Here is a 115,343-nt window from a genome sequence, read left to right as displayed (position 1 = left end):
CATATCGCACTGCCAATGACCCTAGCCTGGGCCATTACCAGCTTGGCGGTTTATTCAGGTGTTAAAGCTGGTATTGAACGTGCTAGTAAAATTATGATGCCACTACTGTTTATTATGGTGTTATTGCTGATAGGTCGCATCATTATGCTGCCCGGTGCATTAGAGGGATTAGATTATCTGTTTCGACCCGATTTCAGCAAGATTCTAGATGCCAAGGTGTGGTCGGCGGCTTATGGACAGATATTCTTCACCTTGAGTGTCGGCTTCGCGATAATGATTGCTTACTCAAGTTACCTGCCTGAAAAGTCAGATATCAATAACAATGCCTTTATGACCGTATTAATAAACTGCGGTTTCTCCATTCTTGGCGGTATCATGATTTTCGCGGTTCTTGGCTATATGGCAGCAGAACAATCTAAACCGATCACAGAGGTTGTAACCTCTGGCGTTGGGCTGGCCTTTGTCACCATCCCTGCCGCTATTAATTTGCTACCTATACCTTATATTCTTGGGCCACTGTTCTTTTTAGCACTGGTGGTAGCGGGGCTCAGTTCACACATATCAATTATTGAGGCTGTGGTATCCGCCGTCATCGATAAAGTGAATATCTCAAGAAAAAAAGCCGCACTACTAGTCTGTGGTCTTGGTTATGTCACCTCTCTGGCGTTTTCTACCAATGGCGGCTTGCTGCTGCTCGATCTAGTCGATTACTTTATTAATAATGTCGCACTGCTAACAAGTTGCTTGATAGAGCTGCTTATTATGGGTTGGTTGTTTAAACTGGCTAATGTACGCGAATACGTCAACCACTGTAGTGAGTTTAACGTAGGTCAATGGCTCGTCATCTGCTTACGCTTTATTAGCCCGGTCATGCTAGCGGGGATCCTTTTCAAAAACCTTATCAACACCATTCAAAATGGCTACGGCGATTACCCTGTTGCCGATCAACTGTTTTTAGGTTGGGGCCTTATCGCTGTCATGCTTTTTTGCGCAATTTTTATTGGTCTTGTATCTAACCTGCACCTACCTGAGGAGCGTAAACCATGAGTACAGGCGCAATGATAATGATGATATTGGCATTGATAATCACTTGGGGCGGCGCTGCAGTTTGCCTCTCTATTGCGATGAAAGCGTCCACAAAAAAATAGCCGCTGTATGCTCAAGATGTTGACTAAGGAAACACTAGGGCTTTGGCAAGGATTGTTACTTGTACTTATCAGTATCAGTCCCTAAACTCTATGCACCAAAAAACTTTAACGCTAAGCCTTTGATGAGTATGATTAGATTAGCTCTTGCGAAATTGTCACTACCAGTAAGCCCAGCCTCAAATATGAGTACTAGAACTCATATTTGGTTGTATCTTGCCGCAGTATCGCTCACCGTATTTAGCGTCATGTTTCTTGACCGGAATATCGCCACTTGGATGCATCAAAACAGCCACGCCAGCCATATTTTTAAGCCTTTAAGCCAAATGCCTCTGCTATTTGAAATACTTTCGGCTTTGGTCATCATCAGCTGTTTGACCTCAAAAGGTCGAAAGCACTTCTCAAGCCTAGCGTTTAGCTTAGGCATAACTTTAATCCTTGCGACGACCTTTCGTCTTGGAGCCAAATTCATTTTTGGCCGTACTTGGCCAGAGACATGGATTCATACAGACACTGGTAGCAATCCCTCTTGGATCAACGACGGCATTGAAGGCTTTCACCCATTCGCAGAGGGTCTAGCTTACAACTCATTCCCCTCGGGCCATGCTCTATTTACTTACGCACTGGTGAGCGTGTTTTGGTGGCGTTTCCCACAGCTTAAAATCGTGTGGATATTGGCGATGCTAGGCGCAATTGTAGGCCAGTTAGGGCAAAATTATCATTACTTAGGCGACCTCGTCGCCGGCGCGACCTTAGGCATCTTCACTGCTCATGTGTCGATAAAGCTGACCTGTTACTTTATACAGCAGCTTGAGCGGTAATATAGTCTACATATACCCGTGCAACTTGAAGGTGCAGGATTCAGTGGGAGTTTAATGGACTTTAATCACAAGTTCATTACTCCATAATGAACCTAAGCACCGACATCTGACCTCCAGGGATAGAGGGAATGCCTTTAGCATGTCAGGAACATACTAGGCCATGTACGAGGCATTGATTGGCATGAATGGTCGCTCCCTTAGTCAAATCAATAACGCAGAGTAAAGTCCATGCTTTTTATATAAGAAACGCCCATCAATGAAGGATTTGTGCCAGCCCGCTTCGTTGTTGCACTAACTTAAAAGGGAATTGCCATTTCTACATTAATGCGCCTAGCGTTGAACTGGCACAATGCCTCTGAAACCAGCGTCTTCAAATAGAGCTGGGGTAATCCTCAAAACAGTTCGAGTGGACAATGCTCTACCGTTAACCCCACATCACTAAAATGGCAGCGGTAGCAATCATCACTAATGCAGCAACATCTTTTATTTTAACCTTTTCTTTTAACCAAAAAGCGGCAATAAGCAAGGTGAAAAACACTTCTATCTGACCAAGGGTCTTCACGTAAGGCACACTTTGTAGAGACATAGCACTAAACCAACCGATAGAGCCCAAGCAGCTAGTAACACTGGTCAACAGTGTGAGTTTGGGGCGCTTGAGTAGGTTGTCAATGGTACTTCGATCTACAGCGTAGGCGTATATCACTAGCACCAAGGTCTGAATCGCGACAACAAATAGCAGTACCCAAGCAGCGCGGTGCGGAAACGGCAGGTCAAGACTGAGACTTGCTGCACGTACCCAAAGCGAGGTCAAAGCAAATGCTCCGCCACAAGCAAGGCCAAGCAATACTGTAGGAAATGAGATCTGCTTTAACTTCTGACCGCTACTCATAATAAAAACCGCTACGCCGCCAAGCAATACTCCCAACCAACCAAGCCAAGAGAGGTAAGTACCAAAGAAGACCACACCTAAAATGGCGGCCATCAAGGCTTCACTTTTGGCAAGCCCGGCGCCAACAGCAAAATTTTGCATTTTAAATAGCTTAACCATCATCATCGTTGCAACAATTTGCATTGCCGCCGCAGCAAGCACATAAAGGCTGAAAGTTGGCGTAATGAAGGGTAAACCCACTGGCTTCCATGTATATAAAGCCACTAAATAGATAAGCGCGACAGGCGTCGCCCACAGAAAGCGTGCCAGAGTCACGCCCGCGGTACTGACCTCTTTACTGAGTTGACTTTGAAAGGCGTTGCGCCAAGCCTGCATCGCAGCCGCAAGAAAAGTAAATAAAATCCAACCCATTGTCTATGTGCTTACCAAGTATGAATGTTTGATGGGGATATTATGCAATGGAATCACATCGTGCGCCTTACATTCGCATCAATAGTGAATATTTGTAGCCCCTATACTAAGAATTAATGGCTAGTAGATGAGTACCACCAAGCTGATCTCAAGCTAAACAAAAAAGGACCAAGTAGAGTCAACTTGGTCCTTTTTGTATTTATTCAATATTTAGCTTTAGTGTTGCTTTCTGCCTCTACAGACCGTAGCTATAACTAGAGCCTAACCCTAATGGCAAGCCTATTGACCAATAAAGCAGTAACCAAGCACTCCAAATTGCCATCAGTGCCAAACTAAACGGCAACATCATCGAGATGAGCGTACCAATACCGATATTCTTCACATAGCGCTGACAATACACCACCACTAATGGGAAGTACGGCATCAACGGTGTAATAATATTAGAGCTTGAGTCGCCGACTCTGTAGGCTGCTTGGGATAAATCAGGACTAATATTGAGCTGCATTAACATAGGTACCAATACAGGTCCGATTAACGCCCATTTAGCTGATGACGAGCCAACAAACAAGTTCACAAAACCAACCAGAATGATCATACCAATCACAGTGACTTCGGCTGGCAAGTTAAGTGCTTTAAGGCCGCTCGCGCCCTCAACTGCAATTAACGCTCCGAGGTTCGATGCCGAAAAGGCGGCAACAAACTGCGCACAGAAAAATGCCATTACTATGTAGTGCGACATACCGCTCATTGATTTAGACATCGCCTGAACAACATCACTTGAGTTTTTAAAACTGCCCGTGATGTAACCATATACAAGGCCTGGCAACATAAAGAAGATAAAAATCAACGGCACAATAGATTGCATTAGTGGTGCACTAAAGCTGGTTAGTGAACCATTACTATCTCTGAGCGTGGAACTCTCAGGAAAGGTTAAAGAGAAGAAGCCTACAATAGCGATTAGCATGACTAATGATGCACTTCTAAACGCTTTCATCTCTGTCGGCGTCACTTCATCCATAGCAGGCAGATCGACTTCATCACGATTGACTTTGTGAGTCCGGTTTAGCCTAGGCTCAAGCACTTTATCTGTTAACCACCAAATAAGCAGCGTAATAGGAATACAAGAAGAAGCAGCAAAAAACCAATTATTCAGAGGGTTGACCGAAATACTTGGATCAACAATCTGCGCTGCCGATTGCGTAAAACTTTGCAGTAGTGGATCGATGCCAGACGGAATAAAGTTAGCGCAAAAACCACCTGATACGCCAGCAAAGGCTGCGGCGATACCTGCTAACGGGTGACGCCCCACCGTAAAGAAGATGACACCAGCAAGAGGGATAACAACTACATAACCCGCATCTGTTGCGGTATGAGAGATTATGCCGACCAATACAACAGCTGGAGTCAGTAGTTTGGCTGGGGTGACTTTCAGCATCTGCTTGAGTGCTGTATTGATGAAACCTGAATGCTCGGCAACCCCAACGCCTAGCATAGCAACAAGTACCACACCTAACGGCGCAAACGCGGTAAAGGTGGTCACCATCGAGGTTAGAAAGTGAGTAAGCGCTTCTGCACTGAGTAAATTATTCACGACTATCGGACTGTCGGTACGCGGATCTATCGCATCAAAACTAACGCCTGACAATAAGGCTGATAAGCCCCATACTGCAAACATCAATATTAAAAATAACATCGCAGGGTCAGGTAACTTATTACCGACACGCTCAATTCCATCGAGTGCCTTGCCCAGCATTCCTTGCGGCCCTTCTTCAGCGAGTGCCTGTTTATCTGCTTTCATCATTCAACCTATCTGTTATGAGTCAAGTTTTCGAGTTCGATAAGTCTAATCATAGTTATCAAACTCGTGCTTTTTTTATAACCTAACAGGATAAAGCTTAAGTCTGTAGTCAAACTTAAAAGTAGCAATTAAATGAAGAATAGAGGATGAGTCAAGACTGAATAGAACAGGATATTTTAATTATAAAAAAGCCCTGTATCATCAACACAGGGCTTTTGTCGCGAGAACTCTCGCTGGAAACAGTAAAACTTATTTACTGGTATCAATCGGTGCAAATGACTTAACTAAATCGTCAACCGCTTTCATTTGGGTTAAGTAATTCTCTAATTGATGCAAAGGCAACGCACAAGGTCCATCACACTTAGCATTGTCAGGATCTGGATGCGCTTCGATGAACAAGCCTGCTAAACCTAATGCCATACCACTACGCGCAAGCTCTGTTGCTTGAGCGCGACGACCGCCAGCACTATCACTACGTCCGCCTGGTTTTTGTAATGCATGAGTTGCATCGAAGATCACCGGGTAACCCGATTGCTTCATCTCATCCATACCCAGCATATCAACAACTAGATTGTTATAACCAAAGCTTGAACCACGCTCACATAAAATGATCTCGTCATTGCCCGCTTCATTAAACTTGCTAATGATATGACGCATTTCGTGCGGCGCTAAAAACTGTGGTTTTTTCACATTAATGATTGCGCCAGTCTTAGCCATTGCGACCACTAAATCTGTTTGACGCGCTAAGAATGCTGGCAGTTGAATAATATCGACCACTTCAGCCACAGGTGCACACTGATGAACTTCATGAACGTCAGTGATCAACGGTAGATTAAAGGTTGATTTTATCTCTTCAAAAATCTTCAACCCCTCTTCCATACCTGGACCACGGTAAGAATTTACAGAAGAGCGGTTTGCCTTATCGAACGACGCTTTAAATACGTATGGGATCCCCAATTTCTGAGTCACTTCAGCGTAAGTCTCGGCAATCTGCATTGCAAGATCGCGTGACTCAAGCACATTCATACCACCAAACAACACAAAAGGTTTGTCATTTGCGATTTCAATCGAACCTAAATCAATGGTTTTATTACTCATCAATCTCTTCTCTCTATCAGAGCCAAGACAGTGGTCTTGGCATTATTCATATTAATTCGTACTTGCAAATCTAGCTTGCAACTAGCTGCAGGAGTTGGCCACACATCCATGCCATATAAGTGCCTAAAGCATAGCCCAACACAGCCAGAAGCACACCCACTGGCGCCAAAGCGGGGTGGAATGCAGCAGCTACGACAGGTGCTGAAGCTGCACCACCGACATTAGCTTGGCTGCCCACCGCCATATAAAACAGCGGTGCTTTTATCAATTTAGCCACAATCAACATGAAGCTTGCATGGATCAGCATCCAAATCATACCAATAGCAAAGTACCAAAGGTTATCTGCATCGAACAGTTTTGAGACATCCATGTGCAAACCAATGGTCGCAACCAAGATATACAAGAAAACCGTGGCCACTTTAGATGCGCCAGCCGCTTCCAAATGACGAACAGGGCTGAACGACATAGCTAAACCAATCGTGGTCACCGTGACGATTAACCAGAAGAATTTAGACGTTAAGCTGTAATCGCGGGTCCAAGGGTAGTTAGCTTCAAAGAATGGACCTAAGAAATCGGCGACCACATGGGCAAGACCGGTAATACCAAATCCAATCGCAGCAATCATCATCAAATCATTAAGGCTTGGGATACGAGCATTCTCGGCGTGGTATTTCTCTACCTTCTCTTTTAATGCTTCTAAAGCCGATGTATCGGCGCCAGTTTTAGCATCAATCTCTTTCGCTTTTGACGCCATAAACAGCAGCACTGCCATCCAGATATTCGCCACGATAACGTCTACAGTTACCATGATTGAAAATATATCGCCGCCCGCTTCATAGATCTCTTTCATTGCCGCTTGGTTGGCACCGCCGCCAATCCAACTACCCGCAAGGGTTGTCATACCGCGCCATACAGCTTCTGGGCCGGTGACGCCAAGCACCTCTGGATTGATACTCGATATGATCAAAAGCGCAATAGGGCCACCAATCACAATACCGACAGTACCAGTTAAAAACATGATTATTGCTTTCGGGCCAAGTGATAAAATAGCTTTTAGATCAACACTTAAAATAAGTAACACTAAACAAGCGGGAAGTAGATAACGTGAAGCGACAAAATACAGCTTTGAGGTGTCGCCATCGATGATATTAAAGGTATTGAGCAATGATGGTAAGAAATAACACATCAACAATGCTGGAATGAAAGTATAAAACTTCTTCCAGAAATGATGACTGCTGTTACTGGTGTAAAATACAAACCCTAGCACAACCGCTAAAATGCCAAGCGCAGTGGCATCATTAGTGACCAATGCACTACTGATCGAATCGGAACTACTCATTTTACCCTATCCCCCTGATAGTGGCTGTATTGTTAATAACAATACTTTGCCAAGTTATTATTCTTGTTGTTCAATTTGTTGGTTTAGTAATGGTGTATTTGTACACTCTAATACTAATAGTGGTGTAACGAAAAAAGAGCCATTCGGCTCTCTTTTTTTACGCTTAATGGAACGTTTCGACGTCCTCTTTAAGCTCTTTCAATTGCATCTTTACCAGCTCAATGACAGGGTCATGTGGACTGTTATCGACAAAATGTTTTAAATCAGCCGTCGCGACGCTAATACACCCCAACTGCTGTGCAATAAAGGCTCGTTCGCGGTTGAGATTGAGATCCTCTGGGTGCCATTGCAGCAGCAAATTGCAGCACTCCATTGCAGGTTCAAATTTGTGCGCGACAATACTGCCCGCTTTCATCTCATGGATCATGCGTGACACTATGCGCTTTACTGACGCTGGTTTTAGGTAACTTGGTTTAAATGCAGCAGCATTACCTAGTTCGCCACGTACTAATATATGCAATTGATGTTTGCTCAACTCATTGCCAGTTAGAGGATCAATATAGCGAATATCATCGTCAATTTTACTTAGAAGCACCGTTTGCCCGGGTAAAAGCAATGGCTCTAACTTAAGATCCAACTGCTTTGCCAACAACATCAACACAGTGGCTAGCGTGGTGCTATTGCCCTGTTTTGATGTCATGCACTTACCGAGATCTGCCGCTTCCGCACTGTAATAAGCTTCACGCGCACAGAAACCTAAGTCGTTATAAAACCAGTTCAGTAACGCTTTTAATCGGTCATGTCTGTCAACAACATAAAAGCTTAATACAGAGCCTGCAAGCTCAAGCCAAGCCCAATTAGCATTTTTTACTTTAGAAAAGCCCAAATGTTCTGCAACATCAAAGGCTGTTTCTGGTAATTGAATAGAATCGTTAAGTTTCAAGTGAGTCTTCAACCTAATAAAACTGCTTGCTTAAACACAGCCAGTTTCGCGGCGTAAACCACCCAACCAAGTGCACCTAATGCGGCAAATACTTTAAATAATTTATTACGATTAGCCTTAAGAGCGATAGTCGCTAGCAGGATATAAGCAACCACGGCACTTAGTTTTTCTGTCATCCAAGGATCAACAAATGGATACTGTTTAATAGAAAAACACAAAATCAAACCAGATAGCAGCAAGAAAGTATCGATAACGTGCGGCGCAATTTTAACGAACTTTTTGTCCATTATCGGTGACTGACGTAAATGAAGCGAAAAACGCACAATAAAAAACAGCACACTTAACGCAACAAACGTCATGTGAGTATGCTTAAACACAGGGTATAAACTATAAAAAGTTTCCATGATTTTAGGTCTTTTAGCCGACAAAGGCGCTAGTGTACCCGATCCCCTTAACCATAACCAATATCAGCGAATAGTATTGAGTAGAAGTGCGCAAACTTTAACCACCACATCAATATGTGTGACATGCTTAGATGCTATCAATTTGGCAACAGGCTGTCTTTTCTTGACTCAAGCAGCTTAATATTTAAATTTTCTAACTAGCAATGGCTTTCACCTACTCTATTACTACAGGTTCTGCGTCATAAAGTAGTAAGCCGCACCTATAGCTTTAATTATATCGCAATGCATTAAGTGATTTAGATGGCTAGGAGCATTTATCTAACTCTCCATCTACGACCTTTGCTTAATTAGATAAAACCTATGGATAGCAAAGTCTGTTTTCTGGATGAGTTAACGCTCTGCACTTCACTAAAATTTTGTCTTCGACCGAAGTCGAACTACTGTAATTTTACTCGTTCTAAAACAACACAGTGAAAGTTGGCATAAAAAATATTGGTGGTTTTTGCTGCTAGTTTTACTTGAATTTAGATATTCGACCACGAGCTACTTTATGTAAAATATCCACAGCAATACCATTTTGTCCACGATGCGATTCGGAAATTACGTCCAAAGTTGCACCCAGGTTAAATATTTGCTGATAATATGCAAAATCTTTTTAGAGGACTCATTAGCCTCTAAGATTGGCTTAATAACACCAGCGAAACAAACAGTAAACACCTTCAATATCAATAATTTAAACCAACCTCCACTTACCTAGCTAATGCTTCTCTACAGCGGTCCTAAATTTAGCCAGATAACCTATTCAGAAAAAAGCCAAACTATTTAATTGCATATTGTATATCCTTTAGTGTTAAGATGAATAAAATTCAGACACACAACCTTCTGAATTACATGGTTTCAATTTACAATGCAGACTTCTAGACGTCCAGATACCCACTGTGATAGTCTACTTCATCGCAATAGAAATGAATTCAAAAGCAACATGAGAAAACTTCATGTGAGGATAAAATGATAGAGCTTAGACATTTACGTACATTAGTTGCACTAAAGGAAAGCGGAAGTCTCGCAGGTGCTGCGAAGAAACGCTTTGTCACACAATCGGCACTGTCTCATCAGATCAAGGAACTTGAAACAAGGATTAATTCAGCCATTTTTGTGCGAAAGAGTAAGCCATTATCTTTCACTCAAGAAGGTTCTAGATTGCTAAACCTTGCAGAAGACATTTTACCTAAAGTCATAGAGACCGAGTTTGATCTAAAAAAGGGCCTTGAAGAAGGCGATAATAAGTTGGGCGTAGGAATTGAGTGCCACAGCTGTTTCCGCTGGTTAATGCCAGTAATGGAGCAATTTAGGCAGGAATATCCTCAGGCAGATCTTGACCTTTCAAGCCGTCACTTATTTGATTCACTGAATGCACTTGAGCTGGGTGAATTAGATGTGGTGCTAACTTCAGATCCTGTGCCAGGACAATCAATTGCTTACCAACACCTTTTTGACTTCGAAGTACGACTTGTCGTGGCTAGTAATCACCCGCTTGCCAATGAAGAGTTTGTCACACCAAAGCAGCTCGAAAACCAGCCTATTTTAAGCTACCCCGTCGCGCTAGAGCGATTGGATATTTATCGCCACTTCATGGAGCCGGCCGGCATTCAGGCGGGGGCAGTCATCAAGTGTGACCTCACCATGATGTTACTACAGCGCATTGCCTGTAAAGATGGTATTGCAGCATTGCCAAACTGGTCAATCAGTGAAAGCCACGGCCTAAACCTTGTGAGTATCAAACTTGGTCCTGACGGGCTTAAAAGACCACTATTTGGTGCCTATCGTAGAAGTGGTTCAAATGCCCGTTTAGCGCAGCATTGGTTAGAAATGGTTGCTAAAGAAGGAATTGAAAAGCAAAAGCTCAAATAATACCAACTCCATTGATAGAGTTGCTCATTCAGCGGGAGTTAAAATCACTTTAGACAAGTATGTGGCTTATCGCTAATCGTTATTCGATATCGAAAGCCACATGCGCTGTATAAAGTGATTTCCCTATGCCTTAAATATCAGCCGCACGCTGTGAGCGCCTCAGGATTTTCACTGCTACGTTGCATTGTCTCATACCAATTGCATTAAAAGTTTGACCATTCAGCGGGAATTCAAAACACTGTAGGCAAGTAGTGGAATTTGAGCTAATAGTTATTCTATATCCAAATCCCATAGCGAAGCATACAGCGTTTGCCAATTTGTTTAACCTCAGCCGCACTACGTGAGCCCTTCAGTCTTTCCACTTCTGCTTTGCATTGGCTTAAAAGGGAATAACCATTTCTTTACCAATGCGCTTTGAATTAAAAAGGCTGAGGGGCTCTGAAATGGTCAAATACTTAATGCAATTGGTATTACTATTTAGGAAATAGCTATAACGGTCGTAAAAGTAGATTTCGTTTTGCTAGCGTACGCCTAAGTACTAAACCTGGTGATGAAACGTTATGAGTTTGTCGCAAATTGTGTGCAATCAAAAATTCATCACGTAGCTCATCATCAAGTCCTAATGACTCAAAAGCTTCCATCGTCAGTGTTTGCTGCTGATTTTCTAGAATACCTTTAAGCACGCTCAATGAATAAGGCTTGTCCGCTTCACTGTTTAGATAGGCAAAGGCCGTTAACGCAATGATATCGCCAAATACACTAAACAATGCAAGAGTCTGCACCTCATCGGGGCTGATATCAAAACTGTTCATCTGGTACAGAGTGTCAACCGCATCTGTTGCGACAGCTTCAGTTAATGCCCAGTAGCCGTGAACCAGCTTCTTATAAGGCTCTTTTAATTCATCTAACCTTTCCTTTAAATAAAAGGTAAACGCGTAACGGTAAATATTTACCTGTCCAAGCCTAACTAAAGCATCCTTCAATGAACGATTCTTAGTTGATTGAGCAGAGATTTGATTTGCCGTACTGCTGCGCCACAATAAGTGTGCAGATAGCGCCGGATCTGACGAGACAATGTCAATGACATTTCTAATATCGCCATCAGCAATAATCGCCTTTTTCAATGGGATGAGTATCCCTCTGCGACCAATTACCTGCTCTTCGTTGCCAATAATAGCGCGTACTTGAGTAAATACCTGCTGCTCAAGATCTGTCATTTTAAACCTTAAACCTTTTATTATATTTATTAATTTATATGCGTACTGCAGTACTAGTTCGACTAACAAACGCATGCGGCACTAGGCCAAGTCCCCTAGCTTACCAAGTTTTAGGCTTTTTTTCGGCATAAAATTATATTCAGTGAATAAATCTGTGATTCCAATAGCAATCCAAATAAAGAATGAGTTGAATATGTAAAACCACACAAACATACTGCTTTCTCCCTACTTCGTAGCGAGTTAAAATGCTTACATAAATAGCACAAGTGACTATTTAGCGATTTATGGATAATTTTGGTTGTTATAAAGCAGAAAAAACTCTTTCGAAAATTCATTTGTAACCACTTACTCTTATCTGAGAAGCTGATAAACCGCCTCAGCCAATACTTGATAACCTGCGTCATTGAGGTGTATTGCATCCGACTTTTTACTCGGGCTGGCGAGTAGATCACTAAGTGTTTCTTCTAAAATAACTAATTGGTATTCCTGCGCCAATTCAGCATAGATAGGTGAAGCTGTTAGAAACAAACTCTTCTGTGGCACTGCAATCAGCAAAACAGTCACTCCTTGAGATTGAGCCAGCTCAATCATCGCGGCCAAATTTGCTTTGGTCTCCGCTAGGGGCCGGTTTCTTAAAAAGTCATTGCCACCTTCTAATAAAATCAGCAGCTCAGGTCCATGCTTAGCTAGTACTGATGATAATCGCTTTAACCCCTCTTTAGTTGTCTCGCCTGATATTCCCGCATTAATGATGTTAAAGCCACTTAAGTTAGCAAGTTGAGTCGGATAATCGCTACCAGCCGACGCCCCCACGCCCGCAGTTAAGCTGTCGCCAAAAGCCACAATTGTCGCCTGCGATGACAATTGTGGCACCTGAGCCTTATCGCAGCCTTGCAGTATCAGTAACAGCGGCAGAAACAATAGTAAACCAAGTTTCATATCTATATATCTAAGCCTATATTTTCACCAAAAAACCAGCATAGCGGTTACCAGCATAAAGTTAAATGAATTACTTTGTTGTTAGAAGCTACCCTGCGCGCTTGTTAACTCCAGAGTATAAATCAATATAAAAACAGACTAAAAATCAACCTACAACAAACATATGTTAGATGTGAATCACAATTCCTATATTTAAGGTTAATAAAAGTGGAACTTTTCATAGACTCAACAAATATGCTTCTCCATACTTGCCGCCAACAATAATCATTATCATTTATATTCAGTGATTGACACACTCAGGGATTGCTTCACCAACGGACTAACTTGATGTATTAAGGTGTCTCCACTTAAACGGGATCTATCATGAAGTTTAAGACCTCTTTAATTGCGCTTTCTATTTCAGCTGCACTTCTGCCCAATATTGCTCACGCCCAAGATGAGGATATTGAAGTCATTACCGTTACTTCCAGCAGAATGGACAAACCCGTCAGCGCAATCCCAAATACTGTCACGATTATCGACCAGCAGATGCTCGAGGAGCAGTTTAGAACCACTAAAGATCTGTCTACTATCATCGGCAATCTAGCACCTAGCTTCTCTCCAAGCCGTCAGAAAATGAGTAATACTGGTGAAACATTGCGCGGACGAACACCACTAATTATGATTGATGGTGTGCCGCAGTCTAACCCACTACGCAGTGGCGGTCGCTCAGGCCAGACTATCGATCCCGCAATGATTGAGCGCATTGAGATCATTCATGGTGCTAATGCGATGCACGGTCTTGGCGCACAGGGCGGCATCATCAACTACATCACCAAAAAGCCCACTGGCGATAATGAACACCAAGTAAGCTTTGATGTCACCGTCCCTAATAGCCTTGACTCAGACGGTGTGAGTTTTGGCACTAGTTATGCTTTTTCGGGTGAGTCTGAAAACTTAGATATGATTGGTTCTGTTAGTTACCGCAACAATGGCGTGTACTATGATGCTAACGATGAAATCATTGGTGTCGACACCACCCAGGGTGAGTCAATGGACAGCCAAAGTGCCGATTTTTTCCTCAAGCTAGGTCACAACTTCGATGAGTCGCGTCTTGAGCTAATGGTAAACCATTACACCATGGAAAATAACGGCGACTACATGGCCGTTAAGGGTGATAAAGAAAATGACATTCCAACGGGTGCAATCGAGCAAGAACAGCCTTGGGAAGCCGCTAATAACCAAGTGACCACAACAAGCCTAACTTACACCCACCAAGATATTGCAGGTCAACAACTTAACCTGCAGTTTTTTAATCAAAACTTTGAAGCGGTATACGGCGGCGGCTGCTGGGAAGACTTTTATGACCCGAGCATGGAAGGCAGTGATCAAGTGACAGTGTGTGGCACTGGCAGCAACGGTGAGTCGCTTTACTACGAACAGTCTCGCAACAAGTCTGTAAAATGGGGGATGAAGGCTTCAATGATGGCGAGTAACATCGCAGATTCGGGTGTCAGCATTGCTTATGGTTTAGATATGTTCCGTGATACCACAGAACAAGACATGGTAGTAAGTGGTGCCTCATGGGTACCTGAGAGCACTTATGACAACATCGCCCCATTTGCCCAGATAGATTATGACATTATCGACAACCTGACTTTATCCGGTGGTGTGCGTTACGAGTATGCAAAACTGAATGTCGATGATTATAAAACCCTTTATGGCTATGGCGATAAGCACATTGAAGGTGGCTCACCTGACTTTACAGAAACACTTTTCAACATCGGCGCTTCATACAAAGTTAACTCTGCACTGCGAGTATACACCAGCTTTAACCAAGGCTTTGGCATGCCAGATGTCGGCCGTGTGTTACGTGATGGCGATAACTTCCAAGGCGCAAATCCAAGCATTGAAGATACCTTAGCGCTTGACCCAATTGTCACCGACAACATCGAATTTGGCGCCGACTACCAAGGTGAAAACTTCTCCGCAAAGATAGCTTACTATCGTTCATCAAGTGACTATGGTGCTCGCATGGTTGATAAAGGCGACGGCAGTGGTTCATTTGTGATTAAGCGTGAAAAAAGCGTGATTGAAGGAATAGAGTCAAACATTACCGCATATTTAGGTGATCATGACGACGTTGGCGTTAACATCGCTATTCAAAATGGCGAATATGACTCTAATGATGATCAGAGCGTTGATACTGATTTAGACGGTGCGAACATCTCACCGAATCGTATCAATCTATTCTGGACACATAATTTCGATAACGACATTTCGACCCGAGTTCAAGCTAACTTCTTCATGGATAAAGACTTCAAAAATGCCGACAACCATGTCTACGCTAACTTTGATGGCTACACTACGGTCGATGCATCAGTCGCGATCCCTGTATACGATGGCATGCTCAGCATAGGCATTCAAAATCTGCTTAACGAAGACTATTACACTTACTACTCACAAACTGTCGGTAAAGACACCCGTTACTTTAAAGGTATGGGTCGTACTGCAACAATTGGCTTCACACTGCCTTTCTAAACTCAGGCTAAGTAAATAAAAAAACAAAAACCGCTAGCGCATCGCACTAGCGGTTTTTTATTAGTCCCATTAATTGCTTAACGACCTTTATGTTATTTAGCTTGTTTTAATGTTGCGTACATAAGGTAGTACTAACAATGCCACACCGACTAACAGGAACGGGATACTCAAAAGTTGACCGGCACTGAAAGTCCATGTATCAGCGTACACAGCCTGCTTAACCTTCACCATCTCAATAACAAAACGTGAGCTAAATACTAAAACTAAGAACAAGCCAAAAATAGCACCATGTTTCTGTTTCATTGCTGTCATTCGATAGATGCACCACAACAGCGCGAATATGGACAAGTAGGCGATGGCTTCATAAAGCTGAGCGGGGTGGCGAGGCAGCATATCGATCCTCTCAAAAATGATCCCCCATGGCTGATTCGTCGGCAAGCCCAAAATCTCTGAGTTAACAAAGTTAGCCATACGCACAAAGAAACCAAAGATTGCAGTCGCAATCGCTAAGCGATCGAGCAAGAACAGAAATGGCAGCTTAACCTGGCGCTGATAATAGTAGAGTGCAAGGATAGCGCCGAGACCGCCGCCATGGCTAGCCAAGCCCCCTTCCCATATCGCAAAGATTTTAAGTGGATGACTTAAATAATATGCAGGGTCGTAAAACAAACAGTGAGCTAAACGAGCGCCAACAATGATCCCCACCACGCAATACATGAGTAGATTATCTAGCGACTCTACCGGTAGGTTTTCCCTGACATAAATGCGCTTCATCACCTGAAAACCTGAGGCGATAGCTAACGCAAATAATATGCCGTACCAATGTACTTTAAGCCCCATAAAACTAATTGCTACAGGATCTACATTCCAAATTATATGGTCCAAATTTACCTTCCAATGCGATGCTTCTAAATCAAAACTCAAATCTATAGCGCAGTTTTACGCGCCCACTAAGGATTTGGCAAGGGCTTGAATCAATAAAGTCAAATCAAGCCAACTTTTAGTGCGCTTACATCGTTCACCCGCGAGCCATCACATCAACATGAATAGCATTTAGAAGTCTCTGAAAAATCGCTACTGTTCAAAACTCATGCAACCAATTAAGTGTTATCTGTCAGTCGTGACTATTACAACATTTATAAAGATCATCTGTACGGTTCACATTAATAGCAATAAGTACTAATTAAGACACAAGAAATTATTTAACTTAAATTCAGTCACATATTTAGGCATGCATCGACCCGAGTCAAAATAAATATAAAAAACAGATATTAACGCAACAACATTTAACCACGAATTAAAAGCACCTCTAATTTAGTTAGAACTAAGGAATCCAATGAAAAAACCAGCAAGCAGGAAAATAAAAACAATTTAAATCAGCAAGATAAAAAGATACGACCAGCCAATTACAATACCCTAAAGTCAATAAAAAATGTATCAATATGCATCAAAAACAATAACCTTGATTACAATCACATTTATAAAAAATCTCAACGTATACTTTAAAAAAACGCTAATAACACAGTTTTAAATATGAATCGCTTTTTGAAAGCTACACTACTAATAATAATATCATCGACCTGTTCGGCTCACGACATAAAGACGTTAAAAGGTTCCACCATGGGAAACACTTTTAAAGTAACCTGGGTAGAGGGTAATATATCAGCAGACAGGATGAACGAGCTATCCGTAAAAATAGATAGTAGACTTGAAGAGATAAACAAGTCGATGTCTACATGGGATAGCAGCTCTGAATTAAGCATTATTAATAACAGCGAACAGTTAAAGAATATTAATCTTTCCTCTGAACTTGGTGAAGTGGTAGCACAAGCAATTGTGCTTAATAAGAGCACTGAAGGTGCCTTAGATATTACCGTTGCTCCGCTAATACAGTTATGGGGGTTTGGCGTAAGTGGTAAAATTGAAAAGGCCCCGTCAGACTCAGAGATAGCAGCGGTAAGAGCGCTTACTGGTGCAGATAAAATTGCGATTGAGAATGGTAAGTTACAGCGTTCAAATAAACAGGTAACGTTAGATCTTTCAGCGATCGCAAAAGGTTATGCCGTCGATGCTATTGCGACGCTGTTAGAAAAAAATGATATCGACAACTATCTCGTCGACATTGGTGGTGAATTAAAGCTAAAAGGCACTAAGAAAAACAACAGACCTTGGGCAGTAGGGATAGATAAGCCATTTGCATATTCAACTGGACAAATAGCCGTCATCTCACCAAAAAATATGGCTGTTGCGACCTCTGGTGATTACAGGAAATACTTTGAAAGTAATGGAAAACATTATTCTCACATTATTAACCCACTCTCAGGCCGACCAGTACAACATACCGTAGTATCTGCAACAGTAATAAGTGAAACCTGTATGAAGTCAGATGGTTTAGCTACCGCTTTCATGATATTGCCGATATCAAAATCACTAGAAATAGCAAATAACAATAATCTTTCAATCATGATAATCGAGGACAAATTTGGAAAATTAACCACTCACTATTCAAATAACTTCAAGCAATACCTTAATTAAAAATACAAATTTTCGCTAAAAGCAATAAATAAAAACATAAGTAGAATAAATCTACGCAGGGGAATAAAAATGAAAAATAAATTTAAGCTTAGCCTACTTTGTGTCTCAATATTGGCACTAACGGGTTGTAATGATGATGACAATACTGATACTTCAGGATTAGAAGCACAAATAGCGGCACTGGAAACTCAAAATGCCGAACTGACGTCTTCGAATACATCTCTGGTTGAGAGCAATGATGCCCTACAAGCTGACAATACCGGTTTACAAGCAAAAGCTGTCAGCTACATCAGTAACTTTAGTGAGCAATGTGCAGAAGCAGGTGTCAAATTTGACTATGTGGATCCAAATGCTCCAGTTTCAGCTGCAAATGCGACGCCTAGCTACATGATTAAAGCGGCGGAAGAAGCCGACTGCATGTCTTGTCACACTTACGAAGCACCAGTAAAAGTACCACATACCGATTACGGCGCGACGTGTGCACAATGCCATGATAACCCACATACTGATGAGACGCCTGTTGATCCAGGTAACCCAACAGATCCAACCTTCACTCAACCCGAGAAACCAGACTCACTCGTCGATGGTAAAACAGGTGCTTCTGGCTCGTTCTATTACACGCCAGCCTCTTACCTAAATGCAGACTACCTCGCGACACGACTAAGTGGCTCAACCCATAACTTTGAGTGGGCAGAGGGAACTGATGAAGCACCAGGTGTTGATAGCTTAGCAGCGGCCTGTCAGTTAGAAGACAGAGAACATATCAAAGCCATGTTCCCAACTGACGGTAAGAGCTACAGCTTAAATGGTTTTAGCAACCAGATGGGCGCTAAGCTTATCTCTACAGTAAATAAATTTACCGATGAAGAAACCAATGAAATCGTTGAAACGGCAAACATTGCAATTTTTGGCTACGGCATGAAAAAAGAGGGTGACGACTACACGGTTTCAATGAGCATTGGTAAAAACAACACCTGCTACAATGCAATTATGAATGGTGAGGCACGTATGTCTTACTATGAGTATGATCCTATGCTTTCTGTTAAACACGAGCGTAACCAAGGTGCACGTATTCTTGGCACCATCGATTACACTAAAACCTCACTAAAAAGTTACGACTGGGTAACTGAAGTTCCAGGTTTAGGTGCTGGTGCGTCATTTACGCCAGAGCAAGTTGACTGGACGAAAGTCGGTGCTTGTTCTTTAGTCTTTAAAGTAGATAGCATTATTCCGCTCGGTTAATCGCTAACTTCAATATGCTAAACGGCTGCGAGATCACGCAGTCGTTTCTTTATCTATGCCCTCTGCCTACTCAAGCACTTTTTCCAACGCATATTCAATCCGTCGCATATTCCACTAGAACAGAATATTTGCTATAGTGCCGCCTCAGCCACCCTACATAAATTTAGGGCAAATTAGCCGCGTGATAACGCTAGCTAAAAAGCCCCCCAGAAATTGGAAATAAAGGCTGATGACTCAGTTTCAAGGTTCACATATCCTTTCGGTAAACCAGCTTAATCTGGATGCCGTGCAGAACATTTTCGACGTTGCTACTCGCATGACGCCTTATGCTTTAAGACAAAAAAGAACCACAGTCTTAGACGGAGCAGTGTTAGGCAACCTATTCTTTGAACCAAGCACACGTACTCGTATCAGCTTCGGTTGTGCGTTTAACCTGCTTGGCGGCAAGGTAAATGAAACCGTCGGTATGGCGTCATCCTCTTTATCAAAGGGCGAGTCTTTGTACGACACCGCTCGCGTGCTCTCAAGCTATTCCGATGTTATTGCTATGCGTCACCCTGAAGCGTTTTCAGTCAAAGAGTTTGCCGAAGGTAGCCGCGTTCCAGTGATTAACGGCGGTGACGGTTCAAACGAGCACCCGACACAGGCACTGCTGGATCTATTTACTATTCAAAAAGAACTCGCATCAGGCGGGCGCGATATCAGTGGCATGCATATCGCTATGGTGGGCGACCTTAAATTTGGTCGAACAGTACATTCTCTGTCTCGCCTATTGTGCATGTATAAAGATGTCAGCTTCACGTTAGTGTCACCTAAAGAGCTGGCAATGCCTGACTATGTGATCAATGACATTGAAAATGCTGGGCATAAGATCACAATAACAGACCAACTTGAAGGCAATTTAGATCGCGCTGATATACTCTATCTAACTCGAATTCAAGAAGAACGCTTCCCGTCACAGGATGAAGCAAATAAATACCGTGGTAAGTTTCGACTCAACCAGAGTATTTATACAAAGCATTGCAAATCAAACACAGTGATCATGCATCCTTTGCCACGAGACTCTCGTGAACAAGCAAATGAACTGGATAACGATCTTAATAACCACCCTAATCTGGCTATATTTAGGCAGGCTGATAACGGTTTATTAATTCGTATGGCACTGTTTGCACTGACGCTAGGTGTTGACTCTCAATTGGAGCAATATGAGCGCCCAGTCAATTGGTATTCACGAAAAGCTGAATTTTAATCAGGCTACTGACTTTTAAGGATCTAAAATGACCCGTTCCGACGAACTATTTGAACAGGCTAAAAAAACCATTCCTGGCGGCGTTAACTCTCCAGTCCGCGCATTTAATGGTGTTGGTGGTTCTCCACGTTTTATTGAAAAAGCTGACGGCGCTTATATCTTTGACGCCGACGGTAAAAAGTACATCGATTATGTTGGTTCTTGGGGACCGATGATCTTAGGCCATAACCACCCAAAAATCCGCGCTGCGGTTTTGGAAGCGGTAGAAAATGGTTTATCTTTCGGTGCACCAACTGAACTTGAAGTCACTATGGCTGAAAAAGTCATTGAAATGGTTCCTTCAATGGAGCAGGTGCGTATGGTTAGCTCAGGCACCGAAGCGACCATGAGCGCGATTCGTCTAGCTCGTGGCTTCACCAGCCGTGACAAAATCCTTAAGTTTGAAGGTTGCTACCACGGTCACGCTGACTGCTTGCTTGTTAAAGCTGGCTCAGGTGCATTGACACTGGGACAACCAAGCTCACCAGGTATTCCAGAAGATTTCGCTAAGCACACACTAACAGCGACTTATAACGACCTAGATTCTGTTAAGGCATTATTTGAGCAGTACCCAGATGCAATTTCATGCATCATTTTAGAGCCTGTTGCCGGTAACATGAACTGTATTCCGCCGGTCGAAGGTTTCTTAGAAGGGCTACGCGCTATCTGTGACCAATACGGTGCGTTGATGATTATCGATGAAGTAATGACAGGTTTTCGCGTATCTAAAAGCGGCGCACAAGGTCACTACGGTGTAACACCAGATCTTACAACACTGGGTAAAGTGATCGGTGGCGGTATGCCAGTAGGCGCTTTTGGTGGTCGTAAAGATGTGATGCAGTTTATTGCTCCTACAGGCCCTGTATATCAAGCTGGTACACTGTCAGGTAACCCAATTGCAATGTCTGCAGGTCTAGCACAGATGGAAGCACTTTGTGAAGATGGCGTTTACGAGCAGCTAGCTGCTAAGACGCAATATATTGCAGAAGGCTTTAAAGCGGCTGCCAACAAACACGGCATTCCAATGGCCATCAACTACGTTGGCGGCATGTTCGGTTTCTTCTTTACTGATGAAGAGAAAGTCACTTCATTTGAACAAGTCACTAAGTGCGACGCTGAAAAGTTCCCAGAGTTTTACCACGGCATGCTAGATGAAGGTGTTTACTTAGCGCCGAGCGCTTATGAAGCTGGTTTCCTATCGCTTGCGCATGGTGAAGCAGAGCTTGAAGCAACACTTGCTGCTGCAGAACGTGTATTTGCAAAAATGGCGAAAGGCTAACGCTTAACAGTCACTTTTGTAGACATAAAAAAGGAACACCTAGGTGTTCCTTTTTAATTTCATCAATTAAGAAGGGCTAACTTTTTGCCCGTACAGATGTTTTTATTACAACGACCGCAATTAACGCCTGTGCCAATAAAGTTAAATTATCGCGAACTAAACCTGGATTTTCAAAAACTCCTAATCCAACAAGTTGTTTCAAACTAACAAGTAGCCAAACAACTGCACCTAAGAGTAAAAAGCTTCGAACAAAAAAAGCCATTGTTTCGCCCTCAATCACTAAATGTTGTAGTAATACCAATCAGTATTTACTTTGAGCACAATATACTGTTCATTAATCAGTCAGTCAATAAATTGACAATGACAATTTATCGTCACTTATACCCTAGCGTTCTATAGGTGTTAATTAACAAAAATTAATGATTCAATCGGCTCTGTTCCCCCAGTTTCGATTAAGGGTAAACCCAAAGCCAAAACAACAGATACCACTGGCAATCCCTACCCCACCAGTTTAAAAGCCCACTAAAGAAACACTGCAACACCACTTAGATCACAATTCCATAGAAAACCTTGAACCAAATAACGGTTGCGTTCTGTTTTTCGCTGTGGTCTGATCGCCGCGCTATAACAAGGAAAGCTTAAACAGACCTTAAATAGCAGCAAACTGATACGAGTTTTCAGTATCCAATATCAAAACTTGCCTGTGAGTCGCCCTATGTTGTACGCATTTCTAATATCGCTAGCAGTACTTGCGTTGTTAAGTATTGTGTTTGAAGAAGTTACCCATCTCAATAAAGCTAAAACGACCCTATTTTTCGGATGTATCTCTTGGATTGCACTTTTTATGGCTGCGGGTGATCCCGGCCATGAAAAATTAATCGAAGAGCAGCTAAACGAAAACTTGCTTGAAATTGCCACGTTATGGTTATTCCTAATGTCGACGATGACATTTGTCGCTTACCTCAATGCAAAAGGTATGATCCAAATTCTGGTACAAAAGCTGTTCCCACAGCGAGTATCTGTTCGGATGTTAATGCTGCAAGTCGCTTTGTTCTCTCTAGTGCTTTCAGCTATCTGTGACAACGTTACAGCAACCTTGGTATCCCTTGGGTTACTAACAACTTTTAAGCTCGATAAGCAGATACGCCGACGCATGGCAGTGTTGATCATCTTTGCCGTTAACTCTGGCGGCGTAGCACTTATTACAGGTGATGTGACCACATTGATGATTTTTCTTGGCGGTCATGTACACATGTCGGAATTACTACTGCTATTCGTACCTGCAGCAGTTAGCGTCATGCTTCTTGCAGTGCTTTTCTCGCTAAAGGCTGAAGGGGAAGTGAGCACCACGCCGATTAAAAAGGAGGTGCGTTCAGTCGATATTATTATCGCGGTGATCTTCTTCAGCACCATTGTTATGACCATGGCACTCAATATCCTGTTTGGTATCCCTCCAGTGTTAACCTTCTTAACCGGCTTGTCGGTAATGTTCCTCGTTGGTCATACAACTCGCAGCAACAAAGAGGAGTTGCAGATTTTAGAGTATATTCGCCAAGTAGAATACGACACCTTGTTATTCTTCTTAGGCATTTTACTGTTAGTGGGGATGCTGAAAGAAATTGGCACTCTTGACCTGCTCACTCAGGTCTATTCTCAGTTCGATCCTAATATATCAAACTTTGTAGCAGGTATAGGTTCAGCACTGCTCGATAACGTGCCACTAACAGCCGCTTTGTTAAAGGCTGAGCCCCTACTTAATACCCCTGAATGGCTAGGGTTAACTTACTCAGTGGGTGTGGGTGGTTCACTGCTGGTCATTGGTTCTGCAGCAGGCATTATCGCCATGAGCAAAGTGAAGGAGTTAACCTTTGTTAGCTACCTAAAGTTCGTACCAGCGCTAGCACTCTGTTACAGCGTAGGTTATGGCCTTACTTTACTATTGGCTTACCATTTCTACGGCTAGTGGCAACACTATCCAACGGTTGTCATAATTAAAAAAGGCCTAACTTCTGTTAGGCCTTTTTGATAACTGCAACTATAGCTAAATTGCAGGGACTTTAAACTTCGTCCCTTCAATAGACAGAACGACATCACGCGGACGGATCTCGACGACAGTAAGCTTCCCTTGGATCATATCGCCCTGTTGCAGTTCTTTCCCATCAACATTCAACCAACGATTATCAGCCACACTTGAATAGACATGCGCATTAATATTGAATTCTGGTACTTGTAGTTGAAGCCCTGCTGGCAACTGCCCGTACTTAGGGATAGCATCCGATTTTGGGGTGGTAGGAATAGGATCTAAATCAGGTTGCGTGACTGGTGTTGCTACCGAATTTTCACGTTCAACTGCTTTTAGCGCGGCTTCAAATGCAGCCACTAGGTTATTATCTTTTTGTGGTTTAGCTTGTCTATCTAAACCGACATCAGCCGCTGCGAGATCAACTTCATACTGCAACGACGCCAGCATATCTTGGCCACGTTGGTTCGCATTAGCGCCTAAAATAATTGGCTCAGCATCACCACTGTTTGATTCAGTGCTATCAACCCGATTAGCCGCATCGGCTTCAACACTTTTCTGCGCTTTCAACACTGCTGCGAGTAAGTCTTGCTGCTCACTATTACCCGAAGCTTTAACTCCGCCAGAGTTATCGACAGTCTCGTTTACACTCGTAGGTTGTCGTTGGTAGCTGGATACCTCCGCGTTTGGCATCGCCTGCGCGACAGGTAACGCTACCTTTCCGGCAAGCTTAACGCCAGCAGCGTTAAATGGCCGCTCACTGCTCACAAATTGCGCCGTCTGTTGTTGGCTTTCAATTGGTGATGTATCGCTAATCGTTTGTTGAGCATTTTGGCTGTTAACTGCAGGTGTTAGCAGAACTTGACTCAACATCCAAGCTAACCCTATAACGGACAAAAATAGCCCAACAAAAAGCGCGATGCGTTTTGCCGTTCGATACTCATTATCATGCGTTTGGTACGGTGCGCGCGGCGTCATAACAACATCATGCTGAATCGCTTGTGATTGCTGCTTATCCCGCGTGACTGCATCAAGTAAAATAGACATTAATACAACCTCTTAGATTGACCTAAACGCGGGCCAATATCACTTAAGTAGAGGTTGAGCTGAACCAATGTTTGCGCCCCTGCAATTCCGTCAGCTCGTAGTCCGTGCTGACGTTGAAATTCTTTTACTTTTTGCTCAAGGTGGCTATCAAATTCGCTGACTAACCGTGGTGAAGACTCATTGATTATCGCCAAACTATTCTCTAGCCATTGCAGTTGTGCCTGGTTAGCTGACTTACCGATTTCGTTGACCTGACTCTTTGGCGCTTGCCATAAGATCTCAAATGTTCCACTAAAATGACGAGTAAACCAATCGCGCTTAACCCACAGTTGCTGTTCGTTAAGTTGCAGTAATATTTGTTCCCCTTGTCTCGCAACCACGGTGCCGTAAAATGCTTGTTGTTGCTCATCAACTAGATAAACAACGGCTGGGAAATTCAATCTCACAATTGAATTCCAATTGCCCTGCTGTTGATAACAAGAGAGTCCCTGCTGCTGAGCAGACTGACAAGCCGTTAAACCTATATAGGGTGTTTTCCCCCACAGACCTAATATGCTGGCATAGGCGGTATCGATATCGCGGCTTTGCGCTATTGCGCTTTTAAGCACTCGCTGACTACTGTCTAACTTTGGGGTTGTCACGACGGTTGGCTGGTTGCTAGATTGCGAGTTATTCGCCGTGCTGACATGTTCAGTCGCACTTTGGCTAAAGAGATAAAATGCGCCACTGAAGGTTAACACTAGCCCTGCAGCTAATGTGGCGGGTAGCCAATTATTACGCTTTTCAGGCTCCTCTTCTAACACCTCTAGCGACGCCATATTGATCATCTTGTTATCAATCGGCACTTTGGACTGGCCGTAGCTCGCCATTAAAGCACGTTCACACAGCAAGTTAATTAGTCTTGGGATCCCACCGCTATGTTTATGCAGCGCTTTTACTGCACTTTTATGAAATAGTGGCTCGTGACGCCCAGCAACCTGTAAGCGATGCTGCACATAAAGTGCAACCTCTTCAATGGTTAGCGGTAATAAGTGGTAACGCGCGGTTATGCGCTGGGCTAACTGTCGTAACTCCTGACGCTTAAGCAGTTGTTGCAGTTCTGGCTGCCCAATTAAAATAACCTGCAGTAATTTCTTAGTATCGGTTTCTAGGTTAGTCAGAAGTCTCAATTGCTCTAGCACTTCTGCTTTTAGATGCTGTGCTTCGTCAATAATAAGCACCGTATTACGCCCTTTACTGTGATTTTCCAGTAAAAAGGCACTTATCCTATCGGTCAGCTGCTTAAGAGTTGGTGATTCGCCATAGCTTATCTTTAATTCATCACACAAAGTGGCAAGCAGCTCTAACTCGGTCAGAGCAGGATTAAGAATAAAAGCGGTATCGGTGTTCTCTGGCAGTTGATTGAGTAAGCAGCGTGATACCGTAGTCTTGCCGGTGCCAACTTCCCCGGTCAGTAAAACGAATCCGCCAGTTTCACCTAAGCCGTAAGTTAAATGGGCTAATGCTTCTCTATGACGATCACTAAGAAAGAGATAATGTGGGTTAGGTGCAATCGAAAATGGATTATCTTTTAATCCAAAAAAAGCCTTATACATGCCGCTTTCAATCCTTTTGAGAGCTGTTCAACAGCAGTTACAGCCGTGAATAACTCCTCAGTTAATCAAACGCTTTGGTTATCGAGAAACTACGCCCCTTTGGGCAATTAGCTTGTCAGCAGACGCTTTGCGTTATGACAGAAATATAGAAATTGCACTCACGTTAAAGCCAAGCTGAAGCGTTGTCAAAACTTGCTACAGGTTAAACCGCTAAAGTAAGAGGTCTATCGTGACTGATTTTGACGTCGAACATCAATTTATCCATGCTAAACTAGCACTTATGTCCATAGATGAGTTTTAATGTGAAAATTTACCTTGTTGGCGGCGCTGTCCGCGATAGTTTGCTAGAACTACCAATTAAAGATCGTGATTATATGGTGGTTGGTGCAACACCAGAGCAAATGCTAGCTCAGGGCTATAAGCAAGTTGGCAAAGACTTTCCGGTATTTTTGCATCCAAAAACTCAGCAAGAGTACGCGCTCGCCAGAACAGAAAGAAAAACTGCAGCAGGTTATGGTGGTTTTAGTGTAGATGCGGCGCCGAATGTCACGCTTGAGCAAGATCTACTTAGGCGAGATTTAACCATCAATGCTATTGCCCAAGATGACCAGGGAAATAGATATGACCCTTTCAATGGTATTGCCGATCTTAATGCCCGATTGTTAAGACACGTTTCAGATGCCTTTATAGAAGATCCTCTGCGTGTACTACGGGTAGCTAGATTTGCTGCTCGGTTTCACTCTTTAGGCTTTAACATCGCAGCAGAGACAATGGCATTGATGACCAAGATAAGCCAAAGTGGTGAACTTGAAGCGTTAACCGCTGAGCGCGTCTATATTGAACTCGATAAATCCTTAACATCCGATGCACCACAAGTCTTCTTTAGCGTACTTAAGGAATGTGGCGCATTAGCGGTGCTATTCCCGGAGATTGATGCTCTATTTGGTATACCACAACCTGAGCAGTGGCATCCAGAAATCGATTCAGGAGTGCACACCCTAATGGTACTTGAGCAAGCCGCGAAACTATCTAATGATAATGCCGTTAGATTTGCATCACTAGTGCATGATCTTGGCAAGGCATTAAGCCCAAAAGCATCACTGCCGAAGCATCATGGTCATGGCCAAAAAGGCTTGCCGCTGATCAAGGCACTTTGCGAGCGTTTTAGGGTTCCTAATGAATATCGTGACCTTGCGTTACTGGTTAGCGATCAGCATCAGAATATCCATAATGCACATGAACTTCGAGCAGACACGATAGTGAAGCTTTTTGATAAAGCCGACTTCTGGCGCAAGCCACATCGTCTTGAGCAGTTGCTACTAAGCTGTGAAGCGGATGCTAAAGGCCGCACAGGTTTTGAACTTTCCCCCTATCCTCAAGCCAGCTACATTCAGCAATGCTTTAAAGCCGCCTCAAACGTTTCAGTGAAGGACATTATTGATGCAGGGTATAAAGGCGCAGAAATAAGGCAACAACTCACCTCTTCGCGTGTTGAAGCAGTACAAGAAATTAAGCTGAATCTCGAATAATGAGCAAAATGCAAAAATTTCAGCGTATTTCTATATTAATGGTCTAGTATTATATTTGTGTTACTTAGCATAAAAATCGCACTTAGCTTGCATTTGAGCAAATATTCGCTAAGGTATTCAGACCTTAGCACTAAAATGCATAGCAAAAAAATTTGTCTATGACATAATTAGGCTGTTCAGTTGTTACGTACAGCTGTGCTTATTAAATCCAACCTAAATAAAGGGAATTCCCGATGAATAAAAAAGTACTTATGATTGCTGGTGTAGCAATGACTGCCCTTCTAGGTGGCTGTGCAAACACTACTGCTCTTGAAGAAAGCGTTGCAAACCTAGGTAACAAAGTTGACCAGCTTTCAGCTGAAGTTAGCTCTCTAAAGTCTGATCACGGTAAAATGTCTGCAGACATCAATGATGCGAAAGCAGCAGCTATGGACGCACAAGCAGAAGCTAAGCGTGCTAACGACCGTATCGACAACGTAGCGTCTTCTTACAAGAAGTAATTACGTTTAGGAATTAGCTTATCTTATTAAGCGACTCCAAAGGCTTGATGCAAGGCAACTTGACCAAGCCTTAAATTTATCTGCTATCGCACAACTCAGCGTTCAGCAACCCCCTTCCTTCGCCCTCCATGGCGAGCAGGGATAAGTACTTCCGTGTACAACCCCCTTCCTTCGCCCTCCATGGCGAGCAGGGATAAGTACTTCCGTGTACAAAAAAGCGCCCACATATGGACGCTTAACTCAACCAAGCTTATTACAACTAGCTTTGAATATTGACTGGAATGCCATTTTGAGTCAGTAAGGCATCATTCGCTTTAGTGTAATCAACATCTTCTTGACCAATAAACTCTACCACATCACGATTCATCTCTATCACACGGTTACTTTGCCCTTCAGACTCAGACAAAGGTGAATGTACTTCAATAATTTGGCGTCCATCAGGCTCGGTAGAGATCTTAACGGTTTGGTTAATAACTGTGACTGAATCACCATACTTAACCTCGTTAAACAACCATTCAATATCATCAGGGTTTAGACGAATACAACCTGCACTGACTCGCATACCGATCCCAAAATCTTTATTGGTTCCATGGATCAAGTAGCTACCGTCACCGTAAGAAAGCTGAATGGCATATTTTCCTAATGGATTATCAGGGCCTGCCAATACTACTCTTGGCAGCTCCTCACCCCGCTCTTCTAAATGCTCTTTGCGGATACTCGCAGGTGGTGTCCAGCTTGGATTAGGGATCCGCGACTTTATCCGAGTCACCATCTCAGGTGTCTCTCGACCTATTCGGCCGATACCAACAGGGAATACGTGCACCTCTTGGCCGCCTTTAGGGAAGTAATACAACCTTAGCTCTGCTAAGTTAATCACCACCCCTTTATGCGGTACATCAGGCAACAACATCTGAGTTGGGATTAATAAACGAGTGCCAGGTCTTGGCAAAAATGGATCAACACCTGGATTGGATTCCATTAACTCCAAAATGCCTATGTTGTACTGTTTAGAGATAGTTTGAAAATAGTCGCCCTTTTCCACTACATGCTCCTGTAACTCACCCACTAGACGGCTGCCGTCTTGCGGGATCTGATACACGTTAGCAGATGAAACTAGCGGTAAAGCAGCTAAGATGAACAACAGCAATGTACGCATCATCAGTATTTAAAATTCCGTTAGGTTGAATAAATTAAGATTACCTTGAGCGGCAATTATTTTCTAGTCATCAGGCTAATCACAAAGTCTATCTCTAATGAATCAAACTTCGCCTGTTGAATATGATGGCGCACATTATCATTGGCGCGCCACGCATATGGCGTCATTTCAAGTAGCGCAATCGCCTGCTCACCGGAAACACTCACCTTAATCGACAACCGCTCGCTCTGCACTAACTCAAGCTCTTTTGGCAAATTATGGCTGACAGGTTTTTCACTCAAATCAGGGTAGATAAACTCTCTTATTTGCCACAAATGCCTTGGACCTGCAGCCACCTGTAATAAAATTCCCTCTTGCTTAAGCACCCGCGTTAGCTCTTTTCCCTTAAGTTGTTTATCGATTAAGGTCACTAAATCAAAGCTTTCATCTTTAATTGGCAGGTGCTTTAAGTTTGAAACGATATAAGTCGGACCACTTTGCGCCTTAGCTGCAGCAAAAATAGCGTTCTCTGCTTCAGAGATCCCTGTTTGCTCAACAGCGATATCAGGTTGTTGCTCAGCGAGAATATCCTTAACCGTTCTTAAAAAATAACCTTCGCCGCAATCATAATCTAACTGTGACAATGACTTACCTGCTGAAAACTGCGGTAATTGACCAATCATCTCAGCCATTTTCTGTGCAAGCGGTACATAAATTCCTGATTCAAGTACGTAGCGCTTAGCACGCATCACTGCTCTAGAGTCAATCTTGGGCTTTTTAACCTGGCCAAAGAGCCAATATCCTTGCTCATTCTTGTCAAAGTGGTGCTTATTCTCACAATGCAGCCCTTTCGACTCTTCATGCAGCATTAAGCCTGACTGGCAAATGGGACAAAGATAAATACTGTTCATAATACGCTCACTGTTCAAATAAATAGGTCTAGCTTTTAAAGAAAGATAAAACCACACAAGACGGCGCCGAGTACTAATCTGTAGATCACAAATGGCGTCATGCCCATTTTGCTTATAATCTTCAAGAAGTAATGGATACACACATAAGCTGCGATAAATGACACCACAATACCTAAGCCCAACGCTTGGTAATCAATTGCTTGACCGCTCGAGAGCAAATCTTTAGTCACTAAGATCGCCGCACCAAGGCTCACAGGCACCGACATCAAAAATGAAAATCTTGCTGCTGCTTCACGGCTTAAGCCAAGCATAAGTGCAGCGGTAATTGTCGCACCTGAACGCGACGTCCCCGGAATGAGTGCCATAGCTTGAGCGAGACCAATAACCAATGCTTTTTTCCAACCTACTTGGAACTCATTAAAACCTTGGCGCTGCATTCTGTCTGCCCACCAAAGCAGTAAACCAAAAATGATAGTCGTTGCAGCAATCACTTCGATATTACGCAGGTACGTCTCAATAAAGCCTTTTGCCGTGAAACCAACAATCACAGCGGGGATAGTTGCCAATATAATCCACCAAGACAGCTTACTCTCTTGAGTCTGTTTGCCACTGGCTATACTGCCAGTCCAAGCCATAAACATAGAATACAATTCTTTACGGAAATACATTACCACCGCGAGCAATGATCCCGTATTCACTGCCACATCAAAAGATAGCCCTTGATCTTGCCAATCCAATAATTGCGCCGGTAAAATGAGATGCGCAGAGCTTGAGATGGGTAAAAACTCGGTGAGGCCTTGAATTAGCGCCAATATAATCACCTGAAACGTGTCCATAACTATCCTATTTAAAAAAGCGACTTAAGCAGACCAATTGAACTCAATAGGCCATAATTTTTGTTGTGATTTTTCATACTGCTTCCAAAGGTGCAAGTATGACTCTTGGGCCACTGGGTGACTTAGCTCGGGAGCTATCTCAGCTAACGGCCACAGTACAAATGCGTTATATAAAATTTCAGCACGTGGTAGCACAATTGGCGCTTCACAAACCACATCATCATAAAGCAGTAGATCCAAATCTAAAGTTCTGGCTGCAAACTTTTTAGCCCCCACAACACGACCATGATCTTGTTCAATTTGTTTGAATCTGGCGACAACGTCTTCAATGGATAATTCGGTCTCGGCTGCAACAACCATATTAAGAAAGTTAGTCCCATCAAAACCGACCGCTTCACTCTCATAAACCGATGACAGCACTAACTTATCAAAGTGACAATCCAAATCAATTAATGCTGCCTTAAGGTAGCGAGCAGGCTCAATATTGCTACCTAAACTGATGTAGATCTTGGCCATTTATGCATGACCTCTCTCGATCTCAACACCGACGGCTTGAGCCGTTGGCACAGCTCCAGGTTTCATCACTTTGACCTTAACCCAAGGCACATTGAACTCACTCATCACACAAGTCGCTACCATCTCAGCAACGGTTTCAATCAATTCAATAGGCTTTTCAGTAATAAGCGCTGTAAGTCGATTCGATACCGTTTCATAGCACAGTGCATTCTCGTAAGAGTCGCTCGCCGCAGCCAAACGATTATCCCATGCCATATCTAAATCCAGTAACAAGGTTTGATGGATCTGCTTTTCCCATTCATAGATCCCAATAACGGTTTCTATTTTAAGCTCTCTAATCAGTACTTTATCCATGTTTTCTCCAAAACCTTAATCATTGCCACTGAGGTCTGATAAGCTAAAACGAACAAAAAGGATATAATCCCTCCTAAAGCAGAGATATTACCCTATGGCTCTTTCGAACAAGGACAAATCCAAGTAGGATAAGTTCTCGTAAATAAAGAATTAATAAAAACAGCCGCTTTAATAGCAAGGTAGCTAACAGAGATATTCAAAGCTGTTTTTTGTGCTCCAATTCACTGCCAAATCCATAAGACTGTCAGTTGAATATAAAGAGCGTTTTTTTGTGTGGCGCGATAATACCCTAAGACGGATAAGGAAACCAATTTGACCACAATAGCACTAACAATATTAATGATAATGGGCGCCTATTTGGCAGGCTCAATATCGAGTGCTGTTCTGGTTTGTAAAATGCGTGGCCTTCCCGACCCGAGGACTGAAGGTTCTGGTAACCCAGGCGCTACCAATGTGCTACGCATAGGCGGCGCGAGCTCAGCTGCGCTGGTACTATTTTTTGATATGCTAAAAGGCGCTGCGCCCGCTTACCTAGCCTTTAGGTTAGGCGTTGATCCAATCGCATTAGGCTTAATTGCCATTGCAGCCTGTTTAGGACACATTTTTCCAATCTTTTTTGGTTTTAAAGGTGGTAAAGGCGTAGCTACGGCTTTTGGCGCAATGGCACCTATTGGCCATTATTTGGCGCTATTTCTCATGTTAACATGGGCTGTCATCGTGCTAATCACCCGCTACTCATCTTTTGCAGCCATATGTACAGCATTACTCGCCCCCGTATACACCTGGTGGATCGACGATAGATTTACCATTCCAGTGGCAATGCTTTCAACGCTTATCGTGATCCGCCACCGTGACAATATTAAACGCCTGTTAAAAGGTGAAGAGTCTAAAGTGTCTCGTAAAAGGCGTAATAAGAGCTTATAAAGTATATTCACCTTACGTGAAAAGGTCATAAAAAAACGGCGCCAATAGCGCCGTTTTTTTATTGATAGCCAGTAGTTAATCGACAGGCTCTAAAGTATCCAGCGGCCATCTTGGTTGACCTTTAACACCAAGGTCATCGGTTTGCCCTGCTTTCAAGCGCTGTAGACCCGCGTAAGCGATCATCGCACCGTTATCGGTACAGAACTCACCACGAGGGTAAAAAACCTTACCACCAAGGTTAGTCATCATTTCAGCTAATTGAGCACGTAAACGCGTATTAGCACTCACCCCCCCTGCAATCACTAAACGCTGGTAACCCGTTTGCTTTAACGCTCGCTTACATTTTATCGCTAAGGTATCAACCACAGCCTCTTCAAATGCACACGCTATATTCGCTCGTGTTTGTTCATCATTTGGCTCCGCTGCTATGGTGTTAGCTGCAAATGTTTTAAGCCCCGAGAAGCTAAAATTAAGTCCAGGTTTATCAGTCATAGGTCTTGGGAATCGATAACTATTAGCCACTCCCTTGGCTGCTAGCTTCGACAATCTCGGCCCACCAGGGTAATCAAGCCCCATCAATTTAGCGGTTTTATCGAATGCTTCGCCTGCTGCATCATCTACAGATTCACCTAGAACCTCATAACGGCCAATCCCTTCAACGCCCACAAGCATTGAATGACCACCCGATACTAATAACGCAAGAAACGGAAACTCAGGCACATCATCTTCAAGCATAGGCGCAAGTAGATGCCCTTCCATATGGTGCACACCAATTGCAGGCTTATCCCACGAAAACGCTAATGCACGGCCAACACAGGCCCCCACAAGCAAAGCACCAATAAGCCCTGGCCCCTTGGTGTATGCAATACCATCAATATCTTCAATGGTCATATCGGCATCAGCTAATGCTTGGCGGATCAAGGGTACGATTTTACGAACATGATCACGAGAAGCCAGCTCAGGGACAACCCCACCGTAATCGGCGTGCAATTTAACCTGACTATATAAGGTATGTGATAAAAGCCCTTTGTCATCATCATAAACGGCGATTCCCGTTTCATCACAAGATGTCTCTATTCCTAAAACCCGCATTGTTTCTCATCTTTACTTCATATATATTGCCGACAATTCTACCTGCTGTGCTTTAATTACTCCATAGCACAACCGCCATCTATGTCGATTATTACCGAACAGACGCAATTCTGATCACGAATAAGGGTTTACAACCAGGGGGCGAGTCGGTATAGAATTCCGCACCATTTTTAAATTATCTGAGTCAAGTAATTGTCTCAATACAACCTACACCTAAGGGGTGATGGCGTATGCCAATTATTAAAGTACGTGAAAACGAACCATTCGACGTAGCTCTTCGTCGTTTCAAGCGCTCTTGTGAAAAAGCTGGTATCTTAGCTGACGTTCGCGCTCGTGAATTCTACGAGAAGCCAACTACTGCACGTAAACGTGCTAAAGCCGCTGCTATCAAGCGTCTTGCTAAGAAGCTTTCTCGCGAAAACGCACGTCGCGTACGTTTATACTAATCTCATTATGAGCCTAATTGATCAGCTAAAAGAGCAAATGAAAGCCGCCATGCGTGCCAAAGAAAAGGTACGCTTGGGGACTATTCGTATGGCACTAGCGGCCATCAAACAAATTGAAGTGGATACCCGCGAATCTTTGAATGATGACCAAGCTATAGCGGTCTTAACCAAAATGGTTAAACAGCGTCGTGATTCTATTGCTCAATATGCAGCAGCAGGACGTGACGAATTAGCACAAATTGAAGCAGATGAAATTCAAGTACTTGAAGAGTTTTTGCCTCAACCTCTTACTGAAGAGGAAATTGTTGTGCTAGTTGATGCAAGCATCTCTGAGATGGGTGCATCCTCCATGGCGGATATGGGTAAAGTAATGGGATCATTAAAACCTAAAGTAATGGGCAGAGCAGATATGGCGGCAATTGGCGCTATGATCCGTGAAAAACTCAAGTAGTTTTTGTTTTAATGATGAATAAGCCGTGCTTTTGCGCGGCTTGTTTGTTTTCGATTTTCTCTATTTTAACTTCACGAAATTAAAGGCGGCATTTAACAACACTAATGGCGATACCTCGTGATTTTATCAATGAGCTAGTAGCTCGCACTGACATTGTCGACTTAATCGACCCTAAAGTGCCCCTAAAGAAGGCGGGTAAAAACCACTCTGCCTGTTGTCCTTTTCATAGCGAAAAATCTCCCTCTTTTACCGTTAGCAGAGACAAGCAGTTTTATCATTGTTTTGGCTGCGGCGCACACGGAAACGTTATTGATTTTGTCATGGAATATGACCGACTCGACTTCGTGGATGCAATTGAAGAACTCGCTGGACAGTTAGGACTAGAAGTTCCTCAGGAACAAGGCACTGGTAAGCCTCGCGATCAAGAGCTTAGTCGTGATTTATACCAACTGATGGAAGAGTCGAGTTTATTCTTCCAAAGTCAGTTAAGACAACACCCAGATAAACAGAAAGTGCTTGATTACTTAAGCCATCGTGGGCTTTCAAAAGACGTAGTCGAACATTTTAACATTGGTTTTGCTCCCGATGGATGGGACGGCTTATTAAGCCGATATCGTCAGAATCAAGATTCACAGAACAAGCTACTCACTGCTGGCATGGTCATCGAAAATGACAGCGGAAAGCGTTATGACCGATTTCGTGACCGACTCATGTTCCCGATTAGGGACCGACGCGGCCGAGTTATTGGCTTTGGTGGCAGAGTTTTAGGAGAAGGTACGCCAAAGTACTTGAATTCTCCAGAAACGCCCATATTTCATAAGGGCAATGAGCTTTATGGGTTATATGAGCTAAAACAGCGTCATCGTGATCCACAACAAGTACTCATTGTTGAAGGCTATATGGACGTCGTTGCTCTAGGGCAATTCGGTGTCGATTATGCCGTTGCGTCGTTAGGTACTTCAACTACCGCTGATCAATTTCAGCTGTTACTGCGTAGTGCAAAAGAAGTTATCTGTTGTTATGACGGTGACAAAGCGGGTAAAGAAGCCGCTTGGCGTGCGCTAGAAACTGCATTGCCTTTGTTAAAACCTGGCAATCAAGTTCGCTTCATGTTTCTACCTGAAGGCGAAGACCCTGACACGCTAGTGAGACAAATCGGCAAAGAACAGTTCGAACAGAATATTGGCCAAGCCATGGCACTTCCTGAGTTTCTATTTGAAAACTTAGCGAAAAAATTTGGTAAAGAAGACAAAAGTGTTTTGGCAAAAAATGCCATTAAACTGATAGAAAAAGTGCAAGACACTGTACTGCAGAGTCTGCTGCTTGAAGATTTAGCACATAAGCTAAGAATGAACGGTGCTGATGAGCTTAAACGAAAATTTAACTTTTCGACTAAGACGGCCGATAAACCTAAACAGCACAAAGCGTTGAAAGGACGTGGTACTCCATTGCGACTAGCCATTGCATTGTTAGTACAACATCCGCGCCTAGGTGAAAAATTACCTGAGCAACTCGCGCTAAAACACGTACAAATGCCAGGCATTGATTTGCTAGCTCTTGTACTAGATTTAACTCGCGGCAAAGTAATGAGCAGCGCACAACTACTTGAACAGTTCAGGGGCGATAATCAATTCAGCACCCTAAAAAAACTGACCCAATGGGATCATCAAGTGGCGGATGAAAACTTACTTAAAGAGTTAAAAGGCACCTTAGTGTGGTTAAACAACCAGTATCTGGAGCAACGCTACCAAGAGCTGAGTTTGAAAACTAATCTCACAAAAGATGAAAGATTACAGCTTAGCAAGCTAATCTCAGTGATTAAAAGTAAGGCATAGATTCGAAATCTGCCTCAAAAGTAAACACTTGGACTAGCACAGTGAAGCACCGAAGGCTATAATTAACGACTTGCGCGGCTGTTTTTTGCCCGTCGTTTTAACTGTTTCCCAACTTGGATGATATCTATGGATCATACTCCGCAGTCGCAACTTAAATTGTTGCTTGCCAAAGGTAAAGAGCAAGGTTACTTAACCTACGCAGAAGTGAACGATCACCTACCTGCAGACATGGTCGACTCTGACCAGATCGAAGATATTATCCAGATGATCAATGACATGGGTATTCGAGTCTATGAACAGGCTCCGGATGCTGATGAAATCATGATGTCTGAAGACAGCACCGATGACGATGCTGCCGAAGAAGCTGCTGCCGCATTAGCGACAGTGGAAGCTGAATTAGGTCGTACTACTGACCCTGTCCGCATGTACATGCGTGAAATGGGTACCGTTGAGCTACTGACCCGTGAAGGCGAAATTGTTATCGCCAAGCGTATTGAAGAAGGGATCAACACGGTTCAAGCTTCAGTTGCTGAATATCCACAAGCAATTGCAATGATCCTAGAGCAGTTTGATCGCTTCGAAGCAGAGGAAGTTAGACTATCTGACATCATATCTGGTTTCATCGATCCAAATGCAGAGGATGTTGCACCAACTGCAACTCACGTTGGTTCTGAACTGTCTGATGAAGAATTAGATGATGAAGACGATGATGAAGATGATGAAGACGAAGAGGAAGGTCCAAAAGGTCCAGATCCTGAAGAAGCGAAAGAGAAATTTACTACGCTTCGAGTCGCTCACGAAAGAGCATTAGAGATCATCTCTATCAAAGGTCGTGGCCATCCAGAGTCTACAGTAGCCCTTTTTGAAATCGGCGAGATCTTTAAAGAGTTCCGTTTGATGCCTAAGCAGTTTGACCGCTTAGTAAAAAGCATGCGCGCGATGATGGACAAAGTCCGTGTTCAAGAACGTTTGATCATGAAGCTTTGTGTTGAACAAGCGAAAATGCCTAAGAAAAACTTCGTTAAGGTGTACACCAGTAACGAAAGCAGCATCGAGTGGTTCAATGAAGAGCTAGCATCGGGCAAGCCATACGCAGAAGGCCTAAAAATGGTCGACTACGATGTTCAGCGTTGCCGCGCAAAGCTTGACGCGATTGAAACTGAAACCGGTCTAGCCATCGGCGCAATTAAAGATATCAACCGTCGTATGTCTATCGGTGAAGCGAAAGCACGCCGTGCGAAGAAAGAGATGGTTGAAGCGAACTTACGTCTAGTAATTTCGATTGCTAAAAAGTACACCAACCGCGGTCTACAGTTCTTGGATCTCATCCAGGAAGGTAACATCGGTCTAATGAAAGCGGTAGATAAGTTCGAATACCGTCGTGGTTATAAGTTCTCAACTTATGCAACATGGTGGATCCGTCAGGCGATCACTCGTTCTATTGCTGACCAAGCAAGAACGATTCGTATCCCAGTACATATGATCGAGACGATCAACAAACTAAACCGTATCTCTCGTCAAATGTTACAAGAGATGGGTCGCGAGCCATCACCTGAAGAGCTTGCTGAGCGTATGTTAATGCCTGAAGACAAGATCCGTAAGGTACTTAAGATTGCTAAAGAGCCAATCTCAATGGAAACACCAATTGGTGACGATGAAGATTCGCACTTAGGTGACTTTATCGAAGATACGACGCTAGAGTTACCGTTGGACTCTGCGACTGGCGAAAGCTTACGTAACGCAACACATGAAGTTTTAGCAGGTTTAACCGCCCGTGAAGCGAAAGTACTGCGTATGCGCTTTGGTATCGACATGAATACAGACCACACGCTAGAAGAAGTGGGCAAGCAGTTTGATGTAACGCGTGAGCGTATTCGTCAAATTGAAGCTAAAGCGCTACGTAAGTTGCGCCACCCTTCTCGCTCAGAGATTTTGAAGTCGTTCCTAGACGAATAGTCTTAAATAAAGAGACGAATAGTCTTAAACTCGATTCAAAACTCTTTGAAAAAGCTGCCTTATGGCAGCTTTTTTTGCTTCAATCGCTACTAATCGGCTTTATATTGATTAACAGATAAGCAGTTGAGCTATTAGAGGTAAAAACAGCTAAAAACTCAGGTGACAAGCGCTTTTAAACCTCGTATACTTCTTTTCGCTTTCGGTAGTGACGACTATCCTAAGTCGGCCCCTTAGCTCAGTTGGTTAGAGCATACGACTCATAATCGTCAGGTCCCCAGTTCGAGTCTGGGAGGGGCCACCAATTTTGATAAGCCGCTTAAAGAAATTTAAGCGGCTTTTTCATGTCTGGAATTCCTGTACAAATAGCATAATAGTCACTAACTCTTGCAGTTCAACTCTAAAAAGAACCAGCAATTAAAACGAAGAAGCCTACCTTGTGTACGCTTTTTTGTGTCTGGAATTTATGGATTGTGGAAAACCTGCGCCTCAACTGCTAGATGAATATAATCGTCATCTATTCACGCAGTTCGAGTCTGGGAGGGGCCAGCAATTTTGATAAGCCGCTTAAAGAAATTTAAGCGGCTTTTGTGTGCCTGGAGCACTTATGCCACTTTCCAAGGATGGAATGAAGTGGTATTCATGTCTGGAATTCCTGTACAAATAGCATAATAGTCACTAACTCTTGCAGTTCAATTCTAGAAAGTGCCAACAATTAAAAATGAAGAGGCCTGCATTAACCTGCTGGCTTTCTGTCCCTCAAATTTGAGGCTTATCGGCTCTTAATAATAGTTGAACATCATCACCAGCTATTTACGTAAAAAGTGCTGCAGAACTAACAACGAGATTCGAAGCTACACTTTTACCCCATTCATATAGGGGTGTTCTGCAAGTGCTAGCATGGCGAGATCCTCATGAGTGTCACCGTAGGCAAATACTTCGCTGTAGTCAGCTAAACAAAACTGTTGCTGTACTTTGATTGCTTTCATGTCGCAACTGCAATCCCCACTCTTATAGCGGCCAGTGTAACAACCTTGCTCTACAGCCATCTGGCTGCAGATTAACCTTATCCCCATAGATTCACACCAAGGCTGTAAGTAAAGGTCAAGGGATGCCGACACCAATACCACCTTTGCGCCGTCAACCTGATGCTGTTTAAGCACAGACAGCGTTTCAGCTCGCAGGGATTTGGGGATCACCTCCTGCGCGTATTGCTTACCAAGTGCAGTTACCGTTTCTACATCTCGCCCTACAAAAGCACAATAGCTCACCAGTGGCCTGAGTTTACGAGCAGGAATAACCCCCAATCGGTAGAGTAGGTATAATGGAGAAAGGAAAATAGAGCCAAGAAACAAACGTATAGGAGTGGCCGAATAAAGGATGAATCGAGTGTACATATCATGATGGGTCAGTGTGCCATCAAAATCAAACAGGGCTAACTTCAAACAATACTCCTTTTAACTCGCGAGAGTTATACCAATTGCATTAAGTATTTGAGCAGTTCAGAGCCCCTCAGCCTTTTCAATTCAAAGCGCATTGGTAAAGAAATGGTTATTCCCTTTTAAGCCAATGCAAAGCAGAAGTGGAAAGACTGAGGGGCTCACGTAGTGCGGCTGAGGTTAAACAAATTGGCAAGCGCTGTATGCTTCGCTATGGGATTTGGATATAGAATAACTATTAGCTCAAATTCCACTACTTGCCTACAGCGTTTTGAATTCCCGCTGAATGGTCAAACTTTTAATGCAATTGGTATTACTCAGTAACTTTCTCTCGTTTAACTCTTGTTATCCACTCACTAAAAAAGGGCTGCAAGCAGCCCTTTTTTAGAAACTAGTTATCCTATGACTCAGCAACAACTTTACGTTTCTGATGGGCAAGTATCAGTCCAATTAAACAGATAACACCAACTGCAATACCTACAGGTTGGCTCATCTCTTGTGGCAAACCTAGGCCTATACCTGCAGTCATAATATAGGACACAGTCACACAGGTACCAACGATGGCGGGTAAGCTCACTATCCAATGGAAAGTTCCGCGGTCAAACAGGTACTTAGTTGCTAACCACAATACACTGGTCGATAACAACATATTCGAGAACGCGAAGTAACGCCAGATCAATGAGAAATCAATTTTAGTCATGAAGTACGCAATGATTAGAATTGGAATGGCTAACAATAGACGGTTACGCATACTTTGCGGGATCTTAAATGCATCTGTAATGGTTAGTCGTAGAGAGCGGAATGCAGTATCACCTGAGGTAATCGGGAAAATCGCTACTGCAATAATCGCCATGATACCACCTGCAACCCCAAGGTAAGTTGTTGCAACTTGGTTCACAACTAGGCCTGGACCACCTGCATCGAGGATGCTCTTAAGCTCTACATAGCCGCCTGGGAATGCTGCGATACCAGCCAAAGCCCATACACACGCTACAATACCTTCTGACATCATCGCACCGTAATAAACGGGGCGAACGTATTTCTCATTAGTTAAACAACGCGCCATGATTGGTGCTTGAGTAGAGTGAAAACCACTGATCGCACCACATGTAATGGTCACAAACAGCAGTGGCCATACAGGTAAACCATCAGGGTTAGGCGCTAATAGATCATTGTTATAATGGCTATGGTCAAAATAAGCGAAGATATCCCCCATCTCAGGTAGCTGTGGAGCGCTGAATAACAATCCAATAGCGATAGAGACTGTCATAACAATCATCAATAAGCCGAACAGCGGGTACAGTTTAGTGATGATTTTATCGATAGGAAGCATGGTCGCAAAAAAGTAGTAACCAAGGATCACCAATACCCAGAAGGTATTATTGGCGAGAATCGTTCCTTCAAAGTAATCCAAGCTACTTAGCAGTCCAGCAGGGCTCATAATAAATACCACCCCGACGAAGAACAGCAACATCGCAGTGAAAATCAGCATGACGCCTTTGAAATAGATATTGAAATAATGGCCTGCAATTTCTGGCAGGCTCTTACCATCCTCTTTAATGCTCAATACACCAGAGAAGTAGTCGTGTACTGCGCCACCAATAATGTTACCCAATACAATCCAAACCAAAGCGATTGGGCCATATAATGCACCTAAGATAGGACCAAAGATTGGCCCAACACCGGCAACATTAAGAAACTGAATAAGGTAAGCTTTAACTGGATGAACTTTTACGTAGTCCACACCATCATCAAAGCGGGTTTGAGGGGTTTTTGCTTTAGGATCAATGCCAGCTTGTTTCTCTACAAAAGGGCTGTAGAACTTATAAGCGAGCAATAATAATCCAATGCAAATAAAGAAAATAAGCATGTTTTGTTAGTCCGTATTTTGTAGGGTAATTATTGTTATCCAAGTGTCAGTCACATCTATAGTATGGTCAAGTAACAATGTGTTATACCAAGGTCGAGTTCGCATCTTTGCTTTTTTAAAGTAGAGAGAGTTCACAGCTTTACTGCAAGCTAACAATATTACTGACCTCTAATTAACAAATCCTACAAAAACGAGGAGTTAGTATGTGCTCAACTCCACTCGAGTCCTTTCGGTAGTGATTTATTTATGCTTATGATATGGATTAAATTGACGATGATATCGTTATAAAAATAATCGAACAAAAAAACAACTGAGAGCACTATTTAACAATCAGACTCAATTTCCAACGCTAACGAGCAGCATTTCTATAGCAACCCCTTTTGTAAATTCAACATAACTCAAGCGCGTTAAATAAGCCCTATAGGTTGAGACAACCCCCTCAATGAACACATACTTCTGAGTTAGCTCTGCAATTGAGCAAAGACTATATCGCTTTCAGCATATCTCGTCTCAATAAGGCATTTCTCTATCCATGAAAATAGGATAGATTGAGAATCTATCCATCGTAATAGAGAATGTATAAACAGATGAAACAAAAGAGCATATTAGTAAAAAGCTACTTTGCTAAAATTGAAACCGATCAGCGGCAGCAAATGTGGGAAGCAAAACCAAAGACCACTGAGTGGGAATACTCTAGCTGCAAAGTGGACTCGCAAAGGCTTAATAATGATCTGCAGCAAGCAATTGAATCTCTTAACGCACAAGGTTTTAGAGTGGTACAAATCACTCCAATAACCTCTGGCGACTTCCACTTTAGTGATCATTTAAGCGATCCTCACTTACTGGGTAATGGAGTCACCACCGAGGGCGGCTATGGTTACGGTTTCTCCTACACAGATAGTTTAGTGATTTTGGCCGAACAGATAGAACCTGAGATTGGAGTCATCACAGCAGAAGAGCCTATGATTATTTCTGACGATGTGATTGTCGTCGACTAGCCTTACCAACTAGGCACTGATCATTTAAAAACAAGCCCACTGATAGCAAGGTGATGCCCACACTATGGATACACTCAGAAGCAGCATCTTCTATGCTATATCCAGGAAGCGGCGACTCAAACGAGCTATCGTGAGTAAGGGTTCGTCTATTAGTCAATACTAGATTAGTGCCTTTAAAATAAAGCTTACTGAGCTTTAAACATTTGTTTCGCGCGCGCGATATAAAACAGGCAATGCAATTACCTTAGCCTAAAAGTGATACGACTTGAGAGGAAAAAAAGCAGGAACAAAATAATTTTCCTGCTTGGAAGGGAGCATTTGCAGTCAACGAGAAGGATGTAACGACACCGCTTACACTCGCTGCCACATTCGCTAGAAGTGCTTAATATTTTGCTTGGAAGGTTAACCAAAGCTTATCGGTATCACTTGAGAAGCTGTAACCTTCATCTGCACCACTAAAGCTTGCGTATTTAACACCTAGGCTGTAGTGCTTGGCAAATGGATAAGTTGCTGCAACGCCCCACTCTTTACCCATATCAATATCACCAAAGTCAGAATCAAACTTATGGTATTTGGCGAGTAACTTTAAGCCTGCAACCTTAGCAGTTAAAATAACATGAGCGTCGACAAGACCATTTTCCCAGTTACCTTTACCACCAAATAAAAACTTATCTGTCCAACCGTTAAACGCGTGCAGTGTGGCTAACGGAGTAATAAAGCCGGCTTTGCCATCGTCAGAGCCTAGCACTTCGTAACCCGCTTTGAAGCCAAAGGCGTCAAGATTAATACCAGCGCCTAATTTATAGTAACTTGCGCTGTAGCTAACTGGGTTATCGCCTGCTTCAGATTGCTGCGCAAACTCAGCTTCATAGCTCAATTTAAGTGCATCTAGTTTGATATCACCCGTTGCACGCACACCGTAAGTATCGGTAGAGAAGGCTGCGACATCTTGGTTATCAATAAGGTAACCGTAACCAGTAATCTTTGCGAAATCTAAACCTGAATAATTAATGTTAACTAGGTTCGTTTCGTTTTCATGCTCTTCTTTACCTGAACCTTCAGGGAAAATACGGTTAACTGTGGCAACATATGCATAATATGCAGTTAAGCCTTCGATGGCGGTATTCTTTACCGAAAACGCATCATAAGTTTGTTCATTTTGACGGAAACCTACACCACCAACAAAACGTTGGTTATCGAGCAAAATACGTTGACGACCAAATTTGGCCAGTGTTTCGGCAGGTCCTTTATAACCAATAAAACCTTGGTTAATTTGGGTGTATGCATAGTCAGCAATTAGCGGCTCGTTATCTGTTGAGCGAACGTCATCAATTTCCGCTACAGCGAACAAATTATAAATATCACCAGTTTGGTAATTTAAGCGAGTGCGTAAAGTCGTTTGGTTTTCTTGATCGACATTGGCAACATCAACATCTTCATAGCGAAGACGGAATTGAACTTTAACTTTTGAGTCATCAATGAATGCTTTCTTAAGAGGGTCAACGGTGTCGGCAGCGACAGCGGTAGAAGCTAAACTTGCAAGTACGGCTAACGTTAGGGCATGGACTTTCATTTATTGTAATCCTTTTGTTTCATCATTCTCACAAAAGGTTATAAAGCTGAAAACAGTTTGAAAACTTGATCCAGAACAATGTTGCCAAATGATTACAGCCTTGTATCCATAACTGTGAGCAAGATCATTAACCAATACTAATTTAGAGGTACCTATAAATGGGTATTTATTTTATCTTCCTTAATTTACCATTCCTAATACAGGTGAATACAAAGCAGATAAAACACAACCTGAAACAAAAGTATGCGGCAGAAAATACGCTAAAGTGATGATAACCCCGCTACTCTCTCTACTGACTTTTAAAATCATAGGCAACTACAAATAACCGAATCACCATTATTCAATAGGTAAAATGCTTGCTTTCATCCCTTAATACTCTCCAGCTTAATGCTAAAAAATACCTTACCTTTATCACAAAGCATGATTAACGGGTTCTGTTGAAGCCACTTTTATTTTGCAGATAAGTCCATGCAGCCCACCTTGAAATTAATCCTCCTTTTAGCTTTAATTAACCCGTTAAGTCGTATTTATTAATATCTAATTTAAGGGGTTTTTATGTTAGGCGAAGATCATTCTCTGCTCCATGAGTTTCCTGAGTACCAAGCTACCATAACCAAACTTTGTCAAAGTGATAGCGCATTCACAAAAGATGCTAAACATTACGATGCACTAGATAAAGAGATCCGTGAGTTAGAACTCAACGGCGCCCCAATAGATGATGAAGCGATGCATCAACTTAAGCATGATCGCGCAGAGTTAAAGGATTCACTGTATAAGCGATTATCGAACCAGTGAGACTTTATCTATAACAAGCTTACTAGGGGCTGTTGATCTTTCGAGCTTAGTTTTTGTTCGAATTCAATGCTTCTAGTACAAGGCTTGAGCGATAAAGCTTAGCTGGCTGAGTGAAAAGCTCATAACACCGTATATAGAAGCATTGAAGCGAACCCAAAGGGCCGCGTTTCTTGGCTATTTTTACTGTGTTGTAGACTATTTGTGGAGAATAACTAAACGGCATAGCCTCCGCCTTGTCAAAATAGCCAATAAACTGCGGCAAAAACAACCATGAAAGATCAACAGCCCCTAATCAAACTCGACGATAGATAAAGGCTAAACAGCAAATGTTAGCCTTTATCATTATCAAAAAGGCCAACTAACCAACACTTTTACAACCAAATAGACACAACTATTTCACCCAGTTAAATAACCTGTTATCTTTGCCGCGCATATTTAGAAAGGATACCAAACATGTCGCTGCAAAAATCATCACCATTTTCATTTATAAAATCAATTTCAATAGCAAAGATTCTACCAATACTGCTGATTATCATAGCCATATTTAACTCTTACTTTATTGTTATCGAGGGTCATGTCGGCGTGGTAAAGCGCTTTGGTGAAGCCAAAGACCAACAAAATCCAGGTTTACACTTTAAAATCCCATTTATCGAAACAGTTGAGCTAATTGAAGTACGCACTCGAAAAAATGCCGAAAAAATGGCCTCGAGTACTAAAGAGCAGATGCCGGTGACTATTGAGGTTTCGGTTAACTGGACCGTTAACAAAGAAGCCGCGCTTGATCTATTTAAACGTTATGGTGGATTAACTCAGTTTGAGCAACGTATTCTTGACCCACGTTTTCGCTCAGCTACAAAAGACACTATCCCGCAGTTTGAAGCAGAGCAACTCATCCAAGACCGAGCGAGTGCAATTCAAGGTATCGAACGCCGCCTAGCTGAAGAGATGGAAGGCTTCCCTGTCGTGGTTGATAATATCCAAATTGAAAATATTGCCTTACCGCAAAAGTACATCAACTCCATTGAAATAAAGCAAACAGAGAAGAACTTGGCCGCCGCAGAAGAACACAAGCTAGAGCGTCAACGCCTAGAAGCACTTCGCGCTGTAAACACTGCCGATGCAGAAGCTAAAGGGATACTTAAAATTGCTGAAGCTGAAGCACAATCAATACTGCTAAAAGGTAAAGCTGAAGCACAAGCAATTGAAGCAAAAGCTAAGGCTCTTAAGAGTAATCCACTCATTGTAAAACTAACCGAAGCCCAAGCTTGGGATGGCAAACTGCCTACCACTATGATGGGTGATGGTGTAATGCCAATTATGGACATAAGAGACGATAGTAAATAACACCAATCAGCATCAACTCTACTTAACGTCAACGGGGCCTAATGGCTCCGTTTTTGTTTCGAATATGCGCTCAACTCCCAACTAGTCAACTAAAATCCACATACAGCCAGCTTCGTTTCACAGCAGCTTTTTTTAAAGTGGCAGCCCCTGACAATCCTCGGCTAACGCAGTTCAATCGGCTGTTGGTTTTCATTGCAGATAACCCTCTGCAGTTTTAAGGAGCGTAGCGGCAATATTAACGAGATGAGAGGAATCCTTACAGCCATAACTCTACACAAAAAACCATAGCACTGGACGCTGAATAGTGTGCGTATAAGGTATAGAGCAAATTGCAATTGAACCAGCTAAGCTTATTGACCTAGTAAATGGACTCTTAAAGCCATAGCAAAACGATATCATTTTAATAATGCCATGATAGGTGTGAGTAATAACTGCAATATCATTACGATTAAGCTTTTTACAGTAGTAAAAAGCTTTACTGCCACGCCCCATTATCAACTTTTTATTGATAATAATTCAAAAGTTAAGCTGTTTTTGTTTTGAATTCTTAGCGCTAACATACACCCCATAGTCGAGCACGTAACGAGTACGATGCCGAGATTTGATTTGAATCACTGGAGTTCAGCATGACCAAGCTCACCGTTGTAGCTAACATAATAGCCAATAAAGACAGTATTGATTTCGTCAAAGCAGAGTTAATCAAGCTTATTGAAGTGACTCGTGCAGAAGCAGGTTGTATTAGCTATGACCTGCACCAAGATAATGAAAACCCAGCTCACTTCGTATTTTACGAAAACTGGCAAAGCCGTGAACACCTACAAGCACACCTGGCTAATAGCCATATAGCTAATTACGTTGCAGCCACTGAAGGTCAAGTGGAACTGTTTACGATCAATGAAATGACACACATTGCCTAATACACTTATTTATACCAACTCCATTAAAGAGTTGCTCATTCAGCGGGAGTTAAAATCACTTTAGACAAGTAAGTGGCTTATCGCTAATAGTTATTCTATATCGAAAGTCACATGCGCTGTATAAAGTGATTTCCCTATGCCTTAAATATCAGCCGCACGTTGTGAGCGTCTCAGGACTTTCACTGCTACGTTGCATTGTCTCGAAAGGGAATAACCATTTCTTCTACAATGCGCCTTGAATTGAAAGCCCTGAGAAAGCGCTGAACTGAGTATATCCTTAATGGAATTGGTATTAGCCTAACTCCCGCTATTTTTAGTGCTGCTAAATCACTAGCATCATAAGGAAACAAACATGACACACCCAATTATTACTGACTTACAAAACCGTTACACAGCAAAGAAATATGATGCATCAAAACGCGTTCCTCAGGCCGATCTTGATGTGGTTTATGAGGCTATGCGCTTATCCGCCTCATCAATTAACTCTCAGCCTTGGAAGTTCATTGTGATTGAGAGCGATGCAGCCAAACAGCGTATGCACGACACTTTTGCTAATAAATTTCAGTTTAATCAGCCGCATATAAAATCAGCGTCACACATAATTCTGTTTGCTCATAACCCACACTATACCCGAGCTGATTACGCTAAAGTAGTTGATAAAGGTATTGAAGATGGCCGCACTAAACCGGAAGAGCGAGAGCAAGCCTTTGGTGGCTTTGCTTTTGCAGAAATCAATACCGACGAGACAGGTAACACTGCTACTTGGACTAAATCTCAAACTTACTTAGCTCTGGGTAACACCTTGCACGTATTAGCTCGCCTTGGTATCGACTCCACCACAATGGAAGGCGTAGACAGCCAACTTATCAGTGACATCTTCAAAGATGAGCTAGATGGTTATGTCTGTGAAGTTGCACTGGCTATTGGCTATCATCATGGTGATGAAGATTATAATGCTGGGCTGCCAAAATCACGCTTGAGTTCTGAAGCGGTTATGACAGTTATCTAGTTAATCATTGACCATTGCTAAATAGCACCATAATGCCGTACATACTTTGTCGTATGTACGGCATTTTTTATAACTGGGCAGTTCACTCAATATCATAATTGCTCACTACTCATCCAATTTTTAGCCTAAACACCTCTGAGCGCAAAACTTGACAAATTATGTCTAACTCTTGATTGATTATAGTTAGCTCTGTGTTACTTTCCCTTTGTTTTTTTTTAAAGATTAAACACAAACCTGGTTAGATGAAGGTTGCCTAGCAACCACTAAGGGAAATAGAAGTTATGACGTCATCGAAGTTAACCATCAACATTTTTAGCGTAACGCTACTGGCATTAAGTGGCTGCGCGCTCTCACCTAAAAATGTTGCCGACATTCAATTTAAAGACCCCAAATTTGCACAGTGTGTTGCCCAAACAAAAACCACGGCACTGTCAGAAATAGCTGCGCTCAATTGCTCTGGTAGACAGATAAACCATGTCGACGAAATTCGTTACATGCCAGCACTTACAGACCTCAACCTAATGGATAATGAGTTGGCAGAGTTTGATGCAACACTTCGCCCTAACCTTCAGCGTTTAAACCTACTAGGCAATAGGCTATCTAATATCGATTTAAGCAAAAGTTCTGAGCTCACTTCACTCAATATCTCTGACAATAAAATGAGCAATATCGATGTAAGCCAAAATTCAAAACTTATTAGCCTTTATGCCTACAAACTGCCACTTGCTCACATTGATGTTTCTTCTCAAGCTAAGCTAAGAGACTTGGGTTTAAGCAAACATAAGTTAACTAGTATCGACCTATCTAATAATCTGCAACTACAAAGCCTCAATTTATCTGTTGGCACGCTGGAGAATATCGACCTGACTCACAATGCCAAATTGAGCCATGTTTACCTTGCTAGCAATCAACTCACACACATAGACGTTAGCCAGAATCCAAAGTTGATGCTGTTATCTGTAAGGAATAATCAACTGACTGAACTCGATTTAAACCGTAATTCACAGCTCATGACACTCAAAGCAGACTACAACAAAATTGAAGATATTTCGTTTAGCGCTGAGCCGCTAATTACTGAGCTTGAGCTCAACAATAATCGACTCACTGTATTAGATACTTCTGCATTCGTTCACTTAGATAAGCTGACTGCTTTCAATAATCCATTACAGCTTCTGAAGGTTAATCCCACGCTGCCGCCAAAAGTGCTCTCTATTGAAGGCACGCCCTACGCATTATCGAATCAAGCACATACGAACGAACGCGCTATTTCTAATCTAGTATCGCCGCGAGTGAGCATCTTAGATGCAGGGTTAATCAGCCAAGATGGTAATCAATACAATATTTTTTCTAGCCAGTTAGTGCTGCCCTCTTTAGGACAATATATACCCATCCGACCTGAAAATGCAGGATTCAGTGGGAGTTTAATGGGCTTTAGTCACAGGTTCATTGCTCCATGCTGAACCTAAGCACCTACATCTGACCTCCAGGGATGGAGGGAATGCCTTTAGCATGTCAGGAACATACTAGGCCATGTAGGCGAGGCATTGATTGCAGCTAATGGTCGCTCCCTTGGTAAAATCAATAACACAGAGTAAAGCCCATGCTTTTTATATAAGAAACGCCCATCGAAGAAGGGGTTGTGCAAGCCCACTTCGTTGTTGCGGCAACTTAAAAGGGAATAACCATTTCCACGTTAACGCGCCTAGAATTGAACTAGCACAACACCTCTGAAACGAGCATTTTCAAGTGGGATGGGTATATAGGGTATCGCTATTCGGTAGACCTCCCCAAAAATGCCAAAGGAAAAGTAGACCCCAAGCTCGCCAACCAAACTCAGTTCCCTATAACGGTTCGCATGACACACCCAGAAATCGTTGACCCCAAAAGTGGTAAAGGTTTCACAACATCTAGCTGGACAGACACTATGCTTAAGCATGATCGTAATCTGGCGATGTGGTATTTTGGCGACAAACATGAGCTTGTCAGCGGCCGCTGGACACTCGATATTCTTTACAGAAATTCAGTCATTGCAACTAATACCAATTGCATTAAGTATTTGACCAGCTCAGAGCCCCCTCAGCCTTTTCAATTCAAAGCGCTTTGGTAAAGAAATGGTCATTCCCTTTTAAGACAATGCAAAGCAGAAGTGGAAAGACTGAGGTGCTCACGAAGTGCGGGTTTCAAAACGTTGTATGCTTCATTATAGGATTTGGATATAGAATAACTATTAGCTCAAATCCCACTACTTGCCTACAGCGTTTTGAATTCCCGCTGAATGGTCAAACTTTTAATGCAATTGGTATAAGTCCTTCATGCTGGTTAATATGGATGAAAAACCAAAAGAGACACAGCGGAAAAATGTCACCTTCACTGATTTAATTAGCAAAGGTCAGCATTATCTATGCACGGATAAAAAGTACCGCACATGCTTAGGTTTCAGCGATACCAACCACTGTGAAACGGACCTCCAGCCCTTTAAAGCACAATGCCTGCAAAGTGCGGTCAAAGCAGTGCAACGTCTTAGAACTAGGCCGATGAATACTCAACTCAAAGCTTTCTTTAGCCACCTTACCGCTTGTATGGGGGATAAATATATTCAGACGACTGAGCTTGTACCCCAACAAGTAGGCACTTGCCTAAGCAACTAAACAATAATTTAGCTCCGGCTAATGACAGGGAACTCAACAGCCCACACCTTGTGGGCTTTATGATAACTACAGATTCAAACTGATAACTACATCACGCGCCTTTACACTTCTTTAATTGAACTTCCAACTGAGTTTAATTACCATTCTCAACTTCAAAGCTTACTTATTTATCTGCAATAAAATCCAGATAAAATAAAACCTTATTAACAATTTAAAAGTAAGCTATCAGCCATAGTTGTCTTGCGCTTAAATTTTGCCAAGACCGATTTGAGATCTTAACAATGAATGTCGTTCCCGCTTTAAAATGGTTCCACAATTGGGTTGGTTTTTTTATTAGCATTACCATGCTAATTGTATTAACAACAGGTGTTTACCTAGGCGGCATGGATATGCTTAAGCGCCTCGATGATAAAGGTCAGCAATACACACCATTATCCGTTGAACGCAAAGCAGAGGTGACTGATGCCCTGTTTGAACGCTATCCAGAGATAAGCACCGTTCGCTTTCCTACAGAGCATACGCCTTATATTCAAGCCAGTGCGCGAGGCACAACCATTGCGTTAGATAGTGAGTTAAATGAACTGTCGATTCGCAAGTTTTCAGAAATACCAATGTACAGTACTGTTTTTTGGTTACACAGAAACTTCTTAATGGGTGACTTTGGTAAATACCTTAACGCTTGGGCATCAATGATTGGCGCGGTCATCACCTTAGTGGGGATCTATCTATGGTGGCGAGTGCGTAAAGGTTTCCGCCTAAAACAAAGTCTCCCTAAAGATACCCGTTCAAGCAGTTTGTTAAAAAGCCACATTCAACTAGGGTTATTTATCTCTGTTCCTTTATTCGTTTTGTGTCTAAGCGGCTTTTTAATCACTTATAAAGGTTTGTGGTTCGGTGCATTAAAACCAAGTTCCAACATCGAGGTCAGCTACCCTAAAAGCCAAGCAAATGATTGGCAAAGTCAATTACAAACCGCGCAAAACCTTTGGCCTGAATCTCAACTAGTTGCGGTGAGTAAAGGGCGCGCTAAAAAGCCAAAAGAGGGAGAGCCAGCAGCAGAACCTAGTTATAGCATTCAGTTTGATAGCCATAGCGACGTGTGGTTACGTAATGCAGACAGAATCAGTATAAATCACGCCGAAGGAACCATTCAATCAGCTTTAAAGCACAGCGACAGACCGCTGTCAGCCAGAGTGGCGAGTTTTGTAAGGCCGCTACACGATGCGCTTAATATGCCTTTTGGTTACGTCGTATTTATTACAAGCGTGTCATTAGTTGGCTGCATGATCCTAATGTTTAGTGCGTTAACCTTCTATCGTCGAATATTTAAGAAAAAGCGTAGCTAGTTGTCTGATAACGGCTGGCTAATTGTTAATAAAACTTTGCTAACAATTAGCCAGTTGACATTTTATGCCATTTATAGAAGATTGTTGCGTTAGAAAACTAAAATAACTTCAGCAAGGAAGAGCATAAAATAATGAAAAAATCACTAATTGCTATTGCCCTAGCCACTACCTTTTTAGGTGGCTGCGGCGCTTCGGATGTTAATGACACAGCAGCAACAGAAGTCACTAAAACAACTTCAACTAAAGCAGAATTAGGCAGCTTCGGGGTTGACCTTTCTGCACGAAATGAAGCGGTCAAACCTGGTGATGACTTCTTTATGTACGCCAGCGGCACTTGGTATGACCATTACATCATGCCTGCGGATAAGACTCGTTATGGCGCATTTACTGGTCTTGCTGAGCGCAGTGAAGAACAAGTTAAAGAGATCATCGATGATATTGCTAGCCGCAGTGATTTAAATGCTGAAGAGCAGCTCATTGCTGACTTCTACAAATCATACATGGACACCGATACCATCAACAAGCTTGGTATCACCCCTATTCAAGGCACCCTTGATCAGATCTCTGCAATCAAGAATACTGACGACCTAACTAAAGTCTTTGGCCAAGCATGGCTGACAGGTGCAACTTCTCCAATCTCTGGTGGCATGTGGTTTAATCGTCTAGACCCTAATCAGTACGAAATGTCGATTGGTGCTGGCGGCTTAGGTCTACCAGACCGTTCATACTACCTTGAAGATAGCGAACGTTTCGTTAAAATCCGCAGCGCTTATGTCAATCACATAGCACAAATGCTGGCTTTTGCAGGTGTTAAAGATGGTGAAGCCCGCGCTCAAGCAATCCTTGCTCTTGAAACTAAGATGGCTGAAGGACAATGGCCACGAGAGAAGCGTCGTAACCGTGATTTAACTTTAAACCAAGTTAAACGTGCAGACCTTGCCAAAGAGTATCCTGGTTTTGACTGGGATCTTTATTTCGCTGAAACGGGCTACAAGGTCCCGCAGCTGAATATCTCTCAGCCTGATCCTGTTAAAACTATGATTGGATTGGTTAACAGCGAGTCACTTAAAGTTTGGCAAGATTACCTCACTTTCCATACCGTGAGTAACAACGCTGATGTCCTATCTGAAGATATCTACGCGGCGAACTTTGCGTTTTATGGCAAAGAGCTAAGTGGACAGCAAGAACCTCGCCCTCGTTGGAAGCGTGCCATTTCAGAGATGTCAGGCACACAATCATTAGGGTTTGCTATCGGTAAAGTGTACGTTGCTCGATATTTCCCTGAGTCATCTAAGCAGCAGATGTCAGAGCTAGTTGAGAACTTACGTACTGCAATGGGTCAACGTATTGATGATCTTGACTGGATGGGTGATGAAACCAAAGTTAATGCTCATGCCAAACTAGCCGCCTTTAACCCTAAAATCGGTTACCCAGATGTATGGCAAGAGTTTGATGGATTAGAACTGACCAATAAAGATTTAGTCGGTAACATTCACAATCTGCGTGAGTACTTTAAAGCTGATAGCGTTGCTAAAGAACTCAAGAAAACTGACCGTAACCGTTGGGGCATGACACCGCAACGCGTTAACGCTTACTACAATAGCTCGTTTAACGAGATTGTATTCCCAGCAGCCATTTTACAACCACCATTTTTCGATCCTAATGCAGACGCAGCAGTAAACTATGGTGGAATTGGCGCTGTTATCGGCCATGAAATGGGCCACGGTTTTGACGATCAAGGTTCAAAATCTGATGCCAACGGCATTCAGCGTAACTGGTGGACAGATGCCGATCGCGCCGCGTTTGAAGCGAAAGCCGACCAGCTTGCTGCTCAGTACAGTAAGTATGAGCCAATTCCTGATAACTTCGTCAATGGCCGTAACAGCCTTGGCGAGAACATTGGTGACGTGGGCGGCCTATCGATGGCTTACCATGCATACAAGCTAAGCCTTAACGGCAAAGAAGCACCTGTCATTGACGGTGTTACGGGCGATCAACGCTTCTTCCTTGCTTGGGCTCAAGTTTGGAAAGAGAAACGCACCGAGCAAAGCATGTTGAATCAGCTTCGTGCTGGTACCCATGCTCCAGGTCGTTACCGCGCCCAAGCGCCTCGTAACCACGATGCTTGGTACAAAGCATTTGATGTTAAGCCTGGTGACGCACTTTACTTAACAGAAGACGAGCGCGTGCGTATTTGGTAATTAACGAATACGGCTGATACTAGATAGTATCTGTTCACGGTAATTAAAAATGCCGACAGCTGTTTATCATTAACAACTGTTGGCTTTTTTTCGCTTGTAAGTTGATAAAGCGGATCAGTGCAGATTGGCAAGTTTAGTATTTGATACAAAATGAGTCAGTGCAATATCAACCGCCAGCAGTATAAATATTGACACACTACCGACGGCCAGCAATTGCTTTATCGACCAACGTCCTTGTTTAAGCATATTAGCGTCTTCCTAACGAAAATAACTGCTTAAACCATAGAACAGATAAAAGGTTAGTGCCATTTAGCCCAGCCTATCACTTGACCAAAAAGTCTATGCACTGAACAAGCTTCTAGAGCAAAAAAGCCGAAGCAACTACGGCCCCGGCTCTGAGTTTATACCGATAGCAGTGCTCAATTAGTGTTTGCCCTTTACTCCGTGACGAACCATCTCCTTGCCAGTGACAAAAATTTCATCGGTGATCCAGCGAGCATGCAGTAGCTTATGATTATGATCAAAAACCGCAACAAAGTGACGCCCATCGGCGTTATTAGTAGCCATTCCCACCCCCTCGACACCTACGAGGCCTAAGCCACCATTTTCAACAGAAAGGAGAAAAGCTTCCAGTTTGTTTAGGCTATCAATCACACTTTGTTCATCACTCATCTTTATATACTCTCTTTATCTTAGCAAGGCTACGCTCGCTACTAGCGGCGTCTTATTGGCTCCATTTTAACGCGATTAAAGGTTGATTTGCACTTAGCACATTTGAGCCCCAGAATTGTTTTAAGCTTATATTGTTAAGGCACTTGATTTAATAGCTATTTGCAGCTTTAGTTATTGTCAACAAACTAGGAAATTCCCCTGTTTTTTTCGGCAGTTATATCTGTTTAACTGGGATGACACCAAACTTAAAGGGTTATTTTATGAAGCTTAAATCTCTGTCTTTACTCCTTATGCTCACGCTATCATCCACCTCAGCACTTGCTGTTACCTGCCCTCCCAATGCAGGTGAACTCCCCTCTTGGGCTAACAGTGACCGTAGAAGTGCAATTACAGAGTTTGTAACAGAGATAACCAATCCGAACAGTCCAAACTTTGTCGCCACCAAAGACCGTATCGCAGTGTTTGATAATGATGGCACTCTTTGGTCAGAGCAACCTATGTATTACCAATTGGTTTTTACTTTAGAGCAGATTAAAGGGCTGGCGAGCAAGCATCCGGAATGGAAAACCCAAACGCCTTTCAAGTGGGTGTTAGAGGACGATGTTGAATCATTGATGAAAGCAGACCACTATGCTCTCTTAGAGTTACTGCAAGCTACGCATTCAGGCTTAACTGTAGAGGCATTTCAACAGATAGTGCACAGCTGGGTCACCAAGAGCAAGCATCAACGCTTTGACCGAAGCTATATCGATATGACTTACCAACCGATGAAAGAGATGCTGAGTTATTTAAAGGCCAATGGCTTTACAAACTACATTGTTTCGGGTGGCGGTAGTGACTTTATGCGGGCTTGGACAGAGCAGGCTTATGGCATTCCAGCTGAAAATGTTATTGGCAGTAGCTTTGGATACGACGTAGTTAAAGTGGGTGCCGATACTGTGATTGTGAAAAATGGCGAGCTAGTTTCAAATAATGACAAACAGGAAAAAGTCGCAAATATTCAACGCGTCATTGGTAAGAAGCCAATACTTGCCGTAGGTAACTCTGATGGTGATCATGCCATGTTGCAATGGAGTACCAGCCAAAATAATCCAAGTATGGCAATGATAGTACATCACACCGACAGCGATCGTGAATGGCAGTATGACCGCGATTCATCCATAGGCCGTTTAGACAAGGCGCTTAATGAGTCCAAACAAAAGGACAACTGGCACTTAATCGATATGAAGAATGACTGGTGTACTGTATATGGTGCCAGCAGCACGAGCAAATAACCTTATTAGCAGTAACAGCTAACAAACCAAAGGAGGCTTCAAACCTTCTTTGGTAAAATACTAAGCCGTCATTTTCACGTGACAAACACGCTGGATCCACAGTTAGACTAAGTAGCACTTTCTCATGACGAATCTTTATATCCACAACGCTTTTAAAAGAATGAAATAACCCCATATTAATAAGACAGCTAAACACCTAGGAATTGATATGAGCAAGCAATACACTCCAGCAAATGTTTGGACCATGGATAGTGAAAATGGCGGCGAATGGGCAAGCATCAATCGCCCTGACTCTGGTGCGAGATATGACAAGGCACTTCCTGTAGGTAAACACCCGATACAGTTACACTCGTTAGCAACTCCTAACGGCCAGAAAGTGACAATCATGCTTGAAGAGTTACTTGCAAAAGGCGTATCTGGTGCCGAATACGACGCATACTTAATTAATATTGGCGATAGCGACCAGTTCTCATCCGGCTTTGTTGAGATCAACCCCAACTCTAAATTCCAGCCCTCATTGATAACTCTGATAATAGCGCAATCAATGTATTCGAATCAGGCAACATTTTACTTTACCTTGCAGATAAATTTGGCCACTTTATACCGACAGAGATAGCTGCCCGCACTGAAACCATGAACTGGTTATTTTGGCTGCAAGGATCTGCGCCGTACTTAGGCGGTGGCTTTGGCCATTTTTATGCCTATGCTCCAGAAAAATTTGAGTACCCAATTAACCGCTTTACCATGGAGACAAAACGCCAACTCGATGTACTCGACAAGCAATTAGCAAACAATAAGTATATTGCAGGTGAAGACTACACAATCGCAGATATGGCAATCTGGCCTTGGTACGGTAATCTAGTGCTAGGTAAACTATATAACGCAGCCGAGTTCCTTGATGTCGAAAGCTATACCCACGTGCAACGCTGGGCTAAGTTAGTTAGCGAGCGAGCTGCTGTTAAACGTGGAAAAATAGTTAACTGTACCTGGGGGGAAGAGTGGCAGCAATTAGCTGAGCGCCATAGTGCAGCAGACATTGATGAAGTATTAAAAAAACAGACTATGTAGTTTGGCTATTGCCCTCTAAGTAACGGTTAATCAGCCATCTTTACTTAGTAAGGGAATATCAACTATAGAGTTATGTAACATCCACGACTTCAATAGAGGAGACTTCACAATACAGGTGAATTATCTCCTCGCTGTACTCGTAGCGCTTAACCTCAAAACGTTGGCAGCTCCCCTCTCAAAGTGCTAATAGCCATTATATCCAATGGCTTCTGTAAAAATGGAATTTCTGGAAATTGAGCAGATCTAGGAATTTCGTCTTTGCTGTTAGCTGACAGAATAAAATACTTTGCTCGAATAAAACCCAACTCCTTTAATGACGATATCAGAGTCAAGCCATCGGTATCTTCAAGCATATAGTCCATTAGTACTGTAAGAGATGGTGATTCAGTGCCGTGCTGGTGTACTTCATAAAACCCATCGAGTGCATTTATAGCCTCTCGTTCATCTTTCGCAGTGATCACAATGAATCCGTTACTTTCTAACATTGACTTACAGACCTCCAAATTAAAACAGTTATCATCAACGAGTATGACGTGCTGTGCATTGGCGACTTTGTGCTGATTAATCACTGAGTTTGAGGCATACGTATTGTTCTCCTTTTTTGGAGAAATATCCACACTAACGATCGTGGAAGTATCGTGGGAAGGCAATCGCTCAGTTTCTCTGCGGCTAAGCCTAAACGGAAACTGAAATATAACTAAAGTACCATGATCTTTTCTGCTGCGGATCCTGATACTCCCGCCAACACTTTCAATCACCTTTTTACAAGTATACAAACCAATTCCTATGCCAGACTTGAGTGCTTCATTTGATTTCAAGTCAGTAGTGAAAGGTTGCGAAATCGCTGTCATTGATGCTTTAGACATCCCCTTACCAAAGTCCTTAATAGCCACACGAACAAAACCATCTAGAGGCTTGTCGTCTCTAGCTAATCTTGCGGTTGAATTGGATGAGAAAGGACGAACTCTGACACTGAATATGACCAGATCACCAGTACTATACTTAAATGCGTTATTGATGAAATTGGTTGTTAACTGGAAAAACTTAGTATCATCTAGCAGGATATGGGTAGGGATCTCTCCCACATACAGCACCTTTAAAAGTTTTTTATGTGTATCGCTAAATGCGCGATAGTAATCTTCTATTTTATTTAAAAACAGGGGGAAATTTACTTCTTGGTAATGCAAACTTAAAGTTCCAGAACTAGCCTTACTATAAGTCAGAGTATTTTGCGCAACAGTGTTCAGTAAATTTGCAGACCAAATTATTTTATCTAGTGTTTCTTCACCATCGACTGAGCCGCTCGTCTTATTTTTCAACATATTGGCATAACCTAAAACGGCATTAATAGGCGTCCTTATCTCATGGTTTAATGTTGATAATAATGCCAATTTTGAGTTTGACTCAATACGCTGCTTTTCTTTATCAATACGATTTTGAATCATCAAGGAGACAAGCAGTGAAAATACCAATCCAGCTAAAGTACAACCAAATAGTAATTGTGCGATGCTAAGCATCTCTGCATTTGTTGGTAAGTTATCAACCGTTAAACGATAACTGGTATTATATTCTGGTAAATCAATAAATTGCTCTGAGTGGAACCCTAATAGCGAGGCGAAAAACCTGTCTTCATAAGTTTGACACTCTTGGTTACTCAGAGTGCGATTTCCTAATGTGAACCTTTCACATATGTCGATATTTCCCTCCATTTTTTGCTGCAATCTTTGGTATGACACCGCATAAACCAAGTAGGGATGTTTAGGTTCATCAATACTAATAACGATAGTCGCAAAATCTTCAACCTCGTAACTAATAGTGTTATTAGGTTCTGTATGCGCCCCCCCTGCATCGATGGCCTCATAAAACGCTGGATCTGATATATATTGGGGTTGTAACTGCGGGTCCAATGTAAACGCTATCGCCGATTTTATTTTGAGTAAATCTTTCGCAAAAAGCGTGAATTCAGCTTTGGTTACCTCATTAGAGGCATTAAAAAATGCCTGCAGTGCATCCATCATGATGCGGTGCTGGATCAACATCTCTCTAGAAGACTCAAACACCTTTTCAGCGCGACTTTGGTGCTGTTTAGCTAACTCCGCTTCCCCGTGCTTCCACAGCGCTATATCAACCAGCAAGGTACCCATCAAACCAACAGTAAACGCCAAGCTAGCTAAGCGACTAAACTTCACCGTCAATCTCCTTAAGCAGCATTTGCAGCGTAGTGATACCTTCGAGCAACTCAACCTTATTGAATGCATCGCTATATAGCAATTCATTGTCGATTTTTAAGCAACGACAAACCCCCTTGTATTTATGAAGTAATACCGAAATATCATCAGTGCAAGAGCAAGGTAACTGACTCGTTTCAGAAGCTAGCTTATCCAACTCCAACATTAGAACGCCATAAAGATGGCTTCCACTATCTTCACTAAAATGAGTAAAGAAAGTGCGCAGTTTAGCTTTAACACCTTGACTAACAGCAAGCATATTGACAATCATGATGTTGGTTATACTCTTTAATCCACTCCATTAAATAACGACCTTCAATAGGAGGACTGATAAAATAACCTTGTGCAACATGGCATCCTAACGCCTCCAATACCTTCAGTACCGATACAGTTTCCACGCCTTCAGCAACAACTTTGACCTTGAGCTTACTCGCTAAGGCAATCGTCGACTCTACAATCGCTTGATGCTGCGCATTGGTGTCAAGATCTGACACGAAATCTTTATCAATTTTTATCTCATCAAATGGAATACTGTCTAAACGGTCAAAAGTAGAGTAGCTTTTACCGAAATCATCGAGGGATATTGGGATATCGTTGATAATGAACTTTGCAATAGCTTGAAGAGAGCGATCTTGATTGATCGTTTGCTGAGACTCTGTCAGCTCCAGCATGAGTTTCACATCTGAATTGCTTAGATTTTTATCAATAACATAATTGATAAAGTCATCCGACAGTAAATCATTGGCGCTAATATTGACCGATAAACTATAACGCTTCAGTTCAGTAAATAAATGCCACTGAGACAATGCTTGGTTAAGCACTAATTTAGTAAACTGACAATTTAACCCCGCCTTTTCTATCAAGGGAATAAACTTATCAGGATAGACAAAACCATCTCCTTGAATACAAAGCCTAGACAAAACTTCAAACCCAATAAGTTCACCAGTTTTTATGTTAATTTTTGGCTGATAACACAGAAATAAATTATCTTCATTGAGCAGTGAAGTGATGTTTTGTTCATTACAGATAGGTGAGTTTTCAACGATGTGTTCAGCTCGTCGCGGAGATATTTTCTTCGCCAAAATGGCAGTGTAGATATCTTTGATATCCAGAGGTTTTTGAAATACTCCTATCAAATTAAGGCTAAAGCTATTTGTGATATTTCCTATCAGCTCAAGTGTTCGTTTATCAGAAGAGCTTACAATTGCGAGTGGAATATCGCGACTACGCGTTGTCGCCATATGATTAATGATTGCGAGGCCATCGCCATTTTCCATTTTCAGATCCGCAATAACCAAATCAATTGCAGTCAGCTCCTTAAGGCTATTCTGTTCGAGCATTTCAATCGCTCTATTTCCACAATCGGCTTCATGGAAATCAAAGCTGACATCAGGAGCCACCATGGTAAATTCTGTTTTAATTATCTCTCTCACAAATGTTTGATCATCAACAATGAGAACCTTCATTTGCATCCTCCTTGCATATCATTACTAAGAAAAGTGACTAATCTTTTTGGTGAAATCACAGCTAACTTGAGTAAAAAACGGTTTGCCATTAATTCAGAACGGCTTAGTAGAAAAGAGTGAATGGCTATCATCCTGTCATTAAGTTCCATCGTTCTAACCTTAAACGGCTCTAGTTTTGCGGTACTTAACTTTTTTATGAAGCCTTCATCACAAATACTAAAACAGAGATAACGTAATTTTCTGTTTTGAGAAAACATGTAGATATAGGTTGACATGATACTATTTTCAACTTGTTTAGTAGCCCCAGCAGAGGATAAAACCAACATAGCATCACGATCTTTATGGTCGCAATTATCCATAACCTCACTGAGGTCCCTATTGATATTGACTAGTTCGAGAACACTTTGAGCTGACGTTTCTAAATAAAGCCCATGCCCAATAATTTGACCACCAGAGGTTGTTGCAATGGAAATTTTGACTCGGCTTAAGTCAGAGAAACCTTCAAGAGAAGGCTTCAATTTTAGGCTTGGATTTCCTTCGTAGCTCAGAATCATCTTAAGCACTAGGTAAAAACTATCATCGTGAATATCTAAGCTTTGAATCTCATATTCACCATTTGTGTAATAAGGATGGCTTGATTTTATATCTGGCGCATTCGGTATTGCCACCACGCTCCCAACGACTAACGGTAATAATATCTAAATTATGGAAAAGGCTACTATGTTGCCTAAGGTGCAAGCATAGCTGTTCCTGCGACAATTCATTATTTTGGCGTAGATGTTTCAAAAAAGCCGAAAATACATGGTTCTGTTTGTCTTTTGAATAAGAGCAACTGGTAGAGGTCATAACGCGTTCCATTGGTTTTACTTAATTGTTTTAATAATCCCATATATTCTTCTTTATCTACGTCATCAATACGCTCTGGATATAACTTTGTATACATAATCCATATGCGATGATTACTCTCATTAAAATAAATGCCAGTCACTTGCTCATTCGTCATGCCTTCACCAGTAAGCTATTCGGTATAATTAACTGATTATTGAGTGTAAAACATTATTAAATATGACAACATTGGCAAGTTATGTACGATGTTTAACCTGACATGCCTAGCTAATACGGCCTCAGGCACCACTCACTACAAAATCTTTAATAACATATAGATAATACAAAATATTGCACCTAAAGCAGGTAGAGTTTGAACAAAGCTATCTGTTCATTCCGATGCATCAATAGCAAAGATATTAATAGTAACCCATCAATAAAAAAACACTAAAATAATATGGTGCACTTTCAATATTAACTATAGCTCCTTATATTAAGCTTGTAGATAATATTAAATTAAAAACTTAGAACACCCGCTAAATATTGATAATTATTACTGATAAAAAAAACACTTTCATTCGTTAAAACTTAATAACAGGTTAAACTTAAATTTTGAGATTGGTTTAATATTAATAATGAAAAATATCTTTCACTATATGTCACACGAAGTTATTGTAGATTCGATTACAGTTTCATGTACTCGAGACACTCGATAGCATCTTTCATGCCCTCCCTCCTAAAGTATTAGAACAGAATACGCTGTTAGTTATACTAAACTCGCTCAGATAACATGTATAAAGCCTTTTAACAAACGATTAGTTCTGTTCATCCTTTATAATTAAGGTGAAACTCACAATACTAATACCTAGACCTAAGATTTAACCACTAATAACTAGGCTCTAGGTTAATATCCAATATTGCACTTTCACTTACAGTGATTGACTTGTTGCTATAATAAAGCCTGTCCCCCCCATAGATGATGGAAAAATTATATTATTATCGAATAATGTAGGACGTTCATTATAAAAATGAAATCATCAACTAAAATCAAGCATTCAACGGGCGCACAAATTAGGTATAAGTAATCTCTTCTAAAGCAGGCACAATCAAACGCTTTATTAAACTATTGAGTAAAAAGGATTGAGTAACTAATCTGGTTGGTTTTTATCTGCTTCACGCCGCACAAGTATAAAGGTAAGGTACATTTTGGTTGGCAGTGACAGAACCATACCAAGGGCGATACACATGGCGCTAATGATAATTCCTGTTACGCCCATGGCTTCCACAGCCTCACTAAAGTTGTGGAAGTAGATCCCCAACAGGATTAAACACAGACCAATAGAAATAGAGGTTTTTAACAGTAAAATCAATTTTGCATCTGTCACAGTTAACCTCCTTCAATCATCATGCAGCTCAGTTAATCGACCTTATCATTTAATATTGAATCTATTTGGTCTACAAGGTCTTGATACAGATCAAACCGAAAAAGTTAATATAGTAAAAGCTCATTAAACGTTCTAGTTTCCCCGCTGCTCCCAAAAGTTAAACCCACCACAACATGCCCACAAAGTAGTATTTTCAGCCGAATCGCTATTAATTAGCCTTCTTTATTAGCAATAAATAGGGTTTACCACTGTCACAATCAGTGCTAATTACGGCAGCGTTGATTTAGATCAATAACTGCCTACGCCTTTTCAGGCCTTATAAAGGTGAACTAGATCACAAAGGCGCAAACCAGCATTGCGCGAAGTTCACAGAAATTACGACTTAATGTCTTTTAAAAATGAAACGTAGAATTTAGAGGTGCACGATGGAACTACTCCCCAATTGCTATACAGACCTTTGCGTCAATGGAAAATGGTTCCACTATGATCATGGTGAAAGTTCAGTGTTTATGCTCAATGGTAGCAAACCTTTATCGTTTGAGCTCGAGTCACTGCCTAAAACAGAAGATGAACTCGAATCGCATTTAAGCCAAATTGCTGCGAGCCTAATTTAAACCCGTCTCTGTAGATTCTATAAAAAAATGGGCCTATGAGCCCATTTCAATTTAAGTGCTCAGCAAGTTAACTGGCGTAACTCACCTTTGATAATGCTTGCTTCATTGAGTCCATCAGCAACATGAGTGTAGTTTCATCTAGCGCATCATTATGCGGACTGCTAAAACGCCCAATATCATTATCGAAATACAGCCCTGCAGCACCTGAAAACTCATCAGATAACGCTGCTCGACAAAGAATATTAACGCCTATACTCAAGTCTCCACCCGCAACACCAAAAGCATCTTTAACCATCTTACTACCAAGCATAGAGGCGGGATTAACGGAGACAACTATCGGGCCCGTTGTTTGTAACTCAAGCCCCAATACCCGCGACCACATGGTAATAGCCAACTTACTCTGCGCATACGCCTGCCCATCAGATAATACCTTCTCACCTGCAAGCGCTTGTAAGTCGACACTTGCTTGAGCCGCAGATGATAGATTCACCACGCGACTGTGCTTACCTAATAGTGGTAACAGCTTTTGAGTTAACAAATACGGCGCAAATGTGTTTACAGCAAATCGTAGATCAAAGCCGTCTTTGGTCGGTTGACCTGAGCCACTATACACACCCGCATTATTAATAATCACATCAATATGCTGATGCCGTTGCTTGATATTATCAGCCAGTGAAATTACGTCGCTCATAACAGATAAGTCGGCAATATAGGTCTCGATACTTCCTTTCGCCAATTGTTCGGCAACAGCTGCTAACTTCATTTCGCTACGCCCATGGAGCAATACATGATGTCCTTGGGATACCAATGATTTTGCAGTTTCAAGGCCAATGCCATCTGTAGCACCAGTGATTAAAATTGTCTTTGCCATCATTCGCCCTTTTCTATTTCGCTAGTAACAAGTCTACATCTAATTGCAAATATTGATAATCGCTCTACAAGAGTAAATAGTTTCAACTTAGCATTGATAATCAAATCTAAAACAGACTTACCACTCGCAGATCATTACGCAAAATTATCAAATACATAAAAAATGATAATTTCAAATCGCAAGCTATTAACTGTAAATTTTGACCATCAAATACAGATCATCAAACGCAAAATTTACTCTGTTTATGTTCAAGTCAGTAATGCGTTTCTAAAGGCAATATATGAAGTTTTTACACACCATGTTAAGGGTCAAGGACCTCGATAAGTCAATCGCTTTTTATACTAATGTACTTGGCATGAAAGAGCTTGAGAGAACTGAAAACCAGCAATACCGCTACACCTTAGTGTTCGTTGGCTTTGGTAACCAGGCTGACAGTACCACTATTGAGCTGACCTATAACTGGGATACTGATGAGTATGATATGGGTAATGCATTTGGCCATATCGCACTCGGCGTAGAAGATATTTACGCTGCTTGTGACAAGATTAAAACACTCGGCGGTAATGTCACTCGAGATGCTGGTCCAGTAAAAGGTGGGAATACTCATATCGCCTTTATCACTGATCCTGACGGCTACCAAATTGAACTTATCCAGCTAGGAGAGTAATACGATGACTGACTCGCTATTCCAACCAATCCAACTTGGTAAACTGACCCTAAGCAATCGCATTGTTATGCCTCCGATGACTCGCTCTCGTGCCAGCCAACCGGGTAATACAGCCAATCAGATGATGGCCAAGTACTATGCACAAAGAGCTTCTGCAGGACTTATCGTTGCTGAAGGCACTCAAATATCAGCAATGGGTCAAGGCTACGCATGGACCCCCGGGATCTATACCTCTGAGCAAATTCATGGCTGGAAACTCGTCACTGATGCTGTTCACAACAATGGGGGTACTATCTTTGCTCAGTTATGGCATGTAGGTCGAGTCACCCATCCAGATAACATTGGTGGCCAACAACCAATCTCATCTTCAGCCTTAAAAGCAAAGAACGTTAAGGTATTTATCGACAATGGTACCCAAGAGCCAGGTTTTGTTGACGTAGTCGAACCGAGAGAGATGACTCAAGCTGATATTGAACTGGTTATTGGTCAATACCGCCAAGCTGCTCTCAATGCGATAGAGGCTGGTTTTGATGGCATTGAACTTCATGCTGCAAACGGCTACCTAATCAACCAGTTTATCGACTCAGAAGCTAATAACCGCACCGATGAGTATGGTGGTTCTATAGAAAATAGACTGCGCTTTATGGGCGAAGTGGTTGCGGCCATGACCGATGCTATTGGCGCTGATCGCGTTGGTGTGCGTCTTGCGCCATTTACTTCACTTAATGGCACTGTTGATGCGACTCCTGAAGAGACCTACACAGCAGCTGCAGTGCTACTAAACTCACTGAGTGTAGTTTACATCCATATTGCAGAAGTTGACTGGGACGACGCGCCAGAAACACCTAAAGCCTTTAAAGCAGATGTCCGCCAAGCCTATCAAGGTGTGCTGATCTATGCCGGCCGATATGATAGTGACAAAGGTGCTATGGCGATCGATGATGGAGTGGCAGACATGATTGGTTTTGGCCGTCCGTTTGTTGCCAACCCTGATCTGCCATCACGGATCCAGCACGGCTATCCGCTAGCTATGCACGATCCAAATACACTTTTCGGTGGTGCGGAAGTTGGACTGACTGACTACCCAGATTACAGTGCTAACTAATCCATAGTTAAAGCCAATACAGCATTCGGTCGTTGCTAAGGTCACATACTTAGCAACGACCACTAGCCGCTAGCCCTCAGCTCCTTTAGCCTACTGGTTTCAGTCCTATCCCTAGCCAAAAAAACACAATAAATGAACAAACTAGCACTGCGTGGCGAACTTTTACTGCTACTGGCGACCTTTCTTGCCGCTGTAGGCTGGATCGCTTCAAAACAAATTATTACCCAAGTGCCAGCAAGTGCCTTCATTAGTGCTCGCTTTCTGCTTGCAAGTCTTATCTTGCTGCCATTTTGCTTGAGTCAGCTGCGAGAACTTCGCGCTAAACAACTGTTTTCAATCTGTGCCGTCGGCGTAGTATTAGCAGCTTGTATTCAGCTATATGTGTATGCAATTTCTATGTCTAGCAGCTTGTCAGAAGGCGCATTTATCATGAGTTTGGCGATGCTCATTGCCCCTTTTACTTCATGGTTACTGTTTGGGGTGACACCTAATCGCGCCTTTTGGTTGGCATTGCCAATTGCAGTGGTAGGCATGTTGTTGCTTATTCTCAGTAATGGTTGGCAAATAGAACAAAGCCAATGGTACTTCTTACTCGCTTCAACCTTACTATCCTTGCACTTTGTATTAAATAAACGATTAACGACGAACATCAAGCCACTTAGCTCCATTAGCCTACAACTATTTGTCGTTGGCCTTGGTGGGTTATTGATAGTGCTTCTTGAGCAACCACAAGCATTTGAAGTCAGTAAGCAGACTCTCATTTGGTTTGCTATTTCAACGGTTATAGCAACGGCATTACGTTACTTAATGCAAACAGTGGGACAATGTTCAGTTAAAATTGAAACAGCCTCATTGATCATGATATTAGAGCCGGTCTGGACGCTAATGCTCAGTATTGGTTTACTTTCAGAAGTGATTGAACCACAAAAGCTTCTTGGAGGAGCGACTATTTTGCTATCGCTGTTTGTTTATATAAAGCTCTCTCAAAGCTGATTAGCTTTATAGAGGAGTCAATGAAAAGGCCGCCAGTGCGACCTTTGTTAATGCTGGCTTTATACCAATCACAGTAAGTGTTCAGAAATAGCGTAGGAAAAACGCTTGAAAACAAGGCATGAATTTTCGATAAGTAGTTATTCTACAACCAAAGTTTCTAACGACGTTATCAAGTGTTTTAACAAGCTTGAGTCAGCAGCTATTAACTACGACTGATACTAGTTATGTGCTACTACTTTTCTTAACAGCGAAAAAGACTGCTTGGCACTTTCATCGGTAACCACAAACCCGCTCATATTGTTTAACTCGTCATAGGCCTCAGCCACGACTCCTTGCTTAGCAAAGTTCACTTTCCAGAATGACGCAGTATCAAAGCTGCCACCTATTTGAATCGGATAAGCAGGTGTTTTTACTTTCACCATCATCGGCGGAAAGGTTAGTTGTGATGGCTGACCTAATAGCTCCTTAGCCAGCGCATTAGCACTTAATATAATCGGTTGTAGGTATGCCATTACTTTGCCATTGATCTCAGCACAGTCACCTAAAGCATAGACATTCTCGGCAGATGTCTTTAATTGACTATCGACTACAATCCCCTGATTGACCGCAAGCCCTGCTTGCTGCGCAAGTTGAGTATTGGCGCGTAGCCCAGCCGCTGAGATCACCCTGTCAACGGTGAATACACGCCCTTTATGAGTGGTCACCTTGTATGCTTGTGCGTTTGTGGCTGTAATCGCAGGCTCTATTAAGCTGACATAATCATTAAGCTCAAGGGCCATTCCAGCATCAAGCAAGGTACGCTCAAGTTTCAGCGCGACAAAATCCGGAGTCACATTGGCAAGTAACCGGCTATTTGGCTCAACCACTATCACCTCTTTTCCGCTAGCTTGCAGATCCATCGCGAGCTCTGTACCAATCAATCCTCCGCCCATCAGCAGTATTCGAGCCGCACGGTCTATGGCTGCTTGCGAAGCACGATACTCAGACAAGCTATTGAGGGTGATAACACTAGCTTGCCCTCCACCTTTAATAGGCGGTACAAAGGCGCTAGCGCCTGTGGCAAACACTAACTTAGCGTAATGGTAAGATTGACCACCAGCATCCACACTCTGCGTTTTAGTGTCAATGCTATCGACTCGGGTATTAGTCACTATTTCAACTTGTTGCTGCGCTGAAAAGTCCGCAGCAGATAGCAATATCAACGCATCGGCATCTTGCCCTTTTGAAAAGACATGACTTAAATCGGGCTTGTTATACTCATCGCCGTTATCGGCTGTTATCACTAAAATGGGCAGCTCTTTGTCTTGTCTGCGAATATTTTTTATCAATTGATAAGCGGCAAAGCCGCTACCAATGATCACAACTGGTGCAGTCATGATTGAGTCCTCTTAATACCAATCGGTATAATACGTCGCTACGCGTTATGCTCAACAAACACATCTTTACCTAAGTTGCACTCAGGGCAGAGAAAGTATTCAGGTATGTCAGCCCAAGTTGTTCCAGGCTCAATCTCTTGGTTTGGCTCACCTTTAGCGGGGTCATAAACCCAGTTACACACAGTGCAGATCATGCATTGGCAATCAGCTGAGTGCTCAGCTAGCGCCTGCTCTTCAGCACTTGCAGATACAGGCTTAGCTGTTTGAGCAGCTGGATTAGGCTCAGTGCTAAGCTTTGCCTCAGCAAGACTTGCGACTGCAGTTAGAGGTTGTAGTGCCCACTGTTTTGCTATTTGGCGACCATGTTCACGACATTCACGCATCGCTTTGCCATCGGGTCTCCACTTAGTTTTTAAACCCAGCGCGGTTTCAAAGCCAGCATCCATTAAGCGAGTGTTAATCCTATCCACAGCGCCACCATTCCAGCCATAACTGCCAAATGCAGCCGCTTTTTTGCCTTTAAACCTAAGACCGGTGATCTCCTCTAGCATGCCAGCAATTTTTGGCATCATGACATTATTCATGGTTGATGAACCGACAAGCACTCCTTTAGAGCGGAAAGTGTGCGATAGGATTTCATTCTTATCATGTTTAGAAACGTTAAACACTTTAACGGCAACCCCCGGATCAACGTCATGGATGCCTTGAGCAATGGCATCTGCCATCATACGCGTGTTATTCGACATTGAATCATAGAATATTGTGATCTTGTCTTCTTGGTAGCTGTCAGCCCATTCAAGATACTGATGAATAATTTGAGTCGGGTTATCGCGCCAAACGATACCGTGAGCTGTTGCGATCATGTCCACTGGCACGTTAAAGCTCAGTACTTCATGAATTTTGGCGGTAACTAGGCTACTAAAAGGGGTAAGAATGTTGGCGTAGTAACGCAGGCACTGCTCTTTAAGCTCATTTTGATCAACTTCGTCATTGAACAAGTGTTCATCACAGTAATGTTGGCCAAAGGCATCATTACTAAACAGTACCGCATCTTCTGTCATGTAGGTCATCATGCTATCAGGCCAGTGCAGCATTGGTGCTTCAATAAAGATAAGTTGTTTACCATTCCCAATATCAACACTGTCGCCAGTTTTAACGGTTTTGAAGTTCCACTCAGGGTGATGGTGATGCCCGACAATAGAGTCCACTGCTGCTTCAGTACAATAGATTGGCGTGCCAGGTATTTTCTGCATCAAGGCAGTTAACGCGCCTGAATGGTCTTCTTCGGCATGATTTATCACAATGAAATCGATACTGTTAAGATCAATTTCCATCTCTAGGTTTTGAATAAACTGATGACTAAACCTATGATCAACGGTATCGATTAAGACTGTCTTCTGCTCTCGGATGAGGTAACTGTTGTAACTGGTACCGCGCGTCATTTTGTATTCGGTGCCATGGAAGTCTTGTACTTCCCAATCGCGTTGGCCGACCCAGTGGATGTTGTTTTTTACATGAATTGTCATTAGCTACTACCTAAAAGATTAAATAAATTATCAATTTCTAAGCTGAGTAATTGCACTAAGCATGCCAATGAGATAATTGATTGAAACTATTGGGTAAGTATAAAAATGCGCCAATGAAAAATTGTAATAATGACAACAACCGCAAGTATCATAAAGACACTCGCTATGTCATTAAGACACCCTTAACGCCGAGTCTTTATGACAAAGTATCAAAGTGAAAAAACCGATACTGGTTGGGATTAATGCTAATACCAATCAGTATAAGAAGTTGATCTACTCAGAGCGTTTTTGGCACGCTAATTCAAGGCGAATAAATGACATAATGGTTATTCCCTTATGAGTTTATTCAACGCAGAAGTAGCAAGCCAAAAACACTCCTAAAGGCGAGTTTTAGCGGCTTTGATGCTGCGTTAATCAATTTGAACGTAGAATAACTATGCTCTTCATTCATTGCTAACCACATGGATGTGGTGAATGTCATTAATGCAGGAGCATTTAATGACCTTACCTCAAAGTCGCTAAACTCTCGCTGAGCGATCAAATCTTTATACTGATTGGTATAATCAGTATAAAGCTGGGGAGCAATGAAGCTGCGGTGGAAAACCAATCATCTGCAACAGCGTAGGAATGTATCTATATGTGATGTAGGGTAATGGTGGCCAACAACATGCGCTGTCGTAACTTGGTTAGCGCTAAAACGCAAAAAGCGAACCTTTCGGCTCGCTTTTCAAATAATCAAGTAAGGTTAACCTAGCTTAATTATCTCAAGTAACTCAACTAGTCTTAAGACTGTTTGAGTCAACTTTCAACTTAGATAGCAACTACGTTAGCTGCTTGTGGGCCTTTTTGGCCTTGCTCTAGGTCGAAAGAAACTTTTTGGCCTTCAGCAAGAGTTTTGAAACCGTCTGAAGCGATTGCACGGAAATGTACGAATACGTCAGCGCCGCCATTGTCTTGAGTGATGAAGCCAAAACCTTTGTCTTCGTTAAACCATTTTACGATACCAGTAGTTGAATTAGACATTTTGTGTCCCTTATATAATTAAAAATTAATAAATCTATCGCGAAATTGCGATGTGCTGAGAGCTTGAATTATTAAATGTGACGATGAAGCTAAGGGAAACACTATGGATAACAACGATAACGCAGTAATCTGAGGCTTACTTTTACTTGATGGTTCACTAATAACTCTGAATGCCAGAGCAAGGCGTACTTTACAGCAGTCAGAGATATTGTAAAGGTTTAATTTATGTAAAAAGAGAGTACATCCGCGCTTTTTCGCCGATGGTTACAACGTCAAGTAAGGAATCTACCTTACAATTAACCGCTTAAAAAACGAACAACCCTATCAAGCTCTAGTTGATATTTTTTAAACTAGTACAAGATTCAAACATATTTCAGATAGACTCAAGTTGATAAGTTGAACAGCTAACCTCTTTCGGGCACTATTTTAGGGCATTATAGCAGTGTCATTTAATGGTAGATCTTGATGCAACCAGCAACTGTCAGCGATGTGGAGCGGTAAACGCTCAATTACACCGTTGCTGATAATTGCAAGTTATGCGACTCGTGTTATAACTCAATGAGCAACGGAATAGAGACAACAAACTACAGGGATAAGTATGTATAGAAGAAAGCAGGAAAACCAACTATTTTGTCAGTGTAAACACTGCAATTCAGAGAATGTACATATTATCTTTTCATTTATCCCTAACCTGCTGTCATACCCATTAGGCCTGTGTTTACTGACCTTAATGGGTATTCAACCCTTTCCGGTAAAACTACATTGTAAAGCCTGTGCTAAAGCCTTCTATGGCAGCGGGATACATCACTAATCAAACTTAGTTTAATCGACTCAAAACACAAAGACTCAGCTTATATGAATAATCCAGCAACGCTACTCATCGTGCAAAACCTGCAGCAATCTAAAACCTTTTACCTAGACATACTAGGACTTGAGTTGATATCTGAAACTGACTCTTGCCTTAGGCTGCTCGCTGGAAACCACAGCGTATTAGTGTTTCAAGGAACCTTACCTGCTAGTCAATATGAACACAGCTACAATGCCAGTTCCACACTGGTTTTTAGTGTAAGCAGCCTTGATGAAAAAATCGATGAACTAAAAAATCACAACGTAGAATTTATTCATCAAACACCCAATGCAAATGAGTGGGGCCGATATGCTGCCTTTAAAGATCCATCAGGTATAGTGCATGAGATTTTTGAGCCTTACAGCTAAGTCACATCATCCAGAACCTATGTCAATACACCGACGGGGATGTTTAATACTGCTTGTTTCTTATAACTATTTGCATTAGCTTGTAGCGCAATCTATTGATACGTAACGATAGTTAAAACAAGTTATCTATATCAAAAAATATCAAGCAGTTAGTTTGATAGTTATTTTTAATTACTTGAAAAGGAAAACAAGTGAAAATCATCGCTATATTGCCATTATTATTGGGCTTGTCGGCTTGCACCGTATTTCTTGGTGACCCAGATGAACGAGTGGCGAAATTCAAAGACTTTGAGCTTTGCACCGAACTCGCAGATAAAACATTTAAGTATCATCCTGAGTGGGCCTGGGCTATTACCGATGAAATTAAAAAGCGTGAACTCGATAGTTCAGCCGAATGTCAAACAGTCTATAGCAACCGAATTGATAGACTTACCAGAAAGTTGAAAACTAAACCTTTGAACTTTGAAGAAGCTTTAGCAAGTACCAGCAAAGGGGCAATTTAAGCTAACTAGAACTGTACCCCATAAGCCGACGAGACTCGCTTATGGGATATTGTTAACTTAGCTTGCTACAACGCTACGTTATACCTGACCATCAAGCCATTTAGACAATTCATCTAAAGAAGAGCGCCATAACTCGCACAGTGCTGAATGCTGGAACTGCAGATACTCGTCTGCACTGATTTTTAATTGTTCAACATCACGGCACTTAGTCGCCAACAGCGACAACCCCATACTAGCGCTGCTGCCCTTTAGCGCATGTAATACTCGTTCAAAATCTTCAGGCGCTTTGGTAAGAGTCGTTATATGCGTTTGACTAGACGCTTGATAAAGGTTGAATAATTCTACGACAGCATCTTTACCTAAGTAGCTCATATCTTGGGTAAGTTGCTCATCATCAAGCAACTCTGTTGAGCATGGTTCTAGTTTACTGGCATGATTTTGCTCAACATTTGCTATTACATCAGGTTCTTTAGCGCAGCCAAGCCAAACTGACAACGCCTGCATATCTAACGGTTTCATCAACACTTGATCAAACCCCTTAACTTGATAGTTTTCCATATCTTCAGCTTGTAGCTGTGCAGTAAATGCTGCGATAGGGGGGGTATGAGCTGCTTGTTTGTTTATCTGTTGCAACTCCTCTAATAAGCTAATTCCCGAACCATCACCTAACTGGATATCAAGCATGATGGCATCATATTGAGTGGCTGTTTGTTGGGTGTAGAGCTTCCGCGCCGCTTCGCAGCTAGTTGCTAGCTTAGAGTCATGACCTAAGTGTGCTAGAAACCCCTGAGCCACCATTGCATTGATCTTGTTGTCTTCTACCACGAGTACCTGCTTGGAATTCACCCGTTCAGCCTGCTGTTGTAGTGTCCTATCGGGACCTGCGCAGACTGTTAACGGTAATGAAAAACCAAAGCAACTTCCTTGCCCTACTTCGCTTTTTACCCACAAAGACTTTGTGTTTCCAGGGGCTGAACTCATTAACTCAACCAATTGTTTACTGATAGCAAGGCCAAGCCCTGTGCCGCGATCACGACCTTTTCCAGGCTCATTACTGTAAGCCTTAAATAGCTTTTTCATCGCACTGGCATCAATTCCCACACCGCTATCTTGAACTTTGAATGCCAGCTCATCGCGCGCTACCGTTACACTTAACTCAACATTTCCTTCCGGAGTAAATTTAATGGCATTTCCCAATAGGTTAAACAAGACTTGGCGTAATTTGGGACCGTCAACATAGACCCACTTAGGTAAGTCCTTATAGTTAGCCACTAAGGTTAAGCCGGCAAGCCCAGCTCCAGCCAACATGATCGCCGCGACTTCATCGAGCAGTTGAGCTAAGTCTACCGCCCTTGGCTCGTTCGCCAATTTGCTCTGTTCAAGTCGAGAGAAATCTAAAATGTCGTTGAGCACCGTTTGCAGCAATGTTCCACTGTATTGCGACAGAGCCAGCATCTGCCTTTGAGCAGGTGGTAAGTTGGAATGCCCAAGCAATGTTAAAGTGCCCAGTAAACCGTTAAGCGGGGTGCGGATCTCATGACTCATGGTGGCTAAAAACAGTGATTTAGCCTGACTAGCTTGCTCTGCCATGTCTCGGGCTAACACATGCCCTTTCGCTTCTTTGTCTAACTGAATATTAGCTTCAGCCAACTCTAATGTTCGCGCCTCAACTTTCGCTTCCAAGGCTTGCTTATGCTCATATAACTCTTCAGCAGTATCACGCAGTTCAGCTTGCAATTTAAGGTTATGTTCGGTCTTTTGTTTAAATGCTTTAATCGCACTCGCCATCGCGGCTAATTCATCATCGCCTTGGGTATCAATAGTCACCGCAGTGTTACCCAGACTTAACTGCGCTAATGCATTGGTGGCGGCATTGAGCTTGAGCGCAATGCCCTGATAGATCACTTTATAAATAACGAACGCTATCACTAACAACATGAGTAACCCTGTAAGTAACAGGCTCACTTTCGACCAGCTCAATTGGTTAAGGTAATCGCTTCTGGCATTATCAGCCTCTATACGTTGTGTCCTCATGGCGCTATCTACAGCACTATTTAATGCATCCAGTTTATCGGTGAGTGCCTGCAGCTGTAACTCTTGGATTTGGTTTAACTGAGTGTGATGCTTTTGCAGTAAGATACTTTGCGGCAAGGTCTGCAAAATAGTGACCTGCTTTGCAAATGCCTTTGCTCGAACAGGATCGCGAATAATTGTTGATAGCCGTGTTAACGACGCAAAATAGCGTACACCAGCATCTGATGATGGATCATTTAAGCCACTCAATGACACCCCGAGCTGGGTTAGCTGACTGTCATTTTTGGCTAACGAATTAAATACCGTGCTGTCCAGTTCAGGTGATTGAAATACTTGTCCCATTAAAGCAATGTTATGCACTATTTTCAGTGCTCGATTCAGTCGTTCTTGTATATCAACATCTTGCTCTATCAAGCTATCAAGTAACTTAGAAGTTTGCTCTGTGCCCACCGCTTGCGGGTAAGCTAAACTAAGTTTAGACAAAATACCGGAATCGACAATCGCAAGCTCCGCTAACAATAACTCAGTACTTTGATTTGAAGCCCCCACCAGCGCTTTACCTTGTAACTGCAATTGGTAGCCAGCCAAAATGCGCTGACCAACTTGTTCCCCAAGCAAGGATAGATCGCTAATGATGTCCGATGCGCTTTGCTCAAGGCTTAGATCAAAGTTCACATTGAGGGCTTTAAGTACTTTAATTGCATTTAGCATAGCCGCGCTGTTAATTGACAATTTCCGTCCGATTAATTGCCGCTGCGACTCTTGCTCAGACTGGCCCAACAACTTAGCGTTTTCGGCTAGGGCGTTACTTGATAACACCAACTGGCGAGCGGCCTCAGATGCTGGCAGCGCTCTGTCGTAGAGATACTTATCAGCCTGTTGTACCCAGTGCAGACTTAAACTTCCAAGAGAGACTAATAACAATAACAACAGCGCTAATAGACTGAAGGCCAGCATTAAGCGTCCAATTAAGCTCTTTCTTGATAAAGATAATCTAGGCCGCGGCAATAAGGATAATGACAAAGGACTCACTCTTCTACGGTATGCTGTTACAATATCTAACATTAGTATCTAACATTAGCACGAAACAAAGGTATGTTAACTATGGCGAAAGCTTTACTGCAATGGAAAAGTTTACTACTTGCGCTATCACTCGCCAGTCCATTCTTAAATGCAGCTGTAACCGTACCTAGCTGGTCGCTTGAACAGCGGCAGCCCTTTGATCAAACCATTCAGCAATCAACACCCATTCAGTATACTCCACTCAATAAAGCCAAAAAAGACTGGCGAATTTGCGTGCTCATGCCGCACTTAAAAGACAGCTATTGGACCGGTATCAACTATGGTTTAGTCGAGCAAGCAAAAAAGCTGAATCTGCATTGGCAGTATTTGAAGCCGGCGGATACTACGGTCTCGACAAACAATTGAGTCAGCTCGATAGCTGCATGAAACACAACTACGATGCAATCTTACTTGGCGCTGTTCGCCCAGATATACTCGATTTCTACAAACCACCTCTCAACAAACCCATTATTGCCTTAGTTAACCGTTTAGATAGCAAACAAGTTAACACTCGGATTGGGGTAAATTGGTACCAGATGGGCTTTCAAGCAGGTCAATATATACGTAAGCAAACCTCGCAGCCAACCCAAGTTGCACTGTTAGCTGGCCCCGATAAACAAGGCGGAAGTGGTTTAGTTGAGCAAGGGTTAACGGCTGCACTGGTCAATAGCCAAGTGACGATATCAGCCGTGCGTCACGCTGACAACAATCGTAATTTGTATCGCGATGAAATTGAGAGTCTCTTAAGCAGCCAAACGCCACAATATATTCTAGGCAGTGCGGTGGCCATTGAGGCCGGTGTTGCCATTTTAAGGCAGCTTCAACTTGAAGATGATATCAAACTGGTTAGCAGTTATTTGTCACCTGCTATCCTTCGTGGTATCTATCGCCAGCGGGTTGAGTTTAGTAATGATGACTTAGTCGTCGTACAAGGTATGCTCGCCATTGATGTGGCAGTAAAGGAGCTTCAAGGCGCATTAGCGTTTGGCGATATTGGCCCAAAAATTCAGAGCCAAAGTATTGGTAGTATAAATAAACAAGTTTTAAAAACCAGCTTAGCGCCGGCGGATTACTACCCTATCTATCGCGTTAACAATACTGACTAACTCACAGCTAATAAAGCGAACATAGACAACAAAGGCACCTGCTTAGTCTTTCACTTTTGCAGCAAACAGATAGCCTTCGCCATGCACAGTGACAAATAGCTCAGCAGACAGTTTATTACGTAATCGCCTGATGATGACATCGATGGTTCTGTCGTTTACATCTTGATTGCGGTGGCTGGTTTGCTGCATAAGTCGGTCACGTGAGAGCACTTGTTGCGGATGCAGTGAAAAAGCGGTAAGCAGTTCAAATTCAGCTTTAGTCAGCTTGATGAGCTCACCATTACAGCTTAATTGACGGCTATTCAGTTCTAATGTGTAGTCGTTAAAAGCAATAATGTTGTCATTTGGGTCGACTTTCACTGCGCCTTCATCTTTTGCTCTTTGCACTAAAGATATACGCCAAAGTAGATTTTTAACCCTAACTAACAACTCCCTTAGCTCGAATGGTTTAGTAACATAATCATCGGCCCCCATCTCTAAACCTACGATTTTATCGATAGTCTCATCACGGCCGGTAACTAAGATGATCCCTACATCACCTCGGCTTCGCAGTTCGCGGGCAAGGCTTAACCCATCTGTACCAGGTAGATTAATATCGAGCATGACCAAGTCGATGTGTTGCCGCTCAAACTCATACCACATCTGCTCGCCATCTTGAGCTTCGACGACTTGATAGCCCTCTTTCTCAAAATAGCCTTTCAATCTAGCTCTAATGACGGCTTCGTCATCAACAACCAGCACCCTATAGCCCATATATCACCTCTACCATACGTTTCTATAACGTTCAGGTATTTTGCTTCACCGTATTAACGCCACATTATATACCTGTTCGACCTCAAGATGCCTGTTTTCAGTGGCAATTAACAGAGATTTAGACAAGGCTTATACCGTCGCACAATAGCGGGCTTATTGTCGAGCTCTGTCACCGAGGGGGAATCATTTTTAAACCCAACCAACGGGGGCAGGTATCGACATAATTTGGCTGCGAATACACATCCTGAACTCTCAACCTGATCCACTACGGACTAATATTCCAGCGTTGCTTCCAGCTTAGGTTACTCATGATAAAAAAGCCGACTTGATTAAGCCGGCTTTTATTAAGGGTATAGATTAAAAACTCTTACTTAAACCGAAGACCACACGGTCATCAAAGATCTCTGTTTGCGTGCCATACACTAGATGAGACTCATCAACTGAACTGCCATGGTAACGCAAGTCAAAATCTAAGCCCACATAGCTCGCTGCAACACCTAGGTTCCAATGCGTCCAACCTTCAGCGCCTTCACCGTCAAGATCTTGGTAACCAAATGACCCCGACACCTTAATACCGTTGTTAAAGTCGTAGCTTGGGTGAACCGCATAGTTAACGCCCTGCCAACCCTCTACGCCAAACCAGTCATCAATAGTCGGCGTCACTTCTAATGTGACGTTCGCCTGACCAAACTGTTTACCGACTTTAATCCATAGCTCAGTGTAGTTTGAGTAAGAAGCGCCTGGGTAAAGATATGAAAACACCATCACATCATATGTCACACCGCTATCACCAAAGCTGCCCGCTTTTCCAATGTAGGGAGCAGTAACTATCTCAAGGTTAGGATCAGCAAACTTAATGTTTGATGCAAAAACGCCGGTATACCATCCATCATCGTTACCCCAACCCAACGTACCCTGAACTACAGGGACATCGCCATCCATTGTTTCAGACTCACCACGAAAAACGTAGTCAGTGGCAAACTTAACGTTACCACTTAGCTGGCCACCGAATAGCTCATTGTTATCGGCCGCCATAGCAGTGCCCATCGAGGTCGCCGTTAAGCTTGCAAGCATCAAAGCGTGTGCAGTTTTCATATTCATCATCCCATTGTGTTATTTGAGACAAATGTTACTCCCAAGTTATTAATAACTTTGGCAGTAGATATGAACCAATAAACCAACAATATGAAAAAATATGAATGGTATTTATCCCATTCGTTTTATCCCGCTTTTTGTAACAATAAACCTTTCAACTCTTCTATCTGCTGTTTCAGCTCTGCCACATCGGCGGCACTTGCGGGTTTATCGCTTGCAGGGATATCTACTTTGGCTTCATCTTCAGCCCGCATTGCTGCCGTTTCCTGAGTCATTACATCAAGCACTGCACCGACCATCATGTTTAGAAATACAAAAGCCGTCAGGAAAATGAAGCTCAAATAATAGAGCCAGCTTAGAGGGTATACCGCCATGGTTTCGTACATTACCGAGGTCCATGACTCAAAGGTTGATACCCTAAATAGCGTTAACATCGCCACAGAGACATCGCCCCATAGAAAATCATTAATATTTGCAAAAAGCATGCTACCAATAGCGCCGTAAATATAAAAGATTACAAACATTAACAGTGCGATATACCCCATTCTTGGGATCGCTTTTAGTAGCGCGTTAACCAACATCCTTAACTCTGGGATCATTGATACTAGACGCAATACTCTGAAGATACGCAGCAACCTTGCCAGCAGGATTGCCGAGCCGCCCGCGGGGATTAAGCTACCAATCACTATGATGGTGTCAAAAATATTCCAACCATTACTAAAGAAACGTTTCGGGCCATCGCTTGCAAGAAATCGAATAACAATTTCAATAGCAAAAAATACTGTGATGCCAAGGTCAAGGAGTACTAGGCTTTTTTCCATCCAGGTAGGTAGGTGGTAGGTATGCGCTCCTATCGATAAAGCGGAGACAATAATAACAAAAATGACAAAGCCTTGAAAAACTTTGCTGTTATCAATTAATTTTAACTTTGACTGTAAAGCAGAAACATTGGCTAGCACGGACTAAATCCTCAAACTCATTTGAAACCATTTTAAAAAGAGCAATTATTATCCCTGAATATTCAAGGATCGCGTAGTTTAATTAGTAACACTTAATTTTGGGTTAATTTGGCTACGGGAATAGCTAAGATTAACCATAAAATGTGTGACGCCACTGTGAAGGTGAAACCTTAAAAGCTTGTTTAAAATGCTTTCGATAAACACTTTCGGAACCGAAACCGGACAACTCAGCGACTAGAGCGACTGAATTGCTTGTGGTTTCAAGTAAAGTTTGGCTTAGTTCCAGTCGCTGATTTAGCAGCCACTCATTAAAGCTACAGCCATAAATAGCCCTAAAATGACGGGTAAAAGTGCGCCGACTCATCGCACAACGCAGGGCCACATCGTCAATATTGTGTGCTTGCGTTATCTGGGAGCTTATCGACTCCATCACTAACGTCAGACTCGTTTGGCTTTCTGGCATTTTAGGGATAGGTATGGGTATGTACTGTTGTTGTCCACCCGAGCGGAACGGCGCCGTCACCATTGATCTTGCAAGGTTGGCAGCCACTTCAGTGCCCAATAAACGTCTCACAAGGTGCAAACAACAATCTAATGCGGCCGCGACACCCGCCGAAGTGAGCAACTGTTCATGTTCAATAAACAGCGGTTCACTATCAAATATCACTTGTGGAAATTGCGCTTTAAACCTATCGCTAAACGCCCAGTGCGTGGTCGCAGTAAGCCCATTTAACAAGCCAGTTTCAGCAATAACAAACGCGCCAAGACACAGGCCAACTAACAATGCCCCGTTGCTGTGCGCCAACTGCAATGCCTCTATTAGCGATGCTGGAGCAGATGGCATCGAACTTGGCCAGCTGGGTATTATCACAATATCAGCCTCTACTAACGCCTCCAGCTGTGCTTCAACGGCCAATGAAAAACCATGGCTATTCTTCAACGCCTTTTCAGTCATACTAAACAGGGTGAGTTCGAAGGGTTGATAATCGCCTATAAAGACCTCTTCAAAAACCAAACATGGCACCGATAGATGGAACGCACTGATCCCATCGAATGCCAATACCATAACCTTGAATCGCTTTTTATCCATCCCACTGTCCCAATTTGAGCGAAAGGTGACCTTTAGGACAGTATTACACACATATCCACTTTCCTATAATGACGCCTATCTGGTCACCACTTTTTTAAACAGGTTATATTATGAAAATTCACCACCTACGCAGCGCCACATTTGTTATTGAGTCTGGCAAGCACTTTATCCTAATAGACCCTATGTTAGGTGCGAAAGGGACGATTCCGCCATTCTCTGTATTGCGTTTTAAGCCAAAGAAAAACCCAACGGTTGAACTCCCTGCCAATACAGATAAAATGTTAGAAAAAGTCACTCATACTATTTTAACCCATAGCCAGACCTTCGGGTTTAAGCCACTTCAACATTCAGATCATCTAGATCTTGCCGGAGAGCAATTCTTGGTAAGTCGCAATATTCCGGTCACCACACCCGCAAAGGATAAAGCCTACTTAGAAAAATATGGTATTACGGTCACTAACGGTGTAGATGACTGGCAGACCATCGATTTTTTAGGCGGTAGGATCACCGCGGTGCCAGCACAGCATGGTCATGGTTGGATCCACAAATTGATGGCAAATGGCAGCGGTTTCTTCCTTGAACTCCCCAATGAACCCAGTATTTATATTAGCGGTGATACTGTGCTAACCGCTGATGTCAGACGAGCGCTAACAGAGCTACAACCCGATATTACCGTTGTTGCTGCCGGGGAGGCACAGATGGATGTAGGCCAGCCATTATTGATGTCAACCAGTGAGATATTGGAGTTTGTCGCACTTTCACCTAACAAGGTGATAGCCAACCATATGGAAGCGTTAAATCACTGCCCTACTGATCGTAAGACTTTCAAACGTGTATTGGAGGAAAATAAACTAGCAGATAAGGTGTTTATTCCTGAAGACGGAGAAACCTTATCTGTATAAAAACAATACAGACAATACCACTATTTATCATACCCTTAGGCTAAATATAAAAGTAAAGGTATGCTTTTATCCGTTAAAAGGCATTTTAGACTTTAAGTAAACACACAGGGCATGACAATGCCCTGCATCAATCCTATTGACCTGCTTTAATATAAGATTTGCTTAATTCAGCAGCTGTTCTATTTGCGCTAAATTTTGGCTAACCCAAGTAGCATTAATTGGCCCCCAGTCAGCAATTTTATAGCTGCCTGAATTATTACGTCCCTCATCTTGAACGAACTCACAATCAATTCCTAAGTCACTAAACGCGGCAATTGAATCTTGTAAGGTTCTGCGGGGCATACCTGTGAGTTTATGCAAAGACAGTAGATTATGGCTTTCAGTTTCGATTTGATGTGCGATAAACAGCTTTCTATAAAATGCTTTTTGCTGTTTAGAAACAGGTTGATTAAGACTCATTAATTTAATTTTTAGGAAGTAATAGCCCGTAAATTACGTTATTTGCAGTAAATAACAAGTGATAGCGACTAGATTATACCAATCAGGCTAAAGATTTGATCGCTCAGAGAAAGTTTAGCGGCTTTGAGGTAAGGTCATTAAATGCTCCTCGGTAACTGCTCCTGCGTAACTCTCGATAATCACTCCAGCATGGGTATAGATTCGAGCATCCTTACTCTCGTACCTCCCATATCTGACCTCCAGGGATGGAGGGAATGCCTTAAGCATGCCAGGAACACGCTAGGTCATGTGGTTAGCAATGAATCAATATTAATCAAAATGTTGCCAAATATGTCTCCTACTGGCGAAGGTTTGTTAGATACTGATATAGTTGATAAAGATAATACGTGTTACATGAGCAATGAAATGGATGATTCACAATTGGAAAATGTCACGACTTCAACTAACTCCCCAAGTAAAGCCGAGCAGCAAAATAGCGCAGTAGATGGTTTAGCAACTGAAACAGGGAATACAGAAAGCACGGAGAACACACACTCAGCTCACAGCTTAGTCCCTCAAGCTCAATGGCAGGGGTTTGAAGAGGTTGAGCTACAAAGAATTGATGAGCGCTACTATACCCAAGTACTCTATGAGAGTTTATTCATTGCATTAATTGGCTTTATTGTCGCCTCACTTGCCACCATTTTACCAGGTGCACTGAGCGTTACCTATGTCATCCTCATCATCACCGCAGTGCTGCTGCTAATGTTTGCCATTGGTTATCTTAGTCATAGACAAGCACAAAAGCTTGGCTATGGTGTATGTGAACACGAATTTTTGATGGAAAAGGGCCTCTGGTGGCATAAGCGCACTTCACTGCCCTACTCTAGATTGCAGCATGTTAGCCTGTCTCAGGGGCCACTAGAAAGGCACTTTAATCTATTTACCTTAAAGTGTTTTAGTGCTGGTAGCGGCAGCGCAGAAATAGAACTTCCAGGTATAGAGCAACAAACCGCGGAGCATTTACGTCAACACCTACTCGCCCAAGCAGCCAAAGCTCACTTAACCGATCCGCAGCAAACAGATACAGAGCTAAGCGATGACCAACCTGATGTGCTTAATAGCCTTGATGGACTCATATCTGAGCAGGCTGATATAGAGCAAAACGATACCCAAACTGAAGTTTCAGATGACACTGACGAGCTCGCAACTAAGCCGTCAGCAATAAAAGAGTCTGAGGCGCGCCATGAGCAATAGATTTGCAGAATGGTCATCGCTATCAGCTTGGTCAATTATTAGCTTTACCTTGTTCGCTTTTAAACAACTATTGAGCAACGGTTATGCGCTAATCCCTGTCGTTTACACTGGCTGGAAGCAGGGTTTTAGTAGCCCTTGGGTTATTATTGCAGTGCTATTAAGCCTGCTCTTAATCCTTAGTTACAGCGTGCTGCAATGGTTCAAATTTCGATTCAAGATTGATGCTAACAAGCTTAATATTAAGCACGGTATCATTTTCAAGAAAGTCGACGAAATCCCTTTCAATAAAATTCAAAACGTTCGCTTGCAGCAACCTCTTTATTTTAGGCCTATGGGGCTCTACAGCATTGTGGTAGAAACCGCGGGGTCTAAAGGCAATGAAGCGGAACTTTCAGCCCTTGATTACAAAGAAGCTTTAGCGCTGAAAAAGCGTTTGATGACCGAGCAAGAGCAACAAAGCTCGACCAATAGCACTGACGTTGGCGCGAACACGGCTGAGACTCGACACAATACAGTCGCACGTAAAAGTTTTAAGGAGTTGGTTTTATTCGGGTTGTATCAGAACAATGCTATTTGGTTAGCCGTTGTCTTGGGGCCACTATTTGGTCAACTCGATTGGGAGTCAATGGAAAACCTGCAATCTGTGCAAGCTTTCTGGGCTTGGTACGATGCCAATATCGCTATCAGCTTTATTTTGCAGGCAACCTTTGCACTGTTGGCTTTAACTTTATTCTATCTACTTTTTTCGATTCTCTCCATGACATCTGCCGTGCTGAAATACTTTCCCTATCGCTTGAGTCGTAGCGGAAATACCTTACATCGCACGGGCGGGATTATCGCCAAACAAAACGATGCTTTAGCAATAAAGCGCATTCAAGTCGTTAAATTCTATCAACCACTTGTGGGCCGGCTCTTTAAACGCTGGACTGCGTATTTCCAGCAAGTAAAAGGTCATGAAGTTGAGCAGCGCGGCAGCAGTAACATGCTGGTGCCGACGATGTCTCGCAGTGGTATTGCCGAGCTGCTACCAAAGCTAAAAGGCATTGAGGCAACCTCCACCACGCTGCCTAAAACCTACCAACATATCCACATAGGTTGGTTCTGGCGGCGTGGCCTATTGCCGCTGCTGGTTCCTGCAATCAATACTTACTTTCATGGTTTAGACATATTTACCGAGCTCCTTTGGATTGCAGCTAGCCTATTTAGTGTTGGGATCTACCTAAGATATCGCCAATATGGATATGTGATTGAAGGGGATAATCTGTGGTTTCACTCAGGCTTATTCGGCCACTCTTGGCAGCTTGTCGCCTTGAGTAAAGTACAGCATGTCGCAATGAGCCAAACCCCGAATCAAAAACGCAGTCAGTTAGCTAATCTTGAAATTGGGCTTGCAAGTGGCAGTATTAAGCTACCCTATATATCAGTAATCGATGCCCGTTATATCGCTGAGCGATCACTATCGCTTGTTCATAATGACCACCGAAATTGGATTTAACTATGGATCAAAAAGCAGAAAGTAACCCTATAACGCCCGATACTATTTTACATTTTTGGTTTGACGAGATAGAACCAAAACAGTGGTGGATAAAAGATACTGAGTTTGATGCGCTGATAAAAAAACGTTTTGAAGCAGTGCTAAAGCAAGCCGTTGCAGGAGAGCTTTACCATTGGCGTGCAACGCCAGAAGGACGCTTAGCGGAGGTTATCGTGCTAGATCAATTCTCACGTAATATCTATCGCGATACGCCGCAATCTTTTGCGGCAGATTCAGTTGCTTTAGTGCTGGCACAAGAAGCCGTTGCACTTAACAGTGATAGCGAACTTAAAGCTAAGCAAGTACCATTTTTATTCATGCCCTATATGCACAGCGAATCGCTTGCCGTCCACGAAGTCGCAGTGCGGTTATTTAGCCGAGAGGCAGCCCAAGGTAACCTTGAGTTTGAGCGCAGGCACAAAGCGATCATCGAACAGTTTGGCCGCTATCCACATCGAAATGCGATTTTAGGTCGCACATCCACTGCTGCAGAATTGGCATTTTTGCAGCAACCAGGCTCTAGCTTCTAACGCGAGTATAATTAGCGCTACCACTGACTTGCTAATAATCAAGCAAGCTTATTTAACCACTAACACCGGGGTTTTAGCTTTATTAGCTAATGCCTCGGCAATATTGGGGTTAAGAAGGTGGGCAATGCCTTGTCGACCATGGCTAGCAACCACTATCATGCCTATTTCCCCCTGCTCTGATTCAGCTAAAATCTCAGTTAACACATCGCCACTACGAATAACGGTTTGCACAGTGAGACCGTGATTGAGCTCCGCCTGTATATCGAGCTGAATTTTTTGTAAACTTTCAGTCGCAAACGAAGTTATTTGTTGCTCAAGTTCTGCCACAGCTTCAACCGCTAAGCCATAATGATGCTCATTAAATGGCTCACTCATCACATGCAACAATCTTAAACTGACACCATATAAATTTGCCATCTCTACCGCATAACTGAGCGCATGTGACGCCGTTATAGAGAAATCTGTTGGACAAAGGATCTGACGAGTACGCATAGCGACTCCTTTTATTTAACTGATAACGTTAGGGGCTGTTGATCTTTCACGGTTGTTTTTGCCGTAGTTTATTGGCTATTTTGACAAGGCGGAGGCTATGCCGTTTAGTTATTCTCCACAAATAGTCTACAACACAGTAAAAATAACCAAGAAACGCGGCTCTTTGGGTTCGATTCAATGCTTCTATTACGGTGTTATGAGCTTTTTAGCCAGCTAAGCTTTATCGCTCAAGCCTTGTACTAGAAGCATTATTCCTTACGGTAAAGAACCGAACAAAAACTAAGCTCGAAAGATCAACAGCCCCTAGTAATCAAACTTTGCTATTGCTACTTCACCACTAACACAGGGCACTTAGCCCTATTAGCCACCGCTTCTGCAACATTAGTGGCCAAAAAGTGAGACAAGCCCGTACGGCCGTGGCTAGCGATAACTATCATCCCCGCCTCTGAAGACTCCGCTTCTTTAAGGATCTGCTCCGAAGCAACGCCATGGCGGATAACGCTCTCTACCGACAACTCACTATTAAGCTCAGCTAACAAGGCATGCATCTGCTCTGCAGCATTATCTTCCATGCTTTTGGCAAGTTCTTCCGGCGTCACAGTGAGTATTTGGTAGTTCTCGAGTCCTACAGGCTGATCAATAACATGCACCAATCGTAATCCTACATGGTAAAGGTTAGCCATCTCTATTGCATACTTGAGCGCATGTGAGGCGGTTTCAGAAAAATCGGTCGGGCATAATATTTGTCGAGTACGCATATCGAATTCCTCCAAACATTGTTTAATTAGACTATGCTGTGGCCGCTATCCGCTTTAGTCATTCGTTCTCGCTCGAAGCAAGACCAAGGCTAAATTGTTAGCTTAAAGGCTTTATACATCGCAGCCTATGGGCCACAAACTAACTTAATAGTTTGAGTAAAAATGATTAACTAGTTCAACGTTAATCCTTTAACCACTTATATGCTTGCTCTTTATCTTCAAAAAACTTGGCATCATAAGGCATAAACCAGCTTCCAATCTTTGTCATCCACTCTTGAAAGTCCCCACTACCAACAACGGCTATTTTTTTAAACTCACGTTTATGAGCTAAGCCAAGTTTAAGGTCATCCCACGCCGCTCTAACCTCCCAACCATCAAGCTCTGTAACATCTGCAACCACATTGATTTCGGGATGCTGAACCTCGGCTAAAGCAGACTCAATCATAGGTACCATATATTGATAATCTTGGTGTGTAAGCTTACCTTTTGCAGTAAAACTCAAATGGAACTTGTCACCAAACCGCTCAATACCAATTGATATTCCATGTCTTTTATCACTCATCTTAGCCTCCTTTAGTGGTGTAACTACACATTTCATTTTAGTGAAGTTTAGCCAAGTGAAGTTGATCTTGCTCACAAAACAAACTGATATTTGACCTTTGCAAAAAAGTGAATTATATTAGACCGACTAATCAGTCGGTTATTTAAAGAGCACTTTCTGGAGCGATGAAAATGAACATGCCAATTCAACAAGCAACACAGCCTTTATCAGATATTCTAGTCGCGCAGCGTACTCAATATCTCGCTCAACCTGCTCCATCCTATGAAGCGAGAATTGAGCACCTAAAGAGCCTTAAAAAGTCGATACTAGCCTATCAAGAGCAACTGGTTCAGGCGTTAAACCGAGACTATGGTAACCGCTCAATTGATGACAGTAATATCTCTGACATCATGCCGTGTATCAACAACATCAATTACAGTCTCAAACATTTGAAAAAATGGATGAAGCCAAGTCGCCGTCATGCTGGCCTGTTGCTCGCTCCAGCTAGCATTAAAGTGCAATACCAACCGCTTGGTGTCGTTGGTATTATCGTGCCATGGAATTTCCCGATTATGTTATCGGTAGGCCCTCTGATTACGGCGTTAGCTGCCGGTAACCGAGCGATGATAAAACTATCTGAGTTTACCCCAGAGACCAACAAAGTTCTGATAGCCATGCTTGCAAGCATCTATGATCAAAACCATGTTGCCTGCGTCGAAGGCGAAGCAGATGTTGCTGCAGAATTCTCATCGCTACCGTTTGATCATATGCTATTTACCGGCTCCACTACCGTTGGTCGTCACGTTATGCGTAGTGCGGCGCAAAACCTTACCCCAGTAACCTTAGAGCTTGGTGGTAAATCACCAGTTATCGTAGCCGATGATATTGATATGGATATTGCTGTTGAGCGCATGATCTACGGTAAATGTCTTAACTCAGGTCAAATATGTGTCGCACCCGATTACGTGTTAGTGCCCAAAGAAAAGCTTAATGATTTTGTACAAGCCTATAAAAGAAAATTTACCAAAATGTATGGCCAAGTCAGTGACAACAAAGACTACGGCAGTATCATCAACCAACGTCAATTTGACCGCATGATGCAAGTTCTCGACGATGCTAAAGCAAAAGGTGCAACCGTAGAAAGTGCCAATGACGAAGCGATTAATACTGAAAAACGTAAAGTCCCCACCCAAGTTATTACTGGCGCCACCGACGACATGCTATTACTGCAAGATGAGATATTTGGCCCATTATTACCCGTTATACCCTATGAAGAGTTAGATGATGCGATCGACTACGTCAATCAACGCCCGCGTCCATTAGCACTCTATTTAATGAGCTTTGATAAAGCGACTCAACAGAAAGTCATGAATCACACTCACTCTGGCGGTGTTTGTATTAATGAAACCGTGTTTCATGTTGCCGCAGATGACGCACCATTTGGTGGTATCGGCCCATCAGGAATGGGACACTACCACGGCAAAGAAGGCTTCTTAACTTTTAGCCATGCTAAAACGATTCTCAAGCGTGGCAAATTCTTCAATACTGGTAAACTAGTCCACCCTCCTTACGGCGGCGCTTTGCAACAATTACTGACAAAATTTTTCCTGCGCTAAAGCATTAGGGTAATCTCATTGATGAGTAAAATAGATAAAAAACAAGCCATACTAGACACTGCGCTGACGCTATTTGTCAGCCAAGGCTTTTATGCCACGTCAACGGCCTCTATCGCCAAAACTGCAGGGGTGGCAACAGGGACGCTATTTCATCATTTCGCATCAAAGAATGAATTGATGAACTATCTCTTTCTCAATATAAAGCAGGAGCTTGCAACTGAAATACAGTCGAAATCGAGCAATAAGGGAGAACTGCAGTTAGACGCTGAACATCTGTGGAATGTTGCTATCGATTGGGCGATTGCCAACCCCTTAAAACAGGAGTTTTTTCAGCAGTATTCGATGTCCCCCTCCATTGCGGCAGAGATAAGGCAGCAAGCAATGACAGGGATCTTGAGCTTTATGGGAGAGTTAATCACTCATGGTCAAAAAACAGGCATCCTAGCGAATTATCCGCTATCATTGATGCTAGAAGGTTGCCACGGCCAATACTTGGCTGCGACACGATACTTTTTAGACCACCCTGATAAGTGGCAAGATGTAACTCACAAGCAGGCAAGCTTTTCCATGTTTTGGAATGCAATGAAAACCTAAATGTGACAGTAACAAGCTCATGGAAGAGACAAACCCTTGTTACAACCGTTGTAGCAGTAGATTAGTTATTCAAGGGAGTGAATTTATGTTAAGAATGAAAACCGAGTGCGAATGCTGTAAGACAAAGTTAGCTCGAAAAGAGGTCGCTTATATCTGCTCTTTCGAATGCACTTATTGCAAAAGCTGCAGTGAGAAGATGCATTTCACCTGTAACAATTGCCAAGGTGCTTTGGTACTTAGGCCACCGAGGTTAATAGAACCGTTTAAGATCCCGGCCGCCGAGCTAAAAAATACCCTCTTTAGTTAAATAGCTTGCTCAATGTCGTGAGTGATATTGCGACTGCTTGAGCCTGAATAATGAAAGGTCAGCAAATGCTGACCTTTATTGTGCACCAAAGCTTATCACCACCAAATTATACCAATTGCATTAAAAGTTTGACCATTCAGCGGGAATTCAAAACGCTGTAGGCAAGTAGTGGGATTTGAGCTAATAGTTATTCTCGGCTCTGGCATCCTGCTTCGCTCTCGATAATTGCTCCTGCATTATTCTACCTTCGACCATCCTTGGTCTCATACCTCCTAAATCTGACCGCCAAGGAGGGCCGGAATGTCTTATTTTGTATGGAACAAAATAGACCATTTAGTCGTATATCCAAATCCCATAACGAAGCATACAGCGTTTGCCAATTTGTTTAACCTCAGCCGCACTACGTGAGCCCCTCAGTCTTTCCACTTCTGCTTTGCATTGGCTTAAAAGGGAATAACCCTTTCTTTACCAATGCGCTTTGAATTGAAAAGACTGGGGGTTCTGAACTGCTCAAATACTTAATGCAATGGGTATTAATTATCAGCTATAACACCTTAATCAAACTTCAAACCACTCCTTTTGACTCTTCTTATCAGCTCAAATACTCCCCAAGCGCCTAGGAGCAGCAAGCTAATTTGCAGTAGGCTGATAGAGCTAAAACTAAAGTCTTCAGAGTATCCAGCCAAACCAATAAGGTAGCCAGCCTGAAAAATCCCCACGGTTGCAAAAGTGACGCTAATTACCAATAAAAAATACTTTGAGAATCGAGTACGGCAAAACATAAAGACTCCTGTCTAAATCTTGTTTAGTTTGACGGTTACTAAAAAGGGAGAGCTATAGGCACAATAAAGCAAAGAAATAATTAGCCTTCAAAGATTTAGCAAGCTTGGCTCTCCACATGCTATACCCAAACAAAACCCCTGCTGTAGCAAATATAACGAATGAGGAGACAAATCCATCAAAAAATGACTTGTCTCCCATACTCGTCTGAATTAATACCAATCAGTATAACTGCGGTAGAAACTCCCTAACCGAGCACGCCGACCAGCAACACAAACCGAACCCTATCGTATTTCCCTGCGCTCAAACTCATTACTCCTCCTTGAGCACTGCTCACTAAAAAGAGCGACTAACTAGGGGCTGTTGATCTTTCACGGTTGTTTTTGCCGCAGTTTATTGGCTATTTTGACAAGGCGGAGGCTTTGCCGTTTAGTTATTCTCCACAAATAGTCTACAACACAGTAAAAATAGCCAAGAAACGCGGCCCTTTGGGTTCGTTTCAATGCTTCTATTACGGTGTTATGAGCTTTTCACCTAGCCAGCTAAGCTTTATCGCCCAAGCCTTGTACTAGAAGCATTATTCCTTACGGTAAAGAATCGAACAAAAACTAAGCTCGAAAGATCAACAGCCCCTAAAAATAACAGCTTTTAAATCTTGCGGTATAGTTACTCTTGCTCTAGTTCAGCTTGCATCTCTGCACTTGTCAGCACGCCGCCACCTAGAGCGCGATACAAAGTGATCATTGATAATAATCGATCGCGTTTTACCTGGCTTAACGTCAACTGTGCACTGAACAAATTACGCTGGGCATCCATCAAGTCTAATGAACTTGACACACCATTGCGGTACCGCAACATAGCTAAGCGAGTATATTCTGTTGATGCTTCAACCAACTCTTGTTGTGCTTCAATTGCTAATTCTGAACGCCTAAAACTGTTCATTGCATCATTAACTTCAAAGTAGGCTGCCAGTACCGTACTCCTATAGCTGAGCATTGCTTGCTTTGCCTCTTCCTTGGCAACATCATATTGCGCAGAAATCTTACCAGAGTTGAATATTGGGGCGGTTATGCCGGCTAAGAGTGACCAAGTTACCCCCTCACTATCAAAGATATCACTGAGGCTTTCAGACTCTGAACCATAACTGCCGCTGATGGTGAACTTTGGGAAAAATGCCGTCTTAGCAACACCAACATTGGCATTGGCAGCCACAAGGGCTTGCTCTGCAGTTTTAACATCAGGACGTTGCGATAGCATTTGCGAAGGTATGCCAACTGCAAATGAGTCTGGGAACAGTGGGCCTTCAGCTTTTAACTGCGCTTCTGTTTTAGGCGTTAGTGGGTACTTAAACTCCCCTAATAGGATCCGTAACTGATTGGCCTTCTCACTGCGCTCATAATCGAGATCGGGCAATGTGACTTTGGCACTTTGATACTCCACTTCAGCTTGTCTGACTTGCAAGCCGGATATCACACCATTTTGCTTACGCAACCTCGCCAGATCTCGCTCCTTTTTACGCAGCTGTGCGGTATTAAGCGAAATTTGGTATCGCTGCTCAATATCGAGCCATTCATAGTAGCGACTAGCCACATCGCTAATGAGACTGATAGTGGCTAGATTAAGCGCCTCTTGAGATGAGATAAAGTTTGCAAACTCAGCTTCACTGCGGCGACGATTCGCGCCCCAAAGATCCAGCTCCCATGAAACCGTACCAGCAACATAAAAAGTATCTTCTTTTACAGGGTCTGTACTGGTTAATGCGCTATCTAGCGCCCGCTCACCACTAGCATTTAAGCCTACTACTGGAAATAAGTCAGCATCGGTCACAGTGACGTTAGCTCTAGCGGCTAATAGCCTTGAACGAACCCCTTCTAAGTCAAGATTTTGATCGAGAGCATGTTCAATAAGGAGTTGTAACTCAGGATCAAGATAAAACTCGCGCCAATGTTTAAGCCCTGCATTCAGGCCTTCAGTTTGTTGCAGCTCCTCTAGATATTGCTCGGGAATATCGATGTCAGGTCTTTGGTAGTCAGGCCCCATAGCGCAGCCAGCAATAAATAGAACGCCAGAGACGGTACTCAATGCAATTCCCTTGAGTTTAAACGCTTTCAAATAGGCTGACAGTAAGTTACCTGCCACTGCACTCTGCCATTGCTTGGTTAAATTAGGCATGAGTAGCAACCTCCGCGGTAACCGCTTTGTCGCTGATTTTGGATCGTACCCAGCCTGCGGTCGTCACAAAAAAGAGAGGAACCAATACAATGCCAACAGTCGTCGCGAATATCATCCCACAAAGAATCGGGATAGAGATGCTTTGTCTACTAACCGCACCAGGACCGACAGAGAGTACCAGTGGCAGCACCCCAAGAATGAAAGCTAGCGAGGTCATTAAAATTGGCCTAAAGCGCATATTGGCAGCCTCAATTGCAGAGTCTAAGCGACTCTTACCCTCTTGATGTAACTGATTGGCAAACTCAACAATCAAAATTGAGTTCTTAGCAGCCATGCCGATAAGTGCGATAAAGGCAACTTGGAAAAAGAGATTACTCTCCATTCCGCTAATGAGGGTCCCCAGTGAGGCACCTAACATGGCAATAGGTGCGATAAGCAACACTGCAATCGGTAAAGTCCAACTTTCATAAAGTGCCGCCAAAAAAAGAAAGACAAACAGCATCGCAAGGGTCACTGCAATGGCAGTTTGGTTGGCCGACTGAACCTCTTGGTAGGTTATACCCGTCCACTCATAGCTAAATTCATCAGGCAGCATTGGTTTAGCCACACGTTCGATCGCTTTGATAACATCGCCCGAAGCATAACCAGACGCAGGAGAAGCATTGATCGAGGCACTGGTGAACATATTGTAATGAGTGATTGATGCGGGTCCGACAGAGTAATCATATTTGGCCATAACACCAATAGGCACCATAGCTCCAGACGCAGAGCGGACATGATAATCCTCAATTTGATCTGGAAATTGCCTAAACTGATCTTCTGCTTGTACTTTTACACGATATACACGGCCAAAAAGGTTAAAGTCATTGACCGTCGATGAGTCTGTGAAGGTTTTAATTGTGCCATAAATATCGGCCACCTTAACCCCAATTGCCATCGCTTTCGCTTCATCAACGCTCAAATGCAGTTTTGGGATCGCCGATTGTAATGACAATCCAGCAGTGGCGATTTCTGGCTGTAATTTAAGGGCTTCCACCAGCTCGTCAGCCGTTTCCATTAATCCTTTAAAGTTGCTACCAGAGGTATCTTGCAGCTCCATTTCAACACCAGAGCCATTTCCTAGACCCGGTACAGCTGAGGGCAAGTAAATTTTAAATTCGGCCTCTAGTACATCATGTAAATCCTGCTTAATATCATTCATCACTTTTTGTACCGTGGCATCATTTTCGGCGCGTTCAGACCAAGGCTTAAGGATAATCTCAAACTGGCCATTAGCTTGATTTGAGCCAGAGCGCCTATTTTCGCCCGCTAAGGTAAATGAGTACGCTACCGCAGGGTGAGCAAGCACTATCGCTTCAGCTTTTTTAAGCACATCTTGAGTACGATTAACGGTAGCGCCATTAGGTAATGACGCATCAATAAAGAATCGCCCTTGATCTTCATCCGGCATAAAGCTCGACGGTAAAGAGCTCATGATCAGATACACGCCGCCCACCATCAGTGCAAACATTAAGTAACTGCGTTTTGCATGCTTATTGGTCAATACAACTAATCCCACATACTTGCTAGTTAACGTGTCTAAGCGGTCATTAATCCATTTGAAAAGGCCTGACGTTGCTTTGTCATCGGGTTTAAGTAATAGCGCACATAATGCTGGAGATAGCGTCAGTGCAACCACGGTAGAAATCAGTACCGCAACCGTGATGGCAACGGCAAACTCACGGTACATGATACCGGTGATCCCAGATAAGAAAGAGACGGGCACAAATACAGCGGCAAGCACTAAACTGGTTGCGACCAGTGCCCCAGAAAGCTCCTTCATCGCGACCTTAGTTGCCTCTGCGGGACTTAACCCATTTTCATGCATTAGCCGTTCAACATTTTCAACGACGACAATAGCATCATCAACAACGATACCGATAGCCAGTACTAGCGCTAATAAACTGACAGTATTGATGGTAAAGCCAAAGGCTAGCATTGCCGCTAAGGTACCAATTAACGAAACTGGCACTGCAATGGTTGGTATTAAGGTGGCCCGAAGATTTTGTAGAAACAGAAATACTACAACGATTACCAGCACCAATGCTTCAATCAGTGTTTTAACGACCTCCTCGATAGAGTTCTCGATAAATACTGAGGCATCAAAAAAGACTTCCCAATTCATCCCTTGAGGGAATTTTTGTGACAATTTAGCCATCTCAGCTTTGACTTTTTTCGTGACTTCGAGCGCATTAGCACCTGGCAATAAATACACCTGTAAAATAGTCGCATTATTACCATTAAGCTGAGATTGTAGAGTGTAAGCTGATGAACCTAGTTCAACTTTCGCAATATCACGCAGACGTATTATTGAGCCATCAGAGTTTGCCCGCACAATAATTTCGTTAAACTGCGGTACACTGCTCATCCGCCCAGCGGCGGTGATAGGTAAGGTCATACTTAAGGTGTCAGCATTAGGTTGTGAGCCGATGCTGCCAGCGGGTGACTCTTTGTTTTGAGCTTTAATTGCGTCAATGACATCAGTCGTTGTCAGCCCGTAGCCCGCCATAGTATCTGGATTTAACCAGATTCTCATTGAGTAGCTACGCGCACCAGTATTTCGAACACGGCCAACACCAGGAATTCGCTTTAATGCAGACTGAATATTTATGGTGGCATAATTACTGAGGTATATCTCATCATACCGTTCATCTTCGGAGGTAAGCGCTAACTTAAGTAACTCTACGGAAGCCTCTTTAGACACTGATACACCTTCGGTTTGTACATCGATGGGTAAGCTTCCAGTTGCTTGCTGGGTAGAGTTTTGTGCATCAACCGCAGCAAGGTCAGGGTTTGTGCCAACATCAAAGGTAATCGTAACATTTGAACTACCAGAGTTAGTGCTCTTGGAGCTCATGTAGATCATATTTGGCAACCCATTTAGCTCTTGCTCTAACGGCGTGGCCACAGATTCCGCAGCTGTGGTTGATGTCGCTCCGGGATAGGATGCTGATATTTTGACCTGAGGTGGGGTGATATAGGGATATTGATCAATGGGTAATTGGAACATCGAGATCAGTCCTAGCAGCACGATGACAATAGAGATCACACAGGCAAAAACTGGGCGATTAACAAAATAATGTGCCATTAGTTTTCCTCCTGTTCCTGCTCTAGCTCTTGCTGTTTTAACGCTTGCTCTTTCTGCTTAATATCCTCTTTCAAATAGTACTGCTCAGCGGTTAACGGTTCAGCAAGCTGTCCATGGCGCACTCGATGCATGCCTTCAACAATAACCAATTCCCCAGCTTTTAATCCGCTTTTAACCACCACCCCCATTTCCACTTGATGCTTTACCACAATAAAGCGACGCTCCACTTTATTATTGGGTAGCACCACCATCACATAGACGCCCCCCTGCTCGACTTGAGTCGCTTTGTTTGGAATAACTATCGCATCATCGACTTCACTGAGCTTAATTCGGACATTGGTATATTGACCTGGTAGCAGCTCTTTATCTGGGTTGGGCAGCTCAGCTCTAACTTGGAAGGTGCCTGTTTCGGGATTGACTGAAGGGTCTGTAAAACCCACATCCCCCAAATAGCGGTACTCGCTGTCATCAGGCAAGGTAATGGTGACGAAGCCCTCTACGGCCTTCCCTTCAGACTCTGCAGCTTGCTGCTCTTTATAACTGGTCATGCGGCGACGAGCGTTAAGGTAATCGAGTGCCGACATATTGAAAGTGACATAGATCGGGTCAACTTGCTTAACTCGGGTTAATAATGATTGGCCACTGCTACCAACCAGCGCGCCGATATCAACTTCAGAGCGGCTCACTAAGCCACTAATGGGGGATTTAATCTCGGTATAACTGAGTTCAAGCTTTGCCTCTTCAAGCTCAGCTTTACTGGCTGCAACACTCGATTTGGCTTGGGAAAGAATAGATAGTGCGTTATCAAAATCTAACTGGCTGGCCGCATCCTGCTCATACAATGGCTTTAAACGCTCGACATCTCGTTGCGCCTTTTCAAGTGCAGACTGCTGCGACTCAACATTAGCGCTTAAGCGATTGACTACTGCCACATAGGGACGATTATCGATACGATAAAGTTGTGCTCCCTCTTTTACGGCGCTGCCTTCAATAAAGCTCTTATTTTCAACAAAACCATCAACCCGAGCTCTCACTTCAACATCCAGCGATGCTTTGGTGACACCAACATAGTTGCCATACAGCGGCACGGTTGCAGTCGACACTTTCTCAACAACAACCAGTTTAGGAGTAATTTTAACTGGCTCTTTTTCGCATGCCGTAATCAGTGCCGCAGATGAAAACAACAACGCTAACTTTAGTACTGTGCAGTTGAGGTAGTTTGGCATAGGTTCGTCCCGGAATCTGTTGCTTACGCTTAGATGCTTGCAAATTCAATGAAATGTAACTGAATTTGAAACAGTTATTATTGTAATCACGATGTTACCTCAGTGTAGATTCTAAGGGTCAACAACAGCAATAGCTAACTTGATTTAATTCACATCCAATACTGAAAACGCCTATTTCGGCACCCATAACCTGACACTCAGACCTTTACCGTCACGGTTTTGCAGGCTTATCCGACCGTCATGAGCTTCGATTATTTCACGGCACAATGGTAGTCCTAACCCGGTGCCAGATTGCTTGGTAGAATAGAAAGGCAGTAGTGCTTGACGAAGTACTTCTGGCGGCATCCCAGAGCCTTGATCCTTGACTTCAATATAAATTCCTTCAGTGCCATCTGCCAGGGTAGTATCAACAATCGACAAGCTAATGCTGTCAGCTGCAGCGCCTGATTCATGGGCATTTTTCAAAAGGTTTAGTAACACCTGCTCCATCTGGATCAAGTCGAACTCTACCGTGGAACTTGGCAACTCATTTTCAAGGAAGAATCTGTAGTGTTGCTGCAGTTGTTCAGTTAATTTATGCCAATCGACCTGACTCTTTTTTGGCACGGGTAGCTTGGCGAAACGCGCATAATCAAAGATAAACTGACTTAAGTGACTGGTTCTATCTTCAATAGTATCAAAAATCAGCTTTAACTTAGGATCATCAAGATCTTTGGTGAGCATTCGCCCTGAGTTCACCATCGAAGCGATTGGCGCCACTGAATTGTTCAGCTCGTGGCTAATAATGCGGATCACCTTCTTCCACACCGCCACTTCTTGACGGTTGAGCTCCCGTGTCATCTGCTTAAGTAAAATAAGGTGATGGTACTGACCATTTAACAAGAACTGCCCCCGTGAAAGATGCCATGTTTCAGGCTCTCCTTCACCGTTAGAATCACTCTCCTTGGCACTTAGCGAGAACAAACCATCTTTAGGGTTTGCAAGTGCAGCGCTTAATTCATCAGCCACTTGCTCGATAAGTTCGTCAAGCTCAATACCTTCAATCCTAAGCCCTTGGTTAAACAGGTGTCTTGCAGCATCATTGGCGTAAATAACTCGTTGCTCATCATCTAGCAGCAACATCACATTGGGTGAACTTTGAATGACTTTATCCAGCAGCAGCTCACGTTGATAAATATATTGGCGCTCTTTCCTCAATGCTTCAGCTGACTCATTAAACAGTACGGCTAATGCTTGTAACTGTTTGTCTCCTCCTACAGGCAAGCTCACGCTAAAATCATTATCTTTAAAATTCAACAAGCCAACTTCAAGTGCCATTAAACTTGTGGCTAAATGACGAGTAAATAAGTAACTCACCGCAATAGCAATACAGATAGATAGGCCAAAAATAATTAGCAGCAGCAAACTAAATTGTTTAACAATCGTTTGTGATACAGCCGGTTCTGCAAACCATAATAATAAACTCAGCGATAGCATGAGTCCCACAGCCGTTGCCAACCCACTGCCAATAACCAATTTAGTACGTAGAGAAATACCACTTATGCGGCTACTTGGTTTATTTTTCAATGCCATATTTTTCCATGCGTCGATAGAGTGCTTGTCTGCTTAAGCCCAGTGATTTAGCTACTCGTGCAATCACCCCTTTATGGTTATCTAACGCTGCTTGAATATTGGCTAACTCATCAATCGATGAGTTAGCATCTTGAGCGCTTACCTCTACCGATGTGGATTGGGGCTTGATTATCGCTTGCACGGAAATAGTCTGAACATCGGTTTGTGGACTAGCGGTAACGTCTAAGTCAATCAGGCCAAAATCATCAGCAATCAAGTTATTACTCTGGGCTAGAATCACCGCACGTTTACAGGCGTTTTCAAGCTCGCGTACATTACCAGGCCAGTGATGCGCCTCTAGTGATCGCTGTGTATGCTTACTCAATGAGAACTCAGTTCCGACAAAGTGGTTCACCAGCGGGATAACATCATCTTTTCGCTCACAAAGCGCGGGCAGCGCCAATTCAATCACATTGAGCCGATAAAACAGATCTTCTCGAAAGCGGCTTGCTTGAATTTCATGAATCAAATCAGCGTTAGTTGCACTAATTACCCTAACATTTACCTTACGAGTCTGATGACTACCAAGACGCTCAAACTCACCAGTTTGCAGCACCCTCAGTAACTTAACTTGACCAGATAATGGCAGGTTGCCAATTTCGTCTAAAAATAGCGTGCCGCCATCAGCGGCCTCAAAGCGACCAATACGGGACTTGGTCGCGCCAGTGAAGGCTCCCGCCTCGGCGCCAAATAATTCAGCCTCTAATAACTCCATCGGCAAGGCACCAATATTGACCTTAATAAATGGCTTATGTTTTAGATTGGAGTTAGCGTGAATGATATCAGCCAACTTATCTTTGCCTGCACCATTGGGACCAGTAACCAGCACCGATACATCGCTGCGAGCTATCTGCAAGGCTAAATCAACACAACGCTGCATGGCGCCGCTGTTAAACACAATGCCACAAAGGTCAGCATCTTTTATCGCTGCCATTCGCTGGTTTTCGACTCGTGCAAGCTTGGCATTTGCCTTTGTTAAGGTGTGAAGTGAGATTAAATTACCAATACTGGTTAACAGCTTAGTATCATCCCAAGGCTTGCCCATGTAATCGGCCGCGCCCTCTTTTACCAACTCGACGGCGACTTCAAGCTGAGTCCATGCAGTGAGCAAAACAATCGGTAACTGTGGTTGCAGCGCTCTTAAGGCATAGAATAGCGATACGCCCTCCTCACCCGAGGTGGTATCTTGGGTGAAATTCATATCTTGTACAACAAGTGCAATATCATGCAGTTGCACTAACTCCACAGCCACATCTGGTGACAAGCAAGTCAGTGTTTGATAGCCATGCAATTCCAGCATCAGCGATAAAGCACTGCATACCGCTTGGTTATCATCAACGATGAGAATCGTTTCCATAGTTTCTTTTTTATAATCTGTGTATAAGGCTTGCCTAAAACTAACGCAAAGCGAAACAGAGATAAAGCGATTAACTTTTCAATCAATAGTTTATCTTAAATCACTTAAAAGATTGAAACGGCTTGGGATCACAATCAAGCCGCTTCAAACCATATATTAGCGATAAGAGTTAGACACTTCGTGTGGCGATTGCAGGAGATATTTTGGCAGCTTTACGGGCAGGCAAAATCACTGCTATGGTCGTTAGCACTAGAAGACCTGCAACCGTAATAATGGGATAGATAAGCTCAAGCTTTGGCAAACTATAAAGCGTCATCAACTGCTGGCCAAGCTGCACAGCAATTAGGCCACCTAAACCACCGCCAATTAGACATAACAGGTAGTTTTCAACTAAGAAGAAACTCACAATATCGCGCTTTTTAGCCCCTAATGCTCGACGGGTGCCTATCTGTTTAGTGCGGCGCTCAATATTAAACATCACCATACCGGCAAGACCAAGCGAAGTAATAAGCAGCAACAATACCACCATCAGCGACAGCACTGACGCCATCAGTTCATGATTACGATACACACTAATACGATGCTCACTGATAGTGGTAAAGTCAGTCACTACGCGATTAGGGTGCTCTTTATGCAACGCTGCGGGTATCGACTCTTTTAGCCCTGCAATCGCTGCTTCATCTGCTCTTACCAAGATGCGATTAAAGGCATTGTTTAGCTCAACATTCAAAATAACGCTACGGTTTAGGTTGCTGTTATCAACCCATGCGCTTTGCAAACGTTCAACTACACCTATAATTTTCATTGGTTGGTCGCCAATATTGCCGCGATACATAGTCTGTCCAACAGCCGGTTCATCACCAAAGGTCTCCTTGGCGAACTCTGCAGTAACTATCGCTAAACTCGCTAATTCAGAACCACCAATGTGAACCTCGTCAGGGTAAAAATTACGTCCTTCGATAAGGTTTAAGCCTAAGGTCGAGATAAACTGTTCATCGCTATAATACAGAGCAGCATTGGGGGTATCTTTACGATCTTCCTCACTGCTGCCATAGGAAAAGTTAGATGACCAACCACCGCCACTCAGTGGCGTCATACTCGTTGATACCGCCGCTTTAACCCCATCGAGCTGCCTAATAATCTCTAAATCGCGCAGATTTTGGCTTTCAGGCACTATGCTTTCGTCAAAGTTGTAGATACTAAAATCGAAAACCTCTGACTCAGCAACACCCGACTCCCGGCCAATTAAACCAATACGCTCACTAATAATAAAGCTGGCATTGGCCACGATGGCAACCGATAAAATAATTTGAATAAGCAACAATAACGGGCCGCTTTTATTGCGCATCAACATACTAACAATGGGTTTAATCTGAAACATGCTAAATTCCTTTCCGTTACTGGCTCTTAAGGTAAATACTTGGGTTAGTCGTACAGATACGCCAAGCGGGGTAGACCCCTGCAATAATGGCTGCAGATACAGCAATCACAGGAGCGATTAACCACATGCTTTGATCTAGCTGTGATAGAGATTCTGTGAGATCAAACTTCGAAGCCAACAATGACAGTGCACCCCATGCCCAAGCCAAGCCTAATACACCGCCACAAAAACCGATTAGCCCGACTTCAACCAAATGCTGAGAAAATATTTGCATTCTGCTGGCACCAATGGCTCGCCTAACTCCGACCTCCGGTGCACGCTTTAAAAACTTAGCTAACAACAAACCAAGCATGTTCACCAAACACACCACTAAAAACAGTACGCTTAGGCCCACCAGCACTTTATTGTCTTCTGGAACCACATTGTTAAACACCATCCAAGTCGCAACATCAGAGATTTCACCTCGAGCCTCTGGGTGCTTAAAGCGCCCTAACTGCTGTTGTTGCTCAACATAATTACCCAGCCACAGCTTATATTCTTGCTGCATAGCTGGTGTACTCAGCTCGGTCCAATATTGGACCCAATGCATTTCTGAATTTAGACGGTCGTTATAGTTTCTAATGTTTTCGTGACGCCAACTGTTGTTATTGCCCCAGCTATTAAACTCTTCAATTGGTGCTAAAGAGAAGGGTACAAAGATTTGCTCTGACTCGTTGAAAGCTCCATTATTCACATCGTAATACTTAGGACTTGGATTCCAATTTTTAATCACACCAACCACTTGGTAGGGCTTACGATCTAATATCAGTGTTTTGCCCACACTATTGGTGCCACCAAAAGCTTTAGTGTTAAGGTCTTCACTGATAACTACCTTATAGCCACCTTCGCTATCAACCTGCTTACTCCATGGACTACCGTATAAAAACGGCACGTCGAAGATAGCAAAAAAATCACTATCTGCTACACGAACACCTTCGAGAATTGGTGAAAAATTAACATCTTCGGTTTGCACCGCCAATCCCGTACGGAACATGGCGGTCTGCCTGATAGGCACTTCGCTTTTGCGCAGGTTTATCGCATCTTGGTAGGTTATTTGTTCACTAATATTTTGCCAAGTATCGGGATCTTGGCTCATCAACTGCACCGAAAATAGCTGTGATGAACGCTCTCCCGCAGGGTTTACAGATGCCATCTTGTAGATATTAAGCGTGGTAATGGTAATACCGATACCAATTGAGATCGCCAACACCATCAGCAATGACAGGAAAGGCGTTTTCTTAATGCTGCGCCAAGCAAGATCTAAGTAGTAAAAAAACATAGCTATCTCCTCAGACTCTTAAGCGACAGATGATGCGACAGAAATAACATCGGCAGCACCTTTATCTGGTGTCGACTGCCCCTGTGCTACACTCCCCTGTTCGCCTTGATACATGGTGAAATCGCACACTTGCCCATCGACAATTTGAATGTTGCGTTGTGCTCGGCGAGCAAGCTCTGCATCATGAGTCACCATGATAATGGTAGTGCCAGCCTTATTTATGTCCTCTAATAACTCCATTACTTGGCGCGCCATCAAACTGTCCAAGTTACCCGTTGGCTCATCCGCTAATAAGAAACGAGGTTCGCCAGCAAGCGCTCTGGCAATCGCCACGCGCTGTTGCTGTCCACCCGATAACTGTGTTGGGAGATGTTTCATTCTTGCGGCTAAACCAACCTGTTCCAACGCTCGCTCAACACGTATTTTGCGCTCCTTGGCATTAAAACCACGATAACGCAAAGGCACTTCAACATTCTCAGCCAAGTTAAGATCAGGGATTAAGTTAAATCCCTGAAAGATGAAACCAATTTTTTCGTTACGAATCGCAGCGCTCTTATTGTCACTTAAGTTTGAGATGTTCACACCATCAAGGAAAAAGTCGCCATGAGTAAAGCCTTCAAGTAAGCCTGCAATATTCAAAAACGTGGTTTTTCCCGACCCCGATGGTCCGGTAACCGCGACAAATTCGCCCTCCTCGACATTCAAATTGAAATCACGTAATGCGTGTGTTTCGACTAAGTCCGTTTTAAATACCTTGTTGATGTTCTTCATTGATAACATGGTGCATATTCCTTTAATTAAATGGGTTTACTTAACCTCTATTGAGGCTATTTAGTAACTGGTCAACTAAACAATTTATTATCGCCAGTACGACCTGGCTAATGTCGTCGCTGATATGAAGCGCGACATCTAAAATACTCGGTAAACTTTGTGAGGTCTCATAGCCTAATTCAATCAAATCTAGGCCAATAAATACCCACTCACTCGCACTGCCACTCGAGACTTGCACTGCGACTACGAGCATAAATAACGCCAATGTAGTCACTAACTGCGGGCACTTTAACTTAGTCATTTGTACACTCCCCAGTGGCTTTGAAAGCTAACGAACAAGAACTTCGGCGGCTTTCTTAAAGGGCTCTATACTTGATGTCACCCAGACATCGCCAACCTGACCGCCTTGGATCACTTCAATATGACTCATACTACGAGCACCTAATTGGATAGGTGTTTGAGTGGCGATATCACCGTTCATTACATACACCTCTTGACCGCCGCCACTAGTTACAAATGCACCACGTTTGACCATCAATACATTAGGACGATGTTCTAGCAATACTCTGGCTGATAAGCGCTGATTTTGGCGTAGGTGTAAACTATCATTCTGCTCGAATCGTACCCTTGCGGTCACTTCACGATTACGAACCTCTGGTGAGATTGAGGAAAGCTCTCCCATCAAGGTGATTGAACCAAAACTCAACTCAACCGCCATACCAAGACCGAGCTCGTCAGCGTAAGATTCAGGCACAGCTAACTCCGCTTCAAAAGCACTTAAATCCACGACGGTTAAAATAGGTTGGCTTTGGCCGATACGCGCTTTTTGCTCTGTTAACCAGTTACCGATAATGCCGCCCACTGGCGCGATAATATTAAGCGCGGCCACCTGGCGCTCAAGCTCTTTAACGACTAACGCTTGACGATCAACCTCTAGCGCAGTGTTTTTTAGCTCGAAAGTTAAGGTGTCTTTCATCAACTGAGCTTCTTGCCCTGCGTGGGCAAATAATAGTTTAGCCTTGTGTAAATCATCCTTACTCTTTTCAAAATCTATCTTGCTAATTAACTTCGATTGGATCAGTTGGTCACCACGCCGGCTCTCGCGGTCAGCGGCTTCTAAGTCTACTTTTGCCATGTCCAAGGTTTGCTGCGCTTTAAGTTGCTGTCTGCGGGCATCGAGGCGGGCACGTTCAAGTGAGCTTTTCATCCCTTCAAGCAACGCTTCTTGTTGCTTTAGGCTATTGGTCAATTTATGACTCTCAATCGTCGCAACAACATCACCTTGCTCAACCCGATCTCCTGGATTAGCAATTAAAGTTACGCTGCCTTGCTCAGGGCTATAAAGAACCGGAGCATTTGCCGCGACAATCTTACCTGTCGTTGGAATATCACGAATCAGTGTACCGCGCGCTAATGTGGCGAAACGCAGCTCAGAGCGTTTAATTGAAGTGGCAACGGAATCGCTACCTATGCTTGACCAAACTAGGCCAGAAACCAATAACGCTGCAATGCCTAGTATCAAAGGGCGTTTAGCCTTACTCACTTTGCTAACTTGCTTTATGGTGTCTTGTGCGCTGGTGTCCTGAATCATCTGCTATCCCTACTGTGTCCGCTGACTGTAAAACCTGTTCCAATGGTCTTATTAATACAAACTGCGTGCCAAAAACCAAAAAACCAATAATAACAAACACTAAGCCCTAATGAGTGAGTATTGATCGGTCAAAAGTGTCCGCGAACACACGATAAAAGTGTCCGCTCATCAATTTAAATGTCCGATATGGAGAAAGTGTCCGCACTGATAAGTGAATGATAATCACCTCAAAGCATTAGAAATTATGCAATATTGTTTCCATCAATTAACGATTCCAAAAAAAGTGAATTAGCAGCAAAACAAGAAAGTAGTATTTTTAGTAAAAAAATAGGAATTAAATACTAGTAACATAGAACTATCCAGGTTCATTTCCTCTCTATTTAGACAGACATAATATCTAATTACAAAAAATACGTAACACTTTAGAATGACAAACACTCAATGCGAACATTATCACAGACTTGATTTAAATATATTTAGAGTCGCAGCTCAACTTTACAATATAATATTTGTAACTATAGGATATATGGCCATTCAAAATGAATGGCCATTACTATTTTAAAAGGAAATAAAATGACGTTATCTCAAAAACTTTCTAAGCGCTTACAAAATACTAAACAAGTTGATACTCAAATAGTAGAAATTAAAGAAGCACATTTAGACATGATTAGCGGTGCTGGTGCTCATGGTTCAGCCCATGGCTCAGGACATGCTTCAGGCCACGCTTCAATTGGTGATAAAGGCGAAAATTAATATTAGAAAGTAATAATAGGTGCAGGACTTCCTGCACCTTTATAATTAAAAATATAGATTTTACTTTCAAGGAAAATAATGAAGAGCCCAACTAAAGGAATAGACATAGTTCTTAAAATATCAGAAAGATGTAACCTAGCATGTACTTACTGCTATTTTTTCTTTCAGGAAATGGATACATTCAAGGAAAACACCGCTGTAATAAAAATGAAAACGATTGATCAACTTGTAGAGTTTATCAACAAAGGCTACGATGAGCTCGGCATTCAATCAATTAATATTGGACTTCATGGCGGAGAGCCCTTACTTATAAAAAAAGAACACTTTTCAAGTATATGCAATAGATTAAGAGAAAATATCACCCCTGAAGTTCACGTGAACTTAATGTGCCAGACAAATGGAACATTGGTTGATTCAGAATGGATATCAATATTTGAACAACATAAGGTTAATGTCGGCGTTAGTATCGATGGCCCAAAACATATTAATGACAAATATAGAATAGACCACAACGGTAAAGGTAGCTACGATCAAACAGTAAGAGGAATTAAACTACTACAGCAAGCTCAAAAAGATAATAAAATACCAAGTACTGGTTCTCTTTGTGTGGCAAATGTAAAGTACAATGGTAAAGAACTAGTCAAACATATACATGAAGACATAGGGATTAACGACTTTGACCTGCTATTTCCTAGAGAAGGTCATGATAGCGATATAAAAGACCAACAAGATGATTGGAAAACCTATTACAAAGACATTATAGATTACTGGCTTAGCAAGAAAGACAGAAGCAACTTGAGAATATCTTCTCTAAACAAAATATTCAACGCGCTGATTTCCGAAGCAAGTGCAGAGGTGCTTGATGAACAAAAAAGTATGCAGCACAACATCATAAATATAAGTAGCGAGGGACAAATTGGAATAGATGACAATATATTATCCCTTGATAAAAGATTATTAGATAAGAATAAAACCATATTTAATACAAGTATGAAAGAGTTTATATCCAGCCCGATTTGGCAAGAACTAATTAAAGCTGTCGATACCAAACCACAAGCCTGTAAAGGTTGTGAATGGTATAGAACCTGCCGCTCAGGCGCACTATTCAATAGGTATCAAAAAAGCAATGGTTTCGACAACAATACAGTGTTTTGCGAGACCATGGACTACATCCACATTAGTATATCTGAAAAACTGGTGCAACATGGTCTAAAGGTTAGCGAGATAGCCAAAATCCTAGATACTCCCCCCCAATTTTTAGCAAAAGACGGGATTAATAGTAACGTCTTAGCTTAATAGTAAATAACAAGGGTTAATTATGGCCGAGTTACATGCGTTCTCTTCTCCACTTGAAGACCCCCACAGAGTGGAATTAGTAGAATTAATTTCTGCCTCGCAATTTATCGCAATTGGGAATAGAATTAATATGCTTCACGAAAAGTTATTCGGTGAAGCTAACCAAGAAATACTAGAACGAATTGAGAGCATTGAATCTGGAAAAATTAATGCCACATACTGGAATAAGGAATGTGGCAGACAAATGCTCTGTTTCAACGGAAGTGAATTTAGTAAAAAGCAAACACTTAAAATATGCAATGACTTTTTGAATATTCCAGATTGCTACGCTTCAAAAAATAACCATAACTACATAAAGCTGGCTTCGAAAGAAATTATTTTCGGGCGTTTGAATAAAGAAACCTGGGAAGTCTGGGCTGATAATATTCACCAAGATACTGAACTAAGTGATAATGATTACAAAGAATTAGCTCTTGCTTTATCAATGATGGAAACCCACACTAACGATTATTACTCTTGGATACACGACGTATTAAATGAAATAATTCCAGTTAAAAGGCCAAATCCCGATACACTTGTTAGTGGCTCTATTCGTTACCGATATGGTGCGGTTGAAATTGCTTTTCCTTCCAACAGATTTGAAATCACAGAAATGCTAATTCATGAGTGCTCACATCAATACTTTAACTTGGCATTTAGTCTTGGTGACATGGTTATTAAAGGTGCTCCGGAAGTATACTCACCATTAAAAGATAAAGAACGCCCACTCTTCTTCTTGCTAACGGGCTACCATGCTTTTGCGAATGTACTTATAGCATACGACAGCTTGAAAAGAGCCGGCTTTAATGAAGAAATCAAAGATAGGAACACAAAAGCATTAAACTACGTGCTTGAATTAGAAGAGGGTATTCTTGCAAACAAAGAGTACTTGACGGATCTTGGTTTGAGTATTTTTACTCCTTTATACGAAGCTGTAAACAGGATAAATGAAGATGAATACGTCTGATATGTTCTTAAAGGAAGCAACGGAACACTATAAGCATAGGTTACTGAGTGATCCGTACACCTTACGGTCAATACCCAGCTACATAGTTTATTTACTTCCAATTATTTCTCTGTCTATTATATTCGCTTTAGTTTTACAAATGAAAGTCATCTCGAACTTAGATCAAAAATATATAAAAGTCACAAGTAACACTGTACAACTTGAGTTATCTCATGTGAAAAATAAAATAAGTAATCATGTACTACGGATCAATAATATCGTTATAACTAACGAGGTAGACTGTGAAACAAAATCTAAGGGGAAAAGGTGCTATAGAGTACCAAGCATAGGAAATTATAATATAGACAAATATATTATTGAAGTACTTTATGAAACGAGGTTTATAGATGAGATTATTTAACTTTCTGCTGAGTTTTTTTGTCAGAAAGAAACTCCCTATGACCTACCAAACTGAAACAGCGACGTGCGGTCTAGCTTGTCTAGCTATGGTTATGGGTTACTACAATAAAAAAGTAACGATTACCTCAATTCAAGATAACCACCCAGTCTCATTAAAGGGGATAACGCTAAAACAGATCGTCACAATAGCCAATCGATATGACTTAATCACTAGGCCAATAAAGTGTGGTGTTGCTAACTTAAAATCGCTTAAAACGCCAACCATATTACATTGGGACTTTAATCACTTTGTTGTCCTTAAAAGTGTAAAAAGAGGTAGTTTCTTCATCCACGACCCAGATCTAGGCCCCTTAAAATTATGCAAAGAGGAGATGGAGAAACACTTTACAGGCATTGCATTAGAGATCACGCCCGAAGAACATTTCACTTTAGATTCTGAAGGAAACTCTCTAGGCATAAAGTGGATAGTTAAAAATACTATTGGTGTACGCTCTCTTCTTATCAACACTATATGGTTAACTTTTATTATTGAGCTAATAGCACTTTCTAGCCCACTATTCATAAAGTACTCAATAGACTACGGTGTAGAGCGCTTCGATGAAAACTTTATACTAGTGATCACTGCAGTTTTCTTATTGATATTGATTTTTAATGTCATGCTAAACTTTATCCGTGATTACATAACCGCTCAGTTTGGTGTTATTTTTAACAAAAATTTTGTTAGGAAACTATTTTCTCACATGCTCAGCTTACCTCTTTCATTTTTTGAAAAAAGAAATACTGGTGAACTAATTGAGCGATATCAATCAACTGAACATGTTAGAAATCTACTCACAGGAAATGTAGTTAATATTATTCTAAATGGTTCAATATCGATCGGTATGTCGATTGCAATTTTCTTTATTTCGCCAATTTTAGGTATTATAACTTTAGCTAGCTTTTTTGTTTATTTTATATTCCGACTTATAGCAGCCGATAATACGGAAAGAAAAATGAAGGAAAATATTAAAGCCAGGGCACATGAAACTAGCCTAGTTATAGAAACTTTAAGAAGCATATCACCTATAAAAATATTTTCTAAAGAAGAAGACAGGCTTAACATTTGGTTAGGAAGGTACTCTAAGTTAATGATGACAGAAATGAGCCTAACCTCATATTTAAACTTTCAAAAGAGCATGGAGATATTAATATTCGGACTAGATATATCTCTCAGTGTTTACTATGGTACCCACCTAGTTATGGCTGGTACGCTATCATTAGGCACTTTATTTGCTTTTTTCATGTATAAAGGCCAGTTCTCTATTAAAGCATCATCATTAACCAGAAGTCTCATTGACCTCAAGTATTTCTCAGTCCACCTAGAGCGCTTGGCAGATATTGTCCTATCGAAACCTGAAGAATCAAAAGGAAATAGAATTTTAGCCAATACCAAGGGTAAAATAGAATTAAGAAATATTTATTATTCTTATGCTATCGAAGATGATTTGGTTTTCAGGGGGCTAAATATGACTATAAATGAAGGAGAGTTTATATCTATTGTTGGAAGCTCAGGTTCAGGAAAAACCACGTTACTAAAAGTCATACTTGGTTTATATAAACCAAATTCAGGCACAGTTTTACTTGATAATGAAAAAGTAGACGAATTAGAAATCAACTGGTACCGAAAACAGTTTGGTATTGTCATGCAAGAAGATCAATTAATCAGTGCTTCTATTGTCGACAATATCTCTTTTCAAGATCCATGGGCAGACTTTGAAAAAGTCCAACAAGCGGCGATTCAAAGTAACATCCATGATGAGATAATGAAAATGCCAATGCAGTACAATACAATCATCGGAGATTTAGGTTCAACTCTATCTGGTGGACAAAAGCAAAGAATATTACTAGCAAGGGCTCTATATCAAGAACCTAAAATACTATTTACAGATGAAGCAACTGCAAATCTAGATAACAAAAATGAAGTCACAGTCCTTAATGAAATGGAAAAGCTTAGCTTAACAAAAGTATGTATTGCTCATCGTCCGCAAACAATTATGAGGTCAGATCGAGTATTACTCTTAAAAGATGGTGAAATAACTGAAATATCTAAGGATGCAGCTTTGAGTAACTCTGTGCAACTTCAGCTTTCATCTGCGGTCTAGCCTAAGACATCTCTACGCGCTTATGTTAGGAATAAGCGCTAAGTATAAACCTACTTCCGGAATACAGTAGCTCTAAAATACTGAGCCAAGAGTCGGCCAGGGCAAAAGCTATTCTTCGGCCTAAAGCACCGAGTGTCTCAGTATCTTAGTGCTAAAAGTCTCTCTGTTAAAACGCTTGGCAAAACACGGTAAAGCTTGCAATGATGGCAACAAACCAAGATAAGCTCCGTAATGTTCCTTTATCTTTCAGATAAAGTACCTGATAGGCCATTCGCGCAATCACATGCACAATAGCGGCGACTTCAGCAACCATATTAACCTTACCAGCCGCAATAACCACCAACACGGCGAGACCAAATATAAGCAGTGATTCGAACGCATTCTGATGACCTGCAACCGCTCGAGCTCCAAACCCTGTGAGTTTCGACTGTTGCTCACGCGGGTGACTGTTGTCGTAACCGCCAAGCTTTGCCATCGCTACAGCAACGGGCCCTTTCGCCATATAGGGAAGTAGCATGGCAATCATTAAGCAGATAAGTAGAGTGGTCATTCAAAAGTCCTTGATAATTAATTATAGTTTTGTTTTTTTTAACGATAAAACAGCACATATACCAAGTCAAACACGAAGCAGGTAATTACCAACAGCGTGAATAACTTTGTCTTACCCTTTGAGCAGGTACCTCAACCATATTACGGGGCAATAATAACGAATTCGACTCCTGTCACAGCACAGAAACAAAAATAGCCAACCAACAACAAAGGCCATTAATTTTATTGACATTTATATAGCAAAAACAATAATGGATATTATGGATAGGAGAGCAATTAAGACTCTTGCATATCATTTTTGAGGCCATCTATAACTACAGCCTCATAGAACAAACAGTATATAAAGGATTATTGATGCAGCACTGTACTAGCCCGCTTTTTATCAACGATAACTTCTGCCCAGATTGCGGCGACAAAATTGACAACCAGCTCACTATCACCCCTGTAGCCCAATACATCCCCGACATACTAGATGAATTGAAAACCTACTGCCCAGAGGCGAGTATATATACAGGTTGGGTAGAAAAAACTCATCACTACAAGCGTGTCCATCGCAGTGGTGGTAAAGACAGCCAAACCTTGTACTACTCTTATTGGTTTTTGACCCTCAATAATGAACAAGGCCAAGAAAAAACCATTAGCGTTAGCTCTGAAGATAGCTCGCTTGATAGTGTTTCTAAGGGCGATATCATCACCTTTTTGGAACCCACTGGCTATTACTTAAATTATCAACTGGCAGACAAAAATGACCGCAAAATAGTCACTCACAATGAAGCAGCCACAGGGGTTGTTTTCCATCGCAACTCAGGGCAAGAGTCGATTCTTACCCCTGCCTATGAAGTGGAAGACTTTTCAAAATTTGGGACTTTTATTAGTACACTTTTCTTCGCGGCACTGATATCACTGCCCGGATTCTTTGCTGAGTTTTACACCCTTGAAATTGCTGGTTTTATAACGGCGGCAATTACCGTCATAGGCTCTGTATTTAGAATTAATAGCAAAACCAACCAGTTTGAAACTGAAAGTGCGAGATTACTTGAAATAAAACGCACCATGAAACGTATTTTAGGTGTATCTGATAGCCAAATGGGTTATGACAAACGTGGCCGTAACGCTAACAATGACGATGTTTACTGCATCAATTGCGAACATCTCATCAACAGCAGTTATCACTATTGTCACTGCTGTGGCCAGCCTCAAAATATTACCGAGGTCGCACAGCCTAGCTTGATTACTGACGCTGATACTTTAACAGGCAATGAGCAAACATCATCGCAATCTCACGCCCTTGCAGCTAATAAAGGCAACGTTACGCCTATCACTCAGGCCAGCAACAAACGTATGACTCGTCGCGATAAGATCCTACAAGTATGTGCTTCGTTCATGGGTTATGACAGCCATTCATTTGAGAATAAACATATTTTTGCCAAAAATTACCCATGCACTATTGCCACCTCATCCTCTATCGTGCGAGTGACGGATAAAGAGGTCGAAACCAGTGTGAGTGATAAGACTAATACTTACACGAGTACCACCCGTACTGACTATAACGATCGCTATGGCTCAACGGTGCGCTCTGAGTACAGAACAGAAACATCGAGCCATAGGCAGAGAAACTCTAATTTGTATGGTGAGCTTACGGTTGAAACGCCCGAAGGCAAAGTACAAACCTACAAAGCCGCAAGATCACTGCTGGCCACTGCAGATGTGGGCGATTGGATCTTACTAGGAAGCAGCCGACTTGAGGGTAAAACTGAGCAGCTAGATTATGATGAGTTTTACTACAACATCAGTAAAGATAACCTCATACAACCTGAGTCTGTCAGCCAATGGAGTCGGGTGTCTGCGAAAAGCCAGACCTTTGTACTAATGATGCTTGCTCTAGCAATTGGTTGCAGCGTTTACTTTGATGAAATAGTGAACTTTTCCGCCCAATTCATTCCCCATAACATAGTGCGAAGCATGCTTGGGGCAATTAGCAATGTAGGGATTGCAGCCAATCTTTTACCAATGGCCTTGTTTACAGTCTTCTTTATATTTGTACTACTGCTGAGCAGAAGCTTTAGTAAGCACACTAAAAAGAACCAAGCGGAAGCCTTAGCCCCCCTGCAGGCAAAACTTGCAAAATGTCAGCAAGAAAGAGAGATATTTTTAAAGCTCTAGCTTCAGGGTGTTATGCCATAAAAATAGCGCCTTAATGGCGCTATTTTGCTTCAAGCAGCTCAAATTGCTCTATCAGAAAATCAAGAAAGAGACGGATCCGCTTTGGTTGATATTTTCGACTCATGTACACCACATTCAAATCAGCACTAGATACAGAGGTTGAGCTATTAAAGTTTTTCATATATCCATTTAACACAGTCACTAATCGGTGCTGCTTTATATCCTCTTGTACATCCAGCATAGATTTAAGTGCTATGCCGGCACCTTCTAACGCCCAATAACGAATAACTTCGCCGTCGTCAGAAAAACGTTTTGGAACTACAGTTACCGATTTACGCGAATCACTATCCTGAAAATGCCAAGTTTTTAACTCTTCATGACTACGTAGCATTGCCAAGCAGTCATGCTTATCAAGATCATGCGGTGTAAGGGGGATGCCTTTTCTCTCTAGGTATTTGGGTGATGCACACAAGACGCGCTTACTCGGTGCCAAACGACGAGCAATCAAATTGCTATCAACGAGTTCACCGTAGCGAATAACAATATCGATTCCCGACTCAGCAATATTAGATACATTATCATTAAGATAAAGGTAGGGAATAACATCTGGGTAATGAGCAGTAAATGCCGATAAAATCGGTAATATGTACTGCTTTCCTATATCGTTGGGAGCTGCGATTTTTAAAGTACCTTTGACCTCTTTAACCCCAGTCTGCAGCACACTCTCGGTTTCATTAACATTAGCGATAATCTCTAAGCA

At 42.5% G+C, this 115,343-nt stretch carries 104 protein-coding genes, 1 tRNA gene and 1 pseudogene (2 of these 106 only partly in view); 51 read left to right on the top strand and 55 right to left on the bottom strand.

Features of this window, described 5'->3' with window-relative positions; translation table 11 throughout:
- The 3 genes from SWP_RS05055 to SWP_RS05050 form a co-directional block, all read left to right on the top strand.
- Positions 1-1,047: the 3' portion of a sodium-dependent transporter gene (locus SWP_RS05055; protein WP_020911323.1), read on the top strand. The gene continues 453 nt to the left of window position 1, outside the view; the window shows 1,047 of its 1,500 coding nt (coding positions 454-1,500); its start codon lies beyond the left edge, outside the window; it ends in the stop codon at positions 1,045-1,047.
- The gene (locus tag SWP_RS23840) at positions 1,044-1,148 is read left to right on the top strand and encodes a methionine/alanine import family NSS transporter small subunit (RefSeq protein ID WP_143711172.1); all 105 of its coding nucleotides are present in this window, start codon (positions 1,044-1,046) and stop codon (positions 1,146-1,148) included. The genes SWP_RS05055 and SWP_RS23840 overlap by 4 nt, the downstream gene beginning before the upstream one ends.
- A gap of 182 nt (positions 1,149-1,330) precedes the next feature.
- Positions 1,331-1,966, top strand: a complete 636-nt coding sequence (locus SWP_RS05050) for a phosphatase PAP2 family protein (protein ID WP_228371116.1) — start codon at positions 1,331-1,333, stop codon at positions 1,964-1,966.
- Between the two features lie 424 nt (positions 1,967-2,390).
- On the opposite strand, the gene SWP_RS05045 is transcribed toward SWP_RS05050, so the two are convergent.
- The 6 genes from SWP_RS05045 to SWP_RS05020 all read right to left on the bottom strand — a co-directional run bounded on the left by SWP_RS05045 (position 2,391) and on the right by SWP_RS05020 (position 8,848).
- A complete protein-coding gene (locus SWP_RS05045) occupies positions 2,391-3,266 on the bottom strand; it encodes a DMT family transporter (protein WP_020911319.1) in 876 nt (291 codons plus the stop codon).
- Positions 3,267-3,501: 235 nt separating this feature from the next.
- Positions 3,502-5,064: an AbgT family transporter gene (locus SWP_RS05040; protein ID WP_044555684.1), complete on the bottom strand. Its 1,563-nt coding sequence runs from the start codon at positions 5,062-5,064 to the stop codon at positions 3,502-3,504.
- Positions 5,065-5,313: 249 nt separating this feature from the next.
- A complete protein-coding gene (kdsA, locus tag SWP_RS05035; protein ID WP_020911317.1) occupies positions 5,314-6,162 on the bottom strand; it encodes a 3-deoxy-8-phosphooctulonate synthase in 849 nt (282 codons plus the stop codon).
- 70 nt (positions 6,163-6,232) lie between these two features.
- The gene (locus SWP_RS05030; protein WP_020911316.1) at positions 6,233-7,501 is read right to left on the bottom strand and encodes a DUF819 family protein; all 1,269 of its coding nucleotides are present in this window, start codon (positions 7,499-7,501) and stop codon (positions 6,233-6,235) included.
- Between the two features lie 163 nt (positions 7,502-7,664).
- Entirely contained in the window at positions 7,665-8,444 is a 780-nt protein-coding gene (locus tag SWP_RS05025) for a transglutaminase family protein (protein WP_143711171.1), read from the bottom strand.
- An 8-nt stretch (positions 8,445-8,452) separates the two neighbouring features.
- Positions 8,453-8,848 carry a SirB2 family protein gene (locus tag SWP_RS05020; RefSeq protein WP_020911314.1) on the bottom strand — a complete coding sequence of 132 codons (396 nt, stop codon included), beginning with the start codon at positions 8,846-8,848 and terminating at the stop codon, positions 8,453-8,455.
- Positions 8,849-9,856: 1,008 nt separating this feature from the next.
- Between SWP_RS05020 and SWP_RS05015 the strand changes: the two genes are divergently transcribed.
- A complete protein-coding gene (locus SWP_RS05015) occupies positions 9,857-10,759 on the top strand; it encodes a LysR family transcriptional regulator (RefSeq protein ID WP_020911313.1) in 903 nt (300 codons plus the stop codon).
- A gap of 488 nt (positions 10,760-11,247) precedes the next feature.
- Here SWP_RS05015 and SWP_RS05010 read toward each other — a convergent pair whose 3' ends face one another.
- Together SWP_RS05010 and SWP_RS05005 are read right to left on the bottom strand one after the other, a co-directional pair.
- Positions 11,248-11,976, bottom strand: a complete 729-nt coding sequence (locus tag SWP_RS05010) for an HDOD domain-containing protein (RefSeq protein ID WP_044556280.1) — start codon at positions 11,974-11,976, stop codon at positions 11,248-11,250.
- Between the two features lie 351 nt (positions 11,977-12,327).
- Positions 12,328-12,915 (bottom strand): arylesterase, encoded by a 588-nt coding sequence (locus SWP_RS05005; RefSeq protein ID WP_044555683.1) that lies wholly within the window; start codon positions 12,913-12,915, stop codon positions 12,328-12,330.
- A gap of 363 nt (positions 12,916-13,278) precedes the next feature.
- Between SWP_RS05005 and SWP_RS05000 the strand changes: the two genes are divergently transcribed.
- Complete coding sequence (locus tag SWP_RS05000; RefSeq protein WP_020911309.1) at positions 13,279-15,435, top strand: TonB-dependent receptor; 2,157 nt, start codon at positions 13,279-13,281, stop codon at positions 15,433-15,435.
- A gap of 96 nt (positions 15,436-15,531) precedes the next feature.
- Here SWP_RS05000 and lgt read toward each other — a convergent pair whose 3' ends face one another.
- Positions 15,532-16,320, bottom strand: a complete 789-nt coding sequence (gene lgt, locus SWP_RS04995; RefSeq protein ID WP_020911308.1) for a prolipoprotein diacylglyceryl transferase — start codon at positions 16,318-16,320, stop codon at positions 15,532-15,534.
- 735 nt (positions 16,321-17,055) lie between these two features.
- Here lgt and SWP_RS04990 point away from each other — a divergent pair.
- The 4 genes from SWP_RS04990 to hemL all read left to right on the top strand — a co-directional run bounded on the left by SWP_RS04990 (position 17,056) and on the right by hemL (position 21,779).
- Positions 17,056-17,970, top strand: a complete 915-nt coding sequence (locus SWP_RS04990; RefSeq protein WP_048908454.1) for an FAD:protein FMN transferase — start codon at positions 17,056-17,058, stop codon at positions 17,968-17,970.
- Positions 17,971-18,039: 69 nt separating this feature from the next.
- Positions 18,040-19,212, top strand: coding sequence for a hypothetical protein (locus tag SWP_RS04985; RefSeq protein ID WP_020911306.1), 1,173 nt, complete (start codon positions 18,040-18,042; stop codon positions 19,210-19,212).
- Positions 19,213-19,441: 229 nt separating this feature from the next.
- Positions 19,442-20,461, top strand: a complete 1,020-nt coding sequence (locus tag SWP_RS04980) for an aspartate carbamoyltransferase (protein WP_020911305.1) — start codon at positions 19,442-19,444, stop codon at positions 20,459-20,461.
- Between the two features lie 28 nt (positions 20,462-20,489).
- The gene (gene hemL, locus SWP_RS04975) at positions 20,490-21,779 is read left to right on the top strand and encodes a glutamate-1-semialdehyde 2,1-aminomutase (protein WP_020911304.1); all 1,290 of its coding nucleotides are present in this window, start codon (positions 20,490-20,492) and stop codon (positions 21,777-21,779) included.
- A gap of 76 nt (positions 21,780-21,855) precedes the next feature.
- On the opposite strand, the gene SWP_RS04970 is transcribed toward hemL, so the two are convergent.
- Entirely contained in the window at positions 21,856-22,041 is a 186-nt protein-coding gene (locus SWP_RS04970; protein WP_044556279.1) for a hypothetical protein, read from the bottom strand.
- 453 nt (positions 22,042-22,494) lie between these two features.
- On the opposite strand from SWP_RS04970, the gene nhaD reads away from it, so the two are divergent.
- Positions 22,495-23,742 (top strand): sodium:proton antiporter NhaD, encoded by a 1,248-nt coding sequence (nhaD, locus tag SWP_RS04965; RefSeq protein WP_020911302.1) that lies wholly within the window; start codon positions 22,495-22,497, stop codon positions 23,740-23,742.
- A gap of 78 nt (positions 23,743-23,820) precedes the next feature.
- Here the strand turns inward: nhaD and SWP_RS04960 are convergent, their stop codons facing one another.
- A complete protein-coding gene (locus SWP_RS04960) occupies positions 23,821-24,846 on the bottom strand; it encodes a general secretion pathway protein GspB (RefSeq protein ID WP_020911301.1) in 1,026 nt (341 codons plus the stop codon).
- Complete coding sequence (locus SWP_RS04955; RefSeq protein WP_020911300.1) at positions 24,846-26,441, bottom strand: ExeA family protein; 1,596 nt, start codon at positions 26,439-26,441, stop codon at positions 24,846-24,848. The genes SWP_RS04960 and SWP_RS04955 overlap by 1 nt, the downstream gene beginning before the upstream one ends.
- Positions 26,442-26,743: 302 nt before the next feature.
- Here SWP_RS04955 and SWP_RS04950 point away from each other — a divergent pair, with 302 nt between their 5' ends.
- On the top strand, positions 26,744-27,970 hold the full coding sequence (locus SWP_RS04950; RefSeq protein ID WP_020911299.1) for a multifunctional CCA addition/repair protein: 1,227 nt from the start codon (positions 26,744-26,746) through the stop codon (positions 27,968-27,970).
- Between the two features lie 233 nt (positions 27,971-28,203).
- Positions 28,204-28,470 carry an Lpp/OprI family alanine-zipper lipoprotein gene (locus SWP_RS04945; protein ID WP_020911298.1) on the top strand — a complete coding sequence of 89 codons (267 nt, stop codon included), beginning with the start codon at positions 28,204-28,206 and terminating at the stop codon, positions 28,468-28,470.
- A gap of 259 nt (positions 28,471-28,729) precedes the next feature.
- Here the strand turns inward: SWP_RS04945 and SWP_RS04940 are convergent, their stop codons facing one another.
- Genes SWP_RS04940 through folB form a run of 5 tightly spaced genes read right to left on the bottom strand, consistent with a single transcriptional unit; the run spans position 28,730 to position 32,222 of the window.
- Positions 28,730-29,629 carry a L,D-transpeptidase family protein gene (locus SWP_RS04940; RefSeq protein ID WP_044555681.1) on the bottom strand — a complete coding sequence of 300 codons (900 nt, stop codon included), beginning with the start codon at positions 29,627-29,629 and terminating at the stop codon, positions 28,730-28,732.
- 53 nt (positions 29,630-29,682) lie between these two features.
- Positions 29,683-30,516: a putative RNA methyltransferase gene (locus tag SWP_RS04935; RefSeq protein WP_020911296.1), complete on the bottom strand. Its 834-nt coding sequence runs from the start codon at positions 30,514-30,516 to the stop codon at positions 29,683-29,685.
- Between the two features lie 35 nt (positions 30,517-30,551).
- On the bottom strand, positions 30,552-31,352 hold the full coding sequence (locus SWP_RS04930) for an undecaprenyl-diphosphate phosphatase (protein ID WP_020911295.1): 801 nt from the start codon (positions 31,350-31,352) through the stop codon (positions 30,552-30,554).
- Positions 31,353-31,376: 24 nt separating this feature from the next.
- On the bottom strand, positions 31,377-31,868 hold the full coding sequence (folK, locus tag SWP_RS04925) for a 2-amino-4-hydroxy-6-hydroxymethyldihydropteridine diphosphokinase (protein ID WP_020911294.1): 492 nt from the start codon (positions 31,866-31,868) through the stop codon (positions 31,377-31,379).
- On the bottom strand, positions 31,869-32,222 hold the full coding sequence (gene folB, locus SWP_RS04920) for a dihydroneopterin aldolase (protein WP_020911293.1): 354 nt from the start codon (positions 32,220-32,222) through the stop codon (positions 31,869-31,871).
- Positions 32,223-32,534: 312 nt separating this feature from the next.
- Here folB and plsY point away from each other — a divergent pair, with 312 nt between their 5' ends.
- A complete protein-coding gene (gene plsY / locus SWP_RS04915; RefSeq protein ID WP_044555680.1) occupies positions 32,535-33,146 on the top strand; it encodes a glycerol-3-phosphate 1-O-acyltransferase PlsY in 612 nt (203 codons plus the stop codon).
- Positions 33,147-33,221: 75 nt separating this feature from the next.
- Here plsY and tsaD read toward each other — a convergent pair whose 3' ends face one another.
- Positions 33,222-34,238, bottom strand: a complete 1,017-nt coding sequence (tsaD, locus tag SWP_RS04910; protein WP_020911291.1) for a tRNA (adenosine(37)-N6)-threonylcarbamoyltransferase complex transferase subunit TsaD — start codon at positions 34,236-34,238, stop codon at positions 33,222-33,224.
- A 230-nt stretch (positions 34,239-34,468) separates the two neighbouring features.
- On the opposite strand from tsaD, the gene rpsU reads away from it, so the two are divergent.
- The 5 genes from rpsU to SWP_RS04885 all read left to right on the top strand — a co-directional run bounded on the left by rpsU (position 34,469) and on the right by SWP_RS04885 (position 39,227).
- A complete protein-coding gene (gene rpsU / locus SWP_RS04905) occupies positions 34,469-34,684 on the top strand; it encodes a 30S ribosomal protein S21 (protein WP_020911290.1) in 216 nt (71 codons plus the stop codon).
- Between the two features lie 7 nt (positions 34,685-34,691).
- Positions 34,692-35,135: a GatB/YqeY domain-containing protein gene (locus SWP_RS04900; RefSeq protein ID WP_044555679.1), complete on the top strand. Its 444-nt coding sequence runs from the start codon at positions 34,692-34,694 to the stop codon at positions 35,133-35,135.
- A 104-nt stretch (positions 35,136-35,239) separates the two neighbouring features.
- Complete coding sequence (dnaG, locus tag SWP_RS04895) at positions 35,240-36,970, top strand: DNA primase (protein WP_020911288.1); 1,731 nt, start codon at positions 35,240-35,242, stop codon at positions 36,968-36,970.
- A gap of 126 nt (positions 36,971-37,096) precedes the next feature.
- Positions 37,097-38,926, top strand: a complete 1,830-nt coding sequence (rpoD, locus tag SWP_RS04890) for an RNA polymerase sigma factor RpoD (protein ID WP_187148541.1) — start codon at positions 37,097-37,099, stop codon at positions 38,924-38,926.
- A gap of 224 nt (positions 38,927-39,150) precedes the next feature.
- Positions 39,151-39,227 (top strand) — tRNA-Ile (locus tag SWP_RS04885).
- Between the two features lie 550 nt (positions 39,228-39,777).
- On the opposite strand, the gene SWP_RS04880 is transcribed toward SWP_RS04885, so the two are convergent.
- Both SWP_RS04880 and SWP_RS04875 read right to left on the bottom strand, forming a co-directional pair.
- On the bottom strand, positions 39,778-40,368 hold the full coding sequence (locus SWP_RS04880; RefSeq protein ID WP_020911286.1) for an HAD family hydrolase: 591 nt from the start codon (positions 40,366-40,368) through the stop codon (positions 39,778-39,780).
- A gap of 394 nt (positions 40,369-40,762) precedes the next feature.
- A complete protein-coding gene (locus SWP_RS04875; RefSeq protein ID WP_020911285.1) occupies positions 40,763-42,232 on the bottom strand; it encodes a carbon starvation CstA family protein in 1,470 nt (489 codons plus the stop codon).
- Between the two features lie 587 nt (positions 42,233-42,819).
- Between SWP_RS04875 and SWP_RS04870 the strand changes: the two genes are divergently transcribed.
- Entirely contained in the window at positions 42,820-43,230 is a 411-nt protein-coding gene (locus SWP_RS04870) for a hypothetical protein (protein ID WP_020911284.1), read from the top strand.
- 382 nt (positions 43,231-43,612) lie between these two features.
- Here the strand turns inward: SWP_RS04870 and SWP_RS04865 are convergent, their stop codons facing one another.
- The gene (locus SWP_RS04865) at positions 43,613-44,803 is read right to left on the bottom strand and encodes an alginate export family protein (RefSeq protein WP_020911283.1); all 1,191 of its coding nucleotides are present in this window, start codon (positions 44,801-44,803) and stop codon (positions 43,613-43,615) included.
- 555 nt (positions 44,804-45,358) lie between these two features.
- On the opposite strand from SWP_RS04865, the gene SWP_RS04860 reads away from it, so the two are divergent.
- From SWP_RS04860 to SWP_RS04815, 9 genes are all read left to right on the top strand, one after another.
- Complete coding sequence (locus SWP_RS04860) at positions 45,359-45,598, top strand: HP1242/YdcH family protein (protein WP_020911282.1); 240 nt, start codon at positions 45,359-45,361, stop codon at positions 45,596-45,598.
- A gap of 453 nt (positions 45,599-46,051) precedes the next feature.
- Positions 46,052-46,942, top strand: coding sequence for a prohibitin family protein (locus tag SWP_RS04855; protein WP_020911281.1), 891 nt, complete (start codon positions 46,052-46,054; stop codon positions 46,940-46,942).
- A gap of 626 nt (positions 46,943-47,568) precedes the next feature.
- Complete coding sequence (locus SWP_RS04845) at positions 47,569-47,859, top strand: putative quinol monooxygenase (RefSeq protein ID WP_020911279.1); 291 nt, start codon at positions 47,569-47,571, stop codon at positions 47,857-47,859.
- Positions 47,860-48,211: 352 nt separating this feature from the next.
- Entirely contained in the window at positions 48,212-48,868 is a 657-nt protein-coding gene (locus tag SWP_RS04840) for a nitroreductase family protein (RefSeq protein ID WP_020911278.1), read from the top strand.
- 281 nt (positions 48,869-49,149) lie between these two features.
- A complete protein-coding gene (locus SWP_RS04835; RefSeq protein ID WP_020911277.1) occupies positions 49,150-50,328 on the top strand; it encodes a leucine-rich repeat domain-containing protein in 1,179 nt (392 codons plus the stop codon).
- Between the two features lie 395 nt (positions 50,329-50,723).
- Positions 50,724-50,975: a DUF3859 domain-containing protein gene (locus SWP_RS04830; RefSeq protein ID WP_020911276.1), complete on the top strand. Its 252-nt coding sequence runs from the start codon at positions 50,724-50,726 to the stop codon at positions 50,973-50,975.
- Positions 50,976-51,192: 217 nt separating this feature from the next.
- Positions 51,193-51,516 (top strand): hypothetical protein, encoded by a 324-nt coding sequence (locus tag SWP_RS24110; RefSeq protein WP_187148540.1) that lies wholly within the window; start codon positions 51,193-51,195, stop codon positions 51,514-51,516.
- Between the two features lie 281 nt (positions 51,517-51,797).
- On the top strand, positions 51,798-52,862 hold the full coding sequence (locus SWP_RS04820; protein ID WP_020911275.1) for a PepSY-associated TM helix domain-containing protein: 1,065 nt from the start codon (positions 51,798-51,800) through the stop codon (positions 52,860-52,862).
- Between the two features lie 131 nt (positions 52,863-52,993).
- Entirely contained in the window at positions 52,994-55,063 is a 2,070-nt protein-coding gene (locus SWP_RS04815) for a M13 family metallopeptidase (protein WP_020911274.1), read from the top strand.
- Between the two features lie 114 nt (positions 55,064-55,177).
- On the opposite strand, the gene SWP_RS24615 is transcribed toward SWP_RS04815, so the two are convergent.
- Together SWP_RS24615 and SWP_RS04810 are read right to left on the bottom strand one after the other, a co-directional pair.
- Positions 55,178-55,309: a hypothetical protein gene (locus SWP_RS24615; RefSeq protein WP_020911273.1), complete on the bottom strand. Its 132-nt coding sequence runs from the start codon at positions 55,307-55,309 to the stop codon at positions 55,178-55,180.
- A 177-nt stretch (positions 55,310-55,486) separates the two neighbouring features.
- A complete protein-coding gene (locus SWP_RS04810; protein WP_020911272.1) occupies positions 55,487-55,735 on the bottom strand; it encodes a hypothetical protein in 249 nt (82 codons plus the stop codon).
- Positions 55,736-55,995: 260 nt separating this feature from the next.
- On the opposite strand from SWP_RS04810, the gene SWP_RS04805 reads away from it, so the two are divergent.
- Both SWP_RS04805 and yghU read left to right on the top strand, forming a co-directional pair.
- Complete coding sequence (locus tag SWP_RS04805; RefSeq protein ID WP_020911271.1) at positions 55,996-57,009, top strand: HAD family hydrolase; 1,014 nt, start codon at positions 55,996-55,998, stop codon at positions 57,007-57,009.
- 208 nt (positions 57,010-57,217) lie between these two features.
- A pseudogene (gene yghU / locus SWP_RS04800) lies at positions 57,218-58,077 on the top strand (glutathione-dependent disulfide-bond oxidoreductase).
- 152 nt (positions 58,078-58,229) lie between these two features.
- On the opposite strand, the gene SWP_RS04795 reads toward yghU, so the two are convergent.
- The 6 genes from SWP_RS04795 to SWP_RS04775 all read right to left on the bottom strand — a co-directional run bounded on the left by SWP_RS04795 (position 58,230) and on the right by SWP_RS04775 (position 63,981).
- Complete coding sequence (locus tag SWP_RS04795) at positions 58,230-60,266, bottom strand: hybrid sensor histidine kinase/response regulator (RefSeq protein WP_020911268.1); 2,037 nt, start codon at positions 60,264-60,266, stop codon at positions 58,230-58,232.
- On the bottom strand, positions 60,256-60,576 hold the full coding sequence (locus SWP_RS04790; protein ID WP_020911267.1) for a hypothetical protein: 321 nt from the start codon (positions 60,574-60,576) through the stop codon (positions 60,256-60,258). The genes SWP_RS04795 and SWP_RS04790 overlap by 11 nt, the downstream gene beginning before the upstream one ends.
- Positions 60,551-61,771 carry an EAL domain-containing protein gene (locus SWP_RS04785; RefSeq protein WP_020911266.1) on the bottom strand — a complete coding sequence of 407 codons (1,221 nt, stop codon included), beginning with the start codon at positions 61,769-61,771 and terminating at the stop codon, positions 60,551-60,553. Before SWP_RS04785 ends, SWP_RS04790 begins: the two co-directional genes overlap by 26 nt.
- The gene (locus SWP_RS04780; RefSeq protein ID WP_020911265.1) at positions 61,768-62,439 is read right to left on the bottom strand and encodes a hypothetical protein; all 672 of its coding nucleotides are present in this window, start codon (positions 62,437-62,439) and stop codon (positions 61,768-61,770) included. Before SWP_RS04780 ends, SWP_RS04785 begins: the two co-directional genes overlap by 4 nt.
- Before the next feature lie 95 nt (positions 62,440-62,534).
- Entirely contained in the window at positions 62,535-62,774 is a 240-nt protein-coding gene (locus tag SWP_RS24105) for a hypothetical protein (protein WP_187148571.1), read from the bottom strand.
- Between the two features lie 970 nt (positions 62,775-63,744).
- Positions 63,745-63,981: a hypothetical protein gene (locus tag SWP_RS04775; RefSeq protein ID WP_020911264.1), complete on the bottom strand. Its 237-nt coding sequence runs from the start codon at positions 63,979-63,981 to the stop codon at positions 63,745-63,747.
- Between the two features lie 425 nt (positions 63,982-64,406).
- Here SWP_RS04775 and SWP_RS04770 point away from each other — a divergent pair, with 425 nt between their 5' ends.
- Positions 64,407-64,595 (top strand): hypothetical protein, encoded by a 189-nt coding sequence (locus SWP_RS04770; protein ID WP_020911263.1) that lies wholly within the window; start codon positions 64,407-64,409, stop codon positions 64,593-64,595.
- A gap of 67 nt (positions 64,596-64,662) precedes the next feature.
- Here SWP_RS04770 and SWP_RS04765 read toward each other — a convergent pair whose 3' ends face one another.
- On the bottom strand, positions 64,663-65,466 hold the full coding sequence (locus tag SWP_RS04765) for an SDR family NAD(P)-dependent oxidoreductase (RefSeq protein ID WP_020911262.1): 804 nt from the start codon (positions 65,464-65,466) through the stop codon (positions 64,663-64,665).
- 280 nt (positions 65,467-65,746) lie between these two features.
- Between SWP_RS04765 and gloA the strand changes: the two genes are divergently transcribed.
- The 3 genes from gloA to SWP_RS04750 all read left to right on the top strand — a co-directional run bounded on the left by gloA (position 65,747) and on the right by SWP_RS04750 (position 68,231).
- Entirely contained in the window at positions 65,747-66,133 is a 387-nt protein-coding gene (gene gloA, locus SWP_RS04760; RefSeq protein WP_020911261.1) for a lactoylglutathione lyase, read from the top strand.
- A gap of 4 nt (positions 66,134-66,137) precedes the next feature.
- Positions 66,138-67,238 carry an alkene reductase gene (locus SWP_RS04755; protein WP_020911260.1) on the top strand — a complete coding sequence of 367 codons (1,101 nt, stop codon included), beginning with the start codon at positions 66,138-66,140 and terminating at the stop codon, positions 67,236-67,238.
- 132 nt (positions 67,239-67,370) lie between these two features.
- Complete coding sequence (locus tag SWP_RS04750) at positions 67,371-68,231, top strand: DMT family transporter (protein WP_020911259.1); 861 nt, start codon at positions 67,371-67,373, stop codon at positions 68,229-68,231.
- 218 nt (positions 68,232-68,449) lie between these two features.
- Here the strand turns inward: SWP_RS04750 and norW are convergent, their stop codons facing one another.
- The 3 genes from norW to cspE all read right to left on the bottom strand — a co-directional run bounded on the left by norW (position 68,450) and on the right by cspE (position 72,156).
- A complete protein-coding gene (gene norW, locus SWP_RS04745; RefSeq protein WP_020911258.1) occupies positions 68,450-69,607 on the bottom strand; it encodes an NADH:flavorubredoxin reductase NorW in 1,158 nt (385 codons plus the stop codon).
- Positions 69,608-69,645: 38 nt separating this feature from the next.
- Entirely contained in the window at positions 69,646-71,133 is a 1,488-nt protein-coding gene (gene norV / locus SWP_RS04740) for an anaerobic nitric oxide reductase flavorubredoxin (protein ID WP_020911257.1), read from the bottom strand.
- An 810-nt stretch (positions 71,134-71,943) separates the two neighbouring features.
- Positions 71,944-72,156 carry a transcription antiterminator/RNA stability regulator CspE gene (cspE, locus tag SWP_RS04730; protein WP_020911253.1) on the bottom strand — a complete coding sequence of 71 codons (213 nt, stop codon included), beginning with the start codon at positions 72,154-72,156 and terminating at the stop codon, positions 71,944-71,946.
- An 855-nt stretch (positions 72,157-73,011) separates the two neighbouring features.
- Between cspE and SWP_RS04725 the strand changes: the two genes are divergently transcribed.
- Both SWP_RS04725 and SWP_RS04720 read left to right on the top strand, forming a co-directional pair.
- Positions 73,012-73,371, top strand: a complete 360-nt coding sequence (locus tag SWP_RS04725; protein WP_020911252.1) for a VOC family protein — start codon at positions 73,012-73,014, stop codon at positions 73,369-73,371.
- A gap of 191 nt (positions 73,372-73,562) precedes the next feature.
- Positions 73,563-73,874: a hypothetical protein gene (locus SWP_RS04720; protein WP_020911251.1), complete on the top strand. Its 312-nt coding sequence runs from the start codon at positions 73,563-73,565 to the stop codon at positions 73,872-73,874.
- 78 nt (positions 73,875-73,952) lie between these two features.
- On the opposite strand, the gene torS is transcribed toward SWP_RS04720, so the two are convergent.
- A complete protein-coding gene (torS, locus tag SWP_RS04715; RefSeq protein WP_044555676.1) occupies positions 73,953-76,865 on the bottom strand; it encodes a TMAO reductase system sensor histidine kinase/response regulator TorS in 2,913 nt (970 codons plus the stop codon).
- 147 nt (positions 76,866-77,012) lie between these two features.
- Here torS and SWP_RS24385 point away from each other — a divergent pair, with 147 nt between their 5' ends.
- Both SWP_RS24385 and torT read left to right on the top strand, forming a co-directional pair.
- On the top strand, positions 77,013-77,336 hold the full coding sequence (locus tag SWP_RS24385; protein ID WP_228371115.1) for a hypothetical protein: 324 nt from the start codon (positions 77,013-77,015) through the stop codon (positions 77,334-77,336).
- Positions 77,234-78,076 carry a TMAO reductase system periplasmic protein TorT gene (torT, locus tag SWP_RS04710; RefSeq protein WP_228371114.1) on the top strand — a complete coding sequence of 281 codons (843 nt, stop codon included), beginning with the start codon at positions 77,234-77,236 and terminating at the stop codon, positions 78,074-78,076. The genes SWP_RS24385 and torT overlap by 103 nt, the downstream gene beginning before the upstream one ends.
- A gap of 42 nt (positions 78,077-78,118) precedes the next feature.
- Here the strand turns inward: torT and torR are convergent, their stop codons facing one another.
- From torR to SWP_RS04690, 4 genes are all read right to left on the bottom strand, one after another.
- On the bottom strand, positions 78,119-78,829 hold the full coding sequence (torR, locus tag SWP_RS04705; RefSeq protein ID WP_020911247.1) for a two-component system response regulator TorR: 711 nt from the start codon (positions 78,827-78,829) through the stop codon (positions 78,119-78,121).
- A gap of 357 nt (positions 78,830-79,186) precedes the next feature.
- Positions 79,187-79,924, bottom strand: a complete 738-nt coding sequence (locus SWP_RS04700; protein WP_044555675.1) for a TorF family putative porin — start codon at positions 79,922-79,924, stop codon at positions 79,187-79,189.
- Between the two features lie 125 nt (positions 79,925-80,049).
- Positions 80,050-80,883 carry an ion transporter gene (locus SWP_RS04695; RefSeq protein ID WP_044555674.1) on the bottom strand — a complete coding sequence of 278 codons (834 nt, stop codon included), beginning with the start codon at positions 80,881-80,883 and terminating at the stop codon, positions 80,050-80,052.
- 130 nt (positions 80,884-81,013) lie between these two features.
- Positions 81,014-81,973, bottom strand: a complete 960-nt coding sequence (locus tag SWP_RS04690) for a GlxA family transcriptional regulator (RefSeq protein WP_044555673.1) — start codon at positions 81,971-81,973, stop codon at positions 81,014-81,016.
- 110 nt (positions 81,974-82,083) lie between these two features.
- Between SWP_RS04690 and SWP_RS04685 the strand changes: the two genes are divergently transcribed.
- A complete protein-coding gene (locus SWP_RS04685) occupies positions 82,084-82,875 on the top strand; it encodes an MBL fold metallo-hydrolase (protein ID WP_020911242.1) in 792 nt (263 codons plus the stop codon).
- A gap of 162 nt (positions 82,876-83,037) precedes the next feature.
- On the opposite strand, the gene SWP_RS04680 is transcribed toward SWP_RS04685, so the two are convergent.
- Positions 83,038-83,334 carry a winged helix-turn-helix domain-containing protein gene (locus tag SWP_RS04680; RefSeq protein WP_020911241.1) on the bottom strand — a complete coding sequence of 99 codons (297 nt, stop codon included), beginning with the start codon at positions 83,332-83,334 and terminating at the stop codon, positions 83,038-83,040.
- 330 nt (positions 83,335-83,664) lie between these two features.
- Here SWP_RS04680 and SWP_RS04675 point away from each other — a divergent pair, with 330 nt between their 5' ends.
- The 3 genes from SWP_RS04675 to SWP_RS04665 are packed head-to-tail and all read left to right on the top strand — an operon-like array spanning position 83,665 to position 86,634.
- Positions 83,665-84,570 (top strand): PH domain-containing protein, encoded by a 906-nt coding sequence (locus tag SWP_RS04675; protein ID WP_228371113.1) that lies wholly within the window; start codon positions 83,665-83,667, stop codon positions 84,568-84,570.
- Positions 84,560-86,065, top strand: coding sequence for a PH domain-containing protein (locus tag SWP_RS04670; RefSeq protein ID WP_020911238.1), 1,506 nt, complete (start codon positions 84,560-84,562; stop codon positions 86,063-86,065). Before SWP_RS04675 ends, SWP_RS04670 begins: the two co-directional genes overlap by 11 nt.
- Positions 86,066-86,067: 2 nt before the next feature.
- Positions 86,068-86,634 (top strand): DUF924 family protein, encoded by a 567-nt coding sequence (locus SWP_RS04665; protein WP_044555672.1) that lies wholly within the window; start codon positions 86,068-86,070, stop codon positions 86,632-86,634.
- Between the two features lie 48 nt (positions 86,635-86,682).
- On the opposite strand, the gene SWP_RS04660 is transcribed toward SWP_RS04665, so the two are convergent.
- The 3 genes from SWP_RS04660 to SWP_RS04650 all read right to left on the bottom strand — a co-directional run bounded on the left by SWP_RS04660 (position 86,683) and on the right by SWP_RS04650 (position 88,446).
- Complete coding sequence (locus SWP_RS04660; protein ID WP_020911236.1) at positions 86,683-87,126, bottom strand: universal stress protein; 444 nt, start codon at positions 87,124-87,126, stop codon at positions 86,683-86,685.
- A 326-nt stretch (positions 87,127-87,452) separates the two neighbouring features.
- Positions 87,453-87,884: a universal stress protein gene (locus tag SWP_RS04655; RefSeq protein ID WP_020911234.1), complete on the bottom strand. Its 432-nt coding sequence runs from the start codon at positions 87,882-87,884 to the stop codon at positions 87,453-87,455.
- 181 nt (positions 87,885-88,065) lie between these two features.
- Positions 88,066-88,446 (bottom strand): SpoIIAA family protein, encoded by a 381-nt coding sequence (locus tag SWP_RS04650; RefSeq protein WP_020911233.1) that lies wholly within the window; start codon positions 88,444-88,446, stop codon positions 88,066-88,068.
- A gap of 170 nt (positions 88,447-88,616) precedes the next feature.
- Between SWP_RS04650 and SWP_RS04645 the strand changes: the two genes are divergently transcribed.
- Genes SWP_RS04645 through SWP_RS23360 form a run of 3 tightly spaced genes read left to right on the top strand, consistent with a single transcriptional unit; the run spans position 88,617 to position 90,942 of the window.
- Complete coding sequence (locus SWP_RS04645; RefSeq protein WP_020911232.1) at positions 88,617-90,041, top strand: coniferyl aldehyde dehydrogenase; 1,425 nt, start codon at positions 88,617-88,619, stop codon at positions 90,039-90,041.
- Between the two features lie 21 nt (positions 90,042-90,062).
- Positions 90,063-90,635, top strand: a complete 573-nt coding sequence (locus SWP_RS04640; RefSeq protein ID WP_020911231.1) for a TetR/AcrR family transcriptional regulator — start codon at positions 90,063-90,065, stop codon at positions 90,633-90,635.
- A gap of 19 nt (positions 90,636-90,654) precedes the next feature.
- On the top strand, positions 90,655-90,942 hold the full coding sequence (locus SWP_RS23360; protein ID WP_338057157.1) for a DUF1272 domain-containing protein: 288 nt from the start codon (positions 90,655-90,657) through the stop codon (positions 90,940-90,942).
- A gap of 554 nt (positions 90,943-91,496) precedes the next feature.
- On the opposite strand, the gene SWP_RS04635 is transcribed toward SWP_RS23360, so the two are convergent.
- A complete protein-coding gene (locus tag SWP_RS04635; protein ID WP_020911229.1) occupies positions 91,497-91,724 on the bottom strand; it encodes a hypothetical protein in 228 nt (75 codons plus the stop codon).
- A gap of 420 nt (positions 91,725-92,144) precedes the next feature.
- Here SWP_RS04635 and SWP_RS24100 point away from each other — a divergent pair, with 420 nt between their 5' ends.
- Positions 92,145-92,294, top strand: a complete 150-nt coding sequence (locus tag SWP_RS24100; RefSeq protein ID WP_187148538.1) for a hypothetical protein — start codon at positions 92,145-92,147, stop codon at positions 92,292-92,294.
- A 94-nt stretch (positions 92,295-92,388) separates the two neighbouring features.
- Here SWP_RS24100 and SWP_RS04630 read toward each other — a convergent pair whose 3' ends face one another.
- The 10 genes from SWP_RS04630 to SWP_RS04585 all read right to left on the bottom strand — a co-directional run bounded on the left by SWP_RS04630 (position 92,389) and on the right by SWP_RS04585 (position 106,276).
- Complete coding sequence (locus SWP_RS04630; protein WP_020911227.1) at positions 92,389-93,894, bottom strand: efflux transporter outer membrane subunit; 1,506 nt, start codon at positions 93,892-93,894, stop codon at positions 92,389-92,391.
- Positions 93,887-97,021 (bottom strand): efflux RND transporter permease subunit, encoded by a 3,135-nt coding sequence (locus tag SWP_RS04625; protein WP_020911226.1) that lies wholly within the window; start codon positions 97,019-97,021, stop codon positions 93,887-93,889. The genes SWP_RS04630 and SWP_RS04625 overlap by 8 nt, the downstream gene beginning before the upstream one ends.
- Complete coding sequence (locus tag SWP_RS04620) at positions 97,021-98,247, bottom strand: efflux RND transporter periplasmic adaptor subunit (protein WP_044555671.1); 1,227 nt, start codon at positions 98,245-98,247, stop codon at positions 97,021-97,023. Before SWP_RS04620 ends, SWP_RS04625 begins: the two co-directional genes overlap by 1 nt.
- Positions 98,248-98,418: 171 nt before the next feature.
- Entirely contained in the window at positions 98,419-99,819 is a 1,401-nt protein-coding gene (locus tag SWP_RS04615; RefSeq protein ID WP_020911223.1) for a sensor histidine kinase, read from the bottom strand.
- Entirely contained in the window at positions 99,803-101,215 is a 1,413-nt protein-coding gene (locus SWP_RS04610) for a sigma-54-dependent transcriptional regulator (RefSeq protein WP_020911222.1), read from the bottom strand. Before SWP_RS04610 ends, SWP_RS04615 begins: the two co-directional genes overlap by 17 nt.
- Positions 101,216-101,384: 169 nt before the next feature.
- Positions 101,385-102,596 (bottom strand): ABC transporter permease, encoded by a 1,212-nt coding sequence (locus SWP_RS04605; RefSeq protein ID WP_020911221.1) that lies wholly within the window; start codon positions 102,594-102,596, stop codon positions 101,385-101,387.
- 16 nt (positions 102,597-102,612) lie between these two features.
- Complete coding sequence (locus SWP_RS04600) at positions 102,613-103,914, bottom strand: ABC transporter permease (protein ID WP_020911220.1); 1,302 nt, start codon at positions 103,912-103,914, stop codon at positions 102,613-102,615.
- A gap of 18 nt (positions 103,915-103,932) precedes the next feature.
- Complete coding sequence (locus SWP_RS04595) at positions 103,933-104,694, bottom strand: ABC transporter ATP-binding protein (RefSeq protein ID WP_020911219.1); 762 nt, start codon at positions 104,692-104,694, stop codon at positions 103,933-103,935.
- Positions 104,695-104,725: 31 nt separating this feature from the next.
- On the bottom strand, positions 104,726-104,986 hold the full coding sequence (locus SWP_RS04590) for a hypothetical protein (RefSeq protein WP_020911218.1): 261 nt from the start codon (positions 104,984-104,986) through the stop codon (positions 104,726-104,728).
- Positions 104,987-105,013: 27 nt separating this feature from the next.
- Complete coding sequence (locus tag SWP_RS04585) at positions 105,014-106,276, bottom strand: efflux RND transporter periplasmic adaptor subunit (protein WP_020911217.1); 1,263 nt, start codon at positions 106,274-106,276, stop codon at positions 105,014-105,016.
- 573 nt (positions 106,277-106,849) lie between these two features.
- On the opposite strand from SWP_RS04585, the gene SWP_RS04580 reads away from it, so the two are divergent.
- From SWP_RS04580 to SWP_RS04560, 4 genes are all read left to right on the top strand, one after another.
- Positions 106,850-107,029, top strand: a complete 180-nt coding sequence (locus tag SWP_RS04580) for a hypothetical protein (RefSeq protein ID WP_044555670.1) — start codon at positions 106,850-106,852, stop codon at positions 107,027-107,029.
- 78 nt (positions 107,030-107,107) lie between these two features.
- Positions 107,108-108,325 (top strand): radical SAM protein, encoded by a 1,218-nt coding sequence (locus tag SWP_RS04575; protein ID WP_020911215.1) that lies wholly within the window; start codon positions 107,108-107,110, stop codon positions 108,323-108,325.
- 22 nt (positions 108,326-108,347) lie between these two features.
- Positions 108,348-109,331, top strand: coding sequence for an aKG-HExxH-type peptide beta-hydroxylase (locus SWP_RS04570; protein WP_020911214.1), 984 nt, complete (start codon positions 108,348-108,350; stop codon positions 109,329-109,331).
- Positions 109,332-109,768: 437 nt separating this feature from the next.
- Positions 109,769-111,871: a peptidase domain-containing ABC transporter gene (locus SWP_RS04560; protein ID WP_187148537.1), complete on the top strand. Its 2,103-nt coding sequence runs from the start codon at positions 109,769-109,771 to the stop codon at positions 111,869-111,871.
- Between the two features lie 166 nt (positions 111,872-112,037).
- Here the strand turns inward: SWP_RS04560 and SWP_RS04555 are convergent, their stop codons facing one another.
- Positions 112,038-112,421, bottom strand: coding sequence for an MAPEG family protein (locus SWP_RS04555; protein WP_020911212.1), 384 nt, complete (start codon positions 112,419-112,421; stop codon positions 112,038-112,040).
- 353 nt (positions 112,422-112,774) lie between these two features.
- On the opposite strand from SWP_RS04555, the gene SWP_RS04550 reads away from it, so the two are divergent.
- A complete protein-coding gene (locus SWP_RS04550; protein WP_020911211.1) occupies positions 112,775-114,583 on the top strand; it encodes a hypothetical protein in 1,809 nt (602 codons plus the stop codon).
- A 40-nt stretch (positions 114,584-114,623) separates the two neighbouring features.
- On the opposite strand, the gene SWP_RS04545 is transcribed toward SWP_RS04550, so the two are convergent.
- Positions 114,624-115,343: the 3' portion of a substrate binding domain-containing protein gene (locus SWP_RS04545; protein WP_020911210.1), read on the bottom strand. The gene runs 15 nt beyond the window's last position; 720 of the gene's 735 nt are visible here — the last part of the coding sequence; its start codon lies beyond the right edge, outside the window; its stop codon occupies positions 114,624-114,626.

This window comes from Shewanella piezotolerans WP3 (assembly GCF_000014885.1).
Taxonomy (GTDB): Bacteria; Pseudomonadota; Gammaproteobacteria; order Enterobacterales; family Shewanellaceae; genus Shewanella; species Shewanella piezotolerans.
Note: the sequence above shows the minus strand (reverse complement) of the source record. Positions and strands in the feature narration are given on the sequence as shown.

What these genes read in the sequence shown, in the direction of transcription:
- SWP_RS24110 (WP_187148540.1), top strand. Translation starts at nt 51,193, where the DNA reads ATGGATGAAAAACCAAAAGAGACACAGCGGAAAAATGTCACCTTCACT.
- SWP_RS04675 (WP_228371113.1), top strand. Translation starts at nt 83,665, where the DNA reads ATGTCTCCTACTGGCGAAGGTTTGTTAGATACTGATATAGTTGATAAA.
- dnaG (WP_020911288.1), top strand. Translation starts at nt 35,240, where the DNA reads ATGGCGATACCTCGTGATTTTATCAATGAGCTAGTAGCTCGCACTGAC.
- SWP_RS04625 (WP_020911226.1), bottom strand. Translation starts at nt 97,021, where the DNA reads ATGGCACATTATTTTGTTAATCGCCCAGTTTTTGCCTGTGTGATCTCT.
- hemL (WP_020911304.1), top strand. Translation starts at nt 20,490, where the DNA reads ATGACCCGTTCCGACGAACTATTTGAACAGGCTAAAAAAACCATTCCT.
- norV (WP_020911257.1), bottom strand. Translation starts at nt 71,133, where the DNA reads ATGACAATTCATGTAAAAAACAACATCCACTGGGTCGGCCAACGCGAT.
- SWP_RS04865 (WP_020911283.1), bottom strand. Translation starts at nt 44,803, where the DNA reads ATGAAAGTCCATGCCCTAACGTTAGCCGTACTTGCAAGTTTAGCTTCT.
- SWP_RS05005 (WP_044555683.1), bottom strand. Translation starts at nt 12,915, where the DNA reads ATGAAACTTGGTTTACTATTGTTTCTGCCGCTGTTACTGATACTGCAA.
- SWP_RS04685 (WP_020911242.1), top strand. Translation starts at nt 82,084, where the DNA reads ATGAAAATTCACCACCTACGCAGCGCCACATTTGTTATTGAGTCTGGC.
- tsaD (WP_020911291.1), bottom strand. Translation starts at nt 34,238, where the DNA reads ATGCGGGTTTTAGGAATAGAGACATCTTGTGATGAAACGGGAATCGCC.
- SWP_RS04595 (WP_020911219.1), bottom strand. Translation starts at nt 104,694, where the DNA reads ATGTTATCAATGAAGAACATCAACAAGGTATTTAAAACGGACTTAGTC.
- SWP_RS05050 (WP_228371116.1), top strand. Translation starts at nt 1,331, where the DNA reads ATGAGTACTAGAACTCATATTTGGTTGTATCTTGCCGCAGTATCGCTC.
- SWP_RS04940 (WP_044555681.1), bottom strand. Translation starts at nt 29,629, where the DNA reads ATGATGCGTACATTGCTGTTGTTCATCTTAGCTGCTTTACCGCTAGTT.
- SWP_RS04855 (WP_020911281.1), top strand. Translation starts at nt 46,052, where the DNA reads ATGTCGCTGCAAAAATCATCACCATTTTCATTTATAAAATCAATTTCA.
- SWP_RS04990 (WP_048908454.1), top strand. Translation starts at nt 17,056, where the DNA reads ATGGGAAACACTTTTAAAGTAACCTGGGTAGAGGGTAATATATCAGCA.
- SWP_RS04785 (WP_020911266.1), bottom strand. Translation starts at nt 61,771, where the DNA reads ATGAAGGTTCTCATTGTTGATGATCAAACATTTGTGAGAGAGATAATT.
- SWP_RS04555 (WP_020911212.1), bottom strand. Translation starts at nt 112,421, where the DNA reads ATGACCACTCTACTTATCTGCTTAATGATTGCCATGCTACTTCCCTAT.
- SWP_RS04640 (WP_020911231.1), top strand. Translation starts at nt 90,063, where the DNA reads ATGAGTAAAATAGATAAAAAACAAGCCATACTAGACACTGCGCTGACG.
- SWP_RS04600 (WP_020911220.1), bottom strand. Translation starts at nt 103,914, where the DNA reads ATGTTTTTTTACTACTTAGATCTTGCTTGGCGCAGCATTAAGAAAACG.
- SWP_RS04650 (WP_020911233.1), bottom strand. Translation starts at nt 88,446, where the DNA reads ATGAGTGATAAAAGACATGGAATATCAATTGGTATTGAGCGGTTTGGT.
- torS (WP_044555676.1), bottom strand. Translation starts at nt 76,865, where the DNA reads ATGCTGGCCTTCAGTCTATTAGCGCTGTTGTTATTGTTATTAGTCTCT.
- SWP_RS04845 (WP_020911279.1), top strand. Translation starts at nt 47,569, where the DNA reads ATGACCAAGCTCACCGTTGTAGCTAACATAATAGCCAATAAAGACAGT.
- SWP_RS23840 (WP_143711172.1), top strand. Translation starts at nt 1,044, where the DNA reads ATGAGTACAGGCGCAATGATAATGATGATATTGGCATTGATAATCACT.
- SWP_RS04960 (WP_020911301.1), bottom strand. Translation starts at nt 24,846, where the DNA reads ATGTCTATTTTACTTGATGCAGTCACGCGGGATAAGCAGCAATCACAA.
- SWP_RS04830 (WP_020911276.1), top strand. Translation starts at nt 50,724, where the DNA reads ATGACACACCCAGAAATCGTTGACCCCAAAAGTGGTAAAGGTTTCACA.
- SWP_RS04560 (WP_187148537.1), top strand. Translation starts at nt 109,769, where the DNA reads ATGACCTACCAAACTGAAACAGCGACGTGCGGTCTAGCTTGTCTAGCT.
- SWP_RS04805 (WP_020911271.1), top strand. Translation starts at nt 55,996, where the DNA reads ATGAAGCTTAAATCTCTGTCTTTACTCCTTATGCTCACGCTATCATCC.
- SWP_RS05020 (WP_020911314.1), bottom strand. Translation starts at nt 8,848, where the DNA reads ATGGAAACTTTTTATAGTTTATACCCTGTGTTTAAGCATACTCACATG.
- SWP_RS04610 (WP_020911222.1), bottom strand. Translation starts at nt 101,215, where the DNA reads ATGGAAACGATTCTCATCGTTGATGATAACCAAGCGGTATGCAGTGCT.
- SWP_RS04755 (WP_020911260.1), top strand. Translation starts at nt 66,138, where the DNA reads ATGACTGACTCGCTATTCCAACCAATCCAACTTGGTAAACTGACCCTA.
- rpoD (WP_187148541.1), top strand. Translation starts at nt 37,097, where the DNA reads ATGGATCATACTCCGCAGTCGCAACTTAAATTGTTGCTTGCCAAAGGT.
- SWP_RS04580 (WP_044555670.1), top strand. Translation starts at nt 106,850, where the DNA reads ATGACGTTATCTCAAAAACTTTCTAAGCGCTTACAAAATACTAAACAA.
- SWP_RS04770 (WP_020911263.1), top strand. Translation starts at nt 64,407, where the DNA reads ATGGAACTACTCCCCAATTGCTATACAGACCTTTGCGTCAATGGAAAA.
- SWP_RS04930 (WP_020911295.1), bottom strand. Translation starts at nt 31,352, where the DNA reads ATGGACACGTTTCAGGTGATTATATTGGCGCTAATTCAAGGCCTCACC.
- SWP_RS04955 (WP_020911300.1), bottom strand. Translation starts at nt 26,441, where the DNA reads ATGTATAAGGCTTTTTTTGGATTAAAAGATAATCCATTTTCGATTGCA.
- SWP_RS05010 (WP_044556280.1), bottom strand. Translation starts at nt 11,976, where the DNA reads ATGACAGATCTTGAGCAGCAGGTATTTACTCAAGTACGCGCTATTATT.
- SWP_RS04645 (WP_020911232.1), top strand. Translation starts at nt 88,617, where the DNA reads ATGAACATGCCAATTCAACAAGCAACACAGCCTTTATCAGATATTCTA.
- SWP_RS04590 (WP_020911218.1), bottom strand. Translation starts at nt 104,986, where the DNA reads ATGACTAAGTTAAAGTGCCCGCAGTTAGTGACTACATTGGCGTTATTT.
- SWP_RS04615 (WP_020911223.1), bottom strand. Translation starts at nt 99,819, where the DNA reads ATGGCATTGAAAAATAAACCAAGTAGCCGCATAAGTGGTATTTCTCTA.
- SWP_RS04725 (WP_020911252.1), top strand. Translation starts at nt 73,012, where the DNA reads ATGAATAATCCAGCAACGCTACTCATCGTGCAAAACCTGCAGCAATCT.
- SWP_RS04875 (WP_020911285.1), bottom strand. Translation starts at nt 42,232, where the DNA reads ATGCTTATTTTCTTTATTTGCATTGGATTATTATTGCTCGCTTATAAG.
- SWP_RS05030 (WP_020911316.1), bottom strand. Translation starts at nt 7,501, where the DNA reads ATGAGTAGTTCCGATTCGATCAGTAGTGCATTGGTCACTAATGATGCC.
- SWP_RS23360 (WP_338057157.1), top strand. Translation starts at nt 90,655, where the DNA reads ATGGAAGAGACAAACCCTTGTTACAACCGTTGTAGCAGTAGATTAGTT.
- SWP_RS04980 (WP_020911305.1), top strand. Translation starts at nt 19,442, where the DNA reads ATGACTCAGTTTCAAGGTTCACATATCCTTTCGGTAAACCAGCTTAAT.
- SWP_RS04630 (WP_020911227.1), bottom strand. Translation starts at nt 93,894, where the DNA reads ATGCCTAATTTAACCAAGCAATGGCAGAGTGCAGTGGCAGGTAACTTA.
- SWP_RS04985 (WP_020911306.1), top strand. Translation starts at nt 18,040, where the DNA reads ATGAAAAATAAATTTAAGCTTAGCCTACTTTGTGTCTCAATATTGGCA.
- SWP_RS04585 (WP_020911217.1), bottom strand. Translation starts at nt 106,276, where the DNA reads ATGATTCAGGACACCAGCGCACAAGACACCATAAAGCAAGTTAGCAAA.
- SWP_RS24385 (WP_228371115.1), top strand. Translation starts at nt 77,013, where the DNA reads ATGGCGAAAGCTTTACTGCAATGGAAAAGTTTACTACTTGCGCTATCA.
- SWP_RS04820 (WP_020911275.1), top strand. Translation starts at nt 51,798, where the DNA reads ATGAATGTCGTTCCCGCTTTAAAATGGTTCCACAATTGGGTTGGTTTT.
- torR (WP_020911247.1), bottom strand. Translation starts at nt 78,829, where the DNA reads ATGGGCTATAGGGTGCTGGTTGTTGATGACGAAGCCGTCATTAGAGCT.
- SWP_RS24615 (WP_020911273.1), bottom strand. Translation starts at nt 55,309, where the DNA reads ATGCTTAAACAAGGACGTTGGTCGATAAAGCAATTGCTGGCCGTCGGT.
- SWP_RS04790 (WP_020911267.1), bottom strand. Translation starts at nt 60,576, where the DNA reads ATGATTGTCAATATGCTTGCTGTTAGTCAAGGTGTTAAAGCTAAACTG.
- SWP_RS04700 (WP_044555675.1), bottom strand. Translation starts at nt 79,924, where the DNA reads ATGAAAACTGCACACGCTTTGATGCTTGCAAGCTTAACGGCGACCTCG.
- SWP_RS04810 (WP_020911272.1), bottom strand. Translation starts at nt 55,735, where the DNA reads ATGAGTGATGAACAAAGTGTGATTGATAGCCTAAACAAACTGGAAGCT.
- cspE (WP_020911253.1), bottom strand. Translation starts at nt 72,156, where the DNA reads ATGTCTAATTCAACTACTGGTATCGTAAAATGGTTTAACGAAGACAAA.
- gloA (WP_020911261.1), top strand. Translation starts at nt 65,747, where the DNA reads ATGAAGTTTTTACACACCATGTTAAGGGTCAAGGACCTCGATAAGTCA.
- SWP_RS04690 (WP_044555673.1), bottom strand. Translation starts at nt 81,973, where the DNA reads ATGGATAAAAAGCGATTCAAGGTTATGGTATTGGCATTCGATGGGATC.
- SWP_RS04860 (WP_020911282.1), top strand. Translation starts at nt 45,359, where the DNA reads ATGTTAGGCGAAGATCATTCTCTGCTCCATGAGTTTCCTGAGTACCAA.
- SWP_RS04840 (WP_020911278.1), top strand. Translation starts at nt 48,212, where the DNA reads ATGACACACCCAATTATTACTGACTTACAAAACCGTTACACAGCAAAG.
- SWP_RS24105 (WP_187148571.1), bottom strand. Translation starts at nt 62,774, where the DNA reads ATGACGAATGAGCAAGTGACTGGCATTTATTTTAATGAGAGTAATCAT.
- SWP_RS04570 (WP_020911214.1), top strand. Translation starts at nt 108,348, where the DNA reads ATGGCCGAGTTACATGCGTTCTCTTCTCCACTTGAAGACCCCCACAGA.
- SWP_RS04765 (WP_020911262.1), bottom strand. Translation starts at nt 65,466, where the DNA reads ATGGCAAAGACAATTTTAATCACTGGTGCTACAGATGGCATTGGCCTT.
- SWP_RS04620 (WP_044555671.1), bottom strand. Translation starts at nt 98,247, where the DNA reads ATGCCAAACTACCTCAACTGCACAGTACTAAAGTTAGCGTTGTTGTTT.
- SWP_RS05015 (WP_020911313.1), top strand. Translation starts at nt 9,857, where the DNA reads ATGATAGAGCTTAGACATTTACGTACATTAGTTGCACTAAAGGAAAGC.
- norW (WP_020911258.1), bottom strand. Translation starts at nt 69,607, where the DNA reads ATGACTGCACCAGTTGTGATCATTGGTAGCGGCTTTGCCGCTTATCAA.
- SWP_RS04575 (WP_020911215.1), top strand. Translation starts at nt 107,108, where the DNA reads ATGAAGAGCCCAACTAAAGGAATAGACATAGTTCTTAAAATATCAGAA.
- SWP_RS04900 (WP_044555679.1), top strand. Translation starts at nt 34,692, where the DNA reads ATGAGCCTAATTGATCAGCTAAAAGAGCAAATGAAAGCCGCCATGCGT.
- SWP_RS04750 (WP_020911259.1), top strand. Translation starts at nt 67,371, where the DNA reads ATGAACAAACTAGCACTGCGTGGCGAACTTTTACTGCTACTGGCGACC.
- SWP_RS04550 (WP_020911211.1), top strand. Translation starts at nt 112,775, where the DNA reads ATGCAGCACTGTACTAGCCCGCTTTTTATCAACGATAACTTCTGCCCA.
- SWP_RS04815 (WP_020911274.1), top strand. Translation starts at nt 52,994, where the DNA reads ATGAAAAAATCACTAATTGCTATTGCCCTAGCCACTACCTTTTTAGGT.
- SWP_RS04665 (WP_044555672.1), top strand. Translation starts at nt 86,068, where the DNA reads ATGGATCAAAAAGCAGAAAGTAACCCTATAACGCCCGATACTATTTTA.
- SWP_RS04660 (WP_020911236.1), bottom strand. Translation starts at nt 87,126, where the DNA reads ATGCGTACTCGTCAGATCCTTTGTCCAACAGATTTCTCTATAACGGCG.
- SWP_RS04835 (WP_020911277.1), top strand. Translation starts at nt 49,150, where the DNA reads ATGACGTCATCGAAGTTAACCATCAACATTTTTAGCGTAACGCTACTG.
- SWP_RS04970 (WP_044556279.1), bottom strand. Translation starts at nt 22,041, where the DNA reads ATGGCTTTTTTTGTTCGAAGCTTTTTACTCTTAGGTGCAGTTGTTTGG.
- SWP_RS05000 (WP_020911309.1), top strand. Translation starts at nt 13,279, where the DNA reads ATGAAGTTTAAGACCTCTTTAATTGCGCTTTCTATTTCAGCTGCACTT.
- SWP_RS04655 (WP_020911234.1), bottom strand. Translation starts at nt 87,884, where the DNA reads ATGCGTACTCGACAAATATTATGCCCGACCGATTTTTCTGAAACCGCC.
- SWP_RS04670 (WP_020911238.1), top strand. Translation starts at nt 84,560, where the DNA reads ATGAGCAATAGATTTGCAGAATGGTCATCGCTATCAGCTTGGTCAATT.
- folK (WP_020911294.1), bottom strand. Translation starts at nt 31,868, where the DNA reads ATGGCCAAGATCTACATCAGTTTAGGTAGCAATATTGAGCCTGCTCGC.
- SWP_RS04635 (WP_020911229.1), bottom strand. Translation starts at nt 91,724, where the DNA reads ATGTTTTGCCGTACTCGATTCTCAAAGTATTTTTTATTGGTAATTAGC.
- SWP_RS04935 (WP_020911296.1), bottom strand. Translation starts at nt 30,516, where the DNA reads ATGAACAGTATTTATCTTTGTCCCATTTGCCAGTCAGGCTTAATGCTG.
- SWP_RS04605 (WP_020911221.1), bottom strand. Translation starts at nt 102,596, where the DNA reads ATGTTTCAGATTAAACCCATTGTTAGTATGTTGATGCGCAATAAAAGC.
- SWP_RS04945 (WP_020911298.1), top strand. Translation starts at nt 28,204, where the DNA reads ATGAATAAAAAAGTACTTATGATTGCTGGTGTAGCAATGACTGCCCTT.
- nhaD (WP_020911302.1), top strand. Translation starts at nt 22,495, where the DNA reads ATGTTGTACGCATTTCTAATATCGCTAGCAGTACTTGCGTTGTTAAGT.
- SWP_RS05045 (WP_020911319.1), bottom strand. Translation starts at nt 3,266, where the DNA reads ATGGGTTGGATTTTATTTACTTTTCTTGCGGCTGCGATGCAGGCTTGG.
- rpsU (WP_020911290.1), top strand. Translation starts at nt 34,469, where the DNA reads ATGCCAATTATTAAAGTACGTGAAAACGAACCATTCGACGTAGCTCTT.
- SWP_RS04680 (WP_020911241.1), bottom strand. Translation starts at nt 83,334, where the DNA reads ATGAGTCTTAATCAACCTGTTTCTAAACAGCAAAAAGCATTTTATAGA.
- kdsA (WP_020911317.1), bottom strand. Translation starts at nt 6,162, where the DNA reads ATGAGTAATAAAACCATTGATTTAGGTTCGATTGAAATCGCAAATGAC.
- SWP_RS05040 (WP_044555684.1), bottom strand. Translation starts at nt 5,064, where the DNA reads ATGAAAGCAGATAAACAGGCACTCGCTGAAGAAGGGCCGCAAGGAATG.
- SWP_RS04870 (WP_020911284.1), top strand. Translation starts at nt 42,820, where the DNA reads ATGAAACAAAAGAGCATATTAGTAAAAAGCTACTTTGCTAAAATTGAA.
- folB (WP_020911293.1), bottom strand. Translation starts at nt 32,222, where the DNA reads ATGGATAAAGTACTGATTAGAGAGCTTAAAATAGAAACCGTTATTGGG.